Source organism: Anaerococcus ihuae (assembly GCF_928368155.1).
Classification (GTDB): domain Bacteria; phylum Bacillota; class Clostridia; order Tissierellales; family Peptoniphilaceae; genus Anaerococcus; species Anaerococcus ihuae.
The window spans coordinates 440,001-555,343 of record NZ_CAKMRU010000001.1; the positions used below are offsets into that span (position 1 = coordinate 440,001).

A 115,343-nucleotide genomic window follows, 5' to 3' on the forward strand; every position below is an offset into this window, starting at 1 on the left:
AGTAGCGCCGCTGATCAGTCCGTGTCTATTAATTTTATTTAAAAGAATATAATTTTCCTTATTCCCATTGCCAATCAAAATTTTGTCCATGAGATCCTCCTTTCATAACTAATTTCATTATAACATAACAAATTAATATATATAGAAAAACCTGGATCATAAAAAATTTCCTGAAAAATATTGAAAAGAATTATCATTTACACATTTAACAAATAAAAAGTTTCAAAAAACAGGAAATGAAGATGAAAGATTACCTAGTTTAAGAAGATGAGAAAGAATATATAATTACATCGAGGGCACTGGGTATTATAAATATTGATTAGATTATAATCATTGATTTGTGCTAAAATAATTTTAGCCTTATCCAGATTCTAAATTCCCAAGCCTCCGGATAGGAGTATTTTAATTTGCTCTTAATAGGTTTTAAATTGTTTTCTCATGGTCCATCCCATACAAAACCCCACTACATATGGAGAAGATATATTCTTTAAACAAAAAGATATATTGATTTAAGTTTTGCAAAAATAAAATTTGTAGTCATGGTAACTATAAAGATATTTAAAGTGGCTTATAAATAAGTAATGAGTGGAAATATTCTCATAGACAAGGCTTTTGAGAATTATTAAATTTTATCCAAACTGACCACTTAAACCACTTGGAAAGTTTGTTGGAATAGAAAAGAAGATAATTGACATTTAAAGGGGAAGAATTCAAGGTGACAAAAATGTTAACCATAAAAAACATGAGTAAAACTTATAATGTTGAAAAACTTACAGAAAATGATATTGAAACCATATACAGATTGTGCCAAGGCAATAAGTTATATTATCGTTACTGCCAGAAAGAGATAAGTAGAGAACAAATCTTAAGTGACCTTTATCTAAGACCTGAAGGAGTAAATGAAGACAATAAATATTATTTAGGATTTTTCAAAGATGAACTTTTAGTTGCTGTTTTAGATATTTTAGATGGTTATCCAGACGAAGAAATCTGTTTTATTGGATTTTTTATGGTAAATATTTTATACCAAGGCCAGGGGATAGGATCTGAAATTATTGAAAGTGTTCTAGATTATGTTAAAAAAATAGGAAAAGCAAAAGTTCGACTAGGCATTGACAAGGGAAATCCCCAATCAAAAGCTTTTTGGAAAAAGAATGGATTTAAAGTTATCAAAGAAGTAGAAAGATCAGAAGGAACAATTTTACTTGCAGAAAAAATACTTTAGTAGGTATTAATTAACTTAGATAAATATATATAATTTTTTTATAGGACTAAGTTTATATCAAGTCCATAATACTGTGTAAAATTTACTAGCACAATATTATGGACTTGACTTATATTTTAATAATACAATTATAGAAATTTTACAAAACTATAATATTGGATTTACATGAAATAGGTATTTGAGTTTTACAATAAAATAAGGAAAGTAGAGGTGTTTTATGAAAAATATATCTAAATCTTTAAGAAAATTTTTAATATTAACTTTATTTTTTAGCTTGATTTTGTCTCCGACAATATCTTCTGCTTCATCAGAAAATGTTTTCCCTTCTGGAATAAGTTATAAAAATCTAGATAAAGAGATCGAAGACTATGTAGAAAATCATAAGTCAACAACTTGTGGATTAAATTTAATTGTTTATGATAGTAATGGTATTGTTTATGAAAATTCATTTGGATATTTGGATAAACAAGCTAAATTAAAGTCTGATTCTGAGTCTGTTTATGAATGGGGCTCTATATCCAAGTTATTAATATGGGTTTCTATAATGCAACTTTATGAAGAGGAAAAAATTGATTTGAAAGCTGATATAAAAGAATATTTACCAGAAGGTTTTCTTAAAAATTTATCTTTTGATAAGCCGATAAGAGTAATAGATCTTATGAACCATCAAGCAGGTTTTCAAGATACATACTTTATCCAGACTAAAAAAGCATCTGATATAATTAGTCTTGAAAAATCTCTTAGCATCAGACAACCACGACAAGTGTATGATCCTGGTGCTCATACTGCATACTCTAATTGGGGAGCAGCTCTTGCAGCCTTTATAGTTCAAAGGGTTTCCGGTATGGATTATGTGGAATATGTCAATAAAAATATCTTTCAACCACTTGATATGAAACAAAGCACTATCAGTCCTACATATACCGATAATGATTGGGTATTGAATAAAAGAAAAAGATTAAAATGCTATGACTTAGAAGGAGAAAGCATTGATGGCAATGGTATCTATTATATTTATCTTTATCCTGCTGGTAGTGCAATGGGAACAATAGGGGATTTGGCAAAATTTGCTAAGGCTATAACTCCTAATGATAAGAGACCATCACCGTTATTTAAAAATAAAAAAACCTTAGATGAAATATATAAAGCAACTAGTTACTATAGTGGAACAGATATAGAAAAAAATTATCATGGATTTTTTGCAAGCGAATATGGTATTCAGACAATTGGACATGGTGGCAACACATTCGGATGCTCATCTATGTTACAATTTGATCCTCTTAGTGGGATTGGTATGGTTGTAATGACAAATCAAGCCCATGAAACCACATATAATTACGATATGTATGAGCTTATTTTTGGCAAATTTAAAGATTCTAAGCTCTTTAATATTAATAGAGAACTTCCTAATGGATTAATATTAAATACACGAGGGATTATTAAAGGACCACTTTCATTTTTAGGAGCAATGGGTGTAAGCTCTTATGGTGAAGAAGATTTAGAAAACTGGTGGTATGAAAAAGATGGAGTAGTTGAGACTCAGTATTCAGATTTTATTATCTCCACACCAAAAGCTATTACTAACATATTATGTATGGCATTTTTTATAATTGCAGGCATATATGGGTTATTAAAAATTGTTATTAGTGGGATTTTTATAGGTATAATAAAAAATAAGAAAAATCCTTTAAAAACAAATCCAATTCTTAAATATTCCTATATCTTATCATTTTTAATGTCAATGTCACTTATTAATTTGATAATAATATTTTTGAGACTTAGTAATGGTTATAGAACAGGTGATATTGGTAGTGTTAGCTCATATATAATTCAAAGTGCAATATTTATACCACTGCTTATTTTAACGGGAATCATTATATTTAAGCTGATAAAAAATTCTAATAAAGACACTGGTAAGAAATTAAAACATAATATTTTTGTAACAACTCTTCTTGCAATGACACAAGTATTAGTAATCTTAAACTTTGAAATGTATAAGTTTTGGGGATTCTAATAACAATGAAATCACTTAAAGTTTAAAAAAAAGCAGCTACTATTTAAGGGGTCAGTTTACTTATTTTATAGGGCTGTTTTTAAATTTATTTTTTTATAATAAATATCATAATAAATTTGAAATATATAGTATAGAATTAACAAGTTATTAATAAAAATTTAATATAAATTTTAAAATATTTTGAAATTATATTGTATAGGAGGAGAGAATGAAAAATAGGGTGGAAATTTCTTTTGAAAGGAAAGTTTTTATTGATTTTGTTCTTTTAGTTTTTGCAATAATTTCAATAACTTCCTTATATCTGATTCTAAGCCATGCTTTTGGGTATTATCAAGAGGGAATTATGGGTTTTATTTGTGATTGTGTTTTTCGTTTATTTATTATTATTGTGATATCTCTTGTATTAATATTTGCGTTTTATTTTAAAGAAAGTAAGAAATCTATTATTATATGGTGGATTTGTGCTATATTTTCTGGGATTGGATTTTTTTATTTATTGAAAGCTCCAATCCAAGATTTAAAATATTTAAAGTCACCTATATCCTTAAAAATCAATTATGTAAGTTTTGAGGAAGATAATAATTATGAATACTCAATATTTTATAGAATTTCTGGATATAATGAAAAAAACGAGATTGAAATTTTTAAAATAAATTCCAAAACTTATGATGAGGAAAAAGAAAAGTGGAATGGTTTTGTTAATGTTAAAGCCAATATAAAATATTTGCCTCATACAGGAGTGCTGATGAATTTAAAAACTTATAAAGAAAAAGAAGAGTAGAAAATTTACTTTGATTTTAATTATAAATTCTCAAAATTTTAAAAGTTTGAGAGTTTTTTTAATTATAAATATTTAACGTTAAAAATTATTTGACGGTTTAGTAAATTTAAGTTACAATAAAGAAAATAAGATATGGAGGTGTAGTTTGAAAGAAGTTCATATTTTAAATTCGTTGGAAGAAATTAATATTGTAAGTGATCCTTTAAGGCTAAAAATAATTATGACTTTAGGAACAAGTCCCAAAAATGCTCAAGATTTATCTGACGCACTTGGCGTAAGTAGGTCAAAAATTCACTATCATTTAAAAATTTTAGAACAAAACAAAATTATAGAAGTCGTTGATACGGAACTTATAAATGGCATTACTCAAAAATATTTTTTGCCAGTGGCTAAGGCTTTTATACCTAATAGCGAAATATTTAATAAAAATTTAGAAGAAAAAGTATTTTCTTTTAAAATTTCTGGCAAATCTTATGAATCATTTGAAAAAGACCTAAATGATTTAATAAAAAAATATAGTGAAGATGAAGATACTCAAGAAAGTTTTCAAGTACAAATTTATAAATTATCTTAAAACCAGTAAGCTAATCCTTACTGGTAAAAAAATACGCAACCGTCAAATAAATTAAAACGTTAAATATAAGGAGAATGTTAAAAATGATTAAAAATAAAGATTTTTATGTCCTGCTCATAGGACGACTAATAACAAATTTTGGAGATAGCCTTTATGCTATTGCATCAACTCTTTTGGTTTATAAAATGAGTGGATCTACAATTTATTCAGGCCTTACTCTTTTTCTTACCTCATCAACTGCCATAGTTCAATTACTATTAAGTCCAATTTTGGATAAAATTAATATGAAAAAATTTTTGATTTTATCTCAACTTTTTCAAGCAGTTTTAATTTTGATTATTCCATTTTTGTATAAATTTGGAAAATTAAGTGTCTATCACATAATGATAATAATGCCAATAATTTCATTGATTAATCAACTTGTTTATCCGGGTCAAGTATCATTACTTCCAAAAATATTATCTGAAAAAGAACTTGTTACAGGAAATTCTTTGATGACTATGGCTTATCAAGGATCAAATGCAATTTTTGATACTCTTGCAGGTTTTATAATTTCAATTTGTGGTTTTATGACAGCTTTCTTTGCCGATTCCATAAGTTTTATATTGACTGGGATTTTATTTTGTTTTTTATCAAAAAAACTTAGCCATTTTCAAAAAAGAGAAGAAAAATCAAAAGAAAATCTAATAAAAAATCACTTCAAATCTCTTAAAGATGGGCTTGATTTGTTTAGAGGTTCAAGTATTTTTGCCCTAGTTTTTGGGATAGTTTTTATAAACTTTTCTGCTACATCAATAAGTGCAGTTTTGCCTGCCTTTGCTCAAAATGAAATATTTTATAGTTTGATGCTTGCAGGAATGGGAGCAGGTCTTTTACTTGGGTCTTTATTTGCAGGATTTCCAAAACTAAAAGAAATTTCTCTTGGTAAATTATATATCTATGGAATGATGATTGTAGCTTTAGCTTGGATCCTTTTTTCTAATTTTCAAAATAACATAAAAATAGGAGTAGCTTTGTACGGGCTTGGATGGTTTGTTGTGGGCTTTGTAAATGTTTATGCTCAAACTATGGTTCAAATAATAGTTCCAAGTGAAAAAATAGGTTCTGCTATGGGGGCTATGGTTGGAATTTCTACTTTTATGGCACCATTAGGAGCTTTATTTGGTGGATTTTTAGGAGAATATTTATCAAGTTCAAAGGCCATATTTATTGGATCTTTCATTATATTTTTAGTTGCTATCTTTTGGGCATTAAATGAAAATATTAGAAAATTGCCGTCAGTTAATAAATTTCATAAAATCATTTGAATTTATTAGCGAATTTACTAATCCAAAAATATTTCTTTTAATTTAGAATATAATGCTATACTTAAAGTAATGTTATTTTGAAAATTAAAAATGAAGGGATTAGAAATGAAAAATATTTTAATCATAGAAGATAATAAAGAAATAGCCTTACAAATTAAAAAATATTTAAGTAAAAATGGATACAATGTTGAGCTTGCTTCATCTTTTTATGAAGCAAGTTACAAGATGAATATTGATATTGATGTGGCTTTATTAGATATAAATCTTCCAGATAAAGATGGAGAAGATTTGATTGAAAAATTAAAAAGTAAAGATATAAGGGTTATTGTTACTACTGTAAAAAATGATGAAGATTTTATAATATCATCTCTTGATAAGGGGGCTGATGACTATCTTACTAAGCCATTTTCTCTTGCGATTTTAAGGGCAAGAATTGATGCGGTTTTAAGAACTCTTCCTATTTCTCAAGATAAAATTATTAGATATAAGGAAATAAAAATAGATTTAAATAATTCAAAAGTTTATTTTAAAGGGAATCAAGTAGAACTAACTCCTCTTGAGTATGAAATCCTGGCCTTATTTATTAAAAATCCTCACAGGGTTTATACAAGAGGTCAGCTTTTGGAAATGTTTTGGGAAGATAGGGATAAGTTTGTAAATGATAATACCCTAACATCAACTATCAAAAGAATCAGGGAAAAACTTGATAGGGAAATTATAACTACTGTTAGAGGAATTGGTTATAGGATGGATTAGATGGTATATGTATTTTGGATAATAAGTCTATTATTTCTTTATTATTTTTTAGAAAAAAGGAAGAAAAATAGAATAAATGAGCTTATTAATTTAATTGAAAATATGAAAAAGCAAAATTATAAAATTCCTATGAAGCAAGATGATTTCTCAATCTTGGAGGATGAAATTTACAAACTATTTATAGAAATAGTAGAGGCCAAAGAGACAAGCACTAAAAATAGTGAAAAGCAAATAGAATACCTAGAAGATATTGCTCATCAAATAAAAACTCCTATCACATCTATGCTTTTTTCCATAGAAAATTTGGAGATGGACTTTCCAGATAACGAAGATGTAGAAATTTTGAAAAGACAAACTCTTAGATTAAACTCTCTATCAGATATTTTGCTAAAACTATCAAGCCTTGATGCTAACAAAGATCTTATGAAAAAAGAAGAAATCCGTTTGGATGAATTGGTGGATTATGCATTAGATAGTTTGAACTTAAAGAGATTTACCAATGTAGAAATAGATAAGAGTTTAAAGGGAAATAGTATTTATGGAGATTTTTATTGGTTGGCAGAAGCTCTTATAAATATTTTTAAAAATGCTGATAATAGACCGACTTGTGATAAAATCGTGGTTTCATCTTACAAAAATCCACTCTATACAAGCTTAATCATTAAAGATAACGGCGGAGGAATAAAAAAAGAAAATATGAAAAAAATCTTTAAACGTTTTTATAAAACCCCTGACTCAAATGGTTTTGGAATAGGCCTTGCCATGGCAAAGACAATTGTCGAAAAAAATAATGGAGAAATTTCTGTTAAAAATGAAAATGATGGGGCAAGTTTTGAAATAAAATTTTATAATGTCACCTAAAAATCACTTTACTATTATATGCTTATTTTAAAGAAATATAAGGAGTAAAGCATGGAAATATTAAAGGTAGAAAATTTAAGAAAAGAATATGGAGAAGGAAACAATAAGGTCATTGCCTTAAATAGCATTGACCTTGAAGTAGAAAGAGGAGAATTTGTTGCTGTTGTTGGTCCAAGTGGGTCTGGAAAATCAACACTTTTACATATAATAGGCGGTGTCGATTCTCCCGATTTTGGCAAGGTTTATATTGATGGAAATGATATTTCAAAATATTCTTCAAAAGAGCTTGCTTATTTTAGGAGAAGAAAAGTTGGATTGATTTATCAATTTTATAATTTGATTTCAAATTTAACCGTAAGACATAATATAGAACTTCCTTTAAAGCTTGATAAAAGAAAAATAAATGAAATAGAATTTTTAGATATTATTAAAAAATTAGGTATAGAAAATAAGCTTGACTCATTTCCAAGTGAACTTTCAGGAGGTCAGCAACAAAGAGTTGCCATAGCAAGAAGTTTGATTTATAGACCATCAATAATTCTTGCAGATGAGCCGACAGGAAATCTAGATAGGAAAAAATCTAAGGAAATTATAGAAATTTTAAAATATTTTAACAAAACATTAAAACAAACGATAATTCTAATAACTCATGATGAAGAAATAGCCCTACAAGCAGGTCGTATTGTAACCATAGTTGATGGAAAAATTGTGGGAGATGAAAAAAATGAATAAGAAAAATTTTCCGATTTTCATTTCATTATTTATTGTAAGTTTATTTTTTACAGTGATTTTTTATTATGGATATACAAACTTAAGGGCTAATTATGGATACTATATGGCTTCAAACTTTAATCATGCAGAGATTAAAGACAAATTATCAAGTGAAGATGTAGAAAAATTAAGATCAATTGAGGATTTAAAATTAGTTGGGAAAATGTCCCTTGATCTTGATAATGCAAAGTTTAATGATGATTTAATTGTTATTAACTATCAAGATACAGATGTAAATAAGATGAGAGAGTTTTCTAGACTAAAAGACGGTAGATTTGCAAAAAACGAAAATGAGCTTGTCCTATCAGAAAGCCTTGTAAAGAAAAATAAACTTAAACTAGGATATAAAATTGAACTAGATTTTGGAAAAAGAATTTTAGACGGCAAAAAAATAGGTCCAACTAGTCCAAATACCGACAGGGAAAAATTTGAAAAAACAAAATCTAAAAAATTTACTTTAGTGGGCGTTTATGGAGATGTTTATAATAAATATAGTAAACTAAACTTTGCCATGGGCCTAGAAGATGAAATGAAATCTTTTAAAACATTTGTAAAATTTGATTCTTTTGAAGATGCCTACAAAAACAAAGATAAGATTCAAAAAGAAATAAATAAAGCTTTGGGTAAGAATGTTAATTTAGAATTTTCTGAAAATCTAATAAACTATTATGGATTAGAAAATGAACCCTTACAAAACATAATGAGCCAAGCAATTATTATATTATCAGTACTAGTTTGTATAGGTGTATTTATATTTTTTATTAAAAATATTTTTTGGGTTTGGGGACTTAGAAAAATTAGAGAGCTTTCAATATACAAATCCATAGGTTCTACAAATGGACAAATTTATTTATTGCTTTTAAAAGAAGGACTTCTAATAACTGCAATTCCAATAATTTTGGGACATATTTCGGGTTTTACTTTTATATATTATTTATATAAAAATATAAAAGTAGGAGAAGGAATAAGTGCCTTTGAACTAGTAAAATTTAATCCCTTATTAACTTTAGCAATACTTTTGCTTTCTTTCATTGTTGTTGGTCTTGCAATAAAATCTCCTGCCAAAAAGATTTCAAAAATCAACATCATTGATGGAATTAGGGGGAATATAGATTTTTCAAAATCAAAAAAGAAAAGAGCCAAAGATTTTTGGAAAGAATTAAAACTAAATAATATAGCATCAATAAAATCACAAAGATACATTTCTGCAATAGGTATTCTTATAATTTCAGTATTTATAATTGTAATAGGAATATCAACTTATTACAGAGATTTTTCACATTTTGATGATGGATATAATTTATCTGTTGATTATTTTAGTGAAAAAAATCAAGTCCCAAAAATATTAATAGAAATTACAAATAAAATTCCAAATGAAAAATCTTATATATCAAAAGAAAAATATGTACAAGTGAAAAATAATAATGAATTTTCACAAGAAGCAAAGAAAGCTGGTCTAGACAAAGAAGCAGAAAAAAATATCAAAAAATATAAAGAAGATGGAATAGATGGATTTATCATAGCTTTGGAAGAGAAGGATTTAAAAGAGCTTGGAGGGGAAAAGGGCGAATTTATTTTATATAATACAATCCAAGAAGATTCCTCTATTCCAATAGCTAAGGCAAAGAGAATTCCATATTTTGAAAATCCGCAGAGTTTAGATATTAACTTTGAAAATGATTATAATAAGACTATTAAAATTTCAAAGATAATAACAGATTTGGGAAAATATAAGTCAAGAACAATGCCTTTTGATGTAAAAGTTTATACAGATTTTGACACTTATTTTAAACTTATGGAAGAAGCAGGTGATGAGAAATACACAAATTATGCCTATACTTTAAATATGAAGGTAAAAGATTCTGACAGCAAAGACGTAAAAGAATATGTAGAATCCATGATTAGAAGTAAAATCTCACCAGAGGATCGCTTTAATATCACAACAGGTGAAGAAAGTGAAAAAAATAGATATAATGACTTGAAAAGTCTAATAAAAATTGTAATAGGTATTGCTTCAATAATCTTTGTACTAAATATAACTAACGGATACTCATCCATTAATTTAAGTTTAATGAGTAGAAAAAAAGAAATCGGAAGTTTATATTCATGTGGAATGGATTTAGACAAATTGAAAAATACTTATCAAAAAGAATTTATTGGTGAACAAGTAAAGTCATTTATTATTGCAGTTCTTGTAAGTTTAGGACTAATGCTTATAATTTCAATAATTTCTACTGATCTTAAACTGATAACATTAATTAGATATTATGACTATAAAAGCTTTTTAGGATTTTCTTTTATAGTTTATGGAATAAATCTACTTATTTATCACTTCTCCTTAAAGAAAATATTAGATAGACCAACTATTGATTTGATTAGGACAATTTAGAAAAATATCCATTTCTAGAAATTTTAAATTGTTAATATAATTAGCTAAGTTATATAATAAAAATATAAATAGAAATGGAGTAAATATGCTTGTTAGACGATTTGAAAAAAATGATGCAGAAGAAGTTTCCAAACTTATTATAAAAACTTTAAGAACTACAAATATAAAAGATTATTCAAAAGCCTATATTGAAAAAGGTGTAAAAATTTTAAATGCTAAAAATATAATTGAAAAAGCACACACTAGACATTTTTATTTGGTTTGTCTTGATGAAAAAATTATCGGTTGTGGATCTATAGGATACGATGAAGAAAAGGAAGAGTCTTGTTTTTATACTATTTTTGTTTTGCCTGAATATCAAGGAAATGGAATAGGAAGACTAATTGTAAAAAATCTTGAAAAGGATGAGTACGCTAGAAAGTCAAAAAAAATTATAGTTCCATCTTCTATTACTGCGAAATCTTTTTATTTAAAATTGGGATATAAGAGAAAATATCAAAGTGATATTCCAAATGAAGACGGATTATTTATATTAGAAAAATCTAAAAATATTTGAATTGTTTTAAAAAGGGTAGTAATAGAATGAAAGAGAAAATTATTAGCAGGTAAAGATGGTAAATAAAAAAGATAAAAGCAAAGATAGTTTTATTAAGGCTCCATTGACACCAGAGGGAGTTAAAAAGATTGACCCTGTTAAAGATAATGATAAGATTAAAGATTTAGAAAAAAATAAGGTTGACAATAAGAAAAAGGCTTTTACAACTAACAAGGGCCTAAAGATGGCCGAAGAAGAGTTTTCTCTTAAGGCTGGAAGAAGAGGACCAACTTTACTTGAAGATTTTCATTTAAGAGAAAAAATAATGCACTTTGATCACGAAAGAATTCCTGAAAGAATAGTTCACGCTCGAGGTGTTGGTGCTCATGGTATTTTTAAATGTACAAAAGATATGAGCAAATTTATTTACTAAAAAAGGCAAAGAAACTCCTTTATTTTCAAGAATATCTACAGTAGCAGGATCTAGAGGTTCAACTGATACTCCTCGTGATGTTCGTGGTTTTGCTATAAAATTTTATACAGAAGAAGGAAACTATGGTATAGCTGTAAATAATATGCCAGTATTTATTATTCAAGATGCAATGAAGTTTCCGGATTTTGTTCATGCAGTAAAGCCTGAGCCTGATACAGAAGTCCCTCAAGCTCAATCAGTTCATGATACTTTTTGGGATTTTGTAACTCGTAATCAAGAGTCTACTCATATGGTTATGTGGCAAATGAGTGATAGGGCAATTCCTCTAAGTCTTCGTATGATAGATGGTTTTGGAATTTATACTTTTAGGTGGATAAATGATGAGGGGAAGGCAACTTTTGTAAGATATCAATGGAATCCTCAATTAGTAGTTCACTCAAGAGTTTGGGATGAAACTCTTAAAGTTTCTGGAAATGATCCTGATAGTCAAAGAAAAGATTTGTACGAAGCTATTGATGAAGGAAATTATCCAGTTTGGGATTTTTGCGTTCAACTTTTACCAGAAGAAAAAGAACATGACTTTACTTTTGATATCCTAGATCCAACAAAAGTTTGGCCTGAAGAAGATATACCAAAGATTAAAATAGGAGAAATGATTTTTAATAGAAATGTTGACAATTATTTTGCAGAAACAGAACAAGTTGCCTTTTTCATTTATGGGTCTGTAAATAATTTTGTGTATCAACCTAAATCCTGATAAAAGGGTAAGGGTTGATACATTTTTTATGTATCAATGTTTGTCCATCCCTATAGGAATGGAGCTTTTCTTAATTTTACTTGGGCTTAATAAACTGTCAAATTTTCATGAAAATTTGCAGCTGATTTCATACTAAATTTTTAGCTTAATTAAAACCTCCCTTCAAAAAATATTGATAATTGGGATAAGATTTGATCCCAACCACGTATTCTACTTGTCCATTTGCTTGAGGCATCTACCATTGCTAGATACAAGCTTTTTTGTAGTGCGTAGTCATTTGGAAATATGGTTTTATTTTTGGTCACTTTTCTTAGTTGTCTATTGAAGTTTTCCATAGCGTTTGTTGTATATATTAGTCTTCTTATTCCTTCTGGATATTTAAAATATGTCGATAATTCTGTCCAGTTGTTTTTCCAAGAGCTTACACACATTGGGTATTTTTTACTCCATTTTTCTTCAAAGACTCCTAAATTTGTTAAGGCTAAGTCTTCTGTTGGTGCCTTGTATACTGCTTTTAGGTCTTTCATCAATTCTTTTATATCTTTGTATGACACATATTTAGTTGAGTTTCTTATTTGATGGATTATACATTTTTGTATTTCTGCTTTTGGGTATACTGTTTCTATTGCTTGGCTAAATCCTGGTAGATTGTCTGTTGAGAAGATTAATACATCTTCTAGTCCTCTTTCTTTTAGCTGATTTAATACTAAGAGCCAATATTTACTTGATTCATTTTCTCCTACCCATAGTCCTAGTATTTCTTTAAATCCTTCTAGGTTGTAGCCTAAGGCAATGTATACTGCTTTTTTGACTACTATGTTGTTTTCTCTTACGTGGTAGTGAATGGCGTCTAAAAAAACCATAGGATAGATTTTTTCTAGTGGTCTATTTTGCCACTCTTCTATAGTTGGTAGTATTTTGTTGGTTATTTTACTTACCATTGTTTCTGATATGCCAAAACCATAAATATCTTTGATGTGAGATGATATGTCTCTTGTTGTCATTCCTTTGCCATACATTGATATTATTTGATTTTCTATGTTTGATATGTCTTTTTCATATTTCTTTAATGATTGTGGTTCAAATGTTCCTTCTCTATCCCTTGGTATGTTTAAATCTATATTTCCGTAAGATGATCTAACTGTTTTCTTGCTTGTGCCATTTCTAGTGTTTAATGATAGTGGTTTTTCACCGTATTCATAGTCTAAATGCTCATCTAATTCTGCTTTTAAAAGTTCTTCCATTGTATCACCTAAGAGATCTTTTAGTGCTTCTTGAATGTCGTGTGCACTTTGAGGCTGATATTCTTCAATTAACATTTTTGCTATTTTGCTTCTTTTTGTTTCCGGTCTTTTTCTTGGCATAAAAATTCCTCCTGATTAGTTTTTCTTTACCCTAATCAGGAGGTTTCTATACACAAAATTTTACACAGTCTCTCATTTATTCCTATTGCAATATGACAAGCTTTTGATACTACTCGATTGTTTTCCCTTACTTTTATGTATACTACATCTACAATTATGTAGGGATACTTAGTAGCACTTATGTCTCTATTTCTCCATAGTTTTACTTCTTCGTCAAGTTCTTTAGTTAGGGATAATACAAAGGATTTAGAATATTTTTTACCATACATATTTTGTTTCACCTTGGATACTTTTCTTACTTGTACTCCATGTACATACATTTCTAGTATGGTTGTAAGTAGAGCTTTTTCATTTCTTTGATATCTTTCAAAAATTTCAGTTGAGAATTTACCATCTCTCGTTCTAGGTACTCTTAAGGTTAATGTTCCTATTTTTGTTGTATAGTCACGTTCATAGTAGCCATAACGAAAAGTACTTCTTTACTGACTTTATCTTAATACGTGATAGCAAATATATTTATTAAGATATTTTGTAAGTAAGTATACAGATAAAGTAAAATTTTTTTTACAAACTTGCTTTTAAATTTGATTTTATTATAGTAAATATATAGAAAAAATCAGAAATTTTATTGTATAAATTAATGAAAAATTAAAAGGGGTTAGAAATGTATCGACTTTATCAAAAAAATGAACTTAATTTTGCAATTTTTTGGATTGTCATTTACTGTTTGATTACTAGTTCAATTAGGGGAAAGTTTGGGGATGAAAGTTTCTTTATGCTCATCGGACTAATCTTTATTGCTTTTTCTATTACTTTTTTTATAAATAATCATAAGCTTAAAGAAAAATATGGTCTTGATAAGTATCCAGAAAATTCCAAGAGATATTTGTACTTTATTCCAGTATGGATTCTTGTAACTGGCAATTTATGGGGTGGGCTTAATCTTGTTTATTCTGGGATTTTCCAAGTATGGTCTATTATTTCAATGCTTTTAATTGGATACATAGAAGAGATAATTTTTCGTGGTTTTTTATTTAAGGCTATTCTAGAAAAAGATGGGGCAAAAAAGTCTATCATAATTGTAGCTATAACTTTTGGCATTGGTCATATTGTTAATCTATTTGCTGGCCAAGCGAGTCTAGAAACGCTAGCTCAAGTATTTTTCGCCATTGCTTGGGGTTTTATAATGGTAGTTATTTTTTATAAAAGTAAGAGTTTAATTCCATGCATTATTGCACATGGATTGATAGATGCTTTTTCTAAATTTGGCGTAGAAGGTTCATTTTCTCAGTGGATTTATATAGTTGCGACAATTATAATTGCATTTTTTTACTGCAAATATTTGTTGAAACTTGAGGATAAATAAAATTTGGTTTGGTTGAATTTACTTTTAATAATGTTTTAAATAATATAATAGGAAAAAACAAAGGGATTAGATCAATTTAAAATTTTGTCATATAGTATTTTTAAATAACAATAAATGAATTTAATCTTAGCTTGTTCATATTACAAACAATAATGATGATATAATAATGTAAAGAAGTAAAAAGATTTGCTTGTAGAAAAATTTAATAATATTTAGCATTGAAATGCGTTAGAGGAAAAATTGATAGCAGATTAGAAATACGTAGTAGTAGATTAAAAAATATAAATTTGAGTTTATTTGGTATCCTTATGATAATAATTTCAGCATTTATGCTATTAGCTGGACTTTGTGGAGGCAGTATTTTATATAATATATTCACAATTTTTATTGGACTGTTTGGAACATTGTTTTTTGGAGCGGCAACATTGTTTTACATTAGAAATATTTTTATAATCAAACCTGTTTTGATTTTAGAAAACGATGGATTTTATGAAAATTCAAGCATATTGTCTATGAAAAATTCTTTAATAAGTTGGGACACAGTTAAGAAGATAAAAAATATGCCTATGATGGGTCAAGGAATGGTATCAATATTTATGAAAGATCAGGATGCATATTTGGATAAGTTACCATTATTTAAAAGGTTAATAACTAAAAAGTTGCTTAAAAAGTTTCTAATCTTATTATAAAAATTTTAAGAATAACTAATATAAAAGATTATTCAAATGCTTATATTGAAAATGGAGTAAGAATATAAAATTCTGAAAATATAGTAGAGAAATCTCAATTTATACATTTTTAGGTGGTATTTAATTATGAGAAAATTATTGGCTGTGGATCTAACGGATATGATGAAGATAAAGAAGTATCTTGTTTTTATACTATTTTTGTTTTACCAGAATATCAAGATAGGGTAGTTTGAAATAAGATTGTTAGAACTCTTGAATATGATGAATATACTAAGAAGTCGAAAAAAATTATAGTTCCATATTCTATAACTGCAAAATCTTTTTATTTAAAATTGAGCTATAAGAGCAAATATTCAAGTGATAATCCAAATGAAGATGGATTATTTATTTTAGAAAAATCAAGGTATAAAAAATTATAAATTCGTATTTGATATAATAATTTTAAATGAGATTGCTTATAGTTGTTTTTATAAAGAAAAAGCTGTAAAATATGGTTATTATTTAATAAAAAAGACAGTAATTAAGTGAAAATAGTTAAATATATTAGAATTTAAGGAGGAAAAATATGAAACTAGAAGATTTTACAGATAAAGAAAAAAAAGAAATTAATGATGGACTTTCTACTGCAGAAATTAGTGATAAGGAGGCCGGAGATAAAATTTTAGCTCTTCTTCCAGATGGGTGGATCAAAAAAATTCCGTTTTTTGTTAGAAAGCATTCAACTACAAAAACAATTGAAAGAATTGCTAATGATTATCCTGAACTTTTTGCCATTGCAAAAAAAGAAGGAGAACTACCAGAAAAAGAGCGTGAAGAATTAAGAAAAATTATAACAGATATTTTCCGTGAAAAAATGGAAAAACATAATATAAAATAAATTTCTACAATAAAAACCAAATTGATTAATGGAGATAAAATTATGGAAAGAAAAATCAGAGTTACTGGAAAGGGTAAGATAAGCATTAAACCTGACCTAATAAGATTAAATATTAAAGCTTCTGATGTTTTAAAAAAATATGAAGATTGTATAAATAAGTCTTCAAAAAGTATTAAGGAACTAAGAAAAATTATAGAAAACTCTGAACTTAATCCAAATGATTTAAAAACTACTGAATTTTCTGTCGATACAGAATACAAATCTTACTATGAAAATGATATTTATAAGCGTGAATTTCAAGGATACAAATATGTTCATAACTTATATATAAATTTTCCAAATGATAATGATTTGTTGGGAAAAGTTTTGTATGAGCTTTCAAAAAGTAAAACTGATTATGAACTTTCAATTAATTATACTGTAAAAGATATAGAATCAGCAAAAAATAAATTACTTGCAAAAGCAGTCGAAGATTCAAAAACAAAAGCAAGTATACTTGCAAAAGCTAGTGAGGTTTTGCTTGGAGAAATAATTTCCATTGATTATTCTTGGGATGAAATAGAAGTTTTTTCAAAACCTATTGATGATTTTGTTATTAATGGAGCTCAAAGTTTTGACAGTAAAATTGATATTGATATAGAAGCAGATGATATAGATTTGTCTGATACAGTGACTATAGTTTGGGAAATAAAATAAATTTAAAATTACAAATATTATTTAAGGCGAAAGAGAAATCTTTCGCTATTTTTTTGACAAAAATATTTTTTGGAAGTAAAATAATTCTAAATAGAACAGTTCTAAATAGAACTAAAGGAGGGCTTATGCATTTTTGGGATCAACATAAAAATATTACCTTATATTATGAAGCATTAACAAAATCAATTTGTGATAAATACGATTTGAAACAGTTGGAATATGATATTTTGATGTTTTTACATTTTTATCCTCAATTTAATACAGCCGCTGATATTGTAAAAGTAAGAAAATCTACAAAATCTCACGTATCTACATCCTTAAAAGTTCTTGAACAAAAAGGCCTTATCGAAAAAAAACAAAACGCTAAAGATAAAAAGTGTATTGAAATTTATCTTCTAAAAAAATCTGACGAAATTATAGAAGACGGAATCGACATACAAAAAAAATTTATGTGGGATTTATTTCAAGGAATTTCTGAAGATGAGATGAAAATTTTTAAAGATGTATTTGATCAAATTTGTAAAAATGCTGATAATTTTTTGAAAGAAAGTGATAATGAAAAAAATGTATAAAGTTAAAAAACGAAATCTCTTGCTTATTGCTGGGCTTGTATGGATAATTGCAGGTTTTAATGTAACAAGGCTTGGAATAATTTCTTATAAAATTATTGATAGAAAATGGTATCTGTACTTATTTTCTCTTATTATTTTTTTAATTTTTGGAAGTATGTTTTATAAAATGACTAAAAAGCATACAAAAAGAATTTTAGGATACGAGGATTACAAGCCTTTTTGGAATTTTTTTGATAAAAAAGCTTATTTAATAATGGTTTTTATGATGGGTGGAGGTATAGGATTTAGGGCTATGAAAATTTTTCCTGATATTTTTATTGGGTTTTTTTATACTGGTTTGGGATTAGCTTTGACTTTTTCTGGTTTGATTTTTATAAATAATTTTTTTAAATATAATAAATTATTTAAAAAGGAGAGTTTGTAATGAAAAGTGACGCTTACAGTCCAAAAATTTTTGATTTATTTGAAGTTATTTTTGATATTGGATATTTAACCTTTGATTTGATAGCAGGAATTTTATTTTTTATTTTTTCAAAAGCTAATCCCTTGTTTATTTTGTATGGAATTTTAACCTTGACCTTGTGTTTTGGAGATGCTTTTCATTTAATTCCTAGAGTGAAAAGGGCTCTTTATGGAAGTAATAAAAAAATAAATAGACAACTAGGCCTTGGCCTTCAAGTTTCATCAATAACAATGACTATTTTTTATATTTTACTCCTTTATATTTGGAAATTAACTTTTCCTGAATTAAAGGCTTCTTTTATAATTGAAATTATTGTTTGGATTACATGCATTATAAGAATATTTATTTGCTTTTTACCACAAAACAATTGGCTTACAAATGATGGAAATATGAAATTATCTATAATTAGAAATTCAGTTTTTGCGATTACAGGAATTGGTATTATTATTTTATATATTATTTCTGGAGATACTAACAATTATAATATGACAAGAATGGTCTGGGCGATAATTATTTCATTTGTTTGTTATTTGCCGGTAACTATATTTAGTAAAAAATATCCAAAGATTGGCATGCTAATGATACCTAAAACTTGTGCATATATTTGGATAATAGTTATGGGGCTTCAAATATTGTTTTAAATAATTAGGTATAATTTGTTGAAATGAGAGATTTATAAAAAAATTTGATAAAAAAAACACAATAACTTATAATTAAATTAGATAATGATTTAATTAGAAAAGGAGATTTATTATGAAATTATTAAGAGCCATGCGTGAACCATTAAAGTATGTGCAAGGAAAAGATGCTTTATTAAAATTCCATGAAGAAATGGAATATATGGGAAAAAGATGGCTATTTATATGTTCTAACAGTGGATACAAGGCTTGCCATGAAAAAATAGAAAAATCTTTTGAAGGATATGATGATTATAGGCGCTATGAAGTTTTTGGTGGAATTTCCAGCAAGGGCGAAATTGAAAAGATGAAAAAAATTGTTGAAGATGACAAGATTGATACAGTAGTTGCAGTAGGCGGTGGATCTGCAGTTGATACTGCAAAAGCTACAGCTTTTTATGCAAAAAAACATATAGTTATAGTTCCAACAGTAGTTGCAACCGATGCTCCTTGTACAGGGCTTTCTGTAATTTATAATGATGATGGAAGTTTTGATTCATATTTATTTTATCCAACAAATCCTGATGCAGTTTTGGTTGACAGCCAAGTTATTGCAAACGCTCCAGTTAAATTTTTAATTGCAGGAATGGGAGATGCTTTAGGAACATATTTTGAAGGTAGAGCGTCAATCAGAACAGAATCTCCAAGTTTGGAGGGAACTGGAATTACAAGAACAGGGCTTGCAATTGCAAAATTATGCTACGAAACTTTAAGAGCATATGGTTCTCAAGCTATAAAAGCGTGTGAAAATAATGTTGTAACACCAGCTTTAGATGCAATTATCGAAGCAAATACTTATATGTCTGGAGTAGGTGCAGACAATGTAAACTGTGCAGCTGCCCATTCATTTTATAATGGCTTAACTTCATTAGGTGGTCATGAGGCATATCATGGATCATGTGTTGCTTTTGGTACTTTGGTTCAATTAGTTTTGGAAGGAGTTTCAAAAGAAGAATTCGAAGACGTTCAAGGATTTTGCTTAGAGGTTGGACTTCCAGTAACTTTGGAAGAGCTTGGGGTAAGCAAAGACGAAGAAATTAAAACAATAGCAAAAAATGCTTGTGTAGAAGGAGAAACAATTCATAATCTTGCAGGAGATGTGACTCCAGATGAATTGTATGCTGCTATAATTGCAACTGATGCAATGGGAAAAGCAGTTTTAAGAAAATAAAATAATATAAGTTAAAAAAGTTTTGATATTTTTTAATGTCAAAACTTTTTTTATCTAAAAATTGAAAACTAAAAAATATAGGATTATTATTAGAAATAATTATAAGGAGTCAATATGAAAGATTTTATAAATATTTTTGAAATTAATGATGAATTTATAAAAGAATATGCATCTGCTCGGTTAAATCGTAAAATTTTTAATGCATATAATAGGATTTTGTGTGTTTTATTGATAATATTTGGTCTAATCTTAATTATCTTTCCTATAAAATACTCTATTGGTCCAGATCTTATGTTTATTGGAATTTCTGATATTATAGTTAGTCTTATCTTATTTATAGGCTATGTAATTAATTTTAAAAAATATACAAGTACAATGAAGGCAAGAATAGAAATTTTAGGAAAAAATATTAAAGAAGTTAAAAATGAAATTCATGACAATCTTTGTATAACCACTAATAACATCAAAGATAGGAGTTATGAAATATTATTATCTTTTCTTGATGATCATTTTGAAAGTAAAAATTATTATTTTCTTATTTTTAGTGGTGATATTCTAGTTACTTTTAAAAAGAATGGATTTATAAAAGGTGATTATATTGAATTTGAAAATTTTCTTGCTAAATATCCAAAAAAGAAAAACACAAGAGCTCTTATTCTAGGAGTTTGTTTGACTCTGTTAATTTTAATTAATCTTAAATATTTAATTAATTTGTATAAATATTATTTAATTTTTTAATTTGCTTATTTTTGAAAAAGTTTAGCACATTTTCTTATGGGTATAGTATTTGTAAGAATTACAAGGGAGGATTTTATGGATCAATATAAATTGGTTGAAGATAAATTGAATGAATTGGGAATTAATTTTAAGATAGTTGACCATCCACCTGCTTATACTACAGAGCTAGCTGACAAATTTATCGAAGGCCATGAGGGAGTTCGTACTAAGTCTATGTTTTTAACCGATAGGAAAAAAAGAAATTTTTATCTAGTTATTCTTGATGAAAGTAAAAGATTAGATATGGATTTTTTTAAGGACTTAGTTGGTGAGAAAAAAGTAAAAATGGCTTCAGAAAATTCTTTGATGGAAAAAATGAAACTTCCAGCAGGGGTTGTTTCTCCATTTGGTTTATTAAATAATGAAGATCACGATATTAAATTTTTTATGGATAAGGAAATTGCTGATGAAGAAATAATGACCTTTCATCCAAATACAAATGAAAAAACACTATTTATTAAAACAAAAGATTTATTTAAATATCTTGAAAATATAGGATATTTGGTAAATGTTGTAGAATTATAAATATTAAAGGCATCTAGGATTAGATGCTTTTTTACTGGTATATATTAAGATAGATAGACAAAGATAAAGGATATATTATGGAAAAGAAAAAAAGCAGATTTAAGATATTAAAATATATTTTACTAATATTTTTTATAGGATTTATTATAAGTTTGTGTACAAATAAATTTTTAAAAACAGATTTTAATAATTTGTCAAAGTTAGATAGAGAGATTATTGAAGAGTATTATAAATTTTATAAAAATGATGAAAAATTATGGAAAGGTTATAATTTAAAAGATAAGGACATATTGATAATAAATGAAAATATTGTAGGGGATTTTTATTTACTTACAAAGGATAAAAACATAAGATCTATTTTTGCAAAAAAAATAAATACAAAAGAAAATGATATAGATATTTATAGGATTTGTAAGTTCTATCCTAAAAGATTAGAGTATTTAATTGGAAATTTTAATACTATAGATAAAAACTATAGTATTTTAGGAAAGAAGGATATTTTTTATTTAAAATACAATCAAGATTCAATAAGTAAAAAATTTTCATCTCTACATTTTTTACCTTTTCTAAGCCATGAGGCTTTTCATTATTATATGCAAAAAGATTGGGATAATATAACTTTTAGGGGATATTCTTATAATGATAAAGAATTAGATTTGTTAAATAAAGAGTATGAAGTTTTAGGAGAAATTAAAAATGCTCTTGATAAAAATGCTGATAAAAACACATTGGAGAATTTGGGTAAAGAATATTTAAAGGTTATGGATGAAAGATTTGAAAATACAGATTCTGAGAAAATTCAAGCTGAAATTTTTGAAGAAACTATGGAAGGAACTGCAAATTATGTATCTATAAAAGCAGCAAAAGTTGTTGGGTATGATTATGGGATTTTGTATTTTGATAATACGAAAAACGTAAAATTTGATGAAATAGTTCCAACAATAAAAAAAGGACAAATCAATCAAAGTATAATCGGAGAAAAGATAGTTTATGAATCAGGAGCACTTTTGTGTGAGTACTTGGATAAGATTGAAGTCAAAGATTGGCAAGATAAATTAAATAATAAGGGTAAAAAAGATATAAGCTTATATAGCATTATAGAAGAAAATTTAAATGAGGAGTTATCATGAAAGATCAAAAAAAATTTCTATACAAGAAACATATGGAGATAGATTTCAACATTGCTGGGGCTGTGGGCCAAAAAATGATATGGGACTTCATTTAAAATCATATCCAAGCGAAGATAAAAAAACTGTTAGAACAAAAATTATTCCAGATGAAATCTATACAGGAGGAGTGACTCAAAATCTTTTTGGTGGCATGATTGCTATGATTTTTGATTGTCATGGAAAAGCATCAGCAGCATACTTTGCTCATATCGATAAAGGGCTGGAATTTGATGATAATACGATAATTGGAAGATTTATAACAGCAAGACTTGAAGTTGATTTTAAAAAGTCAACTCCTATGAATGAAGAAATCGAGATGATAGCAAAACTTGAAGAACTTGGCGAAAGAAAAGCAATTATTAATATGGAATTATTAGCTAAAAATGAAATAAGAGCAAAAGCAAAAATGGTTGCAGTTGCAGTGAAAGATAATATGTAAGAAAACACCTATATATTTTTATTTGTAAAATATATAGGTGATTTTTTTCGGAAAATAATGTTAGCTAGTTGATAATTAAAATTCACAAAGTATTAATTTTCCATCAAGGAGGAAATTTTGCAAGAAGGTATTATAAAAAAATAAAAGATTTGGATATTTGTATGATTAGAAAAATGTCAGAATTAAAAAGCTGCTCAGGGCATAAACATTCTAATGTAGCAAATCCAACTCAAAAAAATTTTTTCATATTATTACTCAAGTACAAATGTTTTTGGCAATGGGATTACAAATGTTAATCAAATCACCAATAACTGCAATTTGGGCCATTAATAAAATACTAAAAAAAAGTTGGTAATAGTCAGCTGCTACTATCTTAGCCGTAGTATTTTTACTTATTGTTGTGGGAATAATACTGTCAATTGTAATTCCAAAATTTAAATTAATTAAAAATTTAATTGATAAATTAAATAGGGTTACAAGAGAAAATTTAATTGGGATTAGAGTTATTAGAGCCTTTAATGCTGAAAAATATCAAGAAGATAAATTTGAAGATGTAAATACAGATTTGACAAATTTACAAACTTTTAACCAAAAAATGTATGCTTTAATGATGGCAATTATATTTTTTGTAATGAATTTTTTGGCATTATCCATTTATTTTATTGGATCAAGATTAATTGATGGGGCAATGATTGCAGAAAAAAATAAAAATAGAAAAAAGCCCAAACAAGAGGGCTTATTTCCTATGGTCAAATTTAGTAATAAATTTATTTAACTTTTTTAAAAAAACACTTGATTTTACCTAGCAGGTTTCGAGCAGATAAACAAGCATTGATTTTGGTTTTTATCCAGATTTATCGTACGTAGTGAGTGGAGAAATCTCTTGGAATCTCTCTATGCGTTCGTTTCACTCACACTAAAACACCTTTGCTTTTCAAACTTCTTCGTGCTTTCGCACTTAGTTTTAGGGATAAATTTGCAAAATCAATGCACATTTATCTAGTCGAGATGGTACGTAGATTAATTTTTATTTTAAAATAAAATGTTATCTACATTCATACTTTGTCTACACTTTGTCACCCTGGAAATTAGGTGTTTTTTATTTTACATTTTTGATTACAATTGTTAAATTTGTGTAAAATTTTTTGTATTTTTGATTGTAAATAAATTTATCGGGGTAAAATTTTAATGAAAGTAAATGATTTAGAATGGAGGAAGTGTGAGAAAGAAATTTAGGGATAAGTTTACAGATCCTAATCTTATAAAAAAAATTAATGATCTTGAAAATTCTCCACAAATGCAGGAGAAATTAAATTCTATTAAAAAACAGATGAAAAGTAAAACTTTTGATCCTATATACACAATATCTTCTCTAGGAATTTTTGGAATAATTCTTGCTATTTTTATTTTTTTGTTTTTTGGAAGGTATATTTTAATAATTTTAATTTTGGGTTGGGAATTTATTTCAAAATTTTTAAAAAAAAGAAAGATTGATGTTGGGAAATTATATGCTAATAATTTTTTGCTTCCAATTTTAGAAAATATTTTACCAAATACAAAGATTAATTATTTTGAAGGTATAAAATATGAGATTATTAAAAATATTTTTTCTGATTTTGAAAAATATTATTCAAATTGTCATATAATTTTTGGGGATGATTATAAGACAGAATTTTCAAATCTACATATTTTTCATTATGTTGAAAACAGCGAAGGGAATAGTAGAAAAGTTTATGATTATATGGGGCAAATATTAGTTTCTAACCTAAAAACTAATATAGACGGTCATATAAGAATTGTTCCTGTTGTTGATAAAAATTTATTTGGATATAAAAAATATGGAATTTATAATAAAAAGCATAAAGATGAAGAAGAAATTGAAACAGAATATATTGATTTTAATGAAACATATTCAATTTTTTCTACAGATGAATTTTATACAAGATTAGTTTTAAATCCTCATATTATGGAGATTTTGAATAAATGGAAGGATAAGATGAGAGTTTCTATTTATATGAATGAGAAATATATTTCTATATCTTTTGAATCTAACGAAAATTTATTTTATCTTCCTAGTACAAAAACAGAAATTGATGGACTTTCACTTGCTGGTGAATATGAAAAAGTAAGTGAAAAACTTGCGGATTTTTATGGATTAATTGATATAATAAGTGAAAAATTATAAGGAGAAAGTATGAAAAAAATAACATTATTACTGATTTTGCCATTTTTATTTATCTTAGTTTTAAGCTTTTTAATAAAAACATCTAATAAGTTTAATAGGTATGGGATAATTATTGAAGAATCAAAGAGAAATTTGGATGTGGCTTTGGCAAAAAGATATGATACAATTTGTGAAATGATTAAAGTTTGTAAATCATATGCTAGGCATGAAAAAAGCATATTTTCAGAAGTAACTATGGCAAGATCTGGATCTAATATTAAAGATCTTAACAAAACTATTAATAATCAAGATAAGACAATCGAAAAAATATTTGCCTTGGCAGAGGCCTACCCTGAATTAAAATCTTCAGAAGAGTTCTTGAATTTACAAGATCAAATAGACGATGAAAATGAGCAATTGGCTGCTGCAAAAAGAATTGTAAATAATAATATTTCCAAATTAAATCAAGATATAGTAACTTTTCCAAAATCAATAGTTGCAAGTATGAAAGGCTTGAGAAAAGCTGACTTTTTGAATGAAGAGAATATAGAAAGAAAAAAATCATTGGAAGATTTTGATTACGAAGTTTAGATATTTAAATATATATTTAGGGTATAAATTTACAAGAGAAATATTATTTGTAAATTAGGAGAAATATATGGAAAAAGATATTTGTATTCAAGATACCTATGGGGAAAGATTTCAGTATTGTTGGGGTTGTGGTCCCAAAAATGATATGGGACTTCATTTAAAATCATATCCAAGTAAAGACGAGAAAAGTGTAATTGCGAAAATTATTCCAGATAAAATGTATACAGGAGGAGTTCCTCAAAATTTGTTTGGTGGCATGATTGCAATGATTTTTGATTGTCATGGAACAGCATCAGCAGCATACTTTGCTCATATCGATAAAGGACTGGAATTTGATGAGAATACGATAATAGGAAGATTTATAACAGCAAGACTTGAAGTTGATTTTAAAAAGCCAACTCCAATGAATGAAGAAATTATAGTATCATCAAAATTAATTGAGCTAGGTGAAAGAAAAGCAATAATTGAAATGGAAATGACAGCAAAAGGAGAGGTTCGTGCAAAAGCAAAAATGATTGCTGTTAAAGTAAAGGATAATATGTAAATTTAATTATTTTTAAATAAATCACCAATATTAAAAAATATTTTTAAAAACTAAAGATTAAAATTGTGGTATAATTTTACCATGGTTTGAAACGCACCCACTCACAAAGGCTATTTGTGGTGGGTGTTTTATTTTTAGATTGGAGATTTTATGGAAGAAAAAAATCTTTTTAGAGATTTTAGCAAATATGTGTTTTTAAATATTTTGGGACAAATTGCTTTTTCTTGCTATACACTTATGGATACATATTTTGTATCTGTTAAACTTGGAGCAGATGGACTTGCTGCTTTAAATATTGCTTTTCCCATTTTTTGTTTATTAAATGGACTTGGTTTAATGTATGGAATAGGTGGGGGAATAAAATATGCAATTTGTAAAAGCAGAAATTCAGAAAAAAGAGCAAATAGAATTTTCACATCTGCTTTTTTATTAGCATTAGTTACAGGAATAATATTTTTTATAATTGGTCTTTTATTTTCAGAAAAATTAGTTGTATTTTTGGGATCCGATAAAAGTATTTTTGATATTACAAATACTTACCTTAAAGTAATGCTATTGTTTGCACCAGCTTTTTTATTAAATAATATTATGCAGGCATTTGTGAGAAATGATAAAAATCCTAGACTTTCTATGATAGCTATGATTAGTGGAAGTATTTCAAATGTAATATTAGATTACATTTTTATTTTTCCCATTGATATGGGAATATTTGGAGCTATATTTGCAACTGGACTTGCACCAATTATAAGCTTGCTTACAATTTTGCCTTATATTTTGAAAAGAAAAAACGGATTTCATCTAACAAAAATAAAATTAGATTTAGAAAGTATTTTAGAAATTATATCAAAAGGATTTACAGCTTTTATAACAGAAGCTACATCAGGGACTGTTATGCTTGTATTTAATTTATTAATTTTAGGAATTTCTGGAAATTTAGGAGTTGCAGCCTTTGGAATAGTTTCAGTGATCTCGCTTGTTGTGATTGCAATATATACTGGTTTATCTCAAGGTATTCAACCAATAATCAGCCACTATTATGGAAAAAAAGATAAAGAGACACTTGAAAAAATTTTAAAATATGGCTTGTTAACACAAATATTTTTATCCTTAATAATTTACTTAACCATATATTTTGGACGAGATTTGTTTACATCTTTTTATAATGAAGAAGGGAATATAATCTTACAAAGATATGCAAGCAAGGGCCTGGTTTTATATTTTTTAGCATGTCCTTTCATAGGAATAAATATTGTGACATCAACATTTTTCGCATCAACAGAAAAGGTAAAACTTTCTCAGATTATTTCCTTATCAAGAGGTTTTATAATTTTAGTACCTCTAGCATTTTTAATGGCAAAAAATTTCAAATTAAATGGAGTTTGGCTTTCATATCCATTCTCAGAAATTTTGGTAAGCTTAATTAGTATATTTTTGATATGGAAAAATTTAATTAAGAGCAAATAAAATTTTAAAAAAATTTCTAAAATATATAAAAATCTATTTAAGTTTATTTTTCATAGTGATATAATCATGATATAGATAATTATTATCAAGGAGTAAGCTATGATTTATATTGAAAATTTAAAAAAATCTTATGGTATTGGTAAAGAAAAAATAAACGCTCTAAATGGGATTGATTTAAAGCTAGAAAGTGGAAAAATATTGTGTTTGCTTGGACCATCTGGTTCAGGAAAATCTACACTATTAAATATTTTAGGTGGTATTGAAACAATTGATCAAGGACTTGTTAAGGTTTTTGAAAATGATTTGAATAAAATGAATAAAAAAGATTTGGAAAATTATAGGAGAGAGAATCTAGGTTTTGTTTTCCAATTTTATAATCTTATAAGCGACTTAAATGTAAAAGAAAATATAGAAGTTGGGGCTTATTTATCTGATAATCCTATTGATATAGATGAATTAATAAAAAATTTATCTCTTGACGATCAAATATATAAATTTCCAAATGAAATTTCTGGAGGTCAAGCCCAAAGAACTTCTATAGCAAGAGCAATAATTAAAAGACCAAAACTTTTGATATGTGATGAGCCTACAGGAGCTTTAGACTATGAAAGTGCCAAGGATGTATTAATTTTAATTGAAAAGCTAAATAAAATTTATAATTCAACTGTAATTATAGCTACACACAATGTTCAGATTTCAAAAATGTGTGATTACATTATGAATATTCACAATGGTTTAGTTAGAAGTTTTGAAGAAAATAAGGAAAAAATTCCTGCAAGGAGCGTGACTTGGTGATGAAAAATCCAATTAATAAGAGAATTTTTAGACAAGTTAGATTTTATCCATTTAGATTTTTTCCTATTTTTATTCTAATAGCTCTAGTAGTTACATTTTCAGCTTCATTTTATACTGCTCAAGATTCGGTAAAATTTGTATACTATAAAGAATTAAAGGATGGAAGGGTAGAAGATGGCCAATTTACTGCAATTAATAAATTAGATAAAAATACAGTGGACAATATTAAAAAGGACCATATAAAATTATATGAAAATTTTTCTATAGAATTGAATGAAAGTAAGGATAAGAAACTTAGAGGATTCATAAATAGAAATAAAATTAATATAGGTCAACTACACCAAGGCAGATTTCCAAAGACAAAAAATGAAATAGCTTTGTCAAATAATTATGCTAGAATCAATAATAAAAAATTAAATGATAAAATAAAATTAGAAGGAAAAACTTTCAAAATAGTTGGGCTTGTTTCCCTTCCAGATTATTCATCACTCCTAAGAAATAGACAAGATTTAGTTATGGATACTGGATATTTTGGTGTATGTCTTTTTAATAAAGAAGGTTTTGATAGTTTTAGTGAAAAAACAAAAAAATATACTTATGCATATCATAATTTAGATAAAATTAATAAGAAAGATCAAAGAAATAAAATTAGAAAAATAGTTAATAAAATCAATAAAAAAAATTTCGTTATTGATTATGTGATAAGAGCAGATAATCACAATATTTCCTATATCATGGATGATATGGATGGAGATGTTCCGACAATGACTAGTTTTATGATAGTTTTATTTTTTGCTCTAGCATTTGTAAGTGCTGTAGAAATGAAAAGTTTGATAGAAAAGGAAGCTTCACTAATTGGAACACTACTTTCCTTGGGATATAAAAAAAGAGAAGTTTTTATAAATTATATGGTTATGCCTTTATTTATAACAGTAATTGGAGCTTTAGTGGGAAATTTATTATCATATTTATTTGTTTATAAAAAATATGTAAACTTATATTATAATTCATTTGATTTGCCAAAATTTGAACTTAAACTCAGCCCAAGATCCTTTATTATTACAAGCCTTATACCAATACTAATCTATATATTAGTAAATTCGATTATAATTTCTAAAAGTTTGAATTATAAGCCCTTAGATTTTCTAAGGAAAAATTTAAAAAAAGAAAAGAAAAAAAATAAATTTAAACTAGAAAAATTTGATTTTATTAATAAATTTAGGATCAGGGTTTTATCAGCCAATAAACTTAATTTGATTGCCTTATTTTTCGGGATTTTCTTAGCAAATTTACTACTAGTAATCAGTTTATCAATTAGACCTGTTTTTACAAAATATACAGAGAACATGAAAGAATCAATGAAATATGATTACACCTATTTTGTTAAGGGAGAAGATAAAAATATTAAAGAAGAGAAAGCTAGTATAATAGAAGCAGAATTAGTAGGTTTAAATGATAAAAAAATTCAAGTTTATGGAATTGATAGAACATCAAAATATAAAATAAATTCTTATGATACTTTAAAAGATAATGAGGTAATTGTTTCACAGGGCTTTATTGATAAATATGGCTTAAAAGAAGGTGATGAATTTAAAATAAGAGAGCCTTATAAAAATAGAGAAAAAAAATTTAAAATTAAAGGGATAAACAAATCAATCAATCTTTTTAAAATTTTCATGAAAAGAAAATCTTTAAATAAAGTGATTGGTATGGATAAAGAATTTTTTAATACTTATATGGCGGATGAAAAATTAAAACTATCAAAAGAAATTGAAGTAAGTAAAATTGATAAAAAAGAAATTACAAAGTTTACGGAACATTTTTTGAATAATTTTGGTGTGTTTTTTGATACTATGATTGTTATAGGAATATTTTTCTTTTTTATAATTACGGTACTTATTTCTAATGTTATAATAGAAAAGTCGAGAACAAATATTTCCTACATTAAAACATTTGGGTTCAAAAATAAAGAAATAACAAATATATATATAGATCCAATCTTTATTTTTGTAATAATTTTTCAAGTATTAATGATTCCACTAATAAATAAAATAGTACAATTTTTTATGTTCTTATCTATGTCAAAATTAGATGCCTATATTAAAGCTCAAATACCTATAAAAATTTATATCGTCGTGATAATAATTAGCATATTGTTATTTACATTAGTTCAAATTATTCAAAAAATTAAACTATCAAAAATAAATATGGTAGAGGAATTAAAAGTTATTAATGGATAAGGTATATATTATTTGAAAAAAATTTTAGATAAGATTTAAAATCAGAAAAATCACCTGGATTTAATATTCAGAGTGATTTTTTTAAAGTCGCACTTTAATAAGATAATAAAATAAATCAATTGAGTTTGAAATTGACAAATAATATTTAATATTGTAGAATAAACTTATATTAAAAATTAACATTTAATTTTAATTAGATAACAAGAAAAAGGAGAATAATATGGAAAAGAAAAAATCGGTTCGATTACCTAGCTTTTTTGAAGCAATTTTACCAATTATTACCATGGTTTCATTGATGATTTATGTTTTTGTTTTTGCAAAAGAAAAAGTTGATGGGAAAATGGAAGCAATTTATGACGGAGCTCATATGCCGCTTATTTGTGGAATTGTTGTAGCGTGTATTGTAGGAAAACTTTGTGGTCATTCTTTTAAAGATATGCTAGCAGGAATGATTGATAGGATTAATACAACTTTGGACGCAATTTTAATTTTACTTACTGTAGGTTTATTGATTTCTTCATTTATGATGAGTGGAACAATTCCAGCTTTAATTTATTATGGATTAGAATTATTAAATCCAAAATTATTTTTGCCGATTGGTTGTATAATTACTGGTATTGTTGGGCTTGCTTGTGGTTCATCTTGGACTGCAACTGCAACGATTGGTATTGCATTTATGACAATTGGACAAGGACTAGGAATTAATCCTGCGATAACTGCTGGAATGGTAATTTCTGGAGCCTATATTGGAGATAAATTTTCTCCCTTGTCTGATACAACAAATCCTGCAGCTGGAGTTTCAAAAACAGGTTTATTTGATCACGTAACAGCAATGATTTCTACAACTGGTCCTGTATTTTTAATTTCATTGATTTTATACACAATTTTGGGACTTAGGGCAAATGTTGTAAATTATGACCCTACAATTGCTGAAGGAATAAAAACTTCCCTTGCAAGTAATTTTAATTTAAATCCTTTGGTTTTACTTCCAATACTTATTATTGTTTTAGTCTGTGTATTAAGAATTGAAGGTCTTGCTGGAGTAATGATTTCTGTTCTTGTTGGAATTATTTTTTCACAAATATTTCAAGAAACAAAATCCTTGGCTGAAATTTTTGAGATTTTACACTACGGACCGGAGATAGAAACTGGAAATACTTTTGTTGATGCAGCCCTTGCAAAGGGGGGGATGGGCAATCAAATGTGGACTGTGAATTTAATTTTACTTGCAGTATCTTTTGGTGGAGCTTTGGAAAAATCTGGAGTTGTTGAAAAATTATTTGCTCACTTAAAAGAAAAAATAAATTCGGTGGGTGGACTTGTTTTCACAACAATGGCAACTTCAATTTTCTGCGATGCTACCATGTGTGATCAATTTTTAGGAATTGGTGTTCCAGCTCCTTTATATGAAGATAAATATGACGAGATGGGTCTTTCAAGAAATTTCCTATCAAGAACTTTGGAAGATGCAGGAACCTTGTGGGCAGTAATGTTTCCGTGGACAGCTTGTGGGGCATATCAAATGAAAACTTTAGGAGTAAATCCACTTTATTATTTCCCATTTGCTTTTGTAAACTTATTAAGCCCTATTTATGCTCTTATAACAGCATATTTAAAAAGAAATATATTTTGGGCAGATGGATCTTACACAAATGTTTTTGGAAAAACAAAGATGAAAAAGAAAGCACGTGCTCCAAAAGATGTTCAAGAATATGCAATTAGTCAATTAAATAAATTAAGAAAAGAAGGAAAGGCTCCTGAAATTTCACTTTAAATCCTCCATTTAAATAAGCTTTTCTTTCAAAAAAATAATGCTATACAAAAAAGTATAGCATTATTTTTTATTCTTTAATTTTTTTAGCTTCCTTTGGAACTCTATCAAAAATTCCTGTAACCATAAGGGCGATTGCTCCATCACCTGTTACGTTACAAGCTGTTCCAAATGAATCTTGAAGGGCAAATATAGAAAGCATTAAAGCTGTTCCTGTATCATTAAATCCTAAAACAGAAATAATTAATCCTAAACTTGCAACTACTGTTCCTCCTGGAACCCCAGGGGCAGCTATTGCAAAAATTCCAAGAAGGGCAATAAATACAATCATATTTGCAGTTGTTGGCAATTGTCCTGTTAGAATTTGTGAAACTGTCATTACAAAAAATACTTCTGTTAAAACGGACCCACATAGATGTGTATTAGAACATAGTGGAATTACAAAATCTCTTATTTTTGGATCTAAAGTTTTTGATTTTCTAGCACATTTTAATGCAACTGAAAGGGTTGCTGCTGAAGACATTGTTCCTAAAGCTGTAAGGTAAGCTGGTAAATAATGACCAAAAACTTCTTTTGGATTTGTTTTTGAAAAAATTCCTCCCAAAGTGTACAAGAGTGTCATCCAAATAAAGTGTCCAACAATAACAATTAAAATTATTTTCAAAAATACTGGTAATTCTTGTAAAACTACTCCTTCGTAGGCTAAAACTGCAAAAGTTGAAGCAATATAAAAAGGAAGCATGTTTATTACAATCACATCTACAATTTTTAAAACAATATTATTAAGTTCTAATAATAAATTTTCCCAAGTTTGAGATTTGGTAAGAATAACTGCTATACCAAAAATAATTGATGTTACAAGTGCAGTCATAACTGGCATTATTGGATCTATTGATAATTTAAAAATAGATTCAGGGATTTCTTTTGCACCTGCAACATTTGATGCTATGTTTAGATGAGGAATTATAGCTTTTCCTGCTAAAAAGCTAAAAGTTCCAGCACCTATTGATGATAAGTAACAAATCAAAAGTGTTACTGTAAGAATTTTTCCTGCATTTTCTTTAAGAGAAACAATTGCAGGAGTAACAAAACCAAGAATAATTAAAGGAACAATATAACCAATCATATCGCCAAGAATGGTTTTTATCGAACTAACTACCAAAATCGCAGGTTCATTTGCAATTTGCCCAATAAAAATACCGACAATAATTCCCATCACTAGTTTAAAAACTAATGAGTTGAAAAAGCTTCTCTTTTTCATTTTTTATACCTCTTTCATTCATTTTAATAATATTCTACATTAATTCAACAAAATTACAATACTATAATAGTCTTTTATTGTAATAAATTATATTAATCATAAAGTTTTGCTTGGCTTAAATACATTTTTTTATAAAGTCCATCATCTTTCATCAGCTTTTCATGATTCCCATTTTCTGTAATTTTTTTATTATCACAAACAATAATCCTATCGGCATATTTTGTTGATGAAAGCCTGTGAGAAATAAAAAGTGAAGTTTGTCCTTTTGAAATATCCAGCATTTTTTCAAAAATTTCTTGTTCACTTCTCGGATCAAGAGCACTTGTTGGCTCATCCATTATAAAAAATTTTCCTTCATGTACCATTGACCTTGATAGGGCTAGTTTTTGTCCAATTCCACCAGAAGGTTCGACAGAATTTTTTGAAAAAAGGAAAGTTAAGAATGTATCTTCTTTATTTACAAGCCCATCTATCCAAGATTTCAAATTTAAAAGATAAAAAGATTCATCCATTTTTTCTCTTTGATAATTTGTAATTTCACCCAACAAATTTGCTGAAATATTTTCAGAAATTCTAAAAGGAAATAATCTAAAATCTTGAAAAGTTGGGGAGAGGATTTTATAATATGTTTTTGTATCTATATCATTTATATTAATCCCATTCAAATAAATATTTCCGCTTGTAGGCTTATAAAATTTGCACAAAAGTTTTACAATTGTAGATTTTCCAGCACCATTTTTCCCCACAAGAGCTACAGTTTCTCCATTTTTTATTTCAAAAGAGCAATTTTCCAAAATATTTTCCTTAGATTTTGGATATTTAAAGCATACATTATCAAATTTAATAGTAATTTTTTCTGTATTTATTTTTTTGATTTTTCCATCATCAAAATTTTCTTCTTCTTGATTTAAAAAATCAAATAAGCTTTGAAGTTGAGCATTAAAGGCAATTACTTGGGCATAATTTTTTTGTATTTCCTTGCTTGCATTTATTAAACTTATTAATGAGTTAAAATATAAAGTAAAATCAGCAAGGCTTATGGCTTTTTCTATAAGCTTTACTACAAGAAAAAACAAAGATCCAAGTATAGAAAAATTAGAAAATACATTCATAAGCCCAACATAAATTCCATTTTTTGTATAATATGCGCTGGAATTTTTGACCAATTTTTGATGAAAAATTTCAGATTTTTTTAAAATAAAATCTTCTCCATTATAAATTTTTATATCTTTAAAATACCTGTGATCTTGAGAAAAATTTACAAAAAATCTGTAAGCTCTTAGAACAGGTATATCATTTTTTTGATAATCTAATTCATTTTTCTTTATTAATTCTACAATTTTTTTATTTAAAAGTATTAATATAAGTACTACAAGTACAACAAAAACCGTTAATTTCATTAGAATTATTAAAGAAAAGATTCCAGTTATAGCAAGGTTTAAAGATAGTGTAAAGGTGTCAACTACCTTATAAATTTCAAAAATTGCATGATGAGATTTTTCCATTTCATCTTGAATTTTTTTACTATCAGATTTTTCTATTGGTAGCTTAATTGCTTTTTCACTTAACTTAAAAGTGTAAATTTCAATAAATGACTCAAAAGCTTCAGTAATTAAATTTGCATTTAACCTGTTGATTAATCCCCTAATCAAATCAAAAATCAAAACTAAAAAAGCGATTATAAAAATTATTTTTAATCTTTTTTGTCCGTATATTTCATCAATTATTAATTTTGGTGCAATAATAGAAAAAAGAGGAAGTATTCCCATAAGAAGAGAAAAAATTACAAATTTTTTGATGAAATTTTCGTGTATTTCATTTATTTTTTTTAATAATTTTAAAATATTTTTCATACTTTCTCCTTATAATTTTTTGCTTGAAGATTGTATAAATCTTTGTAATCAGAATCGTTTTTCATAAGTTCTTCATGACTTCCTGTAGATTTTATTTCTCCATCTTTTAGATAAACTATCCTGTTGCAAAATTTTGTTGATGCTAGACGATGAGATATAAAAATTGAAGATTTATCTTGAATCAAATCATTGTACAAGGTATATAATTCTCTTTCTGCAAGAGCGTCAAGTTGGGCGGTCGGTTCGTCCAAAATTAAAAGTTTTGAAGAATTTTTTTCAATACTTCTTGCCAAATACAATTTTTGCTTTTGTCCACCAGAAAGATCAACTCCATCATCATCTAAAATTCTAAGCAAAGTTAGCTTATCTTTTTTGTCATAAGATTCTATTATTTTATTCAAATGAGTAAGCTCATAAGTTTTTTCTATATTTTTATTAGAATCATTTAACAAAATATTTTCTTTAATAGAAAATGGAAGAATTTGAGAATCTTGGAACACAGCTGAAACCAAGCTATTATAATCATAATCTAGTTTTTTGAAATTTTTACCATTAACAAAAATTTCCCCTTCATAAGACTTATAAAAACCTGCAAGAATAAGAGCTAGAGTAGATTTTCCAGCTCCATTTTCTCCGACTAAGGCTATTGATTCATTATTATTTATTGTTAGATTTATATTTTTTAGAACGTATTTGTCTGAATTTGGATATTTAAATGATAAATTTACTAAATCGATTTTTAAATTTTTTGGTAAATCTTTATTTTCAAAAGATTTTTGATAAGGATTTATAATTTTAAAAAACGGTTTAAATCTTGTAAGATTATCAAAAAAATCATTAAAAATCCACATAAACAAATTGTTAAAATTTACAAAAGCTAGAATAGCTGTAAAATAAACATAAAAATCGCCAATGTCAAGCTTTCCGCTCATAAGATTTGTAATAAGCCAATACATAATAAGACCATCCCTAATAAAATTAATAAGTCTTACAAGACTATAAATTTTAAAAGTTTTTTTATCTGTTCTTACTAGGTAGGATATTCTATCTTGGTTGGTTTTTTTGTAAAAACTTTTAAAGACATTTATAAAATCAAAAATAAGTATATCTTGTTTTGATAAGGGAGACCTTAGCTCATTGTTTAATTTTGTAAATTTATTGTAGTTTTCGTCTTGGTCATTCCAAAATTTAGAAAATTCTATAGGAATTTTATTTGCAATATAAGTTGAAATTATTGTCAAAATAATTATCAAAAATAAAATAATTCCGCCAATTTTTAAAAAAATCCACAAAAATCCTGCAATAGAAGTTAGGGATGCTAAAAATTCTGGCAAAGTCATCATTACAGCACCTGCTCCTAAAAATGGACTATCGACTGCCTTATTTGCGCTATTTATTTTTTCAGATTCAGATTTTTTCATTTTTGCTTCATAGGGAAGGTAGAGGGCGTATTTTGTTACCATACTCATATATTTATATCTAATATTATTCATTTTCATACGGTAACTACCCATGATAAAAGATTCAAAAAAACTTATAATCGTTGATAGGACTAATAATAAAATAAAAAAGCCTAACATAAAATCAAGTCCATTTTGATAATTTTTCAATATGTAGGCAGGCGAAATAATCCATATAAATGGTTTTAAGCCTATAAATATGGAGTTAAGTATGATTAATAAATACATGCTTGGCTCATACTTAGCCATTGATTTAAAAATATATTTTAATTCTTTCATAAAAAGCCTAAACGGCATCCTCCTTGTTATAGTAAGTCAAGGAGCTTTTCCTCACTTACAAGTTACAAATTTCCTCTTTATTCTTAATATTATTGTTCATTTTTCTTCTCCTTTCTTTAAACTAATTTAATATTAACAATTTAATTTAATAAAGTCAAAAAAAGATGGAAAAAACCATCTCAGAGCGTAGACAAACCCTCAAGCACGAATATCTGACTTCAAAAATTGTTGATTTCTAAATTCCAAAATTCTAAAAACGCAAACTCGCTAACGCTCAAACAGTGCGTTTTTTTGACGAATTTTAAAATTTGAAATCAAATCAATTTTTTCCGTATGATATTCTTAGCATGAGGATTTGTATACTTTATCAATAGTCTGAGATGGTAAAAACCATCTTAATTTTCTAATATTTCTATTGCACATTTTAAACCATCAAGAGCTGATGATATTATTCCACCTGCATAGCCTGCACCTTCACCAATCGGTCTTAAATTATTAAATTTTAAAGTGGAATAATTTTTATTTCTTTCAATTCTAATTGGACAAGAAGTTCTTGTTTCAACTCCTGTTAAAATTGCATCTTCATCGGAGAAAGCTTTCATTTTTTTTGAAAAATCAATAAGAGCAAGTTTTATAGCCTTATTTATTTTTTCTGGATAAATTTTATTTAAATCAGCAAACTTATAAGATGGTTTGTAAGTTGGTTGAATTTTTCCTAAATCTTTTGAAACTTGACCATTAATATAATCACAAACTTTTTGAACAGGAGCTGTAAAATTTCCTCCACCAAGCTTGTAAGCTTTCTCTTCAATTTCTCTTTGAAATTTAATACCAGCAAGATTATCATCTCCCAAAATTTCTGGTCCAATAGCACAAACAACAGCGGAATTTGAATTATAATTTCCTCTGTCATGATAGCTCATTCCATTTACACAAAGACGATTTTCTTCACTTGATGCAGGAACTACATAGCCGCCTGGGCACATGCAAAAAGTATAGACAGAAATATTTTTCTTTTTATCAAAATATTTAAGGGCGTAGGAAGCCTGTGGAAGTCTATCATCAATAATTTTATATTGGCTAAAATTAATATCTTTTTGCAAGTGTTCAATCCTAAAACCAACTGCAAAATTCTTTTGACTTATATCAACATACTTATCTAGCATTATAAAAGTATCGCGAGAAGAATTTCCCAAAGCGAGTATATATTCATCAGCCTGATATTCACTTTTATTTGTAATAAGAGCTTTTATCTTGTCATTTTCAATTTTTAAATCAGTAAAAATTTCATTAAAATGGAAAGTTCCGCCCATCTCAATAATTTTTTTCCTAATATTTATAATAACCTTTCTTAAAAGGTCAGTACCAACATGTGGCATTTGGGTGTATAAAATATCTTCTGGGGCACCATTTTCAACTAAAATCCTAAAAACTTCTCTAGACCTTTTATCCTTTGACCTAGAAGTTAATTTTCCATCAGAAAAGGTTCCAGCTCCACCTTCGCCAAATTGAATATTTGATTCTGGATTTAATTTTAAATTTTTAATAAAATTATCGATAGTTTTTACCCTATCTTCAATTTTTTCTCCTCTTTCAATGATGGTTACATTGACATTGTTCTTACAAAGGGCATAGGCACAAAAAAGTCCGGCTGGGCCAGAACCAACTATTACAGCAGATTTTATATTATTTTTATTTGATAAATTTAAATCTTCTTCAACAAATTCCCCAATATCATTTTTTGATTTTTTCCTAGTTTTTTTATTAATTTCACAATCAAGCAAAACATGATAAACATAAAAAATACCACGCCTAGCATCGATTGATTTTTTATAAATTTTAAAAGAATCAATTTTTCTATTAATTTTTTCTTCAATAGCTTTTTTTAAATTTTCATCATTATCCAAATCATATGGAATTTTAATATTTCTAATTATATACATAAAACATCCTTTCCTAACTATTTTAGCAGATTTTAGCTACTAAATAAATTTAAAATGATATATAATATAGGTAGAAAATAATTATGAGAAAGAAAAATGGCAAATATAAAACAAGCTGATGAAATTAATAAATTAAAAGAGAAACTTAGTAAGATAATTTTGGAGTACGACAATCTCAGATTGGTAGAGTGTGTCAATATTGAAAATTATTATATGGTAAATTTTGGATATATTGAATGTAAAATATATAAGTACTACATTGAATATTTAAAATTAAAAGAGAAATTAAAACTTATTCAATATTACATAAATCTTAAAATAAAATTTAATTTAGAGGAAATAGAAAATAGCATAGAAGAGGATTTTGCTGAATATAACAAAGAATTTGAAAAGAAGATTGATGATTTAAACAAAGCAATTGATTTTGTACAAGCTGATAAGTTAAGTGATGAAGACCAAAGTGAAATTAAAAAATTTTACTATAAAATAATAAAAAAATTACATCCAGATATAAATCCCAATGCAAGTGAAAAGGAAAAGGAACTTTTAGATTTTGCTATAAAGGCATATAAAAATGGAGATGTCGAAAAAATTAGATCTATATACTATTTAATAATTGAAAATAAGTATGATGATAATTATTTAATTGAAAATTTTGATGATACAAAAAATAAATTATTAAATATGATAAAAAATTTTGAAGATAAGATTTTTATAATTAAATCATCATATCCTTATACAATGAAAAAATACCTATATAATGAAAATTTGAAACAGGAAAAAATAATTGATTTGAATATAACATTAAAAAGATATAAAGATGTTGTAGACCAAATGAAAGATGAAATTTCCAATAGATTGGATGAAATGAATGAATAATCTTAAAAAAGTAAATGACAAAGAAATAGTAAAAATTCTACATAAAAATGTGGATATAGATCTTCCATTTTCACAAGATATTTTTTTGTTAAAAACAACTCTTGCAAAAACAACTGAAATTAAGAATATAGATGAAAAAATAAAAAATATTAAAATAGGTTCTAAGTTAAAAGTTTTCAAAAATAATAGTAAAAGATATCCAGATTCTATATCCATTTATTGGGACAAGTATGTTATTGGATATATTCCCAATCAGGATTCACAGATTCTTTCCAGACTCTTGCTTGGAGGGAAATTACTGTATGCAAAAGTAATAGGATTTGAAAAAATATCTTTATGGAATAGAATTGTAGTTGAAATTTATTTGAAGGATTAAAATGAATTGCATAGTCGATAAAAATTATAAAAATACAAAATATTATTTTTCAGATTTACAAATACCAGAATTAAAGAATACTAAATTTTTGTTTATATATACTTTTGAAGATTTTAATGAAAAATTTGCCAATAAATTTGCAAAAGAAATAGGAAAAACTAATATAGAAAGAATTTATATTGATGGAAGTCTTTCAGATAAATGGAAAAATATAATATTAAAATTTAATGAAAATTTAAAAAACAAAATTTATACCAATGATTCATTTATTCAGTTGACAAATGAATTAAACATGATCTGTTATTATAATCAAGATTTAGAAATTCTTGTATATGCCCACGAATTTTCTTTATTAGATATGATAATAAATTTAAACGATCTTATTTTTAAAGGAGCAAGAGGTATATGTCCACAAGATTGGAAACTAATAAAAAAAGGCTATGAGTTTAAATATCATAATAAAGATGCTATCGTTGTTATGACATGGAATAGGGTAATTGCTGGTTTTTTAGGTGAAGAAAAAGAATATTCTAATTATTATGATGCAAGTAGTGACCCAATATTTGATGGGAAATCACTTTATGATCTTCAATATGATACTTATTTGTTTTTATAATTAATAGTTAAATACAAATTTAAATTATGTAAAAATAAATTTTTGAATTTATTTTAATAAGTAAATATGAAAAAATATAAAAAAATATTTGACAATATTAAAAACGGGTTTTATAATATCCATAACAATAATTTATTTATAAAAATTCATGAAAAAAAGAGTAGGCTTGTGGAAAAGCACAGAGAGTTGGAGTTTGGTGAGATCCATCATTTGATATAAGTTCGAAAATCATTTTTCTTTTGCATGTCTGAATTATAGTAAGATATGTCGCCATGGTTGGCGTTATCAAAACCCGGCATTGTTTGATGCTTGAAGTGCTTATTTTTGTATAAGAATAAAGGTGGTAACGCGGAATTTTCGTCCTTTGTCTAATTTTTAGACAAGGGACTTTTTTAATGAATAAATATTGTAATAAATTTTTTGGAGGATAAAATGAAAAAATTATCAAAAAGTCAATTTTTACAAGTTAGTGTAATGCTATTTGGTCTGTTTTTTGGAGCTGGAAATTTAATTTTCCCTCCACTTTTAGGAAACCAAGCAGGATCTTTAACATTTATTTCTTTATTAGCATTTTGTGTTACTGCAATTATATTTCCAGTTTTAGGAGCAATAGTTGTTGGAAAAACCGAAGGATTAACAAATTTATCAAACAGAGTTTCTCCTTTATTTTCTGTAGTTTTTACTACAGCTATATATTTATCAATAGGACCTGGACTTGGAATACCAAGAGCTGGATCTGTTCCTTTTGAAATGGCAATAGCTCCATATATACCTCAAGAATTTAATATGAATCTTGCAAGATTTTTATATACTTTGGTATTTTTCTCTGTAGCCTTGTTTATATGTTTAAAACCAAATAAATTAGTAAAAAGAGTTGGAAAATATTTAACTCCAGCACTTTTAATGATGATAGTTTTTATGTTTTTGAAAGTTATAACAATGGATAAAAATATAGGAGCTCCTGTTGGAGAATATAAAAATACACCTTTAGTTAAGGGATTTTTAGAAGGATATAATACCATGGATGCAGTTGCTGCATTAAATTTTGGTTTTGTTATAGCCCAATCTATAAAAAGATTTGGAATAAAAGATAAAAATCAAGTTACAAATTATACAATAAAAGCGGGGCTTGTGGCAGGTAGTGTTTTATTTTTAGTATATGCAATGCTTGCAAGTATAGGAATGATAGGATCAGCAAAACTTGTTGGAGCAGAAAATGGAGCTGTAATATTAACCTATGCAGTTAAAAATGTATTTGGAAATTTCGGATTAGTTTTGCTTGCAGCAATATTTACACTTGCATGTCTTACAACTTGCATTTGATTAATAACAAGTGGTGGAGAATATTTTGAATCATTGTTTAATCATAAATTATCATACAGAAAATGGGTTTTAGTTTGGACTTTATTTTCATTTTTGATGGCAAACTTTGGACTAAATAAACTATTAGCATTTTCAGTTCCACTTTTAACAATAATATATCCAGTAGCCTTAGTTTTAATATTAATGGGAATAAGTCATGATTTTGTAAATTATTCAAAAGAATCTTATCTATTTACAGCAAGCTTATCAGTTTTCATACCATTAGTAGAAGTATTAAATAATTCATTTGGAACAAAATTATGGTTTGTTACAAATTTAGTAGAATCTTTGCCTTTATATAAAGAAGGACTTTCATGGTTATTGCCAAGTATATTTGTTTTAGTTATAACAACAGGAGTTTTTAAATTATTAGAAACATTTAAAGAAAATGAAAAAGTTAAAGAAAGATATTAAAATATAGTCGGGGAAACTCGACTATTTTTCATATAAATATAAAAGAAAATTTACTCGAAATTTATTTTATGATATAATTTTACTAAATTATCAAAACTTTAATACAACTTAGTGTTACTGTATTAAAATAAAGGAGAGAATATGTTAGAAAAAATTAGTAATTTTATTGGACCAATCAACAGCGTTCTTTATTATCCAATTTTAATAATTTTGCTTCTTGCAATTGGAATTTATTTTACGTTTAGAACTAAATTCTTGCAATTTAGATTATTAAAAGAGGCTATAAACGTTGTAATGGAAAAACCAGAAGAAGAAGGTTCTGTTTCATCTTTTCAAGCTTTGATGGTTTCTACGGCATCTAGGGTTGGTTCTGGAAATATTGTAGGAATTTCAACGGCGATTTGTCTTGGAGGATACGGAGCTGTTTTCTGGATGTGGATTGTTGCTTTAATTGGGGGAGCTAGTGCTTTTATAGAATCTACTCTTGCCCAAATTTATAAAAAAAGAGATGAAAATAATAAATCTTATGGTGGACCTGCTTATTATATTGAGCAAGGTTTAAAATCTAGAAAACTTGGAGTTGTTTTTGCTGTAAGTTTGATTTTAACTTATGCAATTGGTTTTAATATGCTTGCATCTTTTAACCTTCAAACATCTTTTATGACTTATGAATTTTATGATCCAAACAAAACACCTTTTATTATAGGATTAATTCTTGCTATTATTACAGGAATTTGTATTTTTGGAGGTGGAGATAGGATAATTAAATTCACATCAACTCTTGTTCCTTTTATGGGTATTATTTATATTCTAGTTGCTATCGTTATGATTGTTGTAAATATTTCATATTTACCAAGTGTTTTTTCAAATATTTTTGAAGATGCTTTCAATTTTAAGGCGATTTTTGCTGGTCTTGCATCATCTTCCATGATGTATGGAATAAAAAGAGGTCTTTATTCAAACGAAGCAGGTATTGGTTCTGCACCAAATGCAGCTGCAAGTGCTAATATTTCTCACCCAGTAAAACAAGGTCTTGTTCAAATGCTTTCTGTATTTATTGATACACTTTTGATTTGCTCGGCTACAGCTTTCATGTGTCTTTCTTCAGGAATTGAACCAAACGAAGCTTTAAGTGGGGCACCATATGTTCAAGAAAGTCTATCTACTTTATTGGGTGGGTTCGGAAATTATTTTATTTCTTTTTCTCTTGCCTTGTTTACTTTTACAACTTTAATTGGAAATTTATTTTATGTAGATAGTAATCTTTCTTATATAAACAAAAAAACTCCATCAAAAACTTTTATGATAATTTTTAGAATATTTGCAATTGTTGTAATAATGTTGGGTGCTATGAGTGAAGTTAAACTTGCTTGGGATGTTTCAGATTTATTAATGGGTCTTATGGCATTAATAAACTTGCCTTCAATATTAATATTGTCTAAAAAAGCAATAAATTGCCTAAAGGATTATGAAAAACAAAAATCTCAAGGAAAAAATCCAATATTTAAATCGAAAAATATTGGGATTAATGATAAACTCGATTATTGGAATTAATTTCAAAAAAATAAATAATTTTTAAACATTAGCTTATGAAAGATTGTTGCAATTTGACAAAACAACTTATTAATGGTAGTATTTGTATTGCAATTGAAAAGCTTGATAGAGGAGCGGAAAACATTAGTAAAATATTTTTTGTGGGAATTGGAAATATTTGAAAGGGTGATCCACCGAGGGATTTTAAGTTTGCCCAAAGCTTAAGGTTACCGGGACGATTGGAGAATATCTGTCGGACTGCCAATTTTTTGGTGAGCTGTCGTGGTTTATAATTATTATATATTTATATTTTATATTTAAGTCATGACATATGTCATGACTTTTTTTGCAAATTAAATCGAGAGGAGTTTTAAAATGAACGAGAAAAGAAAATTACCACAGCTTTTGGTAATTTCTTTAGTACCGATTATGGTTTCAATATTTATTGTATTAAGTGGTATTGAAACATATGCTAGTATTTGGGCTTTGCTTCCGCCAGTTGTTGCCATAGTAATGGCACTTATAACAAAGGAAGTTTATTCTTCACTTTTTTTGGGGATAATAATTGGAGCGATTTTAGGATCTAAAAAATCTTTGGCTATATTTTTAGACAATGTAGTAGTAAAAGGATTGACAGAATCAATTTCTCAAACTTCAGGAATTTTTATTTTCTTAATTGTTTTGGGAATATTGGTTGTTTTAATAAATCAATCAGGAGGATCCAAGGCTTTTGGAGATTGGGCTGATAAAAAAATAAAATCAAGAAAGGGCTCACAACTTGCAACATATTGCTTGTGTTTGATGCTTTTTATCGATGATTATTTTAATTGCTTAACTTCTGGTTCTGTTATGAAACCAATCACAGATTCTCACAAAATTTCTAGGGCAAAGCTTGCCTATCTTATTGATTCGACGGCAGCACCAATTTGTATGATTGCACCAATTTCATCATGGGCTGCGGCAGTTTCTGGTTATGCACAAGGAACTGGTCTTTCAGGAATAGAATTATTTATAAGAGCAATTCCTTATAATTTTTATTCGCTTTTAACTTTGTGTTTTGTTATATCTTTAATTTTGTTTGGGAATGATTATGGTCCAATGAAAGAATTTGAAGATAAGGCAATAAATGATGGTGATTTAGGACATAAGGTAGAAGCAAAAGTAAGTGCAGAAGATGGACATCCAGATGGAAAAGTTTTAGACTTAGTATTTCCGATTTTGAGTTTAATTATTATTTCTGTTTTATCTTTAGTTCATATAGGTGGATTTTTTGATAAATCTAGTGAATTTTATATGGATTTTGTAAATGCATTTGCAAATACTGATTCAACAATTGCCCTACCAATGGGAGCTATTATTGCTTTAATAATAACTATTATTTATTTTCTACTAAGGAAAGTAATAAGTTTTGAAAAATCAATGGATGCAATTCCAGAAGGATTTCAATCAATGGTTCCTGCAATTTTAATTTTAACCATGGCAACAAGTCTTAAAAATATTTCAAATGATTTACTAGGATCAACAAAATTTGTTGGAAATTTAATGGCGAATGCTGCAAGTGGTCTAAGTACATTTTTGCCAGCAGTAATTTTTGTTGTAGCAATTTTGTTGGCTTTTGCAACTGGTACAAGTTGGGGAACTTTTGGAATTTTAATTCCAATTGTAGCATCAATGTTTGATCCAACAGACCCAATATTTTTTATAGGAATTTCTGCTTGCCTTTCAGGTGCAGTTTGTGGAGATCATATTTCTCCAATATCAGATACAACTATAATGTCATCAGCTGGAGCGGGTTGCCTTCATGTTGATCATGTTAGAACCCAAATACCTTATGGAATAACAGTTGCGAGCATTGCAACAATTTCATTTATTATAGCAGGCTTTACCCATTCAGCTTTAATTTCTTTGGCTTTTGGAGTAGTAGCAATAATTATTTTTATGATAATTCTAAAAAATAAAAATAAATAGAAAATTTTAGATCTCTTACAAAATTTTACTTTAATAATTTGTAAGAGATCTTTTCAATTAAAAAAACATTTACAAGTTGTAAAATTCAAGTATAATTAATCATTACATTAATAAGGTATAAAAATAGACATTTTTAAGAAAGAGAGGATTTATGTTTTTATTAGATAACATAATTGGTATTGCTGATTTTTTGTGGAGCAATATTATTGGCTATGTTTTGTTGGGAGTTGGCCTGTATTATACAATCAGATTAGGTTTTCCACAAATTAGATATGCTAAAGAGATAAAAGATGTTTTGAAGAAAAATTTGAAAAGTGATGATAATGTTTCAGGATTTGGCGCCTTGGCAGCTGCCGTTGGTGGTCAAGTTGGAACTGGATCTTTAGTAGGAGTAGCATCAGCTCTTGTTGCTGGTGGACCAGGTGCAATTTTTTGGATGTGGGTTACTTCAATTTTAGGAATGGTAATTACTTTTGCAGAAACAGTTTTGGGTCAAGTATATAGGGTGAAATTATCTGATGGAACCTATAGGGGAGGTCCAGCATATTATATTAGAAATGGTTTAGGCAAAAAAGTTTTGGGAATTATTACTGCATTTTTGTACATAATAGGTGTTGGACTTTGTATAGCCTTTATGCAAACAAATTCTATCGCCAAGGGTTTTCAAGGGGTAATTGAATTTAATCCAATAATTGTTGGAGTAGTAGTTACAATTTTAGCTGGAATTATAACAATTGGTGGAGTAAAAAGACTTACTAAAGTTACAGGATTTTTGGTTCCAATTATGGCGGCATTTTATGTTCTCATTGTTTTTATAATTATAATAACAAATATTACAAAAATTCCTGCAGTTTTTGCTTTGATTTTTAAATCAGCTTTTAGCCCACAAGCAGCAGTCGGTGGAATAATTGGTCACAGTGTAATGGATGCTTTTAGAAATGGTGTTGCAAGAGGATTATTTTCAAATGATGCTGGTAATGGTATAGCAGGAATTATGCACTCATCAGCTGACGTTGATCACCCAGCTGAACAAGGATTTTTGGGAATGTTTGGAACATTTGTTACAACTTGTATAATTTGTACTCTTACAGCTCTTGCAATTTTATTAACTGGTGTTTTGGGAAATGGATCTGATGGAATTAATCTTGTTCAAGATGCCTTCTCATATGAAATTGGTTTAGTGGGAAGATGGGTTGTCGCACTAGCCATGGCATTTTTCGGATTTACAACTTTAATTGCTGATTTATTTTATGGTGAAGCAAATATAATCCATATTTTTAAAGATAAATATAAAATTCCACTTTGGATTTATAGACTTTTTGCAGCAATTATGTTTATAGTTTCTACAAAAATGTCTCTTGAAATTGTTTGGGGACTTATAGATGTATTTGTAGGAATTTTGGTATTTATTAATGTTATAACTCTGATATTTTTATACAAATCTGTAAAGACAGTTTTGGATGATTATGAAGACCAAAAACAAAAAGGGAAAAAACCTATTTGGAATAAGGAAGATAATGTTCTTTATTCAGATGAGGGTGAATATAAAAATTTTGAAATATAATTTAGTCCTAGTTTATCTAGGGCTCAGAGCATAGACAAAGTATGAATGTAGATAATAAAATAAAATTTAAGCTACGTACCATCTCGACTAAGTGAGTGAAACGAACGCACGGAGAGATCTCATGAGATTTCTCCGCTCGTTGCACTCGGTCGAAATGAGAAATGTTTCTATTTTGTCAACAGTCTGAGTCCTAGTTTATCTAGGGCTTTTTATTTGAGAAATTTTAAATTTATTTATTATTTTTATTTAACTATAATAAAAGTATAATAAGCTTAGAAATAATACATGGAGGTATTTATGAATAAGTTAGGTAGAAAAGTTGTTTTAATTGGAAGTGGATTTGTAGGCTCATCATATGCTTATGCTTTAGTAAATTCTGGTCTTGCTACTACTCTTTCAATTATTGATATTGAAAAAGATAAGGCTGTTGCAGATGTAAATGATTTAATGGATGCAAGTTGTAAAACAGAATCTCCAACTTTGGTTAAAGAAGGAGTTTATGAAGATTGCAAAGATGCTGATTTGGTAGTTTTGTGCTATGGCAATAGCCAAAAAAATCTTACAAATAGACTTGATGATATAAAAATTGCAACAAGGATGGTTCTTGATACAATTCCAAAAGTTATGGAAAATGGTTATGATGGAATAATTTTGCTTGCAACAAATCCGGTTGATGTTATTTCAAAAGTAGTACAAAAAGTTTCTGGTCTTCCACATAATAAAATTGTTGGAAGTGGAACTAATCTTGATACAGCAAGATTTATTCAATATTTGGCAAAAGAAGTAACTTGCAATCCAAAAGATGTCGAGGCCTATGTAATAGGAGAACATGGAAATTCATCTGTTGCTTTGTGGTCAAATGCAAGGATTAAGGGAATTTCTATTGATAAATTTTTAGATAATATTGAAGATGAAGATAAATTTAAAGAAGAAGTTTCTGAAAATATTAGGGACAAGGCTTTTCAAATTATAAAAGGAAAAGGTGCTACTCATTTTGGTATAGCAAATTGCTTGGTTGATTTTACAAGAGCAATTTTACTTGATGAAAAAAGAATTATTATGACTTCAGCTTATCTTGATGGAGAATATAATAATAAGGGTTTATACACAGGGGTTCCAGCAGTTATAGGGGCAAATGGATGTGAGAAAATTCTTGAAATGGAAATATCTGACAAAGAACAAGAAATGTTTGATAAATCATGTAAGGACCTTGAAGAAAATTATAAATTAGCTGAAGAGGTATTGGATGAATAAATTATATAAATAATTAGGGTAGGGTCACAATAATATTGTGATTCTATTTTTTTTGAAATTGAAGCTTTATTTTACTTAATTTATTTTTTCTACTATAATGGTAGATGTAAATTAATGATCTATGGGAGCTATGTGCTGAGAGGAAGTTCGACTTCGACCATCAAACCGGACAGGATAATGCCTGCAAGGGATGAAGCATATTTATTCTCCTATAAGTAATTTTAGGAGGTTTTTTTAATTTATGAAGTATAAGACACAAATGGAAGCTGCAAAACATGGTTTTGTAACTGAAGAGATGAAAATTGTTGCCAAAAAAGAAAATGTTAGTGAAGAGTTTCTTTTAGAAAAAATTGCAAAAGGTGAAATTGTAATTCCTAGAAACAAAAATCACAATTCTATTTCTCCAGAAGGAATAGGAACAGGATTAAAGACAAAAATTAATGTAAATTTAGGAATTTCAAAAGATTTAAATGACCTTGACCTTGAGATGCAAAAAGTTGATATGGCTCTTAAAATGGGTGCTGAATCTATTATGGATTTATCAAATTATGGTAAAACTCAAGAATTTAGAAAAAGATTAATTGAAAAATCTACAGCAATGATAGGAACAGTTCCTATGTATGATGCTGTTGGTTTTTTGGATAAGGGATTAAGTTTTATAAAGGCTCATGAATTTTTGGATGTAGTTAGAAATCACGCTGAAAACGGAGTTGATTTTGTTACAATTCACTGCGGAATTAACAGGGCTAATGCAGAAATTTTTATGAGAAATAGAAGGGTAAATGAAATTGTATCTCGTGGAGGATCACTTTTATTTGGTTGGATGAAAATGAATGATAGGGAAAATCCATTTTATGAATATTATGATGAACTTTTAGATATTTTAAGAGAATATGATGTTACCTTATCACTTGGAGATTCTTTAAGACCAGGTGGAATTCATGATGCAACAGATCCTGCTCAAATCGCAGAACTAATTACTCTTGGTGAGCTTACAAAAAGAGCATGGGAGAAAGATGTTCAAGTTATAATCGAAGGACCAGGACACGTTCCAATAAATGATATTGAAATGAATATGAAACTAGAAAAAAAATTGTGTCACAACGCACCATTTTATGTTTTAGGGCCTTTGGTTTGTGATATTGCTCCAGGATATGACCATATTACAAGTGCAATAGGAGGAGCGATTGCAGCAAGTCACGGGGCAGATTTTCTTTGTTATGTAACTCCAGCAGAACATTTGAAACTTCCAGATGTGAATGATGTAAAAGAAGGAATTGTTGCAGCAAAAATTGCAGCTCATGCAGGTGATATTGCAAAATTAAAAGATGCAAGAAAATGGGATCTTGAAATGAGTAAGAGAAGACAAAAACTTGATTGGGAAGGAATGTTTGAACTTGCAATAGATCCAGAAAAATGTAGACAATATAGAGCTTCTTCAAATCCAGAAGAAGAGGAAACATGCACCATGTGTGGGGCAATGTGTTCAGCTAGAAATATGAATTTAATTCTTGAAGGAAAAGATATAAAATTATAGAATTAAAAAAGTGCGAGTTGATTTTCGCACTTTTTTGTTTTACAATATTTTTTTAATTTCAGATAATTTTTTTACCTGGTAAGTGAAATTTTTATTTGAAATTTTTTTGTTTTCTTTATTAAAATAAATAGATTTAATTTTTGAATTTCTTGCGCCTAATATATCAGATTTTATGCTGTCTCCAATCATTATTAAATCATCGTTTGAATATTTTGTAATATCCATTATTTTTTTAAAAAATCTTTCATCTGGTTTTTCATAACCGATTTTATCTGATACAAAAATATCTTTAAAATATTTAGAAAGATTTGATTTTTTTATCCTATTAACCTGCATATCATAAAGGCCGTTACTAGCAGCATAAATTTGATATTTATTCGATAAGTAAGATAATAAATCTTCAATTCCATCTACCATTTCGACTTCATCATATAGAAATTCTACAAATAAATCATTAAAAATCTCTTTTTCAATATCAAGTTCAAAATATTTACTCATCATATTTGATCTATGGGTAAAAACTTCCTCAATATTAATCTCTCCCAATTTTTGCTTACTCCACAAAATGTCATTAACCTTATTAAAATATAAAAAATCTTTTTCTTTATAGGATAAATCTAGCTTTTTTAAAGTTTTTTTAAAGGCATTTTTAGAACATTTTTCAAAATCAAAAATTGTATCATCAATATCTATTAAAACTGCTTTAATCATTTTCACCTATTTCAAATACATACACCTCATAGCATTTAATACAGCTATTATAGTTACGCCGACATCAGCAAAAATTGCAGCCCACATTGATGTCAGTCCAAGGGCTCCAAGAATTAAAACTATGATTTTTACTCCAATTGAAAAATATATATTTTCTTTTACAATTCTTAGACATTTTTTTGAAATTTTTATGGCCATTGGAATTTTTCCTGGATCATCATCCATTAAAACAACATCAGCAGCCTCTATTGCTGCATCTGAGCCCATAGCTCCCATAGCGACTCCTATGTCAGCTCGAGTTAGGGCAGGGGCGTCATTTATTCCATCACCAACAAAGGCAATTTTTTTATTTTCATCATCTTTTTTATCTAAAATTTCTTCAAGAATTTTTACCTTATCTTGAGGGAGAAGTTCGCTATAAAATTCATCCAAAGATAAATTTTTTGCAACATTTTCTCCAACTTCTTTAGAATCCCCAGTAAGCATTATTGTCTTGCTTATATTATTTTTTTTCAAATCAGATATAGCTTTTTTAGAATTTTCTTTTATTGTGTCTGAAATTACGATATGACCTTGGTAATTGCCATTAATTGCTACATGAATTATAGTTCCAGTTTTTTCACAAGCTTTCCATTCTATATCATATTTATCCATTAATTTAGAATTTCCGACATATACCAAATCTCCATTTACTTTTGCACTTATTCCATAGCCTGAAATTTCTTTTATATCACGAATTTCACAATCATCTTTTTCGTTTGGATAGGCTTTTCTCAAAGAATCTGCAATAGGATGGGTCGAATATCTTTCAACGTGACTTGATATATGAAGAAGTTCTTCTTTAGATAATTTTTCTGGATGAACAGCTGTTACTTCAAAAGTTCCCTTTGTTAAGGTTCCAGTTTTATCAAAAATAATTTGGTCAACATTTGATAAAACTTCCATATAATTTGATCCCTTTACAAGAATTCCCTTTTTGCTTGCAGATCCAATTCCTGCAAAAAATGAAAGAGGAATTGAAATAACCAAAGCACATGGACAAGATATAATTAAAAATATCAAAGCCCTATAAATCCAAGATGAAAAATTTGGACTATTTCCCATTAAAAATGAAAATATTCCTGGCAAAAATGCTAAAGCAAGGGCGAGATATACAACTACTGGTGTATAAATTCTTGCAAATTTTGTGATAAAATCCTCAGATTTTGATTTTCTTTCTGATGCATCTTCAATTAATTCTAAAACTTTTGTAACGGTGGATTCTCCAAATTCTTTTGTAGTTTTAATTTTTAATAAACCATTTAAATTAATTGATCCTGAATATATTTCAGATCCTTCTCTTACATCCTTTGGAACTGACTCACCTGTCAAGGCTTTGGTATCAAGTGAAGATTGTCCATCAATTACAATACCATCCAAAGGAACTTTTTCTCCAGGCTTTATTACTATTGTTGATCCAATTTCAACATCGTCTGGATCTACTTCTTCTATATTTCCATTTTCATCTTCAATATTTGCAAAATCTGGAGCTATATCCATAAGATCTGCAATTGATTTTCTACTTTTTCCAACTGCATATGATTGAAAAAATTCTCCAATTTGGTAAAAAAGCATAACAGCAACAGCTTCCACGAAATCACCGCTTTTTGTATATAAAGCAAGAATTATAGCCCCAATTGTTGCAATAGACATCAATAAAGATTCATCAAAAGCCTGTTTATTTTTAATTCCATTAAAAGCCTCAAGTAAAACGTCATATCCAACCAAAAGATAGGAAATTAAATACATTATACTTGTAAAAACATTATTGAAATTTGTAAAATGTAGGATAATTAAGATTAAGGCTGATAAAATTATCCTAGATAAATTTTTTTTTTGATTTTTAGTCATAATTTGTCCTTAAAAATAAATCTCACAGTCTTTTTCAATTTTTCTGCAATTTTTTAAAACATTTTCCATTACTTCTTTTTCGTCCACACCATCTTCAAATGTAACTTTCATTTTTAACATCATAAAGTTAATGGTACAGTCTTTTACTCCTTCAGTGTTTTTTGCTTCGATTTCCATTTTATTTGCACATGAAGGGCAATCCACTTCAATTTTGTATGATTTTTTCATAAAATTCTCCTTTAAAAATATTTACAATTAAACATTTATTTAATTGTATCTAAGTTCATAATACAAGAATTTTTATCAAAAGTCAAGATTAAATAATTATTTAATTGTTTTTTAATTTTGTGGTAAAGTAGTATTAAGGAGAGAAAAATGAAACTACCACACAAACACCATAAAAACGATGATAAAATTGATTTTTTGTTAGAAGAAAATAAGGCTGATGATATTTCTAAAGCTTTCAAACAATTAGGAGATCCCAAAAGACTTCAAATATTTTGGCTTTTGTGTCACAGAAAAGAATGTGTAATAAATATTGCTGCAATTATGAATATGTCATCTCCAGCAGTTAGCCATCATTTGAAGGTTTTAAAAAATGCAGGTCTTATTAATTCAAATAGAGAAGGAAAAGAAATGTTTTATAAGGCCAATGACAATAAAGTTAGTGAATTTATGTATAATATTATTTTAAAAAGTAAGAATTTATAAAAAAAGCCTTGAAATTATGATTTAAATTTCATAATTTAAGGCTTAACTTTTTATTTATTAACTTATATTTGGATTTTGTATTCTAAATTTTTGTAAAAATCCATAGAGTGTTCAATATCATGATATTTATAACCCATGTCAAAAGCATTTTTTCTATCTTTACTTGAACCATGGGTAAATTTATCTGGATTTATATTTGATCCTGACATTTTTTGGATTTTATCATCACCAATTGATGAGGCTGCTCTCATAGCTTCTTCTATATCTCCTGCTTCCAAATATCCTTTTTCCTTTGAATAGTAAGCATATACTCCTGCGAAATAATCAGCTTGCAACTCTTGGGCTACCGAATATTTGTTGTATTCTCTTTCTGATAATTTCTTTTGAAGTTCTTGGGTTTGATCTAAAATTCCCAATTCATTTTGAACATGGTGACCAACTTCGTGGGCAAGCACATAAGCAAAAGCAAAATCGCCTCCAGCTCCAAAAGTATTTTTTAATTCATCATAAAAAGATACGTCAATATATACAGCCTGATCAAGAGGACAATAAAATGGTCCCATACCAGATTGTGCAACACCACAAGCTGATTTTGTAGAACCAGTATAAAGAGTCATATTTGGTTCATTGTATGTTAAATTATATTCTGAAAATTTTTCATGCCACATATCTTCAGTATCTGCAAGAACAACTGACAAAAAATCTTCTAATTCTTTTTGTCCTTCAGAGATTTTTTCTTCGTACTGGCTGTTTTGTCCTTGATCAATATTTTGATTATTTATAACAGATGGATCTGCACCCAAAAAATAAAGAACTAAAACTAAAATTAATCCCCCAATTCCACCTCCGAAAACAATCGGTGCACCAGAACCCCTATTTACATTGGAACTTTTTCTCCTATTTTTCCATTTCATATTAACCTCCAAATTTATCTCTAATAAAATGATACCCTAATTATGGTTAGATATTTTATAAATTGTAATATTTTAAAGTATTGGTAAAATGTTTGTAATAATAAGTAAATAAAAGGAGAATAAATGAAGATTATTTCATGGAATATAGATTCCCTAAATGCAGCTCTTACGAGCGATTCAAATAGGGCGAAGATGTCAAGAGAAGTTTTAGATACAATTGTTAAAGAAGATGCTGATGTAATTTGTTTGCAAGAAACAAAACTACCAAGAAAGGGACCAAGCAAAAAACACAAGGAAATTTTAGAAAGTTATTTTCCAGAATATAATTATGCTTGTATAAGTTCTCAAGAACCTGCTAGAAAATCCTATGCAGGATGTATGACTCTTTACAAAAAAAATTATAAAGCTGAAATTTCATATCCAATTTTAGATGCACCAGATACGATGGATCAAGAAGCAAGGATAATTACATTAGAATTTGAAAATTTTTATCTTACTCAAGTTTATACACCAAATGCAGGAAATGGATTATCTAGACTTGCTTTAAGAGAAGTTTGGGATGAAAAATATGCAAATTATTTAGAAAATTTAGACAAAGAAAAGCCTGTAATAGCTTGTGGAGATTTTAATGTTGCTCATAAAGAAATTGACTTAAAGCATCCAGAAAATAATCATGAATCTGCAGGATTTACCGATGAAGAAAGACAAGGATTTACAAATTTATTAAATAAAGGCTTTGTTGATACTTTTAGACATATACACGGAGATGTAGAAGGAAAATATACTTGGTGGGCTCAAAGAGTAAAGACAAGTAAAATTAATAATTCAGGCTGGAGAATAGATTATTTTATTGTTTCAGATAGGATAAAAGAAAAAGTAAAAGAATCAGAGATGATTGATTCAGGTGATAGACAAGATCACACACCAATTTTCTTAACAATAGACATGTAAAATTTTAAAGAATATCTTTTTAAGTTTTTTTAAAAGGATATTCTTTTTTATTTTGATTTTTAAATTGGGTATATTATTTTAAATAAGGAAAAAAATTTAATAACTATTTAAGGAGATACTATGAAAAAATGTATGTTAATTGAAAATCCAAATTCTGGAGATGGCAATAATGATGAATTTATGAAAATCTTAATAAATAAATTAGGAAAAGAATTTGATGAAGTTGTAGATAGAAAGACTGAAAAAGAAGATGACGGAGAAAATTTTGCGATTAAAGCTTGTAAAGATAAATTTGATTCAATATTTGTAGTTGGTGGAGATGGTACTTTTAATGAAGTGATTAATGGGGTTTCAAAAATGGATTATAGACCCAAAATAGGTTTATTACCAGGTGGAACTAACAATACCTATATGCAATTAATTGGTGGATCAAATGATTTGAAAGAAGCAATAGATAATTTATCATTTGAAAAAACAAAAAAAGTTGATATAGGAAAATGTAACGACACATATTTTTCTTATTATGTATGTTTTGGGAAATTAATAGAAGCAACTACATCAACAAAATCTGAAGAAAAAGAAAAATTAGGTGGCTTTGCTTATGTTAAAAATATATTAAAAACTATTCCAAATGACGAAACAGTAAAAATAGAAATTGAATATGAAGATAAGTTTTTTGAGTGCGATGCATCTTTACTTTATGTAATGACTGTGAATAAAATTGGAAATTTAGAATTTTCTCATGATGATGGAAGTTTAAGTGATGGTGAGTTGAATGTATTTATTATGACTGAAGAAGGACTAATATCAAAAGTAAATGCAGCTAAAGATATGTTATTTGGAAAAGTTGATGAAAATGAAAATGTAAAATCTTTCACTTGCAAAAAACTTTCTATTAAAAATTTAGAGGACAAAGAAATTGACCTTGATATGGACGGTGAAGTAAAAGAAAAACTTCCATGTGACATTGAAATTTTAGAAAAACATATAGAAATATATCTTCCAGATAATAAAAATTAATTATAAAACATATTTAATAATTAATGAATATCTTGGAACAATTGATTATAACCAGCATAACTAAAATATGAATAAAACTGAATGAAAAATGTTAGGAGGTTTTTTGTCTATAAAAATAAAAGTAAGAGAATTGACAAAAATTTTTGGTAATAATCCCAAAAAAGGAATTAAATTATTAAAAGAAGGAAAATCAAAAAAAGAAATTTTAGATCAAACTGGACTTACAGTTGGTGTTAACAGATGTTCTTTTGATGTTGAAGATGGGGAATTATTTGTAATAATGGGTCTATCTGGTTCTGGAAAATCAACTTTAATTAGATTGATAAATAGAATGATAGAGCCTACATAATGAATTACTAAATGTACTTTGTCTACGCTCTGAGTCGTGATTTTTCACGACTTTTTTTATTTTTTAAATTTATGATATTATAAATATATGAAAAAACTTTTAAAAACTATTTTTACTTTAATTTTTCTATTTATAATTTTTCTTTCAGTAAAATCACTTTCAGCTGGTGGAGGAGCTGATGATTTGTTTGGCCTTGTTTTTAGCCAGGAAAAAACTGATAATATGGATAAATTATATAAAAATATAGAAAAACATAAAGATGATAACGAAAAAATTAATTGGATATATGAAAATTTTGATAATCTTTCTGATAATGAAATTTATCTTGTTGGAAATGATATAGATACTAGCGAATTTGTTTATAATTTAGAAAATAAGATTTGGGATTTTGAATATTATTCTGGTGAAAGTGAAAATTTCAAAAGAAAAACTCCATATTTTCTTCAGTGGGATAATAGATGGGCTTATAATATTTTGGGAGATTCTAATATTGGTTTTGCCGGATGTGGTCCTACTTCTATGGCCATGGTTTTAAAAAGATTAAATCCAGAATCTGATATTAGTCCAATAAATATTGCTCAAGATGCAAATTCTTATATGGGGCCAGATGGAATTGAATGGAAATTTTTTGAAGATGAGGCCCATAAATATGGTCATAATATAAAAAGTATTTCTAATAATAAAAAGGACATTGTAGATGCCCTAGATAGGGGAAGTCTTATTGTTTCTGTAAATAAGGGGAATTTTACTCTGTTTGGCCATATTTTGGTTATTGATTCTTATAAATTTGGAAGATTTGTTATAAATGATCCGAATTCTATAAAAAATTCAAAAAAAACTTGGTCGTACGGAACTTTAGAAGATCAAATAGCAAATATTTGGTTAGTGTATTAAAGAGGTTAGTATGAAAAAAAGAATATCTTATAAATTATTGTTAATTTCAATTATAATAGGTCTTTGTGCGGGCTTTGTTGTAAGTTTATTTAGGATTTTAATTCCTAAAATAATGTCTTTAATTTTAAATTTGATTGAATTTGGACAAGAAAATCTTGTTAATTCTCTTATTTTTATCTGTGTGTTTATTTTTATTGGTTTTTTAGTTTCAATTTCTGTAGATAAGGAACCAATGATTGGAGGAAGTGGGATTCCTCAAATTTCTGGAAAACTTTTAAATAAATTGGATTATAATGCTCTTTCTTGCCTTATAAATAAAATTTTTGGAGGAATTCTTGCAATTGGGTCTGGTCTAACTTTGGGAAGAGAAGGCCCTTCAGTTCAAATTGGAGGATCTTTAGGAGAGGTTATGGCTCATATGTTCAAATTGGATGAAGAAGATACAAAAATAATGATTATTGGATCATCTGCATCTGGTATAACAAGTGCCTTTACAGCACCAATTTCTGCTATTGCCTTCGCTCTTGAAGAATTGATGAAAAAAACTTCTAGAATTAATTTTATTTACATAACATCAACAATTATTTCATCAAGCATAGTTACAAGTCTTATTATAGGAAATAATCCAGTAATAAAAATTAATAATCATTTAAATTTACCAATGAAGTTTTGGATTCATCTAATTTTTCTTGGAATTTTGGTTGGGTTTTCTTCTCTTTTATTTAATAAGGGAATTTTATATGGTAAAATAATTTACAAAAAATTACCAATTTCACAAAGAATAAAATCAATATTGCCATTTTTTATTACAAGTTTATTCTTACTTTTAGATCCTAGACTTTTAGGAAGTGGGGAAAATTTCATAGCTCTTGCCCAAGGAGAAAATGTAGATTTGATTACTTTATTTTATTTTTATTTTATGAAGTTGTTACTTTTACTAATAGCTTTTTGCTCTGGAATTCCTGGAGGAATATTTTTTCCCTTGCTTGCTATGGGATCTCTTTTGGGTAATTTTTATGGGTCAATTTTATTTGATTTAAACTTAATTGGACAAAATGAAATTATAATTTTTTCAATGCTTGCTATGGCAGCTCATTTTGCATCAATTGTTAGGGCTCCACTTACTGGTATGTTTTTAATAATAGAGATGACGGGAGGAAGAATTGATTTTTTCCTACCAATAATAATAGTTTGTCTTGTAGCTTACCTAGTAACAGAAAATTTTCATAATGAACCAATATATGAATCCTTACTTGATATAATGGTAAAAAAGAATTCTTAATAAAAATTGTGACTGATTGAATTTTATACTAATTTAATCAGTCTTTTTTATGAAATTTATTAAATTTTCCAATATATATATTTTAAAATTTTATGGACTTGTGTTATAATTTTTTTAAATATATTTTGTATAAAATTAGGAATAATTATATAAATATAAATTTTATTTAGGGGAATGATATGAAAAAGAAACTTAATTTCAACCAGACATTATTGGTTGGATCCTTGTTATTTGGTCTTTATTTTGGAGCAGGAAATTTAATTTTCCCAATCGAATTAGGACAAAATTCTGGATATAACTTATACAAAGTCGTTTTGGGTTTTATAATTAGTGGGGTTGGACTTCCACTTTTGGGAGTTGTAGCAAGTGCTATTTCAAAAAACGATAGCTTGTTTGAAATGGGAAAGACTGTAGGAAATAAATTTGCATATTTTTTTACAACAGCCTTATATTTAACAATTGGACCGTTTTTTGCTATTCCTAGAACATCAACAGTAGCCTTTGAAGTAGGTATTGCATCAAATATTTCGGAAGAAAAAACAAGATTATTTTTATTTATTTTTTCATTGATATTTTTCCTTATAGTTTTGGCTTTTGCCTTAAAGCCAGGAAAAATTATGGATAATATTGGAAAAATTTTGACTCCTACATTTTTGGTTCTTTTATCAATTTTGGTTTTATTTTCAATTTTTAAACCAATGGGAGATCTTGGTCAAAATGAACCTATAAAAATTTATCAAAATAATCCATTGTTTAAGGGAATTCTTGATGGATATAATACTATGGATGCTCTTGCAAGCCTTGCTTTCGCAATAATTATAATTTCAAGTATTAGAAATCTTGGTGTAACAGATTCAAATCAAGTTGCCAAGGAAACTTTAAAAAGCGGACTTATTTGTCTAATAGCTATGAGTACGGTTTATGTTTCGCTTGCCTTTATGTCCTCATCATCTGCAAATATTATGGATCTTGGAAACAATGGTGGAAGAATTTTATCTCATATTTCTTTTTATTATTTAGGAAATTTTGGTAAGATTCTACTTGCTGCAATTGTAATAATAGCATGTCTTAAAACAGCAATTGGTTTAATTATTGCTTGCTCTCAAATTTTTATGGAAATGTATCCAAATTCACTTTCATATAAAACTTACGCAATTATTTTTACATTTATATCATTTTTAATAGCAAACTTAGGCCTTCAAAAAATAATCAGCCTATCAATACCAGTTTTGATGTACTTATATCCTCTTGCTATTGTTTTGATATTTTTGTCATTGGCATATCCAATAATTGGAAAAAATAGAAGAATATTCACTTTAACAATTTTATTTACAGGAATATTTTCTATATTTGATTTTTTAAAGGCTTTGCCAAAAAATATTTCAAATACAAATTCTATAAGTAAAATTGTTGGTTTTGCTAAAGATTATCTTCCAGCTTTTAAATTAGGATTTGGTTGGTTTGTTCCAGCTGTAGTAGGATTTATTTTAGCTTTAATAATAATATTTATAAAAAAGAAAAGATAAAAGAAATAAATTTGTAAAAATTATAAAAAAATTTTACCTTTTTATTAAAATATGATATTATATTTATCAATGGGGGTGAAGTATGGACTGTGTATTTTGTAAGATTGCTGATGGAGATATACCATCAGATATAATCTATGAAGATCAAAAAGTAATTGCATTTAATGATCTAGATCCACAAGCACCTATCCATTTTCTTGTTATACCAAAAAAACACATAGAAAGTTTGGCTAAATTAGATAAAGAAGATAAAGATATAGTTTCTCATATCTTTATGGTTATTAAAAAAATAACTGAAGATCTAAACGTAGCAGAAGACGGCTACAGAATAGTCAACAACACAGGAGAGGACGGAGGACAAACTGTTAAGCACATGCATTTTCATGTTTTAGCAAAAAGGTCCTTACAATGGCCACCAGGTTGATTTCAAACTTATTTGTGTGATACGAGAGGGGGGATAGAGATGACAGAGATCAGAGTTGGAGAAAACGAATCAATTGATAGTGCAATTAAAAGATTCAAAAGACAATGCGCAAGATCCGGTGTTCTTACAGAATACAGAAAAAGAGAACACTACGAAAAGCCAAGCCTAAAGAGAAAAAAGAAATCTGAGGCAGCAAAAAGAAAAAAAAGAAGAAAATAGTAATTTAAGGCCCGTTTGGGTCTTTTTTTATTGGAAAATTTAAATGGTTTGAATGAGCTTTAAATAATTTTATTCTATGTAAACGATTGACAAAATTAAAATTTGTATTATAATAAAAGTGTAAATAAAATAACACAATTCTTCAGGGCGGGGTGTGATTCCCCACCGGCGGTAAAGTCCGCGAGCTTTTTGCTGAATAGGTGAAATTCCTATACCGACAGTATAGTCTGGATGAGAGAAGATTTTTAATTTTTCTTTTAAAATAATCAAGGTCCCTGGAAGGGACTTTTTCTTTTGCCTAGAATTGTGGAGGAGGCAAGATGAATGATAAATATTATATGAAAAAATGTTTTGAACTTGCAAAAAAAGCAAGAGGAAAAACTTTAAGAAATCCACTCGTTGGTGCAGTTCTTGTAAAAAATGAAAAAATTATATCAACAGGCTTTCACCCTGAATATGGGAAAGTCCATGCTGAAGTTGATTGTTTTAATAATTTAAAAGAAGATCCTGATGGAGCTGTTTTGTATGTAAATTTAGAGCCATGTTCTCATTATGGAAAGCAAGGCCCTTGCACTTTAGAAATTATAAAAAGAAATATTAAAAAGGTTATAATTTCAAACATTGATACAAATCCAAAAGTGGATGGCTTAAAAGTTTTAAGAGAAAAAGGAATTGAAGTTCAAACGGGTTTACTTGAAGATGAGGGTAAAAAATTAAACGAAAAATTTTTCTTCAATATTAAATACAATAGACCATTAATTGCTCTTAAATATGCACAAACATTGGATGGGAAAATTTCTTCAAGTACAAATGATTCAAAATGGATTTCAAATGAATTTTCTAGAGAATATGTTCACAAATTAAGAAATGATTATGATGCAATAATTGTAGGAAAAAACACCTTGATTCACGATAATCCTTCCTTAAATTCAAGGATAGAAGGGGGAGTTGATCCGGTTAGAATTATTGTTGACACAAATTTAGAAATTGAAGAAATTTATAAGGATTACAAGATTTTTAATTTAAATAGTGATAAAAAAACTTATATAGCTACTTGTAAAGACACTAACAATCCTGATTTAAATTTAATTAAATGTAAAATGAAAAATAATCATGTAGACCTTATGGATTTGGTAAATAAACTTTATGAAATGAATGTAGGATCAATTTTAGTTGAAGGCGGATCAAAGCTAAATAATGGATTTTTAGAAGAAGCTTTGGTTGATAAAATTTATGAATTTATTTCACCAAAAATCATAGGAGGATTAGATTCAAAATCAGCTTTTTATGGGAAAGGAGTTGAAAAAATAAAAGATGCCTATGAATTTGAAATAGAAGATGTAAAAAGATTTGATAATAATATTATGATTGAGGCAAAAAATGTTCACTGGAATATCTGAGGAAATGGGAAAAATTTTATCTTTTAAAAAAATAAATGACCATGTTCAAATTGAGGTTGAAGCAAATATTGTTTTAGAAGATACAAAACTTGGAGATTCAATTATGACTGATGGGGTTTGTCTTACAGTAACTGAGATTAATGATAAAACTTATAAGGCAGATCTTATGAATGAAAGTTTAAAAATGACCAAATTTGATAATTCTTATGTAAATAAAAAAGTAAATCTTGAAAGAGCCTTAAGACTTTCCGATAGGCTCGATGGTCATATAGTTCAAGGTCATGTTGATGGAGTTGGTAAAATTAAAAATATCAGAGAGAATGTATTTACAATTTCTGCAAGTCCTGAAATTTGCTCTTTGATTGTAAAAAAAGGCTCTGTAGCTCTTGATGGAATTTCTCTTACTGTTTCAGATGATAAAAACACAAGTTTTGAGGTAGCTCTTATTCCTGAAACACTTGAAAGAACTAATTTTAGATATAAAAAAATTGGTGACGAAATAAATATTGAAACTGACATTATAAATAGATTTATCCAAAAATCTATGACATATAAAAAAGAAGAAAGGCTGGATAAAAACTTTTTATTAGAAAATGGTTTTTAAAAAATATGGAAGAAATTATAAAAGCATTACAAAATAACGAAATAATTATAGTAACTGATAATGAAGATAGGGAAAATGAAGCTGATATGATTTGTGCTGGAGAAAATGTTACTGGCGAGATGATAAATATTATGGCAAAATATGGCAGAGGTTTGATTTGCACACCAATAGGAAAAAATATTGCCAAACAATTTGATCTTAATATGATGGTTGAAAATAACACTGACAACCACCAAACAGCATTCACTGTTTCAATTGATCATGTCAATACAAAAACAGGGATTTCAGCTTTTGAAAGAGCTGAAACAATTAGGGCTCTTGCAGATGATAATACAAAACCAAGTGATTTTAGAAGACCAGGTCATGTTTTTCCTCTAGTTGCAAAAGATAGGGGAGTTTTGGAAAGAGATGGTCACACTGAAGCCACAATAGATTTGATGAAAATTTCAAATTTAAAAGAAATAGGCCTATGTTGTGAAATTATGGCTGATGATGGTCATATGTTAAGAGGGAAAGCTGTCGTTGAGCTTGCAGAAAAACTTGGAATGAAAATGACTAGTGTGTCTGAGATAAAAAAATATATAAAAGAAAATAATCTTGATTTATCAAAAAATGAAGAAGATTTCTTGGAAAAAACAAATATAATAAACCTTCCAACAGACCATGGTGAATTTAAAGCTGTAAGTTTTTATGACAAGATTGAAAACAAAGAACACCTTGCTTTAATTAAAGGAAAAGTTGATGGAGAAAATATTTTAACAAGAATTCATTCTGAATGTTTGACAGGTGATGTCTTCTCATCACACAGATGCGATTGTGGAAATCAACTTCACAAAGCAATGGATATGATTGATCAAAATGGATCAGGTATTATTCTTTATTTAAGACAGGAAGGAAGAGGAATTGGTTTATTTAATAAAATTAAAGCCTACCATCTTCAAGAAGAAGGATACGATACTGTGGATGCAAATATAAAACTAGGTTTTGCACCAGATTTAAGAAATTATAAAATAGCTTGTCGTATGTTAAAAGAATTGGGAGTAAAATCAATTGATTTGATGACAAATAATCCTGATAAAATTGAACAAGTTGAAAAATATAATATTAAAGTAAACAAAAGAGTTCCAATAGAAATACATTCAAATCATATAGATAGGATTTATTTAAAAACAAAAGCTGACAGAATGGGTCACGATTTAAGAGAATTTAAGGAGAGATAAATGAAAGAATATAGTGCAAATTTAGTATCAAATGGAAAAAAATATGCAATTGTTGTTGCAAGATTTAATCATTTTATAACAGATAGGCTTGTAGAAGGCTGTCTTGATACATTAAAAAGACATGAAGTAAAAGATGAAGAGATAGAACTTGTAAGAGTTCCTGGTGCTTTTGAAATTCCACTTGCAGCAAAAAAATTGGCTCATAAGGATTATGATGCAGTAATTTGTTTGGGGGCTGTCATAAGAGGAGATACTTCTCATTATGATTATGTTTGCTCAGAAGTTTCAAAAGGAATTGCAAATGTATCTCTTGAAAGCGGAAAGCCAATTATTTTTGGAGTTGTTACAACAGATACGATTGAGCAAGCTGTTCAAAGAGCAGGAACAAAAGCTGGAAACAAGGGAAGTGATGCAGCAATATCTGCAATTGAAATGGCAAATCTAATGGATCTTATATGAAAATAATTTTTGACTTTGATGGAACTATCCATAAAAGTGACGAAATTTATGAAAAAGCATTTTATGATTGCCTAAAAAAATTTAAAATAAAAAAACCAAATCTTAATCCAAAATCATATCTTGGCTATCCTCCAAGAAAAATTTGGGATGATTTTCTCGATGATTCCTATAATAAAGAAAAATTGATTGAAACAACAGGAAATTTTATGATAGAAAACATGAAAGATTTTGGTGCTTTATACGATGAAACAAAAAAAGTATTAAATATCCTAAAAAATAAACACGAACTGATAATTTTATCATCTTGCTCCAAAAAATATATAGATAGTGCAAGAAAAATATACAATTTAGATTCTTATTTTGAAAAATATCTGGTAGGTGAAGATTATAATTATAAATCAAAAGCTGAAATTATAAAAATAGAAAAAATAGATAAATTTGTAATAGTAGGTGATAGGCTCTCTGATGTTAAGGCAGGTTTTTTGAATAATAATATATCCATTTTTGCAAAATACGGCTACGGAGAAGAAAAAGAAGGAGAGCTTGCAGATATAAAAATAGATGAAATAAGTAATCTTTTAAAAATAAAGGCCTTGAGTTAAAACTCAAAGCCTTTTTTGATTCGAATTGTTAACTAAGGCAAAGCTTACTTATATCATTGTAACGTTCGAACAAAATTTTATAAGATTTTTTTATGTTATTGTAATTATTAAAAATTTTTATTTTTTGATCTTCGTTGGCGTAGACTTTCCAATATCCATTTATAAGAAATTTACTTCCTTTGTTTTCAATAAAACCAATTACATCTTCAAATGGATAACCAAGAAAAATTCCTATTTCATGTGGAAAATTTTCGATTTTATATCTAAATTTCAAATGATTTATGCATTGATTTAGGTCATTTGTTTTATAGCCAAATGAATCTAGAAGAGATTTTGTTTTTGAATCATTTAATACGTATTTTAGCTTGTGAGGTCTGTATGCATAAATTTGAGCAGAGGATTTATTGTTATTAAGTATTTCCACGTAGACATTTTTTTCATTAAGTACTTGGTTCCACTCAAAAACCATTTTTTCTATATCGATATTTTTAGTATTTTTAAAAGTAAACAAACTAGCAATCTTCTTATTAGCTAAAGTTTGCGATGCATAATCAATTAACAATTCTTCATTCATAATTTTAACCTAGTGCTTTAGATAAATCTATTGCTGCCTTTCTACATTCTTCTAAAGCTTCATCATCTGGATTATCGTAGGCAATAAGTCCATCACGAACTAAATTTATTCCATTATTTTTACATCTATCTTGCCAAATATCCATCCATTCGCCATCAGCCCATTGGTAAGAACCAAAAATTAAAACAGGTTTATTTGAAAGATGATTTTCAACACTTTCAAACATTGGTTCAAATTCAGTTTCTTCTAATTCTTCACTCCCCATAGCAGGGCAGCCAAAAGCAAATCCATCAAATTCTTCAATTAAATCTTTTGTAAAAGAATTTGGATCAAGCATTTCAACTTCTAAATTATTTTTTTTAAGTTCATCAAAAATTTCATTAGCCATAGCTTCTGTATTTCCAGTGCCAGACCAATAAACAATAGCAATTTTCTTCATAAAATTAAATTTTCTCCTTTTAAATTAAAATATTTACATGATACTGATAACCTATATCAATATCTAATCAAATAATATATTATTATTTTCTTTGTGTCAAGTGATTTTTTATTTATTTTTATAATATTATAAAAAATACTGAGATTACAATATTTTCTAAAATTTCTTATATATTAACATGATTAATAAAATTTTCTAAAAATCCAAATATTATTTTTGACTTAAATTTTATATTTATGTTCTTATATACGATATTGGCAATTATTCTTATTTTTTTAATACTTTTTAAAAATAAAATTTGATTTAATAAAAATAAATTCAAATAAAAAATGTGCTTTATAATCTTATCATTGATTTTTTATTCTAATTTTATTGTAAAGAACAATAATTATAATTTTTTTATTTGGGTATATTTTTATTAAGAAAGGGTGATTTATATGAAAAAAATAATTAATGAAAAGGATAAAATCCTAAGTCAAATGTTGAATGGACTTAAAAAAGCGAATGATGACAAGGTAGAAATTAATGAAGAATTGAAAATTGTTTATAGAAAAGATTTACCTATTAAAGGAAAAGTTGGTCTGATTTCTGGTGGTGGAAGTGGTCATGAGCCAGCTCATGCAGGATATGTTGGCGATGGCATGCTTGATTGTGCAATTTGTGGAGAAATTTTTACATCTCCAACTCCTGACCAAGTTTTGGAGGCTATAAAACTTGCTGATTCAGGAGAAGGTGTCTTTATGGTCGTAAAAAATTACACGGGCGATGTCATGAATTTTGAAATGGCAAAAGATATGGCAGAGATGGAAGGAATAAAAGTAGATTACATCATTGTAAATGATGATGTTGCAGTTGAAGATTCTACCTATACAACTGGAAGAAGAGGAATTGCTGGTACGGTTTTTGTTCACAAGGTTTTGGGTGCTATGGCAAGAAGCGGAAAAAGTTTAGATGAATTGAAAGCTATGGCAGAAAAAATTGTAAAAAATATTAAATCTATGGGCATGGCTGTAAAACCTTGTATTAATCCTATTTCTGGTAAGGAAAGTTTTGAATTATCTGAAGAAGATATGGAAATTGGAATTGGAATTCATGGTGAACCAGGTATAAAACAAGAAAAAATAAAAAGTGCTGATGAAATTTCAAATGAACTTTTAGACCATATTTTAAAAGATTTTGAAAATCTTGATGGTGATTTTGTTTTGATGGTAAATGGCATGGGTCAAACAACTGAAATGGAATTATTTGTTGTAAATAATTTCTGTCATGATTATTTGAAAGAAAAAAATATAAATGTTAAAAAAACCTATGTGGGAAACTATATGACTAGTATGGATATGGCTGGATTTTCTTTGACTTTGTTTAAAGTTGATGAGGAAATTTTAAAATTATTACAAGAAGATGTAGATATTGTTAGGGGATAAGATGGATAAAGAAAAAATAAAAGATAGAATAGTAAATTTATCAAATACCATAATAGAAAACGAAGAATATCTTACAGATTTGGATAGGGCAATTGGTGATGGAGACCATGGTTATAATATGGCAAAAGGATTTAGAAAAGTTAAAGATGCCATGAATGAGGATTATAAAGATTTAAAAACTTTATTTAATAAAATTGCCATGACTTTAATATCAAATGTTGGAGGAGCAAGTGGTCCTTTGTATGGAACATTTTTTATGAAATTTGCCCAATCTCTGGATGGAGAAATAAGTTTGAATAAAGATTTATTTGCTAAAGCTTTTTCTGATGGGGTTGATGGGGTGATTATGAGAGGTAAGGCTCAAATTGGAGATAAAACCATGGTTGATGTACTCTTACCAGTTTCAGAAGCTTTGAAAAATGAATTGGATTTTGATGAAATTTTAAAACTTGCAGAAGAAAAAATGGAAGCTACTAAAGATATTAAGGCTCGAAAAGGTAGAGCTGCATATCTTGGAGAAAGATCAATAGGACATATTGACCCTGGTGCTTACTCATCTTTTTTATGTATAAAAAGTGCAATAGGAGAAATTGATGGTTAATATTTTATTAGCAAGTCATAGCAAAAAATTAGCAGAAGGTTTAAGAGAAATTCTTCTTCAAATGGCACCGGGAGTAGAAATTATTACAAGTGGTGGAGACAATGAAGGTAATATTGGATCTAATTTTGATGAAATAAATGAGCTTATAGGAAAATATGCTAAAGACGAAGGTCTTGTTGTATTTTTTGATTTGGGTTCATCCATGCTTAATTGTCAAATGGCAATAGATATGCTTGATGAAGAAAAAAAATCCAAAGTTTATCTTGCAGGCACACCTTTAATTGAAACAAGTGTTCAAACAGCAGTAAACGCCTCAGCAGGACAAAGTTTGGATGAAATAGTTTCTTATTTAAAAACTTTTCCAGTAAACAAATTGGATAATTTAGTCTAAACTTATGACAAAATCATAAATTTCATTTTTTGAAAAAGGGGTAGATTTTTTCAAAGATTTTACTATATCTTTGGTAGATTCGCCCTCTTTTTTCATTTTTAAAATATCATCTTTATAGGAAGAAATATCTAAATTTTCTTCCCTTTTATTTTTTTCTAAAATAAGGACAAATTCTCCTTTCAAGGTTAAATTTTCGGTATTAATGTCATCAATTTTAAAAATCTGATATTGCTCAAATTTTTTGCTAAGCTCTCGAGTTATAGCAAGTTTTCTTTTTGGAAATATTTTTTTGAAATCATTTATAGTATTTTTTAAATTATGTGGAGTATCAAATAAAATAGAAGTCTTATTTTCTCTTTCAAGCTGGTCATATAACTTTTTCTTGTCTGAATTTTTCTTTTGGATAAAGCCATAGAAAGAAAATTTATCATTATCAAAACCGCTGGCAATTAAAGCTGTGAGTATAGAAGAAGGTCCAGGCAAAACTGTATAAGAAATATTTTCCTTAATACATTCTTTAATCAAAATATGGCCCGGATCAGAAATCCCCGGCATACCTTGGTCAGTAATAACTGCATAGGTTATGCCTTCTTTTGCATTTTTAATAATTTCTTCAGATTTTTGTTTTTCATTAAACTTGTGATAAGAAGTTAGTTTTTTATTTATATCAAAATAATTTAAAAGTTTTTTGCTTTCTCTTGTATCTTCACAAGCAATTATATCTACATTTTTTAAAACATTTATTGCCCTTATTGTCATATCTTCCAAATTTCCAATTGGAGTTGGGACAAAATAAATACTATAGTCCATTTATTTCCTTTACCTCCTTTGTATAATTGTTATTTTCATCATAAATTACAAGGGGATTTTCAAATTTAAGTCCGTCATTTGCATTTTTTACAAATTCCATAAGCATAAATACGGGTTTTTCAAAAGCTTTTGATTGAACAAACCTAATTCTTTTTAATTTTAAATTTCCACTTTCTTTTATAATATCAACAAGCCTTTCAGGCTTATGAATCATAAATAATTTCCCCTTGTCTTTTAAAGTTTTATTTGAAAATTTAAAAATATCAGAAAGATTCATTTTTATTTCTTGCCTTGAAATTAAAAATTCTTCGTCTTTATTTTTTATATTTGCTCCCTTTTTATAATAAGGTGGGTTAGTGATAATATAATCGCAGAAATTTTCCTTAAAATCAAGCTTATTTAAATCATCATTAATTACTTCAACCTTATCAATAGAATTTATTTTTAAATTTTCTTTTAAAAGTCCAGCTTTTTCTTTTTGAATTTCAATAGAATAAACCTTGTCTAAATTATAATAAGAAAGACAGGCGAGAGATAAAATTCCACTTCCAGAGCCAATATCAATTAGGCTTTTATTTCTTTTCATTTTTGAAAAATTTGCAAGAAGGATTGAATCAATTCCAAAAGAATAAGACTTATCAACGTGCTTCATATATAAATTTGTTTTTGGTATGTAATCTAATTTTTCCATAATTAAATTATATATTAATGAAAAAATTAAGCAAAGAAATTTAATGATGCTTTGTAAAAATAAATAACTTGAATCAATAAGCTTACTAAATTATAATAAAGTATGAAAATAGGAGGATATTATGAAATATTTTGGAACAGATGGATTTAGAGGAGAAGCAAATCAAGACTTAACTCTTTATCATGCAATTAAAATCGGAAGATTTTTAGGATATTATTTTAATAAAGAAAACCATGGAAATGGGAAGATAGTAATAGGAAAAGATACAAGAAGATCATCATATATGTTTGAAGATGCTTTATCAGCAGGGATAACTTCATCAGGATCTGACGCTTATTTACTTCATGTTACAACAACTCCTTCAGTATCATATGTAGTAAGAAGCGAAGATTTTGATTGTGGAGTAATGATTACAGCAAGTCATAATCCATACCATGATAACGGAATAAAAATTATAAATTCTGATGGGGAAAAGATGGATGATGAATTTTTGGAGAAATTAGAAGAATATATAGATTCTGATATAAAAGATATTGATTTAAAAATCGGGGAAGAAATCGGAAGAACTCACGATTTTATCGGAGGAAGAAATAGGTATATTGCTTTTCTTATCCAAACAGTAAGCAAATCGTTTAAAGGAAAAAAAGTTGGACTTGATTGTTCAAATGGTGCAGCATCATCAATTGTAAAAAGTGTTTATGATGCACTTGGAGCTGAAACTTTTGTAATAAATAACAATCCAAATGGATTTAATATAAATGTAGATTGTGGATCAACTCACATTGAAGTTTTACAAAAATATGTAAAAGAAAACAATCTTGATTGCGGATTTGCCTATGATGGGGACGCTGATAGGTGTATAGCAGTTGATGAAAACGGTGAAGTAGTTGATGGAGATGCAATTCTTTATATTTGTGGAAAACACATGAAAGAAGAAGGTAATCTCGAATCAAATACAATTGTAACAACAATCATGTCAAATATTGGTCTTTATAAAGCCTTGGATAAATTAGGAATCAATTATTCAAAAACTCAAGTTGGGGATAAGTATGTTCATCTTGAAATGAGCGAAAATGGTTATGAGTTAGGTGGAGAACAATCTGGACATATTATTTTTTCAAAATACGCAAACACTGGCGATGGAATTTTAACTTCACTTAGATTAATGGAAGCTATGATTGATAATAAAGCTAGCTTATCAGAATTAAAAAGAGAATTAAAAATTTATCCTCAAGTTTTAAAAAATGTAAAAGTAAATGATAAAAAAGCTGTATTAAATGATGAATCTATAAAAAATATTATAGAAAAAGAAAGCGAAAGTCTAAATGATACAGGAAGAATTTTGGTTAGAGAAAGCGGAACAGAACCATTAATTCGTGTTATGGCAGAAGCTGAAACAAAAGAAATAGCAAATGAAAAGGTAGATAATATAGTAGAAGCTATAGAAAAAAGTGGACTATAATGAAAGATTATCTTACAGGTAGAGAAATAAATATAAAAGAAGCTGTACTTGTAGTAGGAAATAAGATATATTCAAAAAATTCTTATATAAGCATGGATACAAGAAAATTAGAAGGATTTCCACCAAAAGTTTTTTATGATAAAAATCATGATTTTTTAGGAAAAATGTACGATAAGGGTGTTTATGAATTGGAAGATATAGAGGAAATACTTATTGACTATAGTAATACATGTTTTTCAAATCATGATTTAGATGATCTAAGAGAGTTTCTAATAAATAAAAGAAAAAAACTTTATAAAAGCTTAGAAAAAAGTCAATAAAAATCATTGACATTAAATAAAATTGGTGGTAACATATATGTTTGTATGGGACTATCCATATAAATTAGGAGGTGTTTTAATGGCAGATAAAGTAAAACTAGAATGCACAGTTTGCAAAAATAGAAATTACGATACTACAAAAAACAAAAAAAACACTCAAGAAAGACTTGAGCTTAAAAAGTATTGTCCTTTCTGTAAAAAACACACTGTTCATAAAGAAACAAAATAGTAAGGAGTTTTTAAATGGCTAAGAAAAAAGACGGATTTTTCAAATCTGTTAATAGAGAGTTCAAAAAAATCACATGGCCAACAAAAAATGAAACTTTAAATTACTCATTACTTGTTATTATTGTCAGTGTGATTACAGGGCTTCTCATTTGGTTATTAGACATAGTCTTTGGAAACTTGCTTGGATTTTTGATGTAGGTAAGATATGACAGATTTATCTAATAACAATAATTCAAATGAACCAAACAATACTAAAGAAGAAATTGATTCTAAAGATTCAGAAAAACAACCAAAATGGTATGTAGTTCACACATATACCGGATACGAGAATAGGGTTAAAGATAAAATCCAAATGATGATTGATAACGAGCAAAATCCAGATATCATCGATGTAACAGTACCGGAAGAAGAGTATGTTGAAGTAAAAAATGAATCAAAGAAACTTAAAACTAGAAAATTGTTTCCAGGTTATGTAATGGTTAAGATGAATATTACAAATAGATCTTGGTATATAATAAGAAATACCCAAGGTGTTACAGGATTTGTCGGACCAGATTCCAAACCAGTTCCTCTTACAAAAAGAGAAGTTAGAAAATTTGGGATAAAAGAAGACAAACCAGTATTTAATATTGATTTAAATGTTGGAGATAATGTAAATATAATTCAAGGACCATTCCAAGACCTAGTAGCAGAAATAAAAGAAATTGATCCAGAAAAACAAACGATTAAAGCTTTAATTGATATGTTTGGAAGAGATACAATAATAGATTTAAGTTTCGCAGATATTGAGACAATTTAAACTGGCTTACGTAATGTAAGTGGGAGGGGTAACCCGCCAAAAACCACAAAGGAGGATTTAATATGCCAGCAAAAGAAAAAGAAGTACAAGCAAAGGTTAAATTACAAGTACCAGCAGGAAAAGCTACACCAGCACCTCCAGTAGGTACAGCACTAGGACCACACGGAATTAATATTATGGAATTCGTGCAAGCATTTAATGCAAAAACAGCTGATCAAGCAGGAATGATAATACCGGTTGAAATGACAATTTATAAGGATAGATCATTTGATTTTATCACAAAAACACCACCAGCACCAGTATTAATCAAAAAAGCAATTGGACTTGATAAAGCAAGTGGAGAACCAAACAAAAACAAAGTTGGATCTATAAAACTTGATCAAATAAAAGAAATAGCTGAAACTAAGATGCAAGATTTAAATGCTGCAAGCCTAGAAGCTGCAATGAGCATGATAAAAGGTACATGCAGAAGCATGGGAATTACTGTAGAAGAATAAGTGGAAGAGGAAACTCGTTATACCACAAGGAGGCAACATGGCTAAAAAAGGTAAAAAATATATAGAATCAAAAAAGGCTTTTGATACTCAAAAAGAATATGATTTATCAGAAGCATTAGATATAGTTGAAAAAACTGCAAAAGCAAACTTTGACGAAACTGTAGAATTACACGTAAGATTAGGTGTAGATTCTAGACATGCTGACCAACAAGTAAGAGGTACAGTAGTACTTCCACACGGAACTGGTAGAGATGTTAAAGTACTTGCAATTGTTAAAGATGATAAAGTTGAAGAAGCTTTAAGTGCAGGTGCAGATTATGCAGGTAGTGAAGAGTATACAGACAAAATCCAAAAAGAAAACTGGTTGGAGTTTGATGTTATAGTAACAAGCCCTGACATGATGGGACAAGTAGGAAGACTTGGTAGAGTTTTAGGACCTCAAGGATTAATGCCTAACCCAAAATCAGGAACTGTAACAAATGATATAGCTAATGCTATTAAAGAAGTAAAAGCAGGTAAAGTAGAATACAGAACAGACAAAAATAACCTTGTTCACGTACCAACAGGAAAAGTATCATTCGGAAAAGAAAAATTGTCAGACAATTTAAAAGCTTTAATGACAGCAATTGTTAAAGCAAAACCAGCTTCAGCAAAAGGAAAATATTTAAAATCAATCACAATTGCATCAACAATGGGTCCTGGAGTAAAATTATCTCCAGCTAGAGCAATGGATATGGTTGAAAAATAAAAAAATATTTGACAAGATATTTTTATAGTGATATACTATCATAGTCAAATAAATAGGCTACCAAAGACTACGGAGACTTTTTAGTTTAATTATTCCGTATAGGTGGGAATAAGAAACTACATCCCCACCGATGTAGGCATATGAGTATGCCTAATTGTGGGGATTTTTATATACCTACCAAAAGCCATAGGAGGTGAAATATGTCTGAAAAAGCTATACAACAAAAACAAGTAATTGTTAATGAAATAGTTGAAAAAATTGAAAATGCAAAATCAGTAACTCTTGTAGAGTTTGATAAAATGGACGTAAAAGAAATTACAGATTTGCGTAACAATTTTAGAGATGCAAATACAGAATACAAAGTATACAAAAATACTATGATGAGATTTGCATTTCAACAACTTGGTTTTGATCAATTTACAGAAGAATTAAAAGGTTCTAATGCTCTTATTTTTTCAAACGAAGAAATGGTTGATGGACCCAAAGTAGCTAGAAAATATATTGATCAAGATGATGCAAACCAAGAAAAACTTATAATTAAATCTGGTGTAGTAGATGGAAATTATCAAACTCCAGATGAAATGCTAGCAATAGCAAAATTACCAGGACAACAAGAACTTGCATCTATGCTTGTTAATACATTACAAGCACCAATTAGAAAACTTGCTGGTGATTTATCACAAATCAATGCTAAACTTGTTTATGCACTTGATGCAGTTAGAGAAAAAAAAGAAAACGAAGCAGCTTAATATAAAAATAATTAATTAAAATATCGGAGGATTAAAAATGTCAGAAAAAGTAACAAACTTATTAGAAGAAATTAAAGAACTTACAGTATTAGAACTATCAGAATTAGTAAAAGCATTAGAAGAAGAATTTGATGTAACAGCTCAAGCAACAGTTGCAGCAGCTCCAGCAGCAGGTGCAGCAGGAGCAGCAGATGCTGGTGCAGCAGAAAAATCAGAATTTGATGTAGTATTAAAATCAGCAGGAGCTTCAAAAATTAACGTAATCAAATTAGTTAAAGAAGTTACAGGTCTTGGACTTAAAGACGCTAAAGCTTTAGTTGATGGTGCTCCAAAAGCAGTTAAAGAAGGCGTAGCTAAAGACGAAGCTGAAGAATTAAAAGCAAAATTAGAAGAAGCTGGTGCAGAAGTAGAATTAGCATAGTTTCTATATTTAAAAGGTTCAAATTGAGCCTTTTTTTGTGTTCAAAATTGACACACATTATTATATAATGTATATTAATATTGAAGGATTCTAATTTTGGAAAGAGGATAATATGAAAGAAATTATAGATTCTCTTGAAAATGTCGATCAAAACGAAAAGTATGAAATCGAAAAACATATTTTAAAAAAACATGGTATTAGAGTTAGTCATCAAAGACTAATGATTTTAGATTATTTAGTAAACAATAGAAATCATCCAACGGCTGATGATATTTACAAATCTTTAAAATCAAAAGATCCTATTCTTTCTCAAGCAACAGTTTATAATACTTTAAACCTATTTGTTGCTAATAATATAGTGAGTGAATTAGATTTTAATCAAAGTAGAAAAAGATATGATTTTTATCAAAAACACCATTCTCATTTTATTTGTGAAAATTGTGGAAATATTATTGACTTGAACATTGATATCGACAATCTAAAATTAGAAGGATTAGAAAACTATAAAATAAATAGCGTGGATCTAACAATTAGGGGAGTTTGTCCAAATTGTGAGAAATAGGCAAAAGCAGTTGCAAATTATAATTTTAATTTTGCAACTGCTTTTTTGTTTGGATTTTTATATAATTTCAAAAACAAAATAGACAATTCCATATATTATTACTTGATGAAGAAGGTAAATTTTAAGAGAATTTTGTCCTATCTTTGCTAAAATATTATTTTTTCCATATCTATTATAAAAATTTTTTTCAACTAATACTGTTCCAATAATATATCCACTAATATATGCAAAAAACCAAGGGATTATAGGAAAATAATCTGTTGAGTGAAAAGATTTTGAAGGAAAACCTAAAATAAATAAATTTTTTTCATATAAAAAAGAATTTATTTCAATATCAAGAATTTTTTGGTTAGGAAAATTGTAAGTTAGAATGAATAATAGGATAAACATAAGCAATAATTTATTAGATATTTTCAAATATTTTTGAACAAAGGCAATTAATATCATTGATAATCCAAGACTGTTTAAAACTCCAAATATTATCAGTTGATCTGGTACGAAAAAATATGTAATTAAGCTTATTAAAATTCCTAGTAAAGAAATTATTATTCCTCTTTGTAAATTTTTTCTCCAGTTTAGAAAATTTGAGCTTATTCCAGATATTAAGAAAAATGATATTGCTATTGATAGTTGCCATATTTTGTTGATATAAAAATTATTGTACCAATCTAAACTTTTATATAGGCTTATATCATAAAATAGATGAAATAAAACCATAGATATAATTGTAAAACCTCTGTACTTATCTAAAATGTAATTTCTTTTCATTTTTAATCCTTTATTTTTATATTCAATATTATTTTACTTTATTTTTGAATATTATATAATATTTATGTTAAGAAAGAGGTAAAGATGATTAAAGATAAAGATTATTATTTGGATTGGATATATCAAAGAGGAAATTCTGCTGGAAAAAGAAGAGATTTATCTGCTATAAAAGCTCTGCTTAATGAACTTGGTAACCCTCAAGACAAATTAAAAGTAATTCATATAGCTGGAACAAATGGCAAGGGTTCTACTGCAAATTTTATAGCTAATACTTTATCACTTAAAGTTAAATGTGGACTTTTCACTTCTCCATATATGGTTGAAATTAATGAAGAGATGAAAATAAATGGAATTTCAATAAGTGATGATGATTTTTTCACTTATATAGAAATGATTAAACCGATTTGTGAAAGGCTTGATGAAATTAATTTAAAAAATACTTATTTTGAAGTTATGACGGCTTTGATGTTTAAGTATTTTTATGATAAAAAGGTGGATGTCTGTGTAGTTGAAACAGGTCTTGGTGGGACATTAGATTCAACAAACGTGGTTAAAAAACCTATAGCAAGTCTTATTACTACAATTTCTATGGACCACACTAATATTTTGGGAAATACTATCGAAGAGATAGCCCAAAATAAGGCTGGGATAATAAAAGACAATGTTCCAGTATTTATTTATCCCCAAGATAAACCAGCTTTAGATATTATTTTAAAAGAAGCTAGAGTAAAAAATGCGAAAATATATGATTTTAAACTTGATGAAATTAAGATAAAAAATGAAAATGAAAGTTTCAATGAATTTGATTTTAGATCATATAAAAATATAAAAACTTCATTAATTGGAAAAATTCAAATTTATAATGCCTGTAATGCTATAAATTTATTGGATTATTTTAAGGATGAATATAATCTAGATGATAAAACTATTAAAAAAGGAATTTATGAAAGCACTAATCCTGGACGTCTACAAATAATTTCTAAAGATCCAAAAGTTTTGATTGATGGCAGTCACAACAAAGAATCAATTGATGTCCTAATAAATTCTTTAAAAAATTTTAAATATGACAAACTTATTGTTGGATTTTCAGTTTTAAAGGATAAGGATTATAAGTATATTATTGAGAAACTATCACAGGAAGCTGATGAAATTGTTATAACCAGTATTGACAATCCTAGAGCTTTTGAAATCTGTGAACTTAAAGAAATTGTAAAAGAAAAAAATCCTAATGTTAAAGCCATTAAAGACAGAAAAAAAGCATATGAATATACAAAATCAAATGCAGGTTCTAATGATTTAGTTTTATGGTGCGGATCCTTGTACCTTGTTGGAGAGATTTTAAAATTTGAAAATACTTATAAAAATCTATAATAATTAATAAATACCAAATTTTTAAATTTAAATTTGGTATTTTTATCTTACTTAAATGTAAGATACGAGTATTTTAATTATTTGTATTATTTTTATTAAAAAGTATTAATAAATATTAAAAACAGAAAATATAAAGTGATAAAATATTATATACAAAAATTACTCGCAAAAGTAGGGCGAACTTTTAGCGTGATTATAATAAATTAATAAATTATTGACAATATAGTCGAAAAAAAGTATGTTTGTATTTGGAGGTAGTATATGAATAATATATTTAATAAAAAAAAGAAAAAGAAAGTTAAATTTCCTTCAGCTTTTACTGTTTTATTTATTGTATTGGTATTAGCTGCAATTTTAACTTATATAGTTCCAGCAGGATCTTATGATAGGTTAGAGTATAATAAGGAAGAAAATGTATTCCTTAAAACAGGAATTGATGGTGAAGAAGAAAAGCTTCCTGCAAAACAAGAAACTTTGGACGATTTAAAAATTACAGTTCCACTTAAAAGTTTTGTTAAGGAAGATATAAAAAAACCTGTTGCTATACCAGGATCTTACCATAAACTTGACCAACATCCTCAAGGATTTTTGAAAGTTGCTAGGGCTCCAATAGATGGAATAGCAGATTCTATAGGAATTATTGTTTTTGTTTTAATTCTTGGTGGTTGTATTGGTGTTTTAAATAAGACTGGTACTTTTGATGCTGGAATTGCTGCTTTATCTAAACTTACTAAGGGAAAAGAATTTTTAATGGTTGCAATTTTATCTAGTATTGTTGCTCTTGGTGGAACAACATTTGGAATGGCTGAAGAAACTATAGCCTTTTATCCAATTTTGTTGCCAATATTTTTAGCATCTGGATTTGATGCCATTGTAACTATTGCTGCAATTTATATGGGTTCATCAATTGGTACAATGTTTTCAACAACAAATGCTTTTTCAGTTGTAGTTGCATCAAATGCAGCCGGAATTTCTTTTAAAGAAGGTATGGGAATAAGAATTATAAGTTTAATTTTAGCTCAAGCTATTACACTTTGGTACATTTACAGATATTCTAAAAAAGTGAAGGAAGACCCTTCAAAATCAATAATAGCTGAAGATATGCCAAGAATTAAAGAACAATATCTAAAAGGATATGACCCTGAAAATGTTGCTCCATTTAATTTTAGAAGAATAGCCATGCTTGTAGTATTTATGCTTGCATTTCCAGTTATGATTTATGGTGTTATGAATCTTGATTGGTGGTTTGAGGAAATGTCAACCTTATTTTTGATTGTAGGAATATTATTAATAATTTTATCAGGCCTACCAGAGCAAGAAGCCGTTGGATCATTTCTAGATGGTTCTGCTGATTTGGTTTCAGTTGCATTAATTATTGGAGTTGCTAGAGGAATAAATATAATACTAGACGATGGAATGATTTCTGATACAATGTTATATAATGCATCAAACATAATTAGTGGAATTAATGGTGTATTATTCTCATCAGTACAAATGATTCTATTCTCATTCCTTGGTATATTTATCCCATCATCATCAGGACTTGCAACCTTATCAATGCCAATTATTGCTCCACTTGCAGATACAGTTTCCCTTGGAAGAGATGTTGTAGTTTCAGCTTACAATTTCGGTCAAGGTTGGATGGCAATAATTGCACCAACGGGATTAATTTTGGCGACTTTGGAGATGGTAGATGTTTCATATAATAAATGGGTTAAATTTATTGCACCATTGATGGGAATATTATTAGTTCTAGCTATAGTTATGTTAGGAATTCAAACTGTAATATAAGGATGGAAAAATATGTTAGATAAATTTTTAAAATATGTGAAATACGATACCCAAAGTGATGACAAAAACGAATCTTGTCCTTCAACACCAGGACAAATTGAACTTGCAAAAGTTATAGTTGAAGATTTAAAAAATCTTGGCATAGATAATGCACATGTAGATGAAAATGGATATGTTTATGCTTCTATAGAAGGAACAGTAAAAGATGTTCCTACAATTGGTTTTATTTCTCACATGGATACAGCTCTTGAAATTAGTGGGAAAAATGTAAATCCACAAATAATTGACTCATATGAAGGTGGGGACATAATTTTAAATGATAAATATAAATTGAGTGAAGATGAATATCCGTTTTTAAAAGAACTAATTGGACATAAGTTAGTTACAACTGATGGAACAACTTTGCTTGGTGCTGATGATAAAGCTGGTATTGCTATAATTATGGAAATAGCAAAATATTTCATGGAAAATAGAGATTTAAAATTTGGAGATATAAAAATAGGCTTTACTCCAGATGAAGAAATCGGTAGAGGAGCAGATTTATTTGATGTAGAAAAATTTGGAGCTGACTTCGCTTATACAATTGATGGTGGACCAGTTGCAGAGTTAGAATATGAAAATTTTAATGCAGCAACAGCAAAAATCCACATAGAAGGAAAATCAGTTCACCCAGGTTCTGCAAAAAATGTATTAATTAATGCACTTTTACTTGGACAAGAATTAAACTCAATGCTACCAGTAAATGAAAGACCAGAATATTCAGAAGGATATGAAGGATTTTTCATGTTAGATGAAATAAATGGAACTTCTGCAGAAGTTGATATAGTATATCTAATTAGAGATTTTTTCACAGATTCATTTAATGAAAAGAAAAAAATTCTCCAAGACATAGTAGATTTTCTAAATAAAAAATATGGACAAAGAATTGAATTAGAAATTACAGATTCTTATTATAATATGAAAGAAAAAATTAAACCTCGTATGGAAATTGTTGAACTGGCTAAAAAATCAATCAAAAAAGCCGGCATGGATCCAATTGTAAAACCAATAAGAGGTGGTACTGATGGAGCAAGTCTTTCCTATAAGGGTCTTCCTACACCAAATTTATTTACAGGAGGATATAATTTCCATGGAAGGTACGAACTTCTTTCAGTAGATATAATGGAAAAATCTTTTGAAGTTTTGAAAAATATTGTACAATTAAATGCAGAGGAGGGGAAATAATGGAAAAATTACAACCACAAAGAGTATTTTATTACTTTAAAAAATTAATGGACATCCCTAGACCAAGTTTTCACGAAAAAGAAGTTTCAGACTTTCTAGTAAAAACAGGCAAAGAATTAAATCTTGAAACTTACCAAGATGAAAATCTAAATGTAATTTTAAAAAGAAAAGCATCAAAAGGATACGAGAACGCACCAAAGGTAATTTTACAAGGACATATGGACATGGTTGCATCAAAAACTGACGATTCAGACCATGATTTCTTAAAAGATCCAATAAAACCTATACTTGATGGAAAATATTTAACAGCTGATAAGACAACACTTGGAGCTGATAACGGAATTGCAGTTGCAATGGGATTGAGCTTGCTTGAAGATGAAAACTATGTTGGACCACAAATTGAATTATTGGTAACAACAGAAGAAGAAACATCTATGGCAGGAGCTTTGAATTTAGCTGGAGATATTCTTGAAGGTGAATATTTAATAAATATTGACTCAGAAGAAGAAGGAGTCCTAACAGTTGGATCAGCTGGAGGAATTACATTCTTTATTTCTGAAAAAATCGGAAAAGAAGAAGACAAAGATGGATTTGAAATAAAAGTATCAGGCCTTCTTGGTGGTCACTCAGGAATGGACATCAACGATAATAGAGGAAATGCTATAAAAATTTTCGCACATATTTTGGATAATTTGAATTCAGATATAACAATAGGAGAATTTACAAGCGGTAGTCTTGATAATATTATTCCATCATCAGGAAGTGTAAAAGTTTACGGAGCAAAAGTCGAAGAATTAGAAGAAGCAAAGAAAAATGCTTTGGCTAAATTTAAAGATGTAAAAGGTGAATTAAAAATTGAAATAAGTGAAGCTAGCGGAAAGAGCTATTCAAAAGAATTATCAGAAAAAATAATTAAAATGATAGCAAATGTTGCTTGTGGAACAAACACAATGATGAAAGATGGGGTTACTGTAGAATCTTCAGATAACTTAGCTTTAATAAAAGAAGAAGATGGATTTGTAAAAAGTGAAATTTCATTAAGATCATCAGAAAATCATGTCCTAGAAGAATTATCAGATAGGATAAAGAAAACACTTGAAGACTTAAATATAAACTATACTATAGATTCAATTTATCCAGGTTGGGAATACAAAGAAGACTCAAAATTAAGACCACTCGCTCAAAAAGTTTACAAAGATTTTGAAGGAAAAGAATTTGACACAATAGTAATTCACGCTGGACTAGAATGCGGTGCATTTTACGAAAAATATCCAAATTTAGATATAATTTCAATAGGACCAAATATAACAGGAGCACATTCACCAGAAGAAAAAGTTGAAATAGAATCAGTACAAAGAGTTTATGCATATTTAAAAGAATTACTAAAAGAAATTAAATAAGCTAGTAAAAATAATTTAAAAAGATGATGTTGGAAATAGATAAAACTATTTTACACATCATCTTTTTTATAATCTTTTAGTAAATATTTATTATATTTTTGTAGATTTTTAAAAGTAAGACTAATTATAAATATTTCAGGTTATCTTGAGTATTAAAAATTTAATAACAATTTGTTGTTTTTAGATTATATCAGAAAAAATTAATGCCATTACAAAACAGAAAATTATATTTGGCAAATTGTATAAAAATCTAGCAAATATTAGGGATAATATGAAAAAATATATATAAAAAACAAAGACTAAACACAATCTTCACTTTAAAAGGTTTCACGGATAGTGATTAATCTCTGTTTATTGAAATATACTATAGGTTTGTATAAATACAAATATTAGATAAATATGAAAGAAATAGAGGCTCTAGCTGGCCCTCCACAAATGCGGAAGGTAGAAGAGCCTCTATTAAATTATAGTATACTATAAGTATTTAAAAATCAAACAAAGCACATGGCGCAACCCAAAGAAAAATTCTTTTAAGGGGGTCACGTATGTGCTTTGTTATTGTAAATAATATAATATAAAATTCAAAATAAATCAATATTTTATTAGAAAAAAATAAAACCTTGAAAAATCAAGGTTTAAAATGTATATGGTGGAGATGACGGGATTTGAACCCGTGTCCGCACAAGTTTTAATAAAAGCATCTACAAGTTTAGTAAGTATTTAAATTTCATCTAGCACTTATCTACTTACAAATAACTTACTAGACTAGCTTCATAATACTAAATACACTCAAAGCTTTGTGCATTAGTTGCCACATAAATTATGAAACAAATAACGACTATTGTGGCCTAATCGTTATTTGCTGCTTGCCTAAATTAGGCAGCTAATGCGAATTGTCTTTCGCTATTATTGTTTGCATTTATATTTAATTTTCAATTTTACGAATTGATAAACGACTTGCAGCTTAAATCTTAACAAGCACGTCGAAACCAAAACATCCCCATAAGCAATGATAATATTATACTAAATTTTATTTTTATGTCAAAATTCATTAAAGGTTTTTAAGTGAATTAAATTTTAATTTTTTGGGTATTATTATATCAAGTCATTCAGATTAAAAAATCTTGAAAAGATAGGAGGACTTATGAGAAATAATAATAAAATTGCAGCTATGCTTCTTGCTGGTGGTCAAGGATCTAGGTTGAAAGCTTTAACAAAGGAAATGGCAAAACCAGTTGTTCCATTTGGTGGAAAATATAAAATAATTGATTTTGCTTTATCAAATGCAACAAATTCTGAAATTAGAGATATTGGTGTACTTACTCAATATAAACCACAATTATTAAATAAGCACTTAGGTATTGGTGCTGCTTGGGATTATGATAGAAATTTTGGTGGTCTAAGAATTTTAACTCCATACTATACTGAAGAAGGTGGAAAATGGTTTGAAGGAACTGCTGGGGCAATTTTTGTAAATATCAATTATCTTGATAGTATTGATCCTGAATATGTTCTTATTCTTTCAGGAGATCATATTTATAAGATGGATTATACGAAGCTTCTTGATGAACATATGGAAAAAGGTGCTGATGCAACTATTGCTGTTATGGAAGTTGATTGGGATGAGGCATCAAGATTTGGAATAATGAATACTGATGATGAAGGAAAGATTGTAGAATTTGAGGAAAAACCTGAAAATCCTAAATCAAATCTTGCTTCTATGGGAATTTATATCTTCAATTGGAAAGTATTGAGAGAGGCTTTGATTGAAGATCACAAAAATTCTGAATCCACAAATGATTTTGGTCATGATATTATTCCTTACTTATTAAATAATAATAGAAATTTATTTGTTTATAAATTTGATGGATATTGGAAAGATGTTGGTACAGTTAAGTCTTATTGGCAAGCAAATCTTGACTTGATTGATCCTGAGAACCCACTAAATATTCATGATGATTCTTGGAAAATATATACAACTGCTCTGAACTTGCCTCCTCATAGGGTTGGAAGTCATGGTGCCTTAAATGATGCATTAATAAATGAAGGTTGTATTATTGATGGAGAGGTAAATAATTCTGTATTGTTCTCAAATGTAAAAATTGAAGAAAATGCTTGTGTAAATAATTGCGTAATTTTATCTGGTGTTACTATAAAAGAGGGAGTAAAGGTATATAATTGTGTAATTACTGAGAATATGGAAATAAATGAAAATATTGGAGATAAAAACTCTACAACAGTTTATCTTGTAAGTAAAGATGGTATAGAGGAGGATTAGTATGCAAAATATACTTGCTTTAATTTATAGTTCAGAATTTGATGAGAAAAATTATGATACTCTTTGTAAATATAGACCTGATTATATGCTTCCTTTTGGTTGTAGGTATAGGGTTATAGATTTTACCTTATCAAATATTACAAATCATAATATATCAAGTGTAATTTTATATGGTGGAGAACCTTTAAGATCTACTCTTGATCATGTTGGTGATGGTAGAAATTGGGAATTAAATAGAAGAAGTGGTGGTTTGATGATAAATCCTCCTGTTTATAATAGGTCTAGGCTTGCAAATGAAATCGAAACTTATTACAATACCATGAAACATTTTATGCAAAATAAACGTGAATATGTTTATATTACTAACCCTATGTATATCTCTAAGGTAAATATTTCAGATGCTTATGAGCAAATGAAAGGTGAAAATCTTGATGCTTTAATTTTCACTCAAAAAATAAAAGATGATTATGGTTATTATTTAAATAGAAGAATTATTAATACTGATGAAAAGGAGATTCCAATTAGTGTAGGGACAAACCTTGGTCTTGAAGAAGAGATAAACTTATTTACTGGATCAATTTTGATTAAAAAGGATATATTCATTGATTTATTAAGATATTCAATTGAAAAAAATAATGCTACTAATATCTTGGATGCATTGTTTAAATATCCTAAGAAGAATACTTTAGGATTGTATAGGTCAAAAGAAAAATTGAATGTAATTATGGATACTTTAACCTATTTTGAAGCAAGCTTTAATCTTTTGGATAGGGAATATTTTGATGAAATTTTCTATGAACAAGGAATGGTTTATACAAAAAGTAAGGATGAACCTTCAACGGAATATTTAAAAGGATCAAAAGTTAGAAATTCTTTGGTTGCAAATGGTGCTTTGATTGAAGGAGAAATTGAAAATTCTATAATTTTTAGGGGTGTTACAGTTAAAAAAGGTGCAGTAATTAAAAATTCTATTATCTTCCAAAATTCTGAAATTGGTGAGGGAGCTATTTTAAACCATGTTATTACTGATAAAGACACAAAGGTACATGAAGATGTAAGATTATTCGGAAATAGAACCCATCCTTACTTGACAGATAAGGGAGAGCACATTAATTAAGGAGATTTAAATGAAAGTATTATTTTTGACAAGTGAAGCCGATCCCTTTATAAAAACTGGAGGACTTGCTGATGTAGCTGGTTCCCTTCCTAAAGAGCTTGTAAAAAAAGGTATAGATATAAGAGTAGCTATGCCTTTATATACTAGCATTGATCAGGTTTATAAAAATAAAATGAAAAAAATTAAAGAATTTTACGTTGATCTTGATTGGAAACACCAATATGCTGGCGTTTATAGTTTGAAATGGGATAATGTTACATTTTATTTTATAGACAATCTAGAATATTTCGATAGGGATAATGCCTATGGATATGATGATGATGCTGAAAGATTTATATTTTTCTCAAAAGCTGCAACCCTTCTTGGGAAAGAAATTGACTTTAAGCCGGATATAATCCATTCTAATGATTGGCATACTGCTTTGGTAAATATTTATGTAAATGATTTTAGAAAAGGTGATCATTATTTTGATGATATAAGAACTTTATTTACAATTCATAACCTAAAATATCAAGGAGTATTTGATTCAGGCTATCTTAAACTAACTGGTCTTGATGGATATTATTTCAATGAACATGATCTAAAATACTTTGATGCTATTAATTTTATGAAAGGTGGCATCGTTCATTCTACTGCCTTTAATACAGTTAGTGAAAATTATGCACAAGAGATTAAATATCCATTTTATGGAGAAGGTCTTGATGGAATAGTTAGAGAATATGAAAATAAACTTTCTGGAATTGTAAATGGGATTGATTATGAAGTTTGGAATCCAAAAACTGACAAGAACATTTACAAAAATTATGATTTAAAATCCATAAAAGATAAAGCAAAAAATAAAACAGAACTTCAAAAAGAATATGGATTACCAGTAAATGAAAATGTTCCAATGATTGCAATTTGTTCAAGGTTAACTTCTATGAAAGGATTTGACCTTGTAAGGTATATTTTAGATGAATTATTACAAGAAGATATTCAACTGGTTGTTCTTGGAACTGGAGATTATACTTATGAGGAAATGTTTAAATATTTTGAGTGGAAATATCCTGATAAGGTTGCTGCAAGAATTTATTATGATGGAAAAGAAAGTCACAAATTATATGGTGCAAGTGATTTATTTATGATGCCATCAATCTCTGAACCCTGTGGCATTAGCCAATTAATTGCTATGAGATATGGTTCTTTGCCAATTGTAAGAGAAGCTGGTGGATTAAAAGATACTGTAAAAGCTTACAACAAATATACTGGTGAAGGAACAGGATTTTCTTTTGAAAATATAAATGCTCATGAATTACTTTTTGCTAGTAAAAATGCTATAGATTTATATAAAAATGATAAAAAAGCCTTCGATAAGCTTGTTGAAAATGCTATGAAAGAAAAAAATGACTGGGAAGAATCTTCAAAAAAATATATTAAATTATATGAAGATATAAAGGCATAAAATGAATAAAAATAATAATTTTATCTTAAAAAGAATACAAAATTTTTTGTATTCTTTTTATGCTAAAGAGATAGAAGATGCAAGACTTGGTGAAATTTACGATGGGCTTGTAAAAGCTTTGATGCAAGATATAGGAAAAAATTGGTCTAAATCAAAAAAAACTTTTAAAAATAAAGAAGTTTACTTATTATCGTTTGAATATAGTCTAGGAAAATTTATTGAAAATGCAATAGAATCTTTAGATTATAAAAAAGAAGTTAATGAGTGCTTAAAGCTATTGAATATTTCTATGGAAGATTTGCTAAATTATGAAAAAGAAGCTAGTCTTGGGAATAGTGACATAGGAATCGGTTCTTGGTATTTAATGAAAGAGTTCAGTAAAAATAAAATAAAATCCATGGCCTATGCTCTTAGATATGAAAGTGGAGAAATGAAACAAGTCATTAGAGATGGAAGGCAATTTATAAATCCTAATGAATGGCTTTCTGTCGGAAATAAATGGGAGCATAAAAAAGCTTTTTCTTATATTTTAAATATCGAAGGAAAGAAAACAAAGGCAGTAGCTTATGATATGCCGATTTTTAATAATGAAAATAATTTTGTAAACACACTTAGGTTGTGGAAAGCAGAATCAATTAATAAAATAGATTATTTGAATTTATCAAGTGGAGATTTTAAAAGCGCTTATGATGATTATATAGATAATAATTCCTTGACTCAATTTTTGTATTTAGATAATTCTACTTATGAGGGAAAGATTTTTAGGTTAAAACAAGAATATTTTTATTCAGTTTCAACCATTCAAGATATTTTTAGAAGATATTTTAAAAAAAATCATGATATAAGAGATATTAAAGATAAAATCAAAATAATTCTTGCGGATATTCATCCTAGCCTTGCAATAATTGAATTTATAAGAGCCCTAAATCAAGGGTATGATATTGAAATTAAAGAATGTATTGAAATAAGTAAAAAAGTATTTGTTCATATAGGATTTTTAGTAACTTCTGATTCGAAAGAATCCTATGATATTTCAATGATAAAATCAATCGATAGTTCTTTTTACGATATTATTTTAAAATTAGATGATTATTTAAAAGAAAATCGAAATTTATCAATAATTGAAGATAAACAATTAAAATACGATAGGCTTAATTATTGCTTTGTTGATAGCTACTACTATTTATCAAAAATTTTCGTTGATAATTATAAGGAAGAAGGGGTAAAATTTTCTTATTTAAATTTTGGCGTTGATAGATATTTATATTCTGATTCAAACAATTTATTGTTTAAAAAAAGTCTAGAAAATTATGGTATAAATATTGTAAATAAAGATAGTGTAAGAAAACTAGAAAATTTTAAAAATTATAATGTTTTTTATGATGAAATAGAAGAGGTTAAATTTAAAAATAAGCTTAATTTAATTAAAGAATTTAAGTTAGATGGCTTTGATAGAGTAAATCCTTATTCTATTTTTGATATGCAACTTGCAATGTTTCATGAGGCAAAAAGACAATTATTAAATGCTATAAGTATAGCTAGCATCTATTATAAATTAAAAGACAATTCAAATATATTAATATCTCCTACAACTTATATTTTTTCGGGTAAGGCGAATGATGGATATTTTATGGCGAAAGAAATTATAAAATTCATCCTTGCATTAAAGCATATGATTGACAAAGATAAGTTAATTAAGGAGAAATTAAAGATAATTTTTATAGAAGATGCAAATGTAGAGAGGCTAAGAAAAATTTATCCTGCATGTGATCTTTATAGCAATTTAAGTCTACCAATTTTTGATAATCAAAGTTTTCATATGTTAAACTCAATTTTTAACTTATCAAATGTACTTTCGAGCAAGGGTGGAATAATTTCAAATATTGAAAAGAAAAATGAAATTTATACCTTTGGACAAACTTATGAAGAAATTGAAAAAATAAAAAACGAAAATGCTTATGATGCCCGTGAATTCTATTACAAAAATGATATAATCAAAAGGACGATTGATAATTTAATTAATGAAGATTACTCTAATTTGCCATATAACTTTAAAAATATTTATGACTATTTGATTTCTTATAATGATTCATTTTTTATATTTAAAGACCATGATTCTTTGCTAGATATGAGATTTAAAATTTCTAAGGATTATTTGGACAAGAAAAAATGGATTGATAAGGAGATAGATAATATACTTTGGGCAAATGAATTTAATCTTGATAAAAATTTAGAAAAATTGAAATAGGAAATATGACATACACATACGATGATATAAAGGATATAAAATTAGGAGAAAACTACACAAAAAATTACACTGAATTTAGGATTTTTGCACCAGGTAGAAAAAAAATCGACTTGTTAATTACAGATGATTATAGAAAAGTTAGAAAAGAAAAATTTTCTATGGTAAAAACAGAATTTGATATATTTTACTGCAAAATTGAAAGAGATTTGGATGGATTTTTCTATTCTTATTTAGTTGAAGATAAATACGAAGTGACAGATCCTTACTCCAAAGCTTCTTCAATTAATAGCCTAATGTCTGCTATAGTTGATTTTGATAAAACGAACCCTAAAAACTTTAAAAAGTTTTCGCCCAAAATTTGCGAAAATGAAGCTGTAATTTATGAATTAAATGTAAAAGATTTTACAGCAAATAAAAATTCGAATGTAAAAAATAGGGGTAAATTTCTAGGACTTTGTGAAGAAGATAATGAATTTGATGGAAAAAAAACAGGCTTATCTCACCTTAAAGAATTAGGAGTTACACATGTTCAACTCTTACCAGTTTATGATTTTATCTCAACATTTGAAGAAAATGAGAAATTTTTTGATGATGATAATTACAATTGGGGCTATGATCCAGAATTATATTTTAATGTTGAAGGGTCATATGCAACAAATCCTTATGAGCCAAAAAATAGAATTTTTGAATTTAAAAAAATGGTAAATAAAATCCATGAAGCTGGCATGAATGTAGTTATGGATGTTGTTTATAACCACACTTTTAAAACAAGTGATTCAAATTTAGAAATTTTAGCACCATCTTATTATTACAGGAAAAATCCTGATGGAAGTTTTTCAAATGGATCTGGCGTTGGGAATGAAATTAAAAGTGAAAATCCTTTTGCTAGAAAATTAATAATTGATTCATTAAAACATTGGGTTTTAGAATATGACATAGATGGATTTAGGTTTGATTTGATGGCTTTAATTGATATAGATACTATGAAAATTGCAATTAAAGAGCTAAAAAAAATCAAACCTTATCTAATAATTTATGGTGAACCTTGGATGGGTGGAGATTCAGTCTTGCCAAGAGAAAAACAAATTTTAACAGGAAGTCAAAGATCAAATGGATTTGGAGTTTTTAATGATAGTTTTAGAAATGCCATTAAAGGTGATAACGACGGATATGGCAAGGGCTTTATTCAAGGAAATTTCACATTAAAAAATCAAATAGAAATTGGTATAAGTGGTAGCATTGACTTTGATGATAAAAGAAAAGGGTTTGCGGATAATGCTAGTGAGACAATTAATTATTTTGCTTGCCATGATAATCTAAATTATTTTGATAAATTAAAAATATCTTTGACAGATCATGATGATTTAGAATATATATCAAGGTTGGGTTTTGCAATTTTATTTTTATCTTTTGGAAAGCCCTTTATCTATGAAGGAACAGAATTTAATAATTCAAAATCTAATAACAGCAACTCATACAACTTGCCTTTATCTATAAATGGAATTGATTGGAAAGATAAAATTGATAATTTTGAAACCTTTACTTTTGTTAAAGATTTAATTTTTCTTAGAAAAAAATTAGAGGTTTTTCAGCTTGTAAAAAAAGATGATCTCAGAAAAGCTCTGACTTTTGTAGAAGATTTAGAGGATAACCTCATTGCTTACAATATTTGTTTCAAAAATAAGAAAATATATGTAGTTTTTAATGGATTAAAAGATGATGTAGAAGTTGATGATTTTAAAAGAAAGAAAATTTTTGGAGAAGAAATTTCACTTGTTAAAATATTCGATAAAAAGGGTAAAATTAATAAAAAGATAAAAGTTTCTGAATTAGATTATTTCAGCAAACATTCTGTAAATGTCTATATAAGAGGAGAAAATTATGGATTATAAAAAAGTTTATGAAACTTGGCTAAATAATGAATTTTTTGACCAAGAAACTAAAGATGAATTAAAAAAAATTGAAAATGATGAAAATGAAATTGAAGATAGATTTTACCAAGAATTAGCTTTTGGTACTGCAGGGCTAAGGGGTAAGCTTGGTGCTGGTACGAATAGAATGAACCAATACACAGTGGCAAAAGCTACTCAAGCCTTTGCTGATACAATCTCTGACATGGGGGAAGACGCAAAAGAAAGAGGAGTTGTAATTTGTTATGATGTTAGACATAAATCTGATGAATTTTCAAAAATAACTGCTGAAGTTTTTGCTGCTAATGGAATTAAAGTAAATATTTTTAAGGAAATTCAACCAACACCTGTTTGTTCATATGCAATTAGAAAATTAAAATCAATTGGTGGAGTAATGGTTACAGCTAGTCACAATCCAAGAGAATATAATGGCTACAAGGCTTACGGTTCAGATGGAAGTCAAATTCTTGAAGATATTGCAGTAAAAATTCAAAATTATATGAAAGAATATGAAGATTACTCTAAAATAAAAAGAGTTGATTTTGACAAAGCAATTAATGAAGGACTAATTTCATGGATAGATGATTCTTTGATTGAAGACTATGTAAAAGATGTTTTAGATTGTGCAATCAATGAAGATGTTGATAAAAAAGTTAAAATTGTATATACACCATTAAACGGTTGTGGAAATAAATTGGTTAGAAGAATTCTTGATGAGAGAGGTTTTGAAAATATCTTCATAGTAAAAGAGCAAGAAAATCCAGATCCTGACTTTACAACTGTTGGATATCCAAACCCAGAAGATCCAAAAGCATTTAAATTATCAGAAAAACTAGGTAAGGAAAAAAATGCTGAATTATTACTGGCAACAGATCCAGATTCTGATAGGTGTGCAGTTGAAGTTTTGGATGAGAATGGTAAATATCAATTTTTAACAGGAAATCAAATTGGATCTTTGCTTACAAATTATATTTTGACAGCTCTAAAAGAAAATAATGAATTGCCAGATGATGGAGCTGTTGTCAAAACTATAGTTTCAACAGACTTAGTTAAACCAATTGCAAAAAGTTTTGGAGTTGATGTTTATGAAGTTTTAACTGGATTTAAAAATATATATGAAGTGGCAAATAATTTTGAAAAAATTGGCAAAGGCGAATTTATTTTTGGCTTTGAAGAAAGTATAGGTTATAATTATAAGACTTTTGTAAGAGATAAGGATGCTGTAAACTCAGCTATGCTTATTAGCGAAATGACTGCCTATTATAAAAATAAAGGAAAATCATTATTAGATGTTCTTGATGATATTTACCAAGAATATGGCTTTTATTCAAATGAGGTTCAATCAATAGTTCTTGAGGGACTTGATGGAGCTCAAAAAATAAAAAGAATTATGGAATCTATAAGAACAAATCCACTAAAAGAAATTTCTGGACTAAAAGTTAAAAAGATTGTGGATTATTTAAATGATGAAACAGGTCTTTCAAAATCTAATGTTTTGAAATATTATTTAGAAGATGACTCTTGGTTTGTACTAAGACCTTCAGGAACAGAACCAAAAATAAAATTATATCTAAATGCAATAGATGAGAGCAAAAAAGAGTCTGATGAAAAAAGAGATAAAATTAAAAATGAAGTAAATAATATTATTAATCAAATTGATTAAAAATTTTTATACCTAGGAGCAAAATAAAGCTTCTAGGTATTTTTCATTTAAGATTATTAAGAACTTTTATATTAGATATTTTTAATAGGGATATTTTCAAGAATGAGAAATTTTTGATAAAATAAGTAAATAAGAAGTAAGGAGGTATTATGGATCAATTTTTTAACTTTATAGATAAAGTATTTTCAATTCAAGTATTTGGAAATATGACTCTATATCAATTATTATCTACAATTTTAAAATATGTATTTGTTGTTATAGTTTTATACTTTATCTATTCAATTATTAGAATAATTTATTATGATGTTAGATATGCAATAAAAAAAGAGCAAATATCTGATACATATTTACAATTCATAAACCAAAATCAAGAAAATAAATTTAAAATACAAGAATATTACTATATTGGAGAAAATAACACAATAGGAAGAAACGATAAGAATACTATTTGCATAAAAGACAAATTTTTATCAAGTTTTCATGCAAGAATTATCCTAGACCAAGGGATATATTTCTTGGAAGATTTAAATTCTTCAAATGGAACTTTTTTAAACGATGAAAGAATCAATGAAGCTATTGAGTTGAAAAATAAAGATATAATAAAATTTGGGGAATTAAAATTTTTATTTATAAACGGTGATGAAGATGATTAAAAAAGAAAATATAAATATCATCAACCAAAAAAAATATAAAAACAACGCTTTGTTTCTTTTGTTTCTATTTGAATTTTTGACTTTAAGCTTGTCTATGATTTTTAATGCAGATAAATTACAAAGTGGGGATTTTTATGCCTATATAACAATTCTCGTAACTACAATGCTATCTACTATTTTGGCTAATAAACTAACAAGAAGTGATAGTATTTTATTATTGATTGTAAATATGTTGTTTTCAATTGGGGTTGCTATGATTTATAGGCTTGATCCATCTTTGGGGAAAAAACAACTTTTATTTTATTTGGTAGGTATAATAGTATATTTTTTAACTTATTTTATCTTACAAAAATATAAAAATTGGGATGAGCATATTATTTTTTATTTTGTAATTTCTATAGTTTTATTTGTGGCAACTTTAATTTTTGGTTTTGCATCTGGCGGGGCAAAAAACTGGATAGTTATAGGACCTTTTACCTTACAACCTTCAGAATTTATAAAAGTACCTTTTATATTTTTTGTAGCAAGTTTTTATACCCATTACAATAAATATAGGAAAAAAGCTTTTGGTAAATATTATTTAAGTTTAGGAATATATGCTTTTATTTTGATGTTTTTTATTCAAAAAGAATTGGGAACAGCTTTGATATTTTTCGGAACAATGATACTTACACAATTTGTATATGAAAGGGATAGAAAATTAATTCTTTTAAATTTGATTTTTATAGTTCTAGGATCTATTCTTGCATATTTCTTATTTTCACACATTAGAGTAAGGGTAGAAACTTGGCTTGATCCCTGGTCTGTTATTGATGATAGGGGTTACCAAATAACTCAATCATTATTTGCTCTTGCAAGCGGTGGATTATTTGGAACAGGAATAGGACTTGGAAGACCTGACTATATACCTGTTGCAGAAAGTGATTTTATTTTCCCAGCAATTTGTGAGGAATATGGAATCTTTATGGGAATTGCTGTAGTTTTATTATTTTTAATTTTAGTATATAGGGCTATAAAAATTGCACTTCAACAAGAAGAGAAATTTTTTTCAATTCTTGCTTTTGGAATAGGAGGATTATTTGCTCTTCAAACCCTAATTATTTTGGGAGGAGTTTTAAAACTTATACCTTTGACTGGGGTTACTCTCCCATTTATTTCAGCAGGAGGATCCTCAATGGTTTCAGGATTTATATTACTTGCATGTCTTCAATATTGCGGGCAAAAAATAGAAAATGGTGAAGAAGATGAAAAAAAAGAAAGATAAAGAAAAACCATTTATACAAAAAATTTTAGATATGGAAAAAAAACAAAGGCTAAAAGAAGAAGATGACAAACACATATTGAAAAAATCTACAATGAATAAAAGATTGATTTATGTTTTGATGCTTTTTATTGCAATGTTTTTGTTTATAGTTTTATACCTAGTATATTTTCAATTATTTAAGGCTCAAACTTTAGCTGATAATAATCATAATAAAAGAAATTGGGTCAATGAAAATGAAATAAAAAGAGGAAATATCTATGATAGAAATGGTAAAGTCTTGGTTTACAATGAAAAAGACGAAAATGGAAATAGAATAAGAGTTTATAATGATGGGATTATAAATTCAGCCTTTACCGGTTATAATTCAGTTCAATACGGAAAAAGTGGATTGGAAAAAACATATAATAATGAATTATTAAATGTATCGGATCAACCAACTTCAAAAATTAGGGATATGGTAGAAAAAACTGGTGTTGGGAATAATTTGAATTTAACAATTGATCAAACCATACAAGAAATTGCCTACAATAGTTTAGGAGATCATATTGGTTCAATTGTTGTAATGGATCCAAGAAATGGTGAAGTCTTAGCAATGGTCTCAAAACCATCATATGATCCAAACACATTGGATCAAGATTGGAATACTTTAATTCAAAACAATGATGCCCCTTTATTAAATAGATCAAGCCAAGGAGCCTATCGACCTGCATCTACAATGAAAATAGTAAGTTCAGATGTGATTTTAAGAAGTGGAATAAATACAAATTATTATGATAGTGGAACTGTAAAAATTCAAAATTACGATATAAAAAATTATGGTGATTTTTCATATGGAAATGTGAATTTAAGAACAGCTTTGATGAATTCACTTAATACTTATTTTGCAGCCAAAGTTGATGAGATTGGAAAAAAACCTTACAAAGACGTGGCTGAAAAATATATGTTCAATAAAAACTACAAATTTGATATTGAAAAAATAAATGCAAAAATTCCGTTTGATGATTTGAATCAAGTTGATATGGCGATGACAGGTTTTGGTTATGGAAAAACAAGAGTTACTCCACTCCATATGGCAATGATTGCATCAACAATTGCAAACGAAGGAAAAATGATGCAGCCAAGACTTGTAAGAAATGTTGTAAATAAAGATGGAAAAATTATTAAAGAAAGTAAAAGTGAAGTTCTTTCTGATGTAACGAGTTCAGATATTGCAAATACAATTAGAGATTATATGGTTGATGTTGTAAATTATGGAACGGCAAACAAAGCGTATCTACAATCTGTTCAAATAGCAGGAAAATCTGGAACAGTAGACAAAAAAGGTGGAGGAGTCGATGTTTGGTTTGTAGGATTTGCTCCAGCTTATGATCCAAAACTTGCCTTTGCGATTGTAGTTGAAGATTCGGATGAGATTGCTGGAGAAGTTCCTGTTCCTATAGGCGGTGAAATGATAAATAGCATTATAAATAATGTAAATTTAAACTAAAATTAAAACGGCTATTAGTTTTAAGGCTAATAACCGTTTTTATTTACAAAAGTTTATTTTTAATATTTGACCAATAATGATTTTTATTTAAAATTAATTTTTTTAATTCTTTGTTTGAAATTTTTGTTGTGATTTTAAAATTGTTGGACTTATATTCATTTCCATCAAATAAAAATACTGTGTGATAATTATCTCTTTTGCTTACATTTATTTCTATTTCTGCATTTTTTGGAAGGATTATAGGTGCTTTTAATGACCTATTTAAGCTTGAAAAAACTGGCGCTATGGGAGTAAGTTGAAATCCTTCTAAGGATTGGTGTAAAATTGCACCATTTGATGATAAATTATAGGCGGTAGATCCGTGAGGAGTTGAAATTATAAGTCCATCGCCTGAAAAATTCTCAATAAAATTTCCATCTATAAAAAGCCTAAGTCTTACTATTTGATTTCTATTACTTTTTACTACAACTTCATTTACTGCATTAATTTGATTTTTACCAATATTTGATTCAAGCATTGGAAGTTTTTCTATATAATATTTTTTTTCTGAAAATCTCCTTACAAAATCTTCTATATTATCAGGACTTACTTCTTGATAAAAACCCAAGTGTCCAGTATTTATTCCTATAAAAGGGATTGATGAAAATTTTGATAATTTCACAGCATTTAAAAAGGTTCCATCCCCACCAATAACAAGGTTTAAGCAAGCGTTTGGATTGAAGTTTAGAGAAACATCATATCCAAAATCTTTAAGTATTTCTTTGGTTTTATTATAAATATTTTTACTATACCTAGATTTGTTTTTAAAAATATTAATTGTTTTGTTCATTGTCACTTACCTTTCTTAAGATATAATTAATTATAACATAAAAACACAATTTGAGGGAAAGATGAGAAGTATAGAATTTAAGGCAGATAGAAAAGTAAAACTGAAAAATTTTCTTTTAAGTAAAGGTATTTCTAATAGAGCTTATAGAAAAATAATAAAGGATTATATTTTAGTAAATGAAAAAAAAGTTAGAAATAACATTGATTTAAATTTTGATGATATTATAGAAATAATTATTGAAGATGAGAATTTAAATTATGAGCCAATTGATAAAAATATAAAGATTTTATATGAAGATGAAGACATATTGGCTGTAGAAAAACCTCCAAATTTAACCGTAAATTCAAAGGGACAAGAAAATTTATCTAATTATATAGCAAATTATTTTAAAATTAATAATATAAAATCTCAAATAAGGCTTATAAATAGGCTTGATATGAATACATCAGGAATAATGTTAATAGCAAAAAATCCTTATGCTCAGGCCTATTATCAAAAACTAATAGAAAATAATGACTTTAATAAAGAATATCTAGCACTTGTTCATGGAAGTCTAAAAATAAATGAATATATCTATTTGAAAATAAAATATGATGAAAATAATAAAAGGATGAAAGTTTCACACGAAGGTGAGAATATAAAAACCTATTTTAAAACTTTAAAATCTTACAATGATTTTTCTTTAATTTATTGTAAAATTTTTACAGGAAAAACTCATCAAATAAGAGTATCTTTAGCGAATTTAAATCATCCTATTTTAGGTGATAAACTTTATGGATCAAATTATGATATGGATAGGTTTTTGCTTCATGCCTTTAAAGTCAAATTTAAAAGATTTAGAGATGGTGAAAAAATAACGATATTATCAAGACCTAATTTTGATAAATACTTAAATTTTCACAATCTAAGGCACGATTAGATATTTGCAATTATGCTTTTCATGTTATATAATAAAATTATTCCAAGGAGCAAGGTCCAAATTTAAACCTACAACATTTATAAGGGATTGCGGAGTTTTGACTTTGATGGCAAGCCTCCTTTGAGTGGAAGTCAGATATTTCAGACAGCAAACCCACCTTCACTTACGCGAAGGTATTAAATATAAGGGCCACCTTGGATTTTTTTATTTTATGTTAATTTTATATGACATATGGGTATAAAATATAAGAATGAATATTAAAACAATAAGGAGAGTTAAATATGAGTATAGCAGATTATATTGAAAGTAAAGCACAAAGAAAACAAAGAGAAATTAAATATGAAATTTGGAAAGTGAAAAATCATGATAGCAGAATGAGAGCTCAAGGAGCTTTTGTTGGAGCCTTAGCTGGAGTAGCTGCTGGATTATTACTTGCTCCAAAATCTGGTAAAAATCTAAGAAAAGATATCAAAGATTCAGTTGAAAATTCTGTAAACCAAGTGAAAAATACAACAAATGATTTTGTTGAAAATGCTAAAGATTCTTACGTAGATTTTAAAGAAAGAGCTTATACAGAACTTCAACCAATAGAAGAAGGTTTTGAAGAAGGAAAAGAAGTTGTTAGAAAAACTGTTGATAAAACTAAAGAAAATTTAAAAGAAAACGCAAAAGATGTAAAAAAAGAAGCTGAAAAACTTAAAGATGATGCTAAAGACGTTAAAGATGCTGCAAAAGATGGAGCAAAAGAAGCAGCTAAAGATGTTAAAGAAGGAAAAGATGAAGTTAAAGATGTAGCTAATGATACTAAAAAGAAAGCTGGAGAAGTAAAAAGAGCTGAAGATAGAAAAAATAAGTAAGGGGTAGATAATGGTTACATTAAATTTAAGATTAATAGGTGATATTATCTTAGTTGTAGTAGGCATAATCGCTATTATATTTCTTGCTCTATTTTTGAAAAAAGCTTCTAGCTTAGTTCAATCTATCCAAAAAATAGTAGATAAAAATCAAGATAATTTAGATGATGTAATAACTAAATTACCAAATTTAGTTGATCAAGCAAATATTTTAGTTGAAAATGTAAACGGGTTAGTTTCTGATCCAAATTTAAAGATGGCTATATCCAATGCAAATTTAGCTATATCCAATGTAAGTGATATAACTGTAGATATAAAAGATACAGTAAATTATGTTGGAGAAGGCGTAGTCGATACTACTGATACATTTGGAGAAGGAATTGCTTCAATAAATGATTATGCATCATTAATTATGGATGTTTTTGACATAGTTAAAAGCGTAATTTCAGGAAGATAGGCCATCGAAAGATGGCCTTTATTATTTTATAAAAGAAAGGAGATTATATGGCACAACCTACAATAAAAGATGTTGCAAAACTTGCAGGTGTTTCAATTTCAACTGTATCTAGAGTAATGAATGATTCAAAACCTGTTAGTCCAGAAGCTAGAAAAAAAGTATTAGATGCAATAAATAAGCTAGATTTTAAACCAAATGAATTAGCAAGAAGTTTGGTTATGAGAAAATCAAATCTTATCGGAGTAATAGTTGAGGATATAGGAATAGAATATATGGCTCAACTTATAAGGGGAGTTGAAGAAATAGGTCACTTATATAAATACGATATAATTCTTTCAAGTACTTATGGAGATGATAGCGCTCTAGAAAATGCTATTGATTTTTTGTCAACAAAACAAGTTGAAGGAATTGTTGTAATAAGTGAGGATATATCTGCAGAAATTTTAGTTAAATTAAGAGATAATAAAATACCATTTTTACTATTAGATAAGTTACATGATTTCAAAAAAATAAATACTGTTAAAATTGATTATGAAAAAGAAGAGTATGAATTAACTAAATACTTATACGAACAAGGTCACGAAAACATAGCCTATGTAACATTAAAAGATCACAATTATTTAACAGATGCAAAAATTGCAGGATATGAGAAATTTATTAATGAAAATAATTTAAAATCTATTATTATAGAAGCTGATGGAAAAACTAGCGATGATGGGTATAATATTGGAGAAGAGGTTATATCTAAAGCTAAAAGTGAAAATGTAAGTGCTATAAGCTTTTACAATGATCAAACAGCAGTAGGATTTATATCATATTGTTTAGATAATAATATAAAAATTCCTGAAGATTATTCAGTAGTAGGATTTGGTAATTTTGAAATATCAAGAGTATACAGACCAAAATTAACTACTGTTTCTATACCAAATTATGATATAGGAGCAATTGGAATTAGAGCTTTGATCAAAAGAATAAGAGGCGAAGAAGATATACTTGAAAATGATTGGGTATTAGATGCACAATTAATTGAAAGAGATAGCACAAAAAAGCATTAGTTGAATGTAACTTATTTAAATGTTAAAATAATAATATAATAATTTAGGAGGCAATTATGGCAGAAAGAAAAATTGTTGTAACTAACGAAACAGGTCTTCACGCAAGACCAGCAGCATCCTTGGTTCAATTTGTAAAAAATTACCCAGGTGATGTAAAATTGGTTAAAGATGGAAAAGAAGCTAACGCAAAAAGCATATTTAATGTTATGAGTCTTGGAATTTCAAAAGGTACAGAAATTGGTATCGTAGTTGAAGGTGAAGACGAAGAAGCATTTGCTGATAAATTAACTGATTTTATAGATAACTTAGCAGAATAATTAATTAAGGGGTACTTTTTGTACCCCTATATTTTTATAATTGAAAGGAAATTTAAATATGACGGATAAATTAAAAGGTATTATAGCTTCAAGTGGAGTAGCTATAGGAAAACTTTTACTATTTGATAAGGAAGAATTAATTATTGATAAAATTAAAATCAGTGATGAAGAAGTAGGTCTACACACAAAAAAAATAGAAGATGCTATTAAATCTTATTTAACTGACCTTGAGAACAAAGAAAAAAACGAAAAAAATGAAGAAGTTTTAAATATTGTTAGGGCTCACATGGAACTTTTACAAGATCCATATTTTTTAGATACAATCAAAGAAAAAATCCAAAATGAAAACAAAAATGCAGAGCTTGCTACAAGTGAAACCGTAGAACAAATGGTTATGGTTATGTCAGCTCTTGAAGATGAATACCTAAAAGAAAGAGCAGATGATTATAAAGATATAGGATTTCAAGTTCTTTGTAAAATTAAAAATATAGTTCCAAAAGATTTATCAAAATTAGATGAAGAATGTATTGTTATTTCTAAAGAACTAACTCCATCTGATACATCTAATATGGATAAGGAAAAAGTTTTAGGATTTGCTACTGATTTAGGTGGAAAAACTTCTCACGTTTCAATAATTGCACAAAATTTAGATATTCCTGCTCTTGTAGGTATGCAAGATGTTTCTACAAAAATTAATGGTGATGAACTTGCAATAATTGATGGAAATCAAGGTTTATTAATTGTTAATCCAAGTGAAGAAGAAATAAACTCATACAAACAACTTATTGAAAAAGAAAAAGAAGAAAGACAAAGACTAGAAAAAGTTAAAAATCTAGAAGCTAAAACTTTGGATGGAAAAGTTTGTGAAGTTTCTGCAAATATTGGAAATATTGAAGATTTAAAAGTTGCAATAGAGCATGGATGTGACGGAGTAGGCTTATTTAGAACAGAATTTCTTTATATGGAGAATGATCATTTTCCAACAGAAGAAGAACAATACGAAGTTTACAAAGAAGCTACACAAATGCTTGGAGAAAAACCTTTAATAGTAAGAACTTTAGATATAGGTGGAGACAAGGGACTTGATTATTATGATTTCCCTAAAGAAGAAAATCCGTTTTTGGGATATAGGGCAATAAGATTCTGTCTAGACCATCAAGATATATTTAAAGATCAATTAAGAGCACTTTTAAGAGCATCTGCATATGGAAATTTAAAAATAATGCTTCCTTTTGTAATCTCAACAGATGAAATTAAACAAACTAGAGCAATTCTAGAAGAATTGAAAAAAGATCTTGATAAAGAAAGAATTGCTTACAATAAAGATATAGATCTTGGAATTATGGTTGAAACCTCAGCTTCAATTATTATGGCAGATAAATTAATAAAATATTCTGACTTCTTTTCTATAGGAACAAATGATCTTACCCAATACACTTTAGCTTGTGATAGGGGAAATGAAAATATTTCAGATATTTATGATAACTTTAACCCAGCTGTAATTAGATCTATAAAACATGTTATAGATGAAAGTCATAAAGCTGGAAAATGGACTGGTATGTGCGGTCAATTTGCTTCAGATACTAAAGCTACAAAATTATTATTAGGCCTTGGTTTAGATGAATTTTCAGGATCAGCTTCTAAGTTACCGAAAGTTAAAGATATAATTAGAAATTCTAACTTTAAAGATGAAGAAAAATTTGCTTCAACTATTTTAGATTTAGAAGATGTAAGAGAGGTAAAAGAATCTTTAGAAAAGCATAGTTAATGGAAAAAAATATGAATAATAAATCTCTTAATATTATTAAAAGAAGCAAATTTTTTGCAAATAAAATTGATCAAATATCATTAATAGATGAAATAGCATCTAATAAACTAAGAATTATTATAGAAGATAAGTCCTATGTTTTGGGTTTATATGCAATTAATGAGTTTGAGAAATTAAAAAAAGAAGAAATTATTAATAATTATCTTAAAAATATAGAATTATTAGACACCTTGGATTTATATGAGATTGGAATCATGCCTGATATCAATAAATCATATAAGGTATTTGAATATAGAAATGAAATTTCTTTGGGAGAGCATTTAGGAAAAATAAGTAAGGATGAATCCTATAAAATCGGACGTAAATTTGGAAAAATTTTAAAAAATATCCATGCAAAAAAAATTGAAGAAGATAAAGGCTTTGATTGGTATAAGGATATAGATACAAAAGTAAATTTCTTACTTTATAGGCATGGTTTAAATAAAATTAATGATAGTGATTATATTTTAATTGATTATTTATCTTCAAATAAATATATATGTAAAAATACAGCATCGAATTCTCTGTATCAAAATATAAATGAAAAAAATATTAGGATATTTGATGAAGATGAAATTGATATTAGAGGTCTTAAAGAAATAAAAATAGGTGATGGTGTAAGTGATTTTGTAAATATTAATAAAATCGCCATAAAATATCCTGAATTTTCAAAAGGAGTTTTGGATTCATATCATGATAATGATATAATTTCTAGAAAATTTTATAGACTTTTAAGTTTTTACCAAGCCTATTATATATTAGAATCTTTGGTAGATATAAGAGATAAGAAAAAATCATATTTAACAGAAGAAGAAATAGATGAAATTTTAAAAATGTATGATAATTTTTCAGAAATCATTCCTTCTTGGGCAAAATAAAATTTAATAGGGGTTGTTGCAATTAAGTCTTATAATTTTACATGAGTTTATAAGCTCGGACTTCTTTTGCAATAACCTTTTTTTATTTCTAAAAACTCATCTTGTATTCCTTTATTGTAGAAAATAAAAAAATATGATAAAATTTAAATAAATATTTACAAAAGGAAAAGACTTTATGGTTAAAAATTTCAAAAAAGCTATTAATATAGGTTTTAATTCTATATTATTGGCGTTCGGCTTATATTTTTTCTTAGTACAACATAAAATTGCTCCTGGTGGAGTTACTGGAATTTCACTAATTATGGCAAATGTTTTTACTATTTTAACTGTCGGCCAGTGGTCTTTGCTATTAAATATTATTTTATTTATTTTGGCATTTTTTTTAATGGGAAAGGATTTTGGCAAAAAAACTGTATTGTCAGCATCTATAATATCCTTGGCCATAATGTTTTTTGAAAAATATTTTCCAGATACAATTTTATCAAATGATATGATTATTAATATAATATTTGGAGCAGGCATTGAATCCTATGCTTTAAGTTGCATATTTTTTAATGATTCTTCATCTGGCGGTACTGATATTATTGCAGCTATTTTTAATAAATATTTTAAAATAAGTCTAGCAAAATCTTTGTTTGCTATAGATTTTTTGGTTGTTATGCTTTCTATAAAAGAATTTGGAATAGAAGTTGCCTTGTACGCAGTTTTATGTGTTGTCATCCAATCGTTTGGATTCAATTATTTCATCCAAGGTCTTGGTAGAAAAATTGCCATTACTGTTATAAGTGATTATAGTAATGAAATCAATCAAATGATTTTGGGTAAATACAAAAGAGGAGTTACCTTATATAAGGCTGAGGGTGGATATTCTCATAAGAAAAGAGATATAATACTTACAGTAGTTCCATTTAGAAAATATATTAGCATTAAGGATGATATATTAAAAATTGATAAAAACGCATTTGTTTTCGCTCATTCAATTTCTGAAGTTTTGGGTGAAGGATTTACCTATGAGGTTTTTGAATAAAGAGGAGTGATTTTGATAAAAAAATTAAAAATAAAGAGAATTAGTAAGAATAAGGCATACATTCAAACTAAGTTTGGAGATGCTGTAATAGATAAAAATGACATTGGAGATTATAGACAAGGTGATATGATAGAAGCCTATATCTATTATGATATAAATAATACCTTAAGAGCAAGCAGAAACTTAGAGCTGGAAAATAAAAAGATATATTCTCTTAAGTGTATTGATATTAAGAAAAATGGTGCATATTTTATTTTTCAAGATAAGATAAAATTATTAATGCCAGCTAGTGAAAAATCTTATAGGATAATAAAAGATATGACATATCCAGTTGGAATAAATTTTGACGATCAAAACATGCCGATTCTTACAAGTAAGATTAGAAATTTACTATCAACAGATCATGATTTTAAAGAAAATGATATTGTAGAAGGAAGAATTTATTCTATTAACAAGCATATTGGTGCTTTTATAGCTATAAATAATCAATATGATTCACTAATTAGAATAAACGAATTAAAAGGAGTTCATATTGAGGGTGAACTTTTAAAGCTAAGAGTAAAAGAAGTAAGAGAAGATGGAAAAATAGAATTATCTAATAGAAAAAGATCTTATCTTGAAATAGATAATGATTGTCAAAAAATATTAGATTATCTAGAAGAAAATAATGGGCAAGTAAATTTGGGAGATAAGTCTTCACCTGATAAAATTTTCAAAGTTTTTGGATTTTCAAAATCTGCCTATAAAAGAGCGTTAGGAAGACTTTATAAGGATAAATATATAAAGATTTATCCTAAAAAAATAGAATTATTGGAGAGGTAAAATGACAGAAAAAAATAAAGATATATTAGCAGAAGTAAACGGAAAAGAAATTAAACAAAGTGATGTAATTACTTTTATTTCGCAAATGCAAGGCGGTCAACAATTTATGAACCCACAAGGGATTCATCAAATTGCAGATGAATTAGTAAATCAAGAATTAATGTATATAGATGCTAAAGAAAATAATCTTGACCAAGACAAAGAATTTAAAGATCAACTTGAAATTACAAAAGAAAATATGTTAAAAAATTATGCTATGCACTTATTATTTGATAGCATAAAAGTTAGCGATGATGAAATAAAAGAATATTACGAAAATAATAAAGAGGTTGTAAAAAAACCAAAGTCTTATAGAGCAAGTCATATTTTAGTAGAAGATGAAGAAACTGCGGATAAAATTTTAGAGAAAATTGAAAATGGTTTAAACTTTTCAGACGCTGCTGATAAATATTCTACAGATAAGGCTAGCAAAGGCGGAGATTTAGGAGAATTTCCAAAAGGAGCTATGGTAAAAGAGTTTGAAGATGCTCTTGATGAACTTAAAGAAGGAGAAATCTCAAAACCTGTTAAAACTCAATTTGGATACCATATTATAAAACTTGACCATACTCATGATGAGTATCTTCCAGAATTAGATGAAATTAAAGATAGAATACATGACACACTTCTAATGATAAAAAGACAAGAAAAATATTTAGAAAAAACAAATCAAATAAAAGAGAAAGTAGAAGTCAAAAAATATTATTAAGGAATTTATATGGAAAACTCAAATTATTCCAATAAGTTAAAAATAATAGCAAAAGATTTAGGTGAATATATAAAAGTAATTGATGATAAAAAATCACTTCTTAAGTTTGTCTTGTCAAAAGCCAAAGAAAAAAGATTAACTATACTTTTAATAAATGATTGCTATTATATTAAAAATGAAAATCCAAAATCTGTTTTACACTTAAATATTAGTGATAAAATCAATTCATCTTCTTTTATAAATGTTAAAGAAGAGGAAGATTTTTCATTTGAAACAAACTTAAACACAACTGAAATTAGTGGTATTTTAAATATATGCATGCTTTTAGAAGAAGGTTTAGGTAGCTTTGATATATTATTGACAAATACTTACATAAGTGATTATAATAGAGATTTTTCAATTTTAAGATCTGTAATAAGATCTAAAAACATTATTAATTTAAATTTAAATGAATCTGATTGTATTGCAGAAGGTTTTGCATCTCACACTATAAGTACAGCAGAAATCCCTATAAATAGAGTAGAAATAAATGAAGATATTTTTTTACAAGAAAATTCTATTTATAGAATAAGTCTAGAAAATATTGTTGGAAATAACTATTCTGACGATTTAAATAATAATATTAAAAATGCTATCAAAATGTTAATCACATTCATAAGAAAGATTAAATCAAAAGTAGACATTGATATTGTTAATATTGAAGGTGGAGGCAAAAATGATAGGATGCCTTCATATTGTTTTGTTGACTTAGTATGCAAAAATGAATTTGTGAATGACCTTTTGAATGTCTTTGATTTATTTGTAAGCGAGTATCTTTCTACAAATTTCAAATTTGAACCAAATTTAAAATTCGATATAAAAAAAATAGATTATTTAAAATTTTATCCTATGACCCAAGAATCCTATGAACATATATCGTCTTTTGTAGAACTATCTTTAAATGGGACCTATTCAGTTGATAGCAACACAAAAACGACTATAGCCTCTTCTATTTTAACGAGAGTAAGAACTTCAAGTTATAAATTTAATTCAGTTATGATTTTTAGGTCCTTATCTGAAGACAGTCTATTGCAAATGCTTGATAAAACAAAGCTTGCATCAAATATAAACGGTGGGGAATTTAAAAATAGATTATCTATACCTTCCTGGCAAAATGAAAATGATTCTTTAGCAATAGTTTTTAAAAAATCCTATGATCAACTATTTAAAACTAATTTAAAGATAATAAAAACACAATATTCTTTAGACTGTAATGTTATTTTTTATAAATTTGATGTTAATATGATATCAATTGGGGTAAAATATAAACAAGTAGATGTAAAAACATCTGCTAGTGATTTTAAAGATATTTTAAAAACATTTTATTTATTAAAGGATGTTTTGTTTAAACTAGATAAAAATATGGAGAAGTGATGTCAAAAAAATTAGAAATTCACAATCATGAAGTTGAATTTGAAAAAAATGAAGGAAAAGCAATTATAGAATTGCAATTAGATGATAATCCTAGACAATGTTATTTAATCGATATTTTTTCTGTAGATGATAATGACTATATAGCTTTGGTTGACAGTGAAAATAGCGAATTAATAATCTTATTGTACGAACTTGTTGATGATCAAACAGGAGAAATAAAATTAAATTCATTAGAAGATGAAGATAAACTTGATGAAATTTACCATTTATTTTCACATTATTGGGATTATGATACAATTGATGAAATTGTAAGTGAATATGAAAGTGATTTAGAAGATAGTGATTTAGATGTGTAGGAATCTGCCTTATTTTCCTATATCAAAATTTTATAAATCTAAATATGGAGAAAAGGTATATAAACTACCTATAAAATTGTCTATAACTTGTCCAAACAGGGACGGAGAAAAAAGTACAGAAGGTTGTATTTTTTGCTCTGAAAGTGGAGGAAGCTTTGAAAATTTACCTTCATTTATGACTGTTGATAAACAATTAGAAATTAACAAAAAATACATAGGTAGTAGATATAAAGCAAAAAAGTTCATAGCATACTTTCAAAACTTTTCAAATACCTATATGGAGTTTGATAAATTTAAAAATGTTATAAATGCTTGCAATAAAGATTATATAGTAGCTATATCAATTTCTACAAGAAGTGATTGCATTACTTATAAAAAATTGAATTTTTTAAAGGAATTTTCAAATCAGACTGGTATAGATATAGTTATAGAATTAGGTTTACAAACAGCAAATTATAAATCTTTAAAAATTTTAAATAGGTGTGAAGATTTAGCTGATTTCATACAAGCTTGTAATATGATTAATGAGTACGGATTTAGAATATGTACTCACGTAATTTTATCTCTACCATGGGATGATGAAGAAGATATTATAGAAACTGCTAGAATTATTAATGTTCTTGGAATTAAAGAGGTAAAAATTCATTCTCTATTCATAATAAAAAATACAAAACTTGATAATATGTATAAAAATAAGGAATTTGTTATGCCCACAAAAAAAGATTATCAAAAAAATGTAATTTTATTTTTAAGAAACATTAATAAAGATATAGCTATTCAAAGACTTGTAGGTAGAGCTCCAGAAGAGGATACAGTTTTTTGTAACTGGAATTCGTCTTGGTGGATGATTAGGGATGAAATTGTAAAATATATGAACGAAAATAATATTTTTCAAGGCGATTTAATTTGCCGTAAAGAATATAAAAAATTAAAGGGAGAGATGAAATGATTTATTTAGTATTAGGACCTTCAGGAAGTGGAAAAACAAAATGGCTAATTGACCAAGCAAACGATGAAAAAGGAAAGGGTAATACAAATATTGTATTTGTAGACAGTGACAATGATCAAATTTATTCACTTGACCATTCTGTAAGATTGATTGATGCATCAAACTTTTTCATAGATTCAGTAGAATCTTTTAGAGGATTTATAGCTGGAATTTTGGCAAGAGATTATGATATTGGAAAAATATATATTGATGGTATCTATGATATTGTTGATATAAATAGTGAAAATATTGAGAAACTTTCAGATGACTTAACTAAACTTTCAAAAGAATGTAATGTGGACATCTACCTTGGCCTAGATTGTAAGTCAAGTGATATACCTGAATCTCTTGATGCAGAAATTCACGAAACAAAATTATTAGATTAAATTTAAGCCGTCTCCTTGAGACGGTTTTTTGATATTATGTTAGATGAAGAAAAAAAATTAGAAACTTTCAATAAATGGAGAAAGGAAAGTATTGATTTATTAACTGAGAAAAAAATAGGAAAGAATGAATTTTTAGAAATCAATTATAAATATTTGATTAAATTAGATTTAAAACCATTTTCAAATATATCAACTGTGCTGCAAGCTGTTTATAACTATCAGTACTACAATATTATGGCAAAAAGATCCAATCAAATAGCTTTAAATTTAATTTCTAAAAAGAAGAAAAAATATCAACAAGAAATAAATAATAGGGAAAACTATTATTATTTAAAAGATATAGCAACAGAAAAATTATTAGATTTAATAGAGTACAAGGATATAGAAGCCTATTATATAAAATTAAAATCTAAAAGACTAACAGGTGAGATTTTTGAAATATATCTTAAAGATTTTGATAAGTTGATATTACACTCAAAAAGTAAAAATCTTTTAAAAAAACTTCAAGACAATAAATGTTTTTTAGAAGAAGCTAAAATTTCTATGATTGATTCTTATGTAAATAAATCTTATTAGTATGATAGAAGTTAAAATAAACGAAAATGATTCAAATCAAAGATTTGATAGATTTTTAAGAAAATATTTAAAAAATGCACCCCTATCAATTATTCAAAAAAATATAAGAAAGAAAAACTTTAAAATAAATGATAAAAGAGCAAAAAAAGATGATTTTGTAAAATGCGGCGACATCATTAGAATGTATATTAGAGATGAAGACTACCAAAAATGGGTTAGGAAAGATAATTTTAAGGCAAGTGATTTTAATCTTGATATAATCTATGAGGATGATAATATTCTTATAATTGATAAAAAATCTGGAGTTTTATCTCATGCTGCAAATTCTTGCGATTATGGTAAAAATTTGGTTGACCAAATGGCTTCATATTTATATAAAACAAATAAAGTAAACAGTAGAGATTTAACATTTAGACCAAGTATTGTAAATAGGCTTGACAGAAATACAGCAGGTCTTATTATTGGAGCCAAAAATTCAAAAGCCTTAAGAAGTTTAAATGAAGCAATTCGTCATGGAAAAATAAGTAAATTTTATTTAACCATAGTTGAAGGCAAGGTAAGTAAAGATTTTGATATTGATACAAATATAAGTAAATATGAAAATAAGAACATGGTAAAAGAAAATAAAGATGGAAAGAGAATAATAACAAAATTTCATCCACTTGAAAGTAAAAATAATTTTACTCTTTTAGAATGTGAACTTATTACAGGAAAAACTCATCAAATTAGATATTCTTTAAACAAAAACTCTACACCAATTATTGGTGATAGGAAATATAGTAAATCAAATATTAATTATAAAAAGATAAATCTCAAAAACCAAGCCTTACTCGCTTACAAATTGGAATTTGGGAAAATTGAAAATTTAGAATATTTAGAAAATAAAATCTTTATCTCGAAGCAGGTTGAAAAAATTAATAAGCTAAAAGAGGAAGTTTTTAATGGAAGTTTTAATTAATGATAAAATTATAGAAACTAACAAAAAAATATTGTATGAAATTATTCAAGAAATATATCCATCTAACTACAAAAACTTTATTCTTGCAAATGTAAATGAAAATATAGAAGACTTAAATTATGAAGTCTTTCCTAATGATAAGATTGATTTAATAGATAAATTTAGTCATATAGCAAATCTTACTTATGAATCAAGTATAGCTTTAGTGTGTATATTGGCAATTAAAAAAATTTATAAGAATATCAAAGTAAAAGTTCAATATTCTGTGAATAACTGCCTATATTTATCTATAGATAACTTTAAAATTTTACATAAAGACTTGTCAAAAATTAAATGTGAAATGGATAATATAATAAAAAGTGAAGTTCCTTTTTTTAGAAGAACTTATTCAAAAGATGAGGCTTTAAAAATTTTCAAAGACAATAATCAATTGGATAAAGTTGATTTATTAACAAGTATAGATTGCCAAAATATTGATATATATGAAATTGATGGTAGTTTTTTTACTTTCACTAATTTTTTGTGTCCAAATTCTTCTTGGATTGAAGATTTTGATCTGATCTATTATTATCCTGGACTTTTAATAAATTACAAAAAAAATAATGATTCTGAATTAATAGCTTTTAAAGAGCAAATCAATATACCAAAGATTTATGAAAGATCAAAAAGATGGACAAATTTATTAGGAATAAATTATGCAAGTGATTTAAATAAACTGGTAAAAAATAATAAAATCGAAAGTTTGATTAATGTAAATGAAACCTATTATAATAATCAATTAAGTAAGTGTGCTAAAGATATCATAGATAATAATATGAATATAGTAATGCTTTCTGGTCCGTCATCTTCTGGGAAAACTACTACTGCAAAAAAACTTGCTATTCAACTTGCGGTTTTAGGGAAAGATTCTTTTGTTATTTCTACTGATGACTATTTTGTAGATAGGAACAAAACACCCCTTGATGAAAATGGAAATAAAGATTTTGAAAGCATAGATGCTATAGATTTAGATTCTTTAAATGAAGACTTATTAGATTTTTTAGAAGGAAAGGAAGTTACTTTGCCTTCATTTAATTTTATAAAAGGAATAAGAACCTTATCAAATAAAAAGATAAAAATGAAGGAAAATACGATCTTAATCATTGAAGGGATTCATGCTCTAAATCCAAAACTTACAGATTATATACCAGAAAAAAATAAATATAAGATTTATGTTTCAGTTTTAACTGGTATAAATATTGATTCTACAAATAGAATCTCATCAACTGAGACAAGACTTATTAGAAGGATAGTTAGAGATAACAAATACAGAGGTTATAACACTTTTGAAACATTAAAATCTTGGGATAAGGTGAAATATGGTGAGGAAAAATATATATTCCCATTTCAAAATAGAGCAGATTTTTATGTTGATTCATCTTTAATTTATGAATATAATGCTTTAAAAAAATATGCTATAGAATGTTTAAATCAAGTAGCAAAAGTTTCAAAATATTATTATATGGTTAATAGATTGAAAAATATTTTATCATATTTTGTTCAAATGGAAGATACAAAAATAATAGATGATCATTCAATACTTAGAGAATTTATAGGAGAAGATAATGACTAAAACAATAGGACTAGATATAGGTGGAACAAAAATACAAGGTGCTGTAATTGATGAAAATGGTGAGATTTTAAAAACTTACAGGTTGGAAACTTGTGCTAGGGAAGGAAAAGATAAGGTATTAGAAAATATTTCTAAAATCATAGATTTTTTAAAAACTGATGAGATTGAAGCTATTGGTGTTGGGACACCAGGTTTTATTGATTCAGAAAATGGGATAGTAACTTTTGCGGGAAATATTGACGGCTGGACAGGGCTTAATTTAAAAAAAGAAATAGAAAAAATTTCTAATCTTCCAGTATTTATTGAAAATGATGCAAATATTGCTTTAGTTTGTGAAAAGTGGCTTGGTGCAGGTAAAGGTTTCAATGATATTGTAATGATTACTATTGGAACAGGTCTTGGTGGAGCTGTATATAATGAAAAAATGGGATTGTTGTCAGGAAGTCATTTTCAAGGAGCTGAATTAGGTCACCTTATCCTACATCCGAATGGTGAATATTGTACTTGTGGACAAAGTGGTTGTGCTGAAAGTTATTGTTCTGGAACAGCTCTTGTAAGACACTACGAAGAATTGACAAGAAATAGATTAAGTGGGGCAGAAATATTTAAGATATCTGAAAAAGATGAAAATGCTAAAAAAGTAATTGATAGATTTACAAGTGATTTAGCATGGTTTTTAACAAGTTTAAGAAATGTTTTTGATCCAGAAATAATAATAATTGGTGGTGGAGTTATAAATTCTAAAGATTATTGGTGGGATGAAGTTTTGAAAAATTTTAAAAACTATTGCCACTTATCTGAAGAAATTGAAATAAAACCTGCTAAATTTTTAAACGATGCTGGAGTAATTGGCGCAGGAAGAATTGCAATGGAAAGGCTTGGAAATGAGTGATAAAATCTTAATTTGTGATGACGAAGAACACATTAGACAATTTATGAAAATAAATCTAGAATATGCTGGATTTGATATAGTTGAAGCAGGAACTGGTGAAGAAGCATTGAAATTAGCTGATGAAGAAGAACCTTCGGTTTTTATTTTAGACATTATGCTTCCAGGAATAAGTGGATATGAAGTATGCGATAGTATTAGAAAAAAATATCCTAAGGTTGGAATAATTATGGTTTCAGCTAAAAGTCAAGATATTGATAAAATATTAGGACTTGAAAGAGGTTGTGATGATTACATCATAAAACCATTTAATCCTCAAGAATTAATTTTAAGAGTTAAATCTTTGATGAGAAGAGTTAAATTTAGCGATGAGGAGAAAGAAGAGAAAAATGAAAATGTTCTTGAAGATGGAGTGTTTAAATTAGACCTTTATTCTAGAAATTTCTATAAAAATAATATAGAGATTGATGTTACTCCAACAGAATTTATTATTTTGAAAAATTTCATTTTAAATAAGGGTAAGGCCATGAGCAGGATGGAAATAATGAAAGATACATGGGGAGATAATTATAGTGCAGATACAAAAATTGTTGATGTAAATATAAGAAGAATAAGAGCAAAAATAGAAGAAAATCCAGCAAAACCTGAGTATATTGAAACAGTTTGGGGAACAGGTTACAGATGGAGATAAAGAAGAAAAAAAAATCATTATTTAAAATTAATTTTAACAGTATAACTTTTAGTATTATGAAGATAATAATGATTTTTGTAACAGTAGTAATTATAGGATTTGAATTTTTTTCATTTAGATCAATTACAAATTATTATGAATCTGCTCTTGTAGGAGCTATGCTAAATCAAGCTAAATATAACCAAGTTTTATACTCAAA

114 protein-coding genes, 2 other RNA genes, 3 pseudogenes, 2 riboswitches and 1 other annotated feature (2 of these 122 cut by a window edge) are annotated in these 115,343 nt (G+C 27.5%); of the genes and pseudogenes, 101 read left to right on the forward strand and 18 right to left on the reverse strand.

The genetic code is table 11. The annotated features are described in order from the left end of the window. A protein-coding gene (locus tag L6653_RS02040; protein ID WP_236785286.1) for a helicase HerA-like domain-containing protein crosses the window boundary here: on the reverse strand, positions 1-90 show its start. Its footprint begins 1,398 nt before the window's first position; only the first 90 of its 1,488 coding nucleotides appear in the window; the start codon lies at positions 88-90; its stop codon lies beyond the left edge, outside the window. Positions 91-724: 634 nt separating this feature from the next. Here L6653_RS02040 and L6653_RS02045 point away from each other — a divergent pair. The 11 genes and pseudogenes from L6653_RS02045 to L6653_RS02095 all read left to right on the forward strand — a co-directional run bounded on the left by L6653_RS02045 (position 725) and on the right by L6653_RS02095 (position 12,403). Then, positions 725-1,225, forward strand: coding sequence for a GNAT family N-acetyltransferase (locus L6653_RS02045; RefSeq protein WP_236785287.1), 501 nt, complete (start codon positions 725-727; stop codon positions 1,223-1,225). A gap of 217 nt (positions 1,226-1,442) precedes the next feature. Continuing rightward, complete coding sequence (locus L6653_RS02050) at positions 1,443-3,239, forward strand: serine hydrolase domain-containing protein (protein ID WP_236785288.1); 1,797 nt, start codon at positions 1,443-1,445, stop codon at positions 3,237-3,239. 208 nt (positions 3,240-3,447) lie between these two features. Next, a complete protein-coding gene (locus L6653_RS02055) occupies positions 3,448-4,020 on the forward strand; it encodes a hypothetical protein (protein ID WP_236785289.1) in 573 nt (190 codons plus the stop codon). 145 nt (positions 4,021-4,165) lie between these two features. Beyond that, positions 4,166-4,594 carry an ArsR/SmtB family transcription factor gene (locus L6653_RS02060; protein WP_236785290.1) on the forward strand — a complete coding sequence of 143 codons (429 nt, stop codon included), beginning with the start codon at positions 4,166-4,168 and terminating at the stop codon, positions 4,592-4,594. A 74-nt stretch (positions 4,595-4,668) separates the two neighbouring features. Then, complete coding sequence (locus tag L6653_RS02065; protein WP_236785291.1) at positions 4,669-5,901, forward strand: MFS transporter; 1,233 nt, start codon at positions 4,669-4,671, stop codon at positions 5,899-5,901. A 105-nt stretch (positions 5,902-6,006) separates the two neighbouring features. Then, the gene (locus L6653_RS02070; protein WP_236785292.1) at positions 6,007-6,657 is read left to right on the forward strand and encodes a response regulator transcription factor; all 651 of its coding nucleotides are present in this window, start codon (positions 6,007-6,009) and stop codon (positions 6,655-6,657) included. Beyond that, positions 6,658-7,518, forward strand: coding sequence for a sensor histidine kinase (locus L6653_RS02075; RefSeq protein ID WP_236785293.1), 861 nt, complete (start codon positions 6,658-6,660; stop codon positions 7,516-7,518). It begins immediately after the preceding gene. 51 nt (positions 7,519-7,569) lie between these two features. Then, complete coding sequence (locus L6653_RS02080) at positions 7,570-8,250, forward strand: ABC transporter ATP-binding protein (protein ID WP_236785294.1); 681 nt, start codon at positions 7,570-7,572, stop codon at positions 8,248-8,250. Beyond that, positions 8,243-10,678 (forward strand): ABC transporter permease, encoded by a 2,436-nt coding sequence (locus L6653_RS02085; RefSeq protein ID WP_236785295.1) that lies wholly within the window; start codon positions 8,243-8,245, stop codon positions 10,676-10,678. The genes L6653_RS02080 and L6653_RS02085 overlap by 8 nt, the downstream gene beginning before the upstream one ends. A gap of 85 nt (positions 10,679-10,763) precedes the next feature. Further along, complete coding sequence (locus L6653_RS02090; protein ID WP_236785296.1) at positions 10,764-11,234, forward strand: GNAT family N-acetyltransferase; 471 nt, start codon at positions 10,764-10,766, stop codon at positions 11,232-11,234. A 223-nt stretch (positions 11,235-11,457) separates the two neighbouring features. Next, positions 11,458-12,403: pseudogene (locus L6653_RS02095) on the forward strand (catalase). 149 nt (positions 12,404-12,552) lie between these two features. Here L6653_RS02095 and L6653_RS02100 read toward each other — a convergent pair. Both L6653_RS02100 and L6653_RS02105 read right to left on the reverse strand, forming a co-directional pair. Next, on the reverse strand, positions 12,553-13,722 hold the full coding sequence (locus L6653_RS02100) for an IS256 family transposase (RefSeq protein ID WP_236785828.1): 1,170 nt from the start codon (positions 13,720-13,722) through the stop codon (positions 12,553-12,555). 116 nt (positions 13,723-13,838) lie between these two features. Further along, positions 13,839-14,246 (reverse strand): annotated as a pseudogene (locus L6653_RS02105) (transposase); the annotation flags it as partial. Between the two features lie 185 nt (positions 14,247-14,431). Between L6653_RS02105 and L6653_RS02110 the strand changes: the two are divergent. The 20 genes from L6653_RS02110 (at position 14,432) to nhaC (ending at position 32,760) form a co-directional block, all read left to right on the forward strand. Further along, on the forward strand, positions 14,432-15,133 hold the full coding sequence (locus tag L6653_RS02110; protein ID WP_236785297.1) for a CPBP family intramembrane glutamic endopeptidase: 702 nt from the start codon (positions 14,432-14,434) through the stop codon (positions 15,131-15,133). Between the two features lie 218 nt (positions 15,134-15,351). Next, entirely contained in the window at positions 15,352-15,822 is a 471-nt protein-coding gene (locus L6653_RS02115) for an STM3941 family protein (RefSeq protein WP_305854533.1), read from the forward strand. Between the two features lie 565 nt (positions 15,823-16,387). Beyond that, entirely contained in the window at positions 16,388-16,699 is a 312-nt protein-coding gene (locus L6653_RS02120; protein ID WP_236785299.1) for a hypothetical protein, read from the forward strand. A 42-nt stretch (positions 16,700-16,741) separates the two neighbouring features. Beyond that, on the forward strand, positions 16,742-17,395 hold the full coding sequence (locus L6653_RS02125) for an SIMPL domain-containing protein (RefSeq protein WP_236785300.1): 654 nt from the start codon (positions 16,742-16,744) through the stop codon (positions 17,393-17,395). Positions 17,396-17,520: 125 nt separating this feature from the next. Beyond that, positions 17,521-17,967 (forward strand): MarR family transcriptional regulator, encoded by a 447-nt coding sequence (locus tag L6653_RS02130; RefSeq protein WP_236785301.1) that lies wholly within the window; start codon positions 17,521-17,523, stop codon positions 17,965-17,967. Then, positions 17,951-18,391: a hypothetical protein gene (locus tag L6653_RS02135; RefSeq protein WP_236785302.1), complete on the forward strand. Its 441-nt coding sequence runs from the start codon at positions 17,951-17,953 to the stop codon at positions 18,389-18,391. Before L6653_RS02130 ends, L6653_RS02135 begins: the two co-directional genes overlap by 17 nt. Further along, positions 18,391-19,071, forward strand: a complete 681-nt coding sequence (locus tag L6653_RS02140) for a hypothetical protein (protein ID WP_236785303.1) — start codon at positions 18,391-18,393, stop codon at positions 19,069-19,071. Before L6653_RS02135 ends, L6653_RS02140 begins: the two co-directional genes overlap by 1 nt. 112 nt (positions 19,072-19,183) lie before the next feature. Then, on the forward strand, positions 19,184-20,278 hold the full coding sequence (locus L6653_RS02145; RefSeq protein ID WP_236785304.1) for a glycerol dehydrogenase: 1,095 nt from the start codon (positions 19,184-19,186) through the stop codon (positions 20,276-20,278). Between the two features lie 114 nt (positions 20,279-20,392). Further along, entirely contained in the window at positions 20,393-21,016 is a 624-nt protein-coding gene (locus tag L6653_RS02150; protein ID WP_236785305.1) for a hypothetical protein, read from the forward strand. 75 nt (positions 21,017-21,091) lie between these two features. Continuing rightward, on the forward strand, positions 21,092-21,580 hold the full coding sequence (locus L6653_RS02155; RefSeq protein ID WP_236785306.1) for a prolyl-tRNA synthetase associated domain-containing protein: 489 nt from the start codon (positions 21,092-21,094) through the stop codon (positions 21,578-21,580). Between the two features lie 77 nt (positions 21,581-21,657). Then, positions 21,658-22,710: a hypothetical protein gene (locus L6653_RS02160; protein ID WP_236785307.1), complete on the forward strand. Its 1,053-nt coding sequence runs from the start codon at positions 21,658-21,660 to the stop codon at positions 22,708-22,710. Further along, a complete protein-coding gene (locus L6653_RS02165; protein WP_236785308.1) occupies positions 22,694-23,188 on the forward strand; it encodes a hotdog family protein in 495 nt (164 codons plus the stop codon). The genes L6653_RS02160 and L6653_RS02165 overlap by 17 nt, the downstream gene beginning before the upstream one ends. 370 nt (positions 23,189-23,558) lie before the next feature. Then, entirely contained in the window at positions 23,559-23,963 is a 405-nt protein-coding gene (locus L6653_RS02170) for an ABC transporter transmembrane domain-containing protein (protein WP_256444843.1), read from the forward strand. A 444-nt stretch (positions 23,964-24,407) separates the two neighbouring features. Continuing rightward, a complete protein-coding gene (locus tag L6653_RS02175) occupies positions 24,408-25,373 on the forward strand; it encodes a DUF3137 domain-containing protein (RefSeq protein ID WP_236785310.1) in 966 nt (321 codons plus the stop codon). A 9-nt stretch (positions 25,374-25,382) separates the two neighbouring features. Beyond that, the gene (locus L6653_RS02180; RefSeq protein ID WP_236785311.1) at positions 25,383-25,943 is read left to right on the forward strand and encodes a LemA family protein; all 561 of its coding nucleotides are present in this window, start codon (positions 25,383-25,385) and stop codon (positions 25,941-25,943) included. A gap of 67 nt (positions 25,944-26,010) precedes the next feature. Next, positions 26,011-26,487 (forward strand): thioesterase family protein, encoded by a 477-nt coding sequence (locus L6653_RS02185; protein WP_236785312.1) that lies wholly within the window; start codon positions 26,011-26,013, stop codon positions 26,485-26,487. A 150-nt stretch (positions 26,488-26,637) separates the two neighbouring features. Then, positions 26,638-27,951, forward strand: coding sequence for an MATE family efflux transporter (locus L6653_RS02190; protein ID WP_236785313.1), 1,314 nt, complete (start codon positions 26,638-26,640; stop codon positions 27,949-27,951). A gap of 99 nt (positions 27,952-28,050) precedes the next feature. Beyond that, entirely contained in the window at positions 28,051-28,746 is a 696-nt protein-coding gene (locus tag L6653_RS02195; RefSeq protein ID WP_236785314.1) for an ABC transporter ATP-binding protein, read from the forward strand. Continuing rightward, positions 28,746-30,986 carry an ABC transporter permease gene (locus tag L6653_RS02200; protein ID WP_236785315.1) on the forward strand — a complete coding sequence of 747 codons (2,241 nt, stop codon included), beginning with the start codon at positions 28,746-28,748 and terminating at the stop codon, positions 30,984-30,986. Before L6653_RS02195 ends, L6653_RS02200 begins: the two co-directional genes overlap by 1 nt. A 220-nt stretch (positions 30,987-31,206) precedes the next feature. Further along, positions 31,207-32,760 carry a Na+/H+ antiporter NhaC gene (gene nhaC, locus L6653_RS02205; RefSeq protein ID WP_236785316.1) on the forward strand — a complete coding sequence of 518 codons (1,554 nt, stop codon included), beginning with the start codon at positions 31,207-31,209 and terminating at the stop codon, positions 32,758-32,760. 67 nt (positions 32,761-32,827) lie between these two features. On the opposite strand, the gene L6653_RS02210 is transcribed toward nhaC, so the two are convergent. The 4 genes from L6653_RS02210 to L6653_RS02225 form a co-directional block, all read right to left on the reverse strand. After that, on the reverse strand, positions 32,828-34,018 hold the full coding sequence (locus L6653_RS02210) for a dicarboxylate/amino acid:cation symporter (RefSeq protein ID WP_236785317.1): 1,191 nt from the start codon (positions 34,016-34,018) through the stop codon (positions 32,828-32,830). Between the two features lie 92 nt (positions 34,019-34,110). Then, complete coding sequence (locus L6653_RS02215; protein ID WP_236785318.1) at positions 34,111-35,871, reverse strand: ABC transporter ATP-binding protein; 1,761 nt, start codon at positions 35,869-35,871, stop codon at positions 34,111-34,113. Continuing rightward, positions 35,868-37,628, reverse strand: coding sequence for an ATP-binding cassette domain-containing protein (locus tag L6653_RS02220; protein WP_236785319.1), 1,761 nt, complete (start codon positions 37,626-37,628; stop codon positions 35,868-35,870). The genes L6653_RS02215 and L6653_RS02220 overlap by 4 nt, the downstream gene beginning before the upstream one ends. Positions 37,629-38,005: 377 nt before the next feature. Then, on the reverse strand, positions 38,006-39,553 hold the full coding sequence (locus L6653_RS02225; RefSeq protein WP_236785320.1) for an NAD(P)/FAD-dependent oxidoreductase: 1,548 nt from the start codon (positions 39,551-39,553) through the stop codon (positions 38,006-38,008). 96 nt (positions 39,554-39,649) lie between these two features. Here L6653_RS02225 and L6653_RS02230 point away from each other — a divergent pair, with 96 nt between their 5' ends. The 9 genes and pseudogenes from L6653_RS02230 (at position 39,650) to thiC (ending at position 51,056) form a co-directional block, all read left to right on the forward strand. Beyond that, positions 39,650-40,432 (forward strand): hypothetical protein, encoded by a 783-nt coding sequence (locus L6653_RS02230; protein ID WP_236785321.1) that lies wholly within the window; start codon positions 39,650-39,652, stop codon positions 40,430-40,432. Further along, positions 40,425-40,808, forward strand: coding sequence for an HIRAN domain-containing protein (locus L6653_RS02235; protein ID WP_236785322.1), 384 nt, complete (start codon positions 40,425-40,427; stop codon positions 40,806-40,808). Before L6653_RS02230 ends, L6653_RS02235 begins: the two co-directional genes overlap by 8 nt. Before the next feature lies 1 nt (position 40,809). Beyond that, complete coding sequence (locus tag L6653_RS02240; RefSeq protein ID WP_236785323.1) at positions 40,810-41,424, forward strand: hypothetical protein; 615 nt, start codon at positions 40,810-40,812, stop codon at positions 41,422-41,424. 144 nt (positions 41,425-41,568) lie between these two features. Continuing rightward, positions 41,569-41,792 (forward strand) — a binding site (T-box leader). A 64-nt stretch (positions 41,793-41,856) separates the two neighbouring features. Continuing rightward, positions 41,857-43,200: pseudogene (gene brnQ / locus L6653_RS02245) on the forward strand (branched-chain amino acid transport system II carrier protein). A gap of 141 nt (positions 43,201-43,341) precedes the next feature. Next, a complete protein-coding gene (locus L6653_RS02250) occupies positions 43,342-44,754 on the forward strand; it encodes an alanine/glycine:cation symporter family protein (RefSeq protein WP_236785324.1) in 1,413 nt (470 codons plus the stop codon). Between the two features lie 98 nt (positions 44,755-44,852). Further along, positions 44,853-45,021, forward strand: a riboswitch (Lysine riboswitch). A gap of 87 nt (positions 45,022-45,108) precedes the next feature. Continuing rightward, a complete protein-coding gene (locus tag L6653_RS02255) occupies positions 45,109-46,701 on the forward strand; it encodes a Na+/H+ antiporter NhaC family protein (RefSeq protein ID WP_236785325.1) in 1,593 nt (530 codons plus the stop codon). A gap of 151 nt (positions 46,702-46,852) precedes the next feature. Beyond that, positions 46,853-48,265, forward strand: a complete 1,413-nt coding sequence (locus L6653_RS02260; RefSeq protein WP_236785326.1) for an alanine/glycine:cation symporter family protein — start codon at positions 46,853-46,855, stop codon at positions 48,263-48,265. Positions 48,266-48,562: 297 nt separating this feature from the next. Beyond that, the gene (locus L6653_RS02265; protein ID WP_236785327.1) at positions 48,563-49,519 is read left to right on the forward strand and encodes an L-lactate dehydrogenase; all 957 of its coding nucleotides are present in this window, start codon (positions 48,563-48,565) and stop codon (positions 49,517-49,519) included. Between the two features lie 241 nt (positions 49,520-49,760). Continuing rightward, a complete protein-coding gene (thiC, locus tag L6653_RS02270; protein ID WP_236785328.1) occupies positions 49,761-51,056 on the forward strand; it encodes a phosphomethylpyrimidine synthase ThiC in 1,296 nt (431 codons plus the stop codon). 39 nt (positions 51,057-51,095) lie between these two features. On the opposite strand, the gene L6653_RS02275 is transcribed toward thiC, so the two are convergent. From L6653_RS02275 to L6653_RS02285, 3 genes are read right to left on the reverse strand one after another with little or no spacing between them, the layout of a single operon-like run. Next, positions 51,096-51,767 (reverse strand): YjjG family noncanonical pyrimidine nucleotidase, encoded by a 672-nt coding sequence (locus L6653_RS02275; RefSeq protein WP_236785329.1) that lies wholly within the window; start codon positions 51,765-51,767, stop codon positions 51,096-51,098. 6 nt (positions 51,768-51,773) lie between these two features. Continuing rightward, the gene (locus L6653_RS02280; RefSeq protein ID WP_236785330.1) at positions 51,774-53,657 is read right to left on the reverse strand and encodes a heavy metal translocating P-type ATPase; all 1,884 of its coding nucleotides are present in this window, start codon (positions 53,655-53,657) and stop codon (positions 51,774-51,776) included. 9 nt (positions 53,658-53,666) lie between these two features. After that, on the reverse strand, positions 53,667-53,885 hold the full coding sequence (locus L6653_RS02285; protein ID WP_236785331.1) for a heavy-metal-associated domain-containing protein: 219 nt from the start codon (positions 53,883-53,885) through the stop codon (positions 53,667-53,669). Positions 53,886-54,032: 147 nt separating this feature from the next. On the opposite strand from L6653_RS02285, the gene L6653_RS02290 reads away from it, so the two are divergent. Beyond that, positions 54,033-54,368 carry an ArsR/SmtB family transcription factor gene (locus L6653_RS02290; RefSeq protein WP_236785332.1) on the forward strand — a complete coding sequence of 112 codons (336 nt, stop codon included), beginning with the start codon at positions 54,033-54,035 and terminating at the stop codon, positions 54,366-54,368. Between the two features lie 62 nt (positions 54,369-54,430). On the opposite strand, the gene ypfJ is transcribed toward L6653_RS02290, so the two are convergent. Then, positions 54,431-55,282, reverse strand: coding sequence for a KPN_02809 family neutral zinc metallopeptidase (gene ypfJ, locus L6653_RS02295; protein WP_236785333.1), 852 nt, complete (start codon positions 55,280-55,282; stop codon positions 54,431-54,433). Between the two features lie 123 nt (positions 55,283-55,405). Here ypfJ and L6653_RS02300 point away from each other — a divergent pair, with 123 nt between their 5' ends. The 13 genes from L6653_RS02300 to L6653_RS02360 all read left to right on the forward strand — a co-directional run bounded on the left by L6653_RS02300 (position 55,406) and on the right by L6653_RS02360 (position 66,232). Beyond that, positions 55,406-56,233 (forward strand): exodeoxyribonuclease III, encoded by an 828-nt coding sequence (locus L6653_RS02300; RefSeq protein ID WP_236785334.1) that lies wholly within the window; start codon positions 55,406-55,408, stop codon positions 56,231-56,233. A gap of 120 nt (positions 56,234-56,353) precedes the next feature. Beyond that, complete coding sequence (locus L6653_RS02305) at positions 56,354-57,253, forward strand: diacylglycerol/lipid kinase family protein (RefSeq protein ID WP_236785335.1); 900 nt, start codon at positions 56,354-56,356, stop codon at positions 57,251-57,253. A 103-nt stretch (positions 57,254-57,356) separates the two neighbouring features. After that, positions 57,357-57,602 (forward strand): ATP-binding cassette domain-containing protein, encoded by a 246-nt coding sequence (locus tag L6653_RS02310; RefSeq protein WP_305854534.1) that lies wholly within the window; start codon positions 57,357-57,359, stop codon positions 57,600-57,602. An 87-nt stretch (positions 57,603-57,689) separates the two neighbouring features. Continuing rightward, positions 57,690-58,496, forward strand: a complete 807-nt coding sequence (locus L6653_RS02315) for a C39 family peptidase (protein WP_236785336.1) — start codon at positions 57,690-57,692, stop codon at positions 58,494-58,496. Between the two features lie 10 nt (positions 58,497-58,506). Further along, the gene (locus L6653_RS02320) at positions 58,507-59,778 is read left to right on the forward strand and encodes a ClC family H(+)/Cl(-) exchange transporter (protein ID WP_236785337.1); all 1,272 of its coding nucleotides are present in this window, start codon (positions 58,507-58,509) and stop codon (positions 59,776-59,778) included. A gap of 179 nt (positions 59,779-59,957) precedes the next feature. Then, positions 59,958-61,304, forward strand: a complete 1,347-nt coding sequence (gene brnQ, locus L6653_RS02325) for a branched-chain amino acid transport system II carrier protein (protein ID WP_236785338.1) — start codon at positions 59,958-59,960, stop codon at positions 61,302-61,304. An 82-nt stretch (positions 61,305-61,386) separates the two neighbouring features. After that, positions 61,387-61,728 carry a histidine triad nucleotide-binding protein gene (locus L6653_RS02330; protein ID WP_236785339.1) on the forward strand — a complete coding sequence of 114 codons (342 nt, stop codon included), beginning with the start codon at positions 61,387-61,389 and terminating at the stop codon, positions 61,726-61,728. A 39-nt stretch (positions 61,729-61,767) separates the two neighbouring features. Beyond that, complete coding sequence (rpsU, locus tag L6653_RS02335; RefSeq protein WP_040397353.1) at positions 61,768-61,947, forward strand: 30S ribosomal protein S21; 180 nt, start codon at positions 61,768-61,770, stop codon at positions 61,945-61,947. 134 nt (positions 61,948-62,081) lie between these two features. Beyond that, positions 62,082-62,194, forward strand: a riboswitch (FMN riboswitch). A 73-nt stretch (positions 62,195-62,267) separates the two neighbouring features. Next, the gene (gene ribD / locus L6653_RS02340; RefSeq protein ID WP_236785340.1) at positions 62,268-63,347 is read left to right on the forward strand and encodes a bifunctional diaminohydroxyphosphoribosylaminopyrimidine deaminase/5-amino-6-(5-phosphoribosylamino)uracil reductase RibD; all 1,080 of its coding nucleotides are present in this window, start codon (positions 62,268-62,270) and stop codon (positions 63,345-63,347) included. Next, positions 63,328-63,951 carry a riboflavin synthase gene (locus L6653_RS02345; RefSeq protein ID WP_236785341.1) on the forward strand — a complete coding sequence of 208 codons (624 nt, stop codon included), beginning with the start codon at positions 63,328-63,330 and terminating at the stop codon, positions 63,949-63,951. The genes ribD and L6653_RS02345 overlap by 20 nt, the downstream gene beginning before the upstream one ends. A 5-nt stretch (positions 63,952-63,956) precedes the next feature. Further along, the gene (ribA, locus tag L6653_RS02350; protein ID WP_236785342.1) at positions 63,957-65,171 is read left to right on the forward strand and encodes a GTP cyclohydrolase II; all 1,215 of its coding nucleotides are present in this window, start codon (positions 63,957-63,959) and stop codon (positions 65,169-65,171) included. After that, complete coding sequence (gene ribH / locus L6653_RS02355; RefSeq protein WP_004838691.1) at positions 65,172-65,630, forward strand: 6,7-dimethyl-8-ribityllumazine synthase; 459 nt, start codon at positions 65,172-65,174, stop codon at positions 65,628-65,630. After that, positions 65,627-66,232, forward strand: a complete 606-nt coding sequence (locus tag L6653_RS02360) for an HAD family hydrolase (protein WP_236785343.1) — start codon at positions 65,627-65,629, stop codon at positions 66,230-66,232. The genes ribH and L6653_RS02360 overlap by 4 nt, the downstream gene beginning before the upstream one ends. Positions 66,233-66,260: 28 nt before the next feature. Here the strand turns inward: L6653_RS02360 and L6653_RS02365 are convergent, their stop codons facing one another. Together L6653_RS02365 and L6653_RS02370 are read right to left on the reverse strand one after the other, a co-directional pair. Continuing rightward, positions 66,261-66,806, reverse strand: a complete 546-nt coding sequence (locus tag L6653_RS02365) for a DUF3793 family protein (RefSeq protein WP_236785344.1) — start codon at positions 66,804-66,806, stop codon at positions 66,261-66,263. 4 nt (positions 66,807-66,810) lie between these two features. Next, positions 66,811-67,245, reverse strand: coding sequence for a flavodoxin (locus L6653_RS02370; RefSeq protein WP_236785345.1), 435 nt, complete (start codon positions 67,243-67,245; stop codon positions 66,811-66,813). A gap of 437 nt (positions 67,246-67,682) precedes the next feature. On the opposite strand from L6653_RS02370, the gene dhaK reads away from it, so the two are divergent. The 3 genes from dhaK to dhaM are packed head-to-tail and all read left to right on the forward strand — an operon-like array spanning position 67,683 to position 69,661. After that, positions 67,683-68,669, forward strand: a complete 987-nt coding sequence (dhaK, locus tag L6653_RS02375) for a dihydroxyacetone kinase subunit DhaK (protein ID WP_236785346.1) — start codon at positions 67,683-67,685, stop codon at positions 68,667-68,669. Position 68,670: 1 nt separating this feature from the next. Then, positions 68,671-69,270: a dihydroxyacetone kinase subunit DhaL gene (gene dhaL, locus L6653_RS02380; protein WP_236785347.1), complete on the forward strand. Its 600-nt coding sequence runs from the start codon at positions 68,671-68,673 to the stop codon at positions 69,268-69,270. After that, on the forward strand, positions 69,263-69,661 hold the full coding sequence (dhaM, locus tag L6653_RS02385) for a dihydroxyacetone kinase phosphoryl donor subunit DhaM (RefSeq protein WP_236785348.1): 399 nt from the start codon (positions 69,263-69,265) through the stop codon (positions 69,659-69,661). The genes dhaL and dhaM overlap by 8 nt, the downstream gene beginning before the upstream one ends. Here the strand turns inward: dhaM and rsmI are convergent. Next, positions 69,653-70,471 (reverse strand): 16S rRNA (cytidine(1402)-2'-O)-methyltransferase, encoded by an 819-nt coding sequence (gene rsmI, locus L6653_RS02390; RefSeq protein WP_236785349.1) that lies wholly within the window; start codon positions 70,469-70,471, stop codon positions 69,653-69,655. The genes dhaM and rsmI overlap by 9 nt on opposite strands. Beyond that, on the reverse strand, positions 70,461-71,162 hold the full coding sequence (locus L6653_RS02395; RefSeq protein WP_236785350.1) for a tRNA1(Val) (adenine(37)-N6)-methyltransferase: 702 nt from the start codon (positions 71,160-71,162) through the stop codon (positions 70,461-70,463). The genes rsmI and L6653_RS02395 overlap by 11 nt, the downstream gene beginning before the upstream one ends. Positions 71,163-71,283: 121 nt before the next feature. On the opposite strand from L6653_RS02395, the gene glmM reads away from it, so the two are divergent. The 10 genes from glmM (at position 71,284) to L6653_RS02445 (ending at position 76,948) form a co-directional block, all read left to right on the forward strand. Further along, complete coding sequence (glmM, locus tag L6653_RS02400) at positions 71,284-72,624, forward strand: phosphoglucosamine mutase (protein WP_236785351.1); 1,341 nt, start codon at positions 71,284-71,286, stop codon at positions 72,622-72,624. Then, positions 72,624-72,944, forward strand: coding sequence for an aspartate 1-decarboxylase (aspartate alpha-decarboxylase) (locus L6653_RS02405; RefSeq protein ID WP_236785352.1), 321 nt, complete (start codon positions 72,624-72,626; stop codon positions 72,942-72,944). Before glmM ends, L6653_RS02405 begins: the two co-directional genes overlap by 1 nt. Positions 72,945-73,023: 79 nt before the next feature. Then, entirely contained in the window at positions 73,024-73,173 is a 150-nt protein-coding gene (gene rpmG / locus L6653_RS02410) for a 50S ribosomal protein L33 (protein WP_004816546.1), read from the forward strand. A gap of 14 nt (positions 73,174-73,187) precedes the next feature. After that, entirely contained in the window at positions 73,188-73,370 is a 183-nt protein-coding gene (secE, locus tag L6653_RS02415) for a preprotein translocase subunit SecE (protein WP_236785353.1), read from the forward strand. 7 nt (positions 73,371-73,377) lie between these two features. After that, positions 73,378-73,971 carry a transcription termination/antitermination protein NusG gene (gene nusG / locus L6653_RS02420; protein WP_236785354.1) on the forward strand — a complete coding sequence of 198 codons (594 nt, stop codon included), beginning with the start codon at positions 73,378-73,380 and terminating at the stop codon, positions 73,969-73,971. Between the two features lie 62 nt (positions 73,972-74,033). Beyond that, positions 74,034-74,468, forward strand: a complete 435-nt coding sequence (gene rplK / locus L6653_RS02425; protein ID WP_058990487.1) for a 50S ribosomal protein L11 — start codon at positions 74,034-74,036, stop codon at positions 74,466-74,468. Between the two features lie 37 nt (positions 74,469-74,505). After that, the gene (gene rplA, locus L6653_RS02430; RefSeq protein ID WP_236785355.1) at positions 74,506-75,216 is read left to right on the forward strand and encodes a 50S ribosomal protein L1; all 711 of its coding nucleotides are present in this window, start codon (positions 74,506-74,508) and stop codon (positions 75,214-75,216) included. Between the two features lie 200 nt (positions 75,217-75,416). Then, positions 75,417-75,965 (forward strand): 50S ribosomal protein L10, encoded by a 549-nt coding sequence (gene rplJ / locus L6653_RS02435; protein WP_236785356.1) that lies wholly within the window; start codon positions 75,417-75,419, stop codon positions 75,963-75,965. Between the two features lie 37 nt (positions 75,966-76,002). Then, the gene (gene rplL, locus L6653_RS02440; RefSeq protein ID WP_236785357.1) at positions 76,003-76,386 is read left to right on the forward strand and encodes a 50S ribosomal protein L7/L12; all 384 of its coding nucleotides are present in this window, start codon (positions 76,003-76,005) and stop codon (positions 76,384-76,386) included. A gap of 112 nt (positions 76,387-76,498) precedes the next feature. Then, on the forward strand, positions 76,499-76,948 hold the full coding sequence (locus L6653_RS02445) for a Fur family transcriptional regulator (protein WP_236785358.1): 450 nt from the start codon (positions 76,499-76,501) through the stop codon (positions 76,946-76,948). Between the two features lie 57 nt (positions 76,949-77,005). Here the strand turns inward: L6653_RS02445 and L6653_RS02450 are convergent, their stop codons facing one another. After that, a complete protein-coding gene (locus tag L6653_RS02450; protein WP_236785359.1) occupies positions 77,006-77,716 on the reverse strand; it encodes a heparan-alpha-glucosaminide N-acetyltransferase domain-containing protein in 711 nt (236 codons plus the stop codon). Positions 77,717-77,800: 84 nt separating this feature from the next. Between L6653_RS02450 and L6653_RS02455 the strand changes: the two genes are divergently transcribed. From L6653_RS02455 to pepD, 4 genes are all read left to right on the forward strand, one after another. Beyond that, on the forward strand, positions 77,801-79,087 hold the full coding sequence (locus L6653_RS02455; protein ID WP_236785360.1) for a bifunctional folylpolyglutamate synthase/dihydrofolate synthase: 1,287 nt from the start codon (positions 77,801-77,803) through the stop codon (positions 79,085-79,087). Positions 79,088-79,348: 261 nt separating this feature from the next. Then, positions 79,349-80,878, forward strand: a complete 1,530-nt coding sequence (locus L6653_RS02460) for a YfcC family protein (RefSeq protein WP_236785361.1) — start codon at positions 79,349-79,351, stop codon at positions 80,876-80,878. A gap of 12 nt (positions 80,879-80,890) precedes the next feature. Beyond that, on the forward strand, positions 80,891-82,102 hold the full coding sequence (gene pepT, locus L6653_RS02465; protein WP_236785362.1) for a peptidase T: 1,212 nt from the start codon (positions 80,891-80,893) through the stop codon (positions 82,100-82,102). Beyond that, entirely contained in the window at positions 82,102-83,502 is a 1,401-nt protein-coding gene (gene pepD / locus L6653_RS02470; protein ID WP_236785363.1) for a beta-Ala-His dipeptidase, read from the forward strand. Before pepT ends, pepD begins: the two co-directional genes overlap by 1 nt. A gap of 647 nt (positions 83,503-84,149) precedes the next feature. Here pepD and ssrA read toward each other — a convergent pair. Then, positions 84,150-84,504, reverse strand: a transfer-messenger RNA (tmRNA) gene (ssrA, locus tag L6653_RS02475). A 142-nt stretch (positions 84,505-84,646) separates the two neighbouring features. Between ssrA and L6653_RS02480 the strand changes: the two genes are divergently transcribed. The 9 genes from L6653_RS02480 (at position 84,647) to L6653_RS02520 (ending at position 97,562) form a co-directional block, all read left to right on the forward strand. Then, positions 84,647-85,780, forward strand: a complete 1,134-nt coding sequence (locus L6653_RS02480) for a glucose-1-phosphate adenylyltransferase (RefSeq protein ID WP_236785364.1) — start codon at positions 84,647-84,649, stop codon at positions 85,778-85,780. A 1-nt stretch (position 85,781) separates the two neighbouring features. Beyond that, a complete protein-coding gene (gene glgD, locus L6653_RS02485; protein ID WP_236785365.1) occupies positions 85,782-86,897 on the forward strand; it encodes a glucose-1-phosphate adenylyltransferase subunit GlgD in 1,116 nt (371 codons plus the stop codon). 10 nt (positions 86,898-86,907) lie between these two features. Continuing rightward, positions 86,908-88,338 carry a glycogen synthase GlgA gene (gene glgA, locus L6653_RS02490; protein ID WP_236785366.1) on the forward strand — a complete coding sequence of 477 codons (1,431 nt, stop codon included), beginning with the start codon at positions 86,908-86,910 and terminating at the stop codon, positions 88,336-88,338. A 1-nt stretch (position 88,339) separates the two neighbouring features. After that, complete coding sequence (locus L6653_RS02495) at positions 88,340-90,586, forward strand: glycogen/starch/alpha-glucan phosphorylase (protein ID WP_236785367.1); 2,247 nt, start codon at positions 88,340-88,342, stop codon at positions 90,584-90,586. A gap of 5 nt (positions 90,587-90,591) precedes the next feature. Continuing rightward, entirely contained in the window at positions 90,592-92,478 is a 1,887-nt protein-coding gene (pulA, locus tag L6653_RS02500) for a type I pullulanase (protein ID WP_236785368.1), read from the forward strand. Continuing rightward, positions 92,468-94,159, forward strand: coding sequence for a phospho-sugar mutase (locus L6653_RS02505; RefSeq protein ID WP_236785369.1), 1,692 nt, complete (start codon positions 92,468-92,470; stop codon positions 94,157-94,159). The genes pulA and L6653_RS02505 overlap by 11 nt, the downstream gene beginning before the upstream one ends. Before the next feature lie 149 nt (positions 94,160-94,308). Beyond that, complete coding sequence (locus L6653_RS02510) at positions 94,309-94,812, forward strand: FHA domain-containing protein (RefSeq protein ID WP_058990471.1); 504 nt, start codon at positions 94,309-94,311, stop codon at positions 94,810-94,812. Beyond that, positions 94,799-96,076, forward strand: a complete 1,278-nt coding sequence (locus L6653_RS02515) for an FtsW/RodA/SpoVE family cell cycle protein (RefSeq protein ID WP_369806158.1) — start codon at positions 94,799-94,801, stop codon at positions 96,074-96,076. Before L6653_RS02510 ends, L6653_RS02515 begins: the two co-directional genes overlap by 14 nt. Continuing rightward, complete coding sequence (locus tag L6653_RS02520; protein ID WP_236785371.1) at positions 96,057-97,562, forward strand: peptidoglycan D,D-transpeptidase FtsI family protein; 1,506 nt, start codon at positions 96,057-96,059, stop codon at positions 97,560-97,562. Before L6653_RS02515 ends, L6653_RS02520 begins: the two co-directional genes overlap by 20 nt. Positions 97,563-97,605: 43 nt before the next feature. Here the strand turns inward: L6653_RS02520 and L6653_RS02525 are convergent, their stop codons facing one another. Further along, positions 97,606-98,391 (reverse strand): NAD(+)/NADH kinase, encoded by a 786-nt coding sequence (locus L6653_RS02525; RefSeq protein WP_236785372.1) that lies wholly within the window; start codon positions 98,389-98,391, stop codon positions 97,606-97,608. 61 nt (positions 98,392-98,452) lie between these two features. Here L6653_RS02525 and L6653_RS02530 point away from each other — a divergent pair, with 61 nt between their 5' ends. From L6653_RS02530 to L6653_RS02630, 21 genes are all read left to right on the forward strand, one after another. Next, entirely contained in the window at positions 98,453-99,310 is an 858-nt protein-coding gene (locus L6653_RS02530) for an RluA family pseudouridine synthase (protein ID WP_236785373.1), read from the forward strand. A gap of 36 nt (positions 99,311-99,346) precedes the next feature. Next, positions 99,347-99,515, forward strand: a non-coding RNA gene (gene ssrS / locus L6653_RS02535) — 6S RNA. Positions 99,516-99,591: 76 nt separating this feature from the next. Beyond that, positions 99,592-100,167 carry a YtxH domain-containing protein gene (locus tag L6653_RS02540; RefSeq protein ID WP_236785374.1) on the forward strand — a complete coding sequence of 192 codons (576 nt, stop codon included), beginning with the start codon at positions 99,592-99,594 and terminating at the stop codon, positions 100,165-100,167. A 10-nt stretch (positions 100,168-100,177) separates the two neighbouring features. Then, positions 100,178-100,621, forward strand: coding sequence for a hypothetical protein (locus L6653_RS02545; RefSeq protein ID WP_236785375.1), 444 nt, complete (start codon positions 100,178-100,180; stop codon positions 100,619-100,621). A 47-nt stretch (positions 100,622-100,668) separates the two neighbouring features. Then, the gene (locus tag L6653_RS02550) at positions 100,669-101,676 is read left to right on the forward strand and encodes a LacI family DNA-binding transcriptional regulator (protein WP_236785376.1); all 1,008 of its coding nucleotides are present in this window, start codon (positions 100,669-100,671) and stop codon (positions 101,674-101,676) included. A 56-nt stretch (positions 101,677-101,732) separates the two neighbouring features. Then, positions 101,733-101,993 (forward strand): HPr family phosphocarrier protein, encoded by a 261-nt coding sequence (locus L6653_RS02555; protein WP_236785377.1) that lies wholly within the window; start codon positions 101,733-101,735, stop codon positions 101,991-101,993. Between the two features lie 58 nt (positions 101,994-102,051). Then, the gene (gene ptsP, locus L6653_RS02560) at positions 102,052-103,761 is read left to right on the forward strand and encodes a phosphoenolpyruvate--protein phosphotransferase (RefSeq protein WP_236785378.1); all 1,710 of its coding nucleotides are present in this window, start codon (positions 102,052-102,054) and stop codon (positions 103,759-103,761) included. Between the two features lie 11 nt (positions 103,762-103,772). Then, a complete protein-coding gene (locus L6653_RS02565) occupies positions 103,773-104,678 on the forward strand; it encodes a kanamycin kinase (RefSeq protein ID WP_236785379.1) in 906 nt (301 codons plus the stop codon). Between the two features lie 175 nt (positions 104,679-104,853). After that, complete coding sequence (locus L6653_RS02570; protein ID WP_236785380.1) at positions 104,854-105,705, forward strand: YitT family protein; 852 nt, start codon at positions 104,854-104,856, stop codon at positions 105,703-105,705. Between the two features lie 12 nt (positions 105,706-105,717). Then, a complete protein-coding gene (locus L6653_RS02575; protein WP_236785381.1) occupies positions 105,718-106,527 on the forward strand; it encodes a S1 RNA-binding domain-containing protein in 810 nt (269 codons plus the stop codon). A 1-nt stretch (position 106,528) separates the two neighbouring features. After that, entirely contained in the window at positions 106,529-107,275 is a 747-nt protein-coding gene (locus tag L6653_RS02580; RefSeq protein ID WP_236785382.1) for a peptidylprolyl isomerase, read from the forward strand. A gap of 9 nt (positions 107,276-107,284) precedes the next feature. After that, entirely contained in the window at positions 107,285-108,688 is a 1,404-nt protein-coding gene (locus tag L6653_RS02585) for a zinc-binding metallopeptidase family protein (protein WP_236785383.1), read from the forward strand. After that, positions 108,688-109,044 carry a DUF1292 domain-containing protein gene (locus L6653_RS02590; RefSeq protein ID WP_236785384.1) on the forward strand — a complete coding sequence of 119 codons (357 nt, stop codon included), beginning with the start codon at positions 108,688-108,690 and terminating at the stop codon, positions 109,042-109,044. The genes L6653_RS02585 and L6653_RS02590 overlap by 1 nt, the downstream gene beginning before the upstream one ends. Continuing rightward, positions 109,037-109,993 carry a tRNA modification radical SAM protein MnmL/YtqA gene (gene mnmL / locus L6653_RS02595; RefSeq protein WP_236785385.1) on the forward strand — a complete coding sequence of 319 codons (957 nt, stop codon included), beginning with the start codon at positions 109,037-109,039 and terminating at the stop codon, positions 109,991-109,993. Before L6653_RS02590 ends, mnmL begins: the two co-directional genes overlap by 8 nt. Continuing rightward, positions 109,990-110,418, forward strand: coding sequence for an ATP-binding protein (locus tag L6653_RS02600; protein WP_058990455.1), 429 nt, complete (start codon positions 109,990-109,992; stop codon positions 110,416-110,418). The genes mnmL and L6653_RS02600 overlap by 4 nt, the downstream gene beginning before the upstream one ends. 36 nt (positions 110,419-110,454) lie before the next feature. Beyond that, positions 110,455-110,994, forward strand: a complete 540-nt coding sequence (locus tag L6653_RS02605; RefSeq protein WP_236785386.1) for a DUF6648 family protein — start codon at positions 110,455-110,457, stop codon at positions 110,992-110,994. Position 110,995: 1 nt separating this feature from the next. Continuing rightward, on the forward strand, positions 110,996-111,952 hold the full coding sequence (locus L6653_RS02610) for an RluA family pseudouridine synthase (RefSeq protein WP_236785387.1): 957 nt from the start codon (positions 110,996-110,998) through the stop codon (positions 111,950-111,952). Further along, on the forward strand, positions 111,936-113,564 hold the full coding sequence (locus L6653_RS02615; RefSeq protein ID WP_236785388.1) for a nucleoside kinase: 1,629 nt from the start codon (positions 111,936-111,938) through the stop codon (positions 113,562-113,564). Before L6653_RS02610 ends, L6653_RS02615 begins: the two co-directional genes overlap by 17 nt. Beyond that, on the forward strand, positions 113,557-114,456 hold the full coding sequence (locus L6653_RS02620; RefSeq protein ID WP_236785389.1) for an ROK family protein: 900 nt from the start codon (positions 113,557-113,559) through the stop codon (positions 114,454-114,456). The genes L6653_RS02615 and L6653_RS02620 overlap by 8 nt, the downstream gene beginning before the upstream one ends. Then, on the forward strand, positions 114,449-115,144 hold the full coding sequence (locus L6653_RS02625; protein ID WP_236785390.1) for a response regulator transcription factor: 696 nt from the start codon (positions 114,449-114,451) through the stop codon (positions 115,142-115,144). Before L6653_RS02620 ends, L6653_RS02625 begins: the two co-directional genes overlap by 8 nt. 68 nt (positions 115,145-115,212) lie before the next feature. After that, positions 115,213-115,343 carry the beginning of a sensor histidine kinase gene (locus tag L6653_RS02630; protein ID WP_236785391.1) on the forward strand. Its footprint extends 1,231 nt past the window's final position, so 131 of the gene's 1,362 nt are visible here — the first part of the coding sequence; its start codon is at positions 115,213-115,215; its stop codon lies beyond the right edge, outside the window.

Coding starts and splice junctions, on each gene's coding strand:
- L6653_RS02615 (WP_236785388.1), top strand. CDS start 111,936: ATGGAAGTTTTAATTAATGATAAAATTATAGAAACTAACAAAAAAATA.
- L6653_RS02135 (WP_236785302.1), top strand. CDS start 17,951: ATGAAAAAAATGTATAAAGTTAAAAAACGAAATCTCTTGCTTATTGCT.
- L6653_RS02460 (WP_236785361.1), top strand. CDS start 79,349: ATGAATAATATATTTAATAAAAAAAAGAAAAAGAAAGTTAAATTTCCT.
- L6653_RS02600 (WP_058990455.1), top strand. CDS start 109,990: ATGATTTATTTAGTATTAGGACCTTCAGGAAGTGGAAAAACAAAATGG.
- glgA (WP_236785366.1), top strand. CDS start 86,908: ATGAAAGTATTATTTTTGACAAGTGAAGCCGATCCCTTTATAAAAACT.
- L6653_RS02480 (WP_236785364.1), top strand. CDS start 84,647: ATGAGAAATAATAATAAAATTGCAGCTATGCTTCTTGCTGGTGGTCAA.
- glmM (WP_236785351.1), top strand. CDS start 71,284: ATGAAATATTTTGGAACAGATGGATTTAGAGGAGAAGCAAATCAAGAC.
- ypfJ (WP_236785333.1), bottom strand. CDS start 55,282: ATGAAATGGAAAAATAGGAGAAAAAGTTCCAATGTAAATAGGGGTTCT.
- L6653_RS02100 (WP_236785828.1), bottom strand. CDS start 13,722: ATGTTAATTGAAGAATATCAGCCTCAAAGTGCACACGACATTCAAGAA.
- L6653_RS02530 (WP_236785373.1), top strand. CDS start 98,453: ATGAGAAGTATAGAATTTAAGGCAGATAGAAAAGTAAAACTGAAAAAT.
- L6653_RS02285 (WP_236785331.1), bottom strand. CDS start 53,885: ATGAAAAAATCATACAAAATTGAAGTGGATTGCCCTTCATGTGCAAAT.
- L6653_RS02515 (WP_369806158.1), top strand. CDS start 94,799: ATGAAGATGATTAAAAAAGAAAATATAAATATCATCAACCAAAAAAAA.
- brnQ (WP_236785338.1), top strand. CDS start 59,958: ATGAAAAAGAAACTTAATTTCAACCAGACATTATTGGTTGGATCCTTG.
- L6653_RS02330 (WP_236785339.1), top strand. CDS start 61,387: ATGGACTGTGTATTTTGTAAGATTGCTGATGGAGATATACCATCAGAT.
- L6653_RS02315 (WP_236785336.1), top strand. CDS start 57,690: ATGAAAAAACTTTTAAAAACTATTTTTACTTTAATTTTTCTATTTATA.
- L6653_RS02050 (WP_236785288.1), top strand. CDS start 1,443: ATGAAAAATATATCTAAATCTTTAAGAAAATTTTTAATATTAACTTTA.
- L6653_RS02140 (WP_236785303.1), top strand. CDS start 18,391: ATGAAAAGTGACGCTTACAGTCCAAAAATTTTTGATTTATTTGAAGTT.
- L6653_RS02195 (WP_236785314.1), top strand. CDS start 28,051: ATGATTTATATTGAAAATTTAAAAAAATCTTATGGTATTGGTAAAGAA.
- L6653_RS02190 (WP_236785313.1), top strand. CDS start 26,638: ATGGAAGAAAAAAATCTTTTTAGAGATTTTAGCAAATATGTGTTTTTA.
- L6653_RS02090 (WP_236785296.1), top strand. CDS start 10,764: ATGCTTGTTAGACGATTTGAAAAAAATGATGCAGAAGAAGTTTCCAAA.
- nusG (WP_236785354.1), top strand. CDS start 73,378: ATGACAGATTTATCTAATAACAATAATTCAAATGAACCAAACAATACT.
- L6653_RS02200 (WP_236785315.1), top strand. CDS start 28,746: ATGAAAAATCCAATTAATAAGAGAATTTTTAGACAAGTTAGATTTTAT.
- L6653_RS02300 (WP_236785334.1), top strand. CDS start 55,406: ATGAAGATTATTTCATGGAATATAGATTCCCTAAATGCAGCTCTTACG.
- L6653_RS02230 (WP_236785321.1), top strand. CDS start 39,650: ATGGCAAATATAAAACAAGCTGATGAAATTAATAAATTAAAAGAGAAA.
- rplA (WP_236785355.1), top strand. CDS start 74,506: ATGGCTAAAAAAGGTAAAAAATATATAGAATCAAAAAAGGCTTTTGAT.
- L6653_RS02365 (WP_236785344.1), bottom strand. CDS start 66,806: ATGAATGAAGAATTGTTAATTGATTATGCATCGCAAACTTTAGCTAAT.
- glgD (WP_236785365.1), top strand. CDS start 85,782: ATGCAAAATATACTTGCTTTAATTTATAGTTCAGAATTTGATGAGAAA.
- L6653_RS02120 (WP_236785299.1), top strand. CDS start 16,388: ATGAAACTAGAAGATTTTACAGATAAAGAAAAAAAAGAAATTAATGAT.
- L6653_RS02505 (WP_236785369.1), top strand. CDS start 92,468: ATGGATTATAAAAAAGTTTATGAAACTTGGCTAAATAATGAATTTTTT.
- L6653_RS02155 (WP_236785306.1), top strand. CDS start 21,092: ATGGATCAATATAAATTGGTTGAAGATAAATTGAATGAATTGGGAATT.
- L6653_RS02150 (WP_236785305.1), top strand. CDS start 20,393: ATGAAAGATTTTATAAATATTTTTGAAATTAATGATGAATTTATAAAA.
- L6653_RS02345 (WP_236785341.1), top strand. CDS start 63,328: ATGTTCACTGGAATATCTGAGGAAATGGGAAAAATTTTATCTTTTAAA.
- dhaM (WP_236785348.1), top strand. CDS start 69,263: ATGGTTAATATTTTATTAGCAAGTCATAGCAAAAAATTAGCAGAAGGT.
- mnmL (WP_236785385.1), top strand. CDS start 109,037: ATGTGTAGGAATCTGCCTTATTTTCCTATATCAAAATTTTATAAATCT.
- L6653_RS02255 (WP_236785325.1), top strand. CDS start 45,109: ATGAACGAGAAAAGAAAATTACCACAGCTTTTGGTAATTTCTTTAGTA.
- L6653_RS02080 (WP_236785294.1), top strand. CDS start 7,570: ATGGAAATATTAAAGGTAGAAAATTTAAGAAAAGAATATGGAGAAGGA.
- L6653_RS02570 (WP_236785380.1), top strand. CDS start 104,854: ATGGTTAAAAATTTCAAAAAAGCTATTAATATAGGTTTTAATTCTATA.
- L6653_RS02550 (WP_236785376.1), top strand. CDS start 100,669: ATGGCACAACCTACAATAAAAGATGTTGCAAAACTTGCAGGTGTTTCA.
- L6653_RS02180 (WP_236785311.1), top strand. CDS start 25,383: ATGAAAAAAATAACATTATTACTGATTTTGCCATTTTTATTTATCTTA.
- ribH (WP_004838691.1), top strand. CDS start 65,172: ATGAAAGAATATAGTGCAAATTTAGTATCAAATGGAAAAAAATATGCA.
- L6653_RS02360 (WP_236785343.1), top strand. CDS start 65,627: ATGAAAATAATTTTTGACTTTGATGGAACTATCCATAAAAGTGACGAA.
- L6653_RS02290 (WP_236785332.1), top strand. CDS start 54,033: ATGAAACTACCACACAAACACCATAAAAACGATGATAAAATTGATTTT.
- L6653_RS02260 (WP_236785326.1), top strand. CDS start 46,853: ATGTTTTTATTAGATAACATAATTGGTATTGCTGATTTTTTGTGGAGC.
- L6653_RS02240 (WP_236785323.1), top strand. CDS start 40,810: ATGAATTGCATAGTCGATAAAAATTATAAAAATACAAAATATTATTTT.
- pepT (WP_236785362.1), top strand. CDS start 80,891: ATGTTAGATAAATTTTTAAAATATGTGAAATACGATACCCAAAGTGAT.
- L6653_RS02510 (WP_058990471.1), top strand. CDS start 94,309: ATGGATCAATTTTTTAACTTTATAGATAAAGTATTTTCAATTCAAGTA.
- L6653_RS02055 (WP_236785289.1), top strand. CDS start 3,448: ATGAAAAATAGGGTGGAAATTTCTTTTGAAAGGAAAGTTTTTATTGAT.
- L6653_RS02525 (WP_236785372.1), bottom strand. CDS start 98,391: ATGAACAAAACAATTAATATTTTTAAAAACAAATCTAGGTATAGTAAA.
- L6653_RS02445 (WP_236785358.1), top strand. CDS start 76,499: ATGAAAGAAATTATAGATTCTCTTGAAAATGTCGATCAAAACGAAAAG.
- L6653_RS02585 (WP_236785383.1), top strand. CDS start 107,285: ATGGAAAACTCAAATTATTCCAATAAGTTAAAAATAATAGCAAAAGAT.
- secE (WP_236785353.1), top strand. CDS start 73,188: ATGGCTAAGAAAAAAGACGGATTTTTCAAATCTGTTAATAGAGAGTTC.
- rpmG (WP_004816546.1), top strand. CDS start 73,024: ATGGCAGATAAAGTAAAACTAGAATGCACAGTTTGCAAAAATAGAAAT.
- L6653_RS02160 (WP_236785307.1), top strand. CDS start 21,658: ATGGAAAAGAAAAAAAGCAGATTTAAGATATTAAAATATATTTTACTA.
- L6653_RS02215 (WP_236785318.1), bottom strand. CDS start 35,871: ATGAAAAATATTTTAAAATTATTAAAAAAAATAAATGAAATACACGAA.
- L6653_RS02450 (WP_236785359.1), bottom strand. CDS start 77,716: ATGAAAAGAAATTACATTTTAGATAAGTACAGAGGTTTTACAATTATA.
- thiC (WP_236785328.1), top strand. CDS start 49,761: ATGAAGTATAAGACACAAATGGAAGCTGCAAAACATGGTTTTGTAACT.
- L6653_RS02620 (WP_236785389.1), top strand. CDS start 113,557: ATGACTAAAACAATAGGACTAGATATAGGTGGAACAAAAATACAAGGT.
- L6653_RS02085 (WP_236785295.1), top strand. CDS start 8,243: ATGAATAAGAAAAATTTTCCGATTTTCATTTCATTATTTATTGTAAGT.
- L6653_RS02605 (WP_236785386.1), top strand. CDS start 110,455: ATGTTAGATGAAGAAAAAAAATTAGAAACTTTCAATAAATGGAGAAAG.
- L6653_RS02545 (WP_236785375.1), top strand. CDS start 100,178: ATGGTTACATTAAATTTAAGATTAATAGGTGATATTATCTTAGTTGTA.
- L6653_RS02165 (WP_236785308.1), top strand. CDS start 22,694: ATGAGGAGTTATCATGAAAGATCAAAAAAAATTTCTATACAAGAAACA.
- L6653_RS02235 (WP_236785322.1), top strand. CDS start 40,425: ATGAATAATCTTAAAAAAGTAAATGACAAAGAAATAGTAAAAATTCTA.
- L6653_RS02250 (WP_236785324.1), top strand. CDS start 43,342: ATGTTAGAAAAAATTAGTAATTTTATTGGACCAATCAACAGCGTTCTT.
- rpsU (WP_040397353.1), top strand. CDS start 61,768: ATGACAGAGATCAGAGTTGGAGAAAACGAATCAATTGATAGTGCAATT.
- L6653_RS02320 (WP_236785337.1), top strand. CDS start 58,507: ATGAAAAAAAGAATATCTTATAAATTATTGTTAATTTCAATTATAATA.
- L6653_RS02125 (WP_236785300.1), top strand. CDS start 16,742: ATGGAAAGAAAAATCAGAGTTACTGGAAAGGGTAAGATAAGCATTAAA.
- L6653_RS02265 (WP_236785327.1), top strand. CDS start 48,563: ATGAATAAGTTAGGTAGAAAAGTTGTTTTAATTGGAAGTGGATTTGTA.
- L6653_RS02520 (WP_236785371.1), top strand. CDS start 96,057: ATGAAAAAAAAGAAAGATAAAGAAAAACCATTTATACAAAAAATTTTA.
- pulA (WP_236785368.1), top strand. CDS start 90,592: ATGACATACACATACGATGATATAAAGGATATAAAATTAGGAGAAAAC.
- L6653_RS02610 (WP_236785387.1), top strand. CDS start 110,996: ATGATAGAAGTTAAAATAAACGAAAATGATTCAAATCAAAGATTTGAT.
- L6653_RS02275 (WP_236785329.1), bottom strand. CDS start 51,767: ATGATTAAAGCAGTTTTAATAGATATTGATGATACAATTTTTGATTTT.
- L6653_RS02130 (WP_236785301.1), top strand. CDS start 17,521: ATGCATTTTTGGGATCAACATAAAAATATTACCTTATATTATGAAGCA.
- rplJ (WP_236785356.1), top strand. CDS start 75,417: ATGTCTGAAAAAGCTATACAACAAAAACAAGTAATTGTTAATGAAATA.
- L6653_RS02495 (WP_236785367.1), top strand. CDS start 88,340: ATGAATAAAAATAATAATTTTATCTTAAAAAGAATACAAAATTTTTTG.
- rsmI (WP_236785349.1), bottom strand. CDS start 70,471: ATGGACTATAGTATTTATTTTGTCCCAACTCCAATTGGAAATTTGGAA.
- L6653_RS02370 (WP_236785345.1), bottom strand. CDS start 67,245: ATGAAGAAAATTGCTATTGTTTATTGGTCTGGCACTGGAAATACAGAA.
- L6653_RS02045 (WP_236785287.1), top strand. CDS start 725: ATGTTAACCATAAAAAACATGAGTAAAACTTATAATGTTGAAAAACTT.
- L6653_RS02280 (WP_236785330.1), bottom strand. CDS start 53,657: ATGACTAAAAATCAAAAAAAAAATTTATCTAGGATAATTTTATCAGCC.
- L6653_RS02185 (WP_236785312.1), top strand. CDS start 26,011: ATGGAAAAAGATATTTGTATTCAAGATACCTATGGGGAAAGATTTCAG.
- L6653_RS02395 (WP_236785350.1), bottom strand. CDS start 71,162: ATGGAAAAATTAGATTACATACCAAAAACAAATTTATATATGAAGCAC.
- rplL (WP_236785357.1), top strand. CDS start 76,003: ATGTCAGAAAAAGTAACAAACTTATTAGAAGAAATTAAAGAACTTACA.
- L6653_RS02145 (WP_236785304.1), top strand. CDS start 19,184: ATGAAATTATTAAGAGCCATGCGTGAACCATTAAAGTATGTGCAAGGA.
- L6653_RS02405 (WP_236785352.1), top strand. CDS start 72,624: ATGAAAGATTATCTTACAGGTAGAGAAATAAATATAAAAGAAGCTGTA.
- L6653_RS02070 (WP_236785292.1), top strand. CDS start 6,007: ATGAAAAATATTTTAATCATAGAAGATAATAAAGAAATAGCCTTACAA.
- L6653_RS02540 (WP_236785374.1), top strand. CDS start 99,592: ATGAGTATAGCAGATTATATTGAAAGTAAAGCACAAAGAAAACAAAGA.
- L6653_RS02110 (WP_236785297.1), top strand. CDS start 14,432: ATGTATCGACTTTATCAAAAAAATGAACTTAATTTTGCAATTTTTTGG.
- L6653_RS02455 (WP_236785360.1), top strand. CDS start 77,801: ATGATTAAAGATAAAGATTATTATTTGGATTGGATATATCAAAGAGGA.
- L6653_RS02565 (WP_236785379.1), top strand. CDS start 103,773: ATGAATAATAAATCTCTTAATATTATTAAAAGAAGCAAATTTTTTGCA.
- L6653_RS02065 (WP_236785291.1), top strand. CDS start 4,669: ATGTTAAAAATGATTAAAAATAAAGATTTTTATGTCCTGCTCATAGGA.
- rplK (WP_058990487.1), top strand. CDS start 74,034: ATGCCAGCAAAAGAAAAAGAAGTACAAGCAAAGGTTAAATTACAAGTA.
- L6653_RS02580 (WP_236785382.1), top strand. CDS start 106,529: ATGACAGAAAAAAATAAAGATATATTAGCAGAAGTAAACGGAAAAGAA.
- L6653_RS02555 (WP_236785377.1), top strand. CDS start 101,733: ATGGCAGAAAGAAAAATTGTTGTAACTAACGAAACAGGTCTTCACGCA.
- L6653_RS02210 (WP_236785317.1), bottom strand. CDS start 34,018: ATGAAAAAGAGAAGCTTTTTCAACTCATTAGTTTTTAAACTAGTGATG.
- L6653_RS02220 (WP_236785319.1), bottom strand. CDS start 37,628: ATGCCGTTTAGGCTTTTTATGAAAGAATTAAAATATATTTTTAAATCA.
- L6653_RS02590 (WP_236785384.1), top strand. CDS start 108,688: ATGTCAAAAAAATTAGAAATTCACAATCATGAAGTTGAATTTGAAAAA.
- L6653_RS02625 (WP_236785390.1), top strand. CDS start 114,449: ATGAGTGATAAAATCTTAATTTGTGATGACGAAGAACACATTAGACAA.
- dhaK (WP_236785346.1), top strand. CDS start 67,683: ATGAAAAAAATAATTAATGAAAAGGATAAAATCCTAAGTCAAATGTTG.
- L6653_RS02225 (WP_236785320.1), bottom strand. CDS start 39,553: ATGTATATAATTAGAAATATTAAAATTCCATATGATTTGGATAATGAT.
- pepD (WP_236785363.1), top strand. CDS start 82,102: ATGGAAAAATTACAACCACAAAGAGTATTTTATTACTTTAAAAAATTA.
- L6653_RS02305 (WP_236785335.1), top strand. CDS start 56,354: ATGAAAAAATGTATGTTAATTGAAAATCCAAATTCTGGAGATGGCAAT.
- ptsP (WP_236785378.1), top strand. CDS start 102,052: ATGACGGATAAATTAAAAGGTATTATAGCTTCAAGTGGAGTAGCTATA.
- ribA (WP_236785342.1), top strand. CDS start 63,957: ATGGAAGAAATTATAAAAGCATTACAAAATAACGAAATAATTATAGTA.
- L6653_RS02075 (WP_236785293.1), top strand. CDS start 6,658: ATGGTATATGTATTTTGGATAATAAGTCTATTATTTCTTTATTATTTT.
- nhaC (WP_236785316.1), top strand. CDS start 31,207: ATGGAAAAGAAAAAATCGGTTCGATTACCTAGCTTTTTTGAAGCAATT.
- ribD (WP_236785340.1), top strand. CDS start 62,268: ATGAATGATAAATATTATATGAAAAAATGTTTTGAACTTGCAAAAAAA.
- dhaL (WP_236785347.1), top strand. CDS start 68,671: ATGGATAAAGAAAAAATAAAAGATAGAATAGTAAATTTATCAAATACC.